Consider the following 106,448-nt stretch of genomic DNA (forward strand, 5'->3'; position numbering starts at 1 on the left):
TGCTCTTTAAGGAGAGATAATGAGTCATTTTTTTGCTCACATGGCACGCATGAAATTAATCCACCGCTGGCCACTGATGCGCAATATAGAATCAGAAAATGTAGCAGAGCATAGCCAACAAGTGGCAATGGTGGTGCATTTATTAGCTTTAATAAAAAACACCCTTTTTGGCGGCCAGCTAGATCCAGCCCAAGCTGCCGTACTTGCCCTATACCATGACGCAACGGAAGTGATCACCGGTGATTTACCGACACCGGTTAAATACTTTAATCCCGACATCGCCAAAGAATATAAAAAAATTGAAGCCTTCGCCGAGCAAAAACTACTTAATATGCTGCCAGAAGAGCTAAAGCCCGCTTTTGAACCTTTACTTGATAGTCATGCCGTTGATGCCGAATATAAAACCTTAGTTAAAGACGCTGACACCCTGTGCGCCTATATTAAATGCTTGGAAGAGCTATCAGCAGGAAATCATGAATTTGAACTGGCTAAGCGCCGCTTAGAGGCGATCATTTCACAACGACAAACACCTGAAATGGCCTATTTTGTCGAGCGTTTCTTACCTAGCTTTGAGCTGACATTAGATGAAATTAGCGAAGATACTCAGCTCTAGCCATTATTCATGACTCATTTAGATTGGGAAAGCCAATATGACACATTTTGAGATTTCACCACAATGGAATGAGCGCTTAGGCAATGAAGCGAATAAAAAAAGGCGTTTGGATCATCGCAGCCCTTTCCAACGCGATCGCGCGCGAATTCTTCACAGTGCTGCTTTTAGACGATTACAATCTAAAACCCAAGTATTAGGTACGGGCACCAATGACTTTTATCGCACGCGCCTGACTCACTCCTTAGAAGTCTCGCAAATTGGTACCGGTATTGTCGCCCAACTAAAGCAAAAGCAGCCCGAGTTTTCCTCTCTGTTGCCTTCAACCAGCTTAATTGAAGCCATTTGTTTGAGCCACGACATAGGCCACCCCCCTTATGGCCATGGCGGTGAGGTTGCCCTCAATTATATGATGCGCGAGCACGGCGGCTTTGAAGGTAACGGGCAAACGTTGCGAATTGTCACCAAACTGGAGCCTTACACCCCAGAAAATGGCATGAATCTGGCGCGCCGTAGCTTACTTGGTCTATTAAAATATCCCGCTTTAATTAGCCAGGTCCGCAGTAATACGCAGCCTGAAAACCCAACAAATTTTCGCCAATTAAAGGCCAGTGAATGGTCACCCGCCAAAGGTATTTATGATGATGACCAGCAAATATTAGACTGGATTTTAGCGCCTCTGAATCATGCTGACCGAGCGCTTTTCGCCACCACTCGCGTGCAAAAGCCGGGCGAACGACACTTAAAAACGCGATACAAGTCGATTGATTGCTCCATTATGGAGCTAGCAGATGACTTTGCTTATGGCATCCATGATCTTGAAGACGCCATTGCAATGGGCATAGTCAACAAACGCTTATGGCAAGAACAGGTCGCCTGCAAATTGGCAGATATAGATGGTTTTTGGTTAGCAAAAGACATAAACCAGTTAACGGAGCAGTTGTTTTCATCCCATCATTATCTACGTAAAGATGCCATTGGCGCACTGGTTAATGCCTTGATCACTTCAGTTGAAATTAAGCCCATCGCGCCACATTTTAATGAACCACTGCTCGCATACAATGCTTGGTTAAACCCCGATATGGAGCAAGTGCTAGAGATTTTAAAACAATTTGTGTTGCACTTTGTAATCCAAAAAACGGAGTTACAAATAATGGAATATAAGGGGCAACAGATTGTGATGGAGTTATTTGAAGCGTTTGCTGGCGACCCCGAGCGACTGCTGCCTAATGACACCAAAGCGCGCTGGCAGTTAGCCCGCTCCCTTGGCCATTCTGGCTATCGCGTGATAGCGGATTACATTTCAGGAATGACTGATGGACATGCCGTGCGTTTACACAGCAGCCTTTTTAGTGCGCATTCATTGGGAATGCCCTATCAACCGGGTTAATCCATTAAATGATTAACTATGGGTTTTCATACTGACTACGCGGCGGTGGCGCTTTTAAAATCACCGTCTCGAGTTCCCCTAAAAATTTTGGTTGTTTGTTTAAAATATAAATATCCAGCACCGCCTTCGCTCTCGCTAATACTTCCCGTAAACGGATCTTCATCGCGCCAAGCCCTTGGGCATCATCGGCACTTAAACATAAGGCATCGATGTCGATAGCGCGGGCAATATAAATCGCGCGTTCACAGTGAAATCGCTGGCTAACAATGGTTAACGCATCTTGGCCAAAAATAAGTTTGGCTCTTACCACTGAGTCTAAGGTACGAAACCCAGCATAATCTTTCACCACGTAACGTCTTGGTACGCCAGCTCTTACTAAATCATTTTCCATGGTTTGCGGCTCATTGTAGTAACGTGTTGCATTATCACCGCTAACAATCACAGCTTGAACTTTATTGTGCTTGAAAAGCGATTGCGCAGCATCAAGCCGAGGAGGATAGAAATGATTAATTTTTTTACCAATGTACTTACTGGTGCCTAACACCAAAGCGACTGGCCGATGAGGAATGTCGGCAATATTGGTATAAACTCTATCTTTTGCGACGTAAGAGACATAGCGGTCTAAGCCAGCCAACGTCACTATTGCCGTAACAGTGAGGACCAACAAGATAATAAAAAATTGGCGAATTCGTTTAGCCAATGACACCGCCCTAGAGTCAAAAAACAAATCATAACCGTTTGTTTAGCCATTATAAACTGATTTCAACCTGAGACCGACGCTAGCGGAGGCAAAGTCAAACAAGAGCGAAGTACCTTATTCAGAAAAACGAATATATTGCTTTATGCCGCCAAAAAGGTTTCTACCTGCGCTGTCTTGCACATACATTTCAATTTTATCATCCCCTTTTAAGTAGGCTGTAGCTGGATCAGACGCCTTGCCAGCCATCGCGCGTGACCATAAATTTGCCGGTCCAGTGAGTTGTGACTGATTCATAACAGGGCCTACGCTGATCATCGCACCTGCTGATAACGGCGAAAACTCAACAACCTTAGCAAGTAACTCGCCAAAAGGACAAATAGCATCCTGTTTGGGGTTTAATGCCGCGAAAGGCTTACCATTGAGTTTAGTAATAATAGGTAAACTCATTAGACCCTGATGCCAATATTCACCTAATTCATCGGGCGTCACTAATATAGGCGCTGACACCATTTTCCTCATGCTTTGACGGATCCCCCAACCTAACTGTAACTCTTTTTTCAGTAGCTCAGGGGAGTAATATTGGTTTTGTAAACTAATCAAACGAACTAAATCAAGGCAGTCATCGGCAGATTCGCCTGTTGCTATTGGCCCTGTGATGACCCCAATTTGGGCTGAAAAATCTAATGCGTCGGTAGCGGCAACCTGAACATCTTCATGAGCCCCTGCTAATATTTGACTCGGCATCGAGATAATAGGCAGCTGATCTTGTAATGCTGTTGCGCTAAATTGATTCAATAACTGAAGGTATGGCCGATAATTAAAAGCGTGAAAGTGTTCAAAGGGCTGAGTAAGCGGAGCAATACACTGAGACAGCATTAATTCAAATGAACCAGAGATCGGCCCTTGGTTAAGTTCATGATAAATCATATGCAGTAAAGGTGCGACGGTGTCCCAATCGTCCATAGCGGCAGGCAGGTTTGGCGCCAGAATACCGACAAATTTAGCCCGCCGTAAATCTTGACTCACGACCACTAAACGGCCATAGCGAGATCCATCATTCAAGCTAGCTAGTTTCATACCATAGCCCCTAGCACTATCAATACATTGTTTAATACTAGACGGAAAATGTGACTTGCGATGCTAATTAATACACTAACTTCATCTCAACTCTATCAAGCTCAATTCACTTTAGCTTCAAACTTTAGCATGTTACGCATTGCACATAATGCAATCTTGTTTCACAAGCATTACCTGCAACCAATACCTTGCCTAAACGCCTGTAAATCCTCGCTGAAATCAAGCATCGCCAAATTGATTGGTTATCAATAGATACTAGGGACTTAACGGGCTCACCCGATGTTCACATTTAGCTGGTCGGTTTTCGCAGCCATGATAAAGTCATTGTAGTGTAAGTTAGCAATACTATGGGTCCACCAGCTAACGTCTACTTGACCCCATTCAATCAATAACGCCGGATGATGCTGTATTTGCTCGGCAAGCTCGGCAACCTGATTAGCAAATGCCATTGATTGGCGATAGTTTTTAAATCGATAGCTCTTTTTCAACTGCCAAACGTTGTCTTGTTTTAAACATTGCCAACCAGGTAGCAGCTTCATTAATTTCTCTCGCTGCTCACCTAGCACAGGTTCAGAATCAGGCGTACAAGCTTGGCAGAGTTGCTGATGTAAAGGGGTCATCATTAATTGCCTCTTAATTAACGATTAAAGTGACGATTTAAGCTTTTGAATTAAGCTCATTCTGACATCTTTCGCCCGCGGTCGCTCTTGCTTTAACCAAGGCACGGGACGACACAACTGCATGGCTTTAAAACCTAAGCGAGCAGTGATAAGACCGGCACCGACACCTTGTGCGACCCGAGCTGAAACTAAGCCTGCCACCTCAGCTCCTAGCATATCAGAGCCAAGGTCGGTAGCCACTTCCACTCCCGCTGCAAATACCATATTCGTCAGAACCATTTTAAATAATCTCAGGCGACTTAAATAACCGAGTTCGATACCATAAATATGTGCCACCGCTTCTATCATTTTGCTATTGCGCCATAAAATGATCAGCATATCCACCAGCGCTAAAGGACTAATAGCCACCAATAAGGCCGCTTCACCCGACCATTTCGTCACCGCTTGTTTGGCTTTAGCATCTTGGACCGATAAAACATGATGGCGATATAAATCCAATACTTCCTGATTATTGTGGCTGTCACTGAGTTGATTTTGCCAAGCTTTATAACCTGGCGAGTCGAGTTGCTTACCCAACTTAGCCAACTGCTGGCAATACACAAAAGCGCCGTCACTGGCTTGTAAATCAAGGGTATTGGCCTGACCTTGTAACTTTTGGGTTTGCCTTAGGCGATTTAACTTACTAAGCTCGCTCACCACTACTTTCAATAATGCGACAAACAAGCAAACCACAATAGCGATATAAAAGATGCCAACTATAGGTGAGTCAACGACGGTTGATTTTAGCCAAGAGACACTTTCCCATGTCGCCGCTGCCATCGCACCAAACAAACCAAACCGCAGCCACCAATTGGCTTTTTTCGGCTGTAAAGCAGCATCGATCAGGGTTTCACCTTCAACCACCGGCGCTTCGGGTACAAACTCTTCTTTATCAAATACTTGTTGGGGCAAAATATCAGCAGCAACGGGATCAGCTTCAGGTGATGAGAAAATAATTTTGCCATTCACTTTACTCTTTTCTGTCATAGGAATTTATCTCCTAATAAATGCTCTATAGCTAAGTCCATCCGAATATGCGGCATGGGTTTGTTTGGCTCAATTTTTTGCGGAGCAAAGTTTACAAAGTCAAAACCTTGGCCTTGCCAGAAAGATTGTTGCGGGAGATCGGCCGGCACTTCACCGGGATACAAGGTAATTAACTCATCCTGCCCTAATACATTGCCAGTCAGAGCAGGATGCGGTGCACCTTGATAATCGACACTGCCCGCTTGAGTGGCTTTAACTGACGCAATAGCAATACTGTGACTTTCGATACCAGAAAAAGCCACCTCACGCTGGCCATTAACCACTAACTGAGATAATAAACTTAATAAATTTTCATGCTGATCCGGCGTCACGTGATCGGCCTTACTGGCAGCAAACACTAACTTGTCAATTTTGGGCGCAAATAACCGCCTTAATAACCCTGTTTGGCCATAGTTAAAGCTCTGTAAAATTTGCTCAATCGCGATTTGCATATCTTGGAAACTTTGTCGCCCCACGTTAAGCGGAGTCAAACAATCTAATAACACGATTTGTCGGTCAAAATGGACAAAATGCTGATCATAAAATTGCTTAACGACATGCTCTTGGTAGTGTTCATAACGGGATTTAAGCATCTTATAAGCACAATTTTTCGGTCCTTGCTCAGGGTTAACTTCCAGACCCTGACGCCAAACGAAAGGAAAGAAAGACAACAAAGGGGCACCTTGCAGCTCGCCAGGTAATACAAAACGTCCTGGCTGAATATGGTGTAAGCCTAGCTCTGACTTACTGCGCAATAAAAAGTCCGTATAAGCCTGACTGATACGGGCAATTTGCTGCTCATCAGCTTCAGCAAGGGGGTCAAGCTGACCGCCAATATTAAGCCAATCTTTCGCCAGTTCAGCTCTTGCTGGCTCTTCAAGGGTTTGCATCATATGCTCGCTCCACTGCTCAAATGTCATTTGTAGCAGCGGTAAATCAAGTAACCATTCCCCTGGATAGTCCACTATGTCCAAGGTTAACTCAGCTGTTTGGTTGATATTTCTCCACAACAGTGAGTCTGGGCGGTATTTGATTTTTAAGCGAATTTCACTGACCCCCTCTGTGGGCTCTGGCCAGTGCGGCGCGTCGCCACGCAATGCTTTTATACTCTGTTCATACTTGAAACTGGGAATATGAAAGTGCGCTTGCGGAACCTTCTGAGCGCCTAAAAAGCGCCCTTCACGTGCCACTTGCCAAAGGGGTAACTGATGATGCACGGGGCCTTGTAATAGATGATCAACCAACGCTGTGATGAATGCTGTTTTACCGGCTCGACTTAACCCGGTAACTGCCAGTTTCACATGGCGATCGAGACTACGATTAACTAAATCTTTCGCGCCGCGCTTTAAATTCATCAGGGAAGCTTTGGATACCATGGACATGTATTACTCTCTTGCAAAATAAGAAAATCAGCCTAGACCAGAGGCCTAGGCTGTAACAACAGGAAGATTAAAGGCGGTTAATTTCGCGATCGACCTTAAACGAGTCAGAGGTCACCACTTTCTCCATTTGGCCAATTTTGCTCTCTAACTTATCAAACACTTGGCTCATTTCAGCAAGGGCTTGCTTAGGTAACTCCCCACTTTGCCAAACCTTAGATTTAACATGAATATGCGTCTTGTGGTAACTCGATGAGTCCTGCTCTGATTGCCCCATCGGTCCATCCGGTTTTTTGTCTAGCATCAACCAAGCCGCGCCATAACCCAGTGCAGCCAGTGGAAAGTTAAACAAAAAAATACTGATGACAATAATACGTACTAACCACACTTCCATATTGAAGTAATCAGCCAGACCAATACAAACGCCGGCAACCTTCCCTGCTTTCGCATCACGATAAAGGTGTTTTGATGACTGGTTCATTATTGATTTCTCCAGTTCGGTGCCTCAACATCTAATATGGACTCTAATGTATGCACCCGTTGTTGTAGTTTTTCAGCACGTTCAATCAATTGATTAAGCTGCGTCGTTTCTTGTGTCGACAGCCCTTCACTGAGTTGCTTGCGACTACGATAGTGCAATATAAGCCATAAAGGTGCCACTATGACTAAAAAGACAATGATAGGAACCACCATAAAACCAGACATATTATTCCCCTTTATGCGATATTAAGCATTATTTATTTTCTTTTTAAGTTCAGCAAGTTGCTGGCTTATTTCATCATCAGCTTGCAGCTCAGCAAACTCATCCTTAAGCTCAGGCTTACCACCGATTTCATAAGAATCAGCCTTACTGTTTAATTCGTCGATGCGGCGTTCAAATTGATCAAAGCGCTCCATCGTACGGGCGACTTTTTGGCCATCAAGTTGCTTTTTAACATCGAGGCGACCATTGGCTGCACGATGACGCAGTTCAATACTTTTTTGCTTCGCACGCGTTTCTTGTAACTTCTGCTCAAGTTGCGTGATTTCAGACGACAGACGAGTTAATGCTTCGTCATTCGCGACTAGCTCTTGATCTAACGCCTCTTTCAACTCATTAAGCTTTTGTTTTTCAAGCAAGGCAGCTTTGGCTAAATCTTCACGCTCTTTGCGTAAAGCAAGCTCAGCCTTATCTTGCCAATCTTGCTGCGTGGCTTCAAGACGTGCAATTTTACGGGTTAGGTCTTTCTTTTCAGCCAGTACCCGTGCCGAAGTAGAGCGCACTTCAACTAAGGTATCTTCCATTTCTTGAATGATCAAACGGATCATTTTCGCTGGATCTTCCGCCTTATCTAGGATTGACGTAACGTTAGCATTGATAATGTCAGCTATTCTTGAAAATACACCCATAAATCCTCCAAATATATAATTGAGTATGTAAATGTAACATCGCAACATGCGAATATTTATCGTTACATATCAACTTCATTGCAAGTGGTGTACCAACTCGAAAAATATAACTAACACATTGATTTTAAAGAAATGTAAATATTAGACCTAGTAAACAGGCACACCATCATGATAGATTTAGCCAACTATTAGTAAAATAGACCACAAACTATGAAGTCAGATAACCTGATCGGTGAATCAGAAGCGTTTGTCAGTATTTTAGAACAAGTTTCTCATGTGGCGCCCCTAAACAAACCCGTGCTGATTGTAGGCGAGCGCGGCACAGGAAAAGAGCTCATTGCGGCCCGTATCCACTATCTCTCGAAACGTTGGGACAAGCCTTACCTTTCTCTAAACTGCGCGGCGTTAAATGAAAACTTACTAGATTCAGAGCTATTTGGTCATGAAACGGGCGCTTTTACTGGGGCGGCTAAACGCCATCAGGGCCGCTTTGAACGCGCCGACAGTGGCACCTTGTTCTTAGATGAGCTGGCCACGGCGCCTATGTTAGTGCAAGAGAAGTTGCTACGAGTGATTGAATATGGTGCTTACGAACGCGTTGGTGGTACCCAGCCCCTCAATGCTGATGTGCGTTTGGTCTGCGCCACTAACGAAGATCTTCCTACTTTGGCGCGCCAAGGTAAATTTCGCTTTGATTTACTCGATAGGTTGGCTTTTGACGTCATCACGCTGCCACCACTGCGCCATCGTCAGGAAGATATTATTTTATTAGCCGAGCATTTCGCGGTGAAAATTTGCCAAGAGCTCAAACGTGACTTTTTTGCCGGATTTACACAGCAAGCGACTCGCTCAATGCAAGCTTACGCTTGGCCGGGTAATGTGCGCGAGCTTAAAAATGTGGTTGAACGCAGCATTTATCGACAAGCAGAGATAGACAAGCCGATCAAACAACTTATTTTTGATCCCTTTGCCTCTCCTTGGCAGCCAACGGCGACCGAAGCTCAAAGCGCCACCGCAGAAAACTTAGTATTTCCTATTGATTTTAAAGCGTTGAGCGAAAAGTTTGAGATAGATCTAATTTCACAGGCGATGAAACACGCACAATACAATCAACGCCAAGCTGCAATTGTGCTTGGTATCAGCTACCATCAGCTACGAGGCTTACTAAAAAAATATGCTCTGACCCAGTGAGTCAACGCCCTAATCGTGAAGGAAATGGTAAGCCTGTAATCTTCTTTATTATTTATCTGTCGAGCTGTTGGGGATGAATATAAGGTAAAGCCTTAGGAATGTAATGAGTGACACCAAAGATAAGCTAATCTTAATATGCCCCACAAAACTTACTATTCGTTTGTATCAGTTTGGTTACCAACACCAGCCATGGTACATTAGCCAATGTTAAACCTTTTCTTTGACATGAAGTCTATGATTCGATTGATTGCCTTACTGTTGACGCTGCCGATAATAACCAGCTGTAAGCAGCAAACCCAAATACAAAACACTGGCTTGGTTTACTGTTCAAATGGTAGCCCAACGAGTTTTAATCCCCAGCTGGCACAAACAGGTGACAGTTTAGATATTTCTAGCCAACTCTATAACACCTTGGTGCGGTTAGACCCAAGCACACAAACCATTGCTGCTGGTTTAGCAAGCGAATGGCAAGTAAGCCGCGATGGGTTAAGCTATCAATTTGAGTTACGTCAAGATATTCAATTTCATTCCACGCCTTATTTCACACCAACGCGTGCCATGAATGCGGATGATGTGGTGTTTAGTTTCCAGCGTGTATTATTTCCAACCCACCCTTTTCATAGCGTGTCCGGTGGCTTATATCCTTTTTTTAATAACACGCAATTTGATCGTTTAATTAAAAGTGTTAAAAAGATTGGCCCTTATACCGTTGAGTTTAAATTACATCGACCTGATACATCATTGCTTGCTAATTTAGCAACGGAGTTTGCCGTGATTTTGTCGGCAGAGTATGGCAAACAGTTGCAACAATCAGGTAAATTCACCCAAATAGATCACCTGCCTATTGGCACGGGTCCTTATAAGTTTAAGCAGTTTCTACCAGATAATCTCATCCGCTTTGAGCGTCATTGGGGCTATTGGGAAGGCGGCACGCCAATGCAACAGTTGGTTTTCGATATTACGCCCAGCCCAACCAAACGGCTCGCTAAGTTGATCACCGGCGAATGTGATGTGATGGCTTACCCTGCGGCCAGTCAAGCCAATGTCATCAGCAACCACCCCGACTTACTGATGAATGTTCAAACTGGCTATAAAGTGTCTTTTTGGTCATTTAATAATGACAAAGCCCCATTTGATAACCCCAAAGTCAGAAAAGCACTGGCTACTGCGATTGACCGTGACACTATCCTTAAGGCGGTCTACTTTAATACAGGTGTGGCCGCACACGGACTATTGCCGCCTACGTCTTGGGCATATAATCCCTATTTAAGTGATTATCCTTATTCACCCAAGCAAGCAAGACAATTGTTACAAGAAAGCGGGGCTAAATTACCTTTATCCTTAACCATATATACGCCATCCGGATCAGATCTATACAATCCGAATTCATTTAAAACGGCGGAGTTTATTCAGCGTGATTTACGCAAAATAGGCGTAAATGCAGAGATTGTGGTGATGGAACCTCATCATTTAGAACGCAGTATTGCCATGGGTGAATATGACACCTTAGTCAGTGGCTGGAGCGCGGTAACCAGTGATCCAGACAACTTCTTTCGCCCACAATTTAGCTGTAATGCCATTGAAAACCACACCAACACAAGCCGTTGGTGCTCAACGGAACTGGACGGATTAATTAACCGCGCCGTCAAGCTCAATCGCATGGTGCCAAGAATTCGTATTTATCGTGAAATACAAGCGCATTTACGCGACGAGCTTCCTTTACTACCCCTTGCACATTCGTTGCAGCTACAAGCATATCGCCGCGATGTCCACGGCTTGAATTCTTCTCCTTTTGGTGGCGTTAATTTTGCAGGCGCTTATCGGGACTAATTGATGCTTATATATATTCTTCGCCGTTTAAATGTTTTTGTCATCACCTTGTTTCTACTTAGCGTGGTGGCATTTCTATTACAGCGCCAAGTCATCACCGACTTTGTTAACACTGGCAATATATTCAGTGACTACCAACGCTATATTTTGGCGATGTTGTCGGGTAACTTTGGCACTTCATTAGCGTCAGGTAATCCTGTTCTCAGCGATATATTAGCCATTTTCCCGGCAACCTTAGAGCTTTGTGTAATGGCCTTTATTGTGTCTATTTTGGTTGGGATCCCCTGTGGTGTATTTGCCGGTCTTAGCCGTGGCGGCACTGTCGACTACGGCATCATGACCGTTACACTGATGGGGGTATCTGTACCCGCCTTTTGGTTCGCCATGCTATTAATGATGTTTTTTTCGTTACATTTAGGTTGGTTTCCGGTTTCTGGGAGAATAGGTTTACTTTACGATATTCCTGTCATCACTGGATTTAATTTAATTGATACCTTGCTCTCGACTAAACCCTATAAGTACGAAGCCTTTTTCGATAGTCTGTTACACCTTGCTTTACCAACGTTAGTGTTAGCGACGATTCCAACCACTGAAGTGATCCGTCAGGTTCGAGCATCCATCAGCGAAGAGATGGATAAAAATTATATTAAAGCCGCGCAAGCAAAAGGGCTCAACACCTTTCAAATTATCAAACGCCATGGCTTACGCAATGCCCTGCCACCGGTGATCCCCAGCTTAGGCTTGCAATTTGGTCGAGTATTAACCACGGCAATGATCACTGAAACGGTTTTTTCTTGGCCCGGTATTGGCCCTTGGATGGTCAATAGCATCTATTTAGAGGATCACAGCGCGATTCAAGGTGGCATGCTGTTTATTGCAGCCTTTGTTTTGTTGGCAAATATGGCGACGGATTTGTTGCACCTAATGATCGATCCGTTAAAAAGGAATGAGCTATATGGCAAATCATAATGTGTTTCGCGAGGAGCATATTCGCTCTCCCCTCGCGCACAGTTGGTTTTTATATCAGCAAAACACCATTGGTATGGTGGCTTTGTGGGCACTGATCTTCGTTTTAATATTAACGGTGATCGGCCCTTGGATTGCCCCCTACCCAATGGATCACAAAGATGTCAGCGCACTCCTTAAAGCACCTTCTTGGGTTGAACACGGTGAGGTACACTTTTTCTTAGGCACCGATGACTTAGGTCGTGATTTGTTATCTCAAATTATTTACGGTGCTCAGCTGACTTTTGGCGGCGCATTTTTAACCGTGGCTCTCTCGCTTCTGCTCGGCTCAGCCATTGGCATTATTGGAGGCATGAGCAGTGGTATGCAAGCCAGTATCTTGCACCATTTTCTTGATACCTTACTGTCTATTCCTTCGTTGTTACTAGCGATTATTATTATTTCAGTATTAGGGCCGGGGTATTTTAATACGCTGCTCGCAGTATTTTTAGCCTTACTGCCCTTGTTTACCCGCGCAGTCTATCGAGCAGTGCATGATGAACTTAATAAAGAATATATCATTGCTTTACGATTAGACGGTGCGACGCCACTGCGCATATTGCGTTACGGTATTCTACCCAACATCGTCGAAACCTTTGTTAGTCAAACTACGCGAGCCCTGACTTCTGCTATTTTAGATATCACCGCCTTAGGCTTTTTAGGCTTAGGCGCACAGCGCCCTTTACCGGAATGGGGAACCATGCTCTCAGACACCATGGAGTTAGTCTTCCTCGCGCCTTGGACCGTTACCTTACCGGGTATGGCCATTTTAGTTACCATACTCATTATCAATATCGTCGGTGAAGGCTTACGCCAAGCGATCTTAAAAGGAATGGACTAATGGCTATCTTAGATATTAGAAATTTAACCATTGAGATCAATACTTCTCAAGGACGCGTTAAAGCCGTAGAGCGGGTCAACCTCACCTTAACCGAAGGTGAAATCCAAGGGCTAGTGGGTGAATCAGGCTCAGGTAAAAGCCTAGTGGCTAAAGCTATTTTGGGTATAAAAAAAGATGGTTGGGTGGTACGTGCCGATCGTATGCGATTAGGGGATATTGATTTACTGACCCTCACCCCGAGTGAGCGCCGACGTCTAATGGCAAACGATATTGCGATGATATTTCAAGAGCCCAGCAGCCATTTAGACCCCACTCAAGAAATAGCCGAGCAAATTGAAGAGGCCATTCCATCAAATACATTTGAAGGTGGCTTTTGGCAACGTTTTCAGTGGCGAAAAAAAAGAGCAATAACCTTACTCCATAAAGTCGGTATCAAGGATCCTATCAGTGTGCTGCGCAGTTACCCTCATGAATTATCAGAGGGCGTGTGCCAAAAAATCATGATTGCAATGGCGATTGCGAAAAAACCCCGACTGTTGATTGCTGATGAGCCCACCACGGCGATGGAATCAACGACCCAGATACAAATTCTAAAGCTGCTGCATAAGCTTAATAAAGTTAATAACACCAGTATCTTATTTATTAGCCACGATATCGAAAGTGTCTCCAATCTATCCGACACCTTAACCGTCATGTATTGTGGTCAAACTGTCGAATCGGGCACGCGCGATCAGGTGATTAATCATCCAAGACACCCCTACACCAATGCATTGCTTCAAGCAGTGCCGGATTTTGAAAGCAATCTAAAACACAAAAGCCATTTATACGCTCTGCCTGGCAGCATACCGCCTTTGCAGCATTTGCCTATCGGCTGCCGACTTGGGCCACGCTGTCCCAATGCACAAAAAACCTGTGTCCAGAAACCCCATTCAACACGACTTAAGGGGCATATGTTCAACTGTCACTTCCCACTTTCTATCGAGGATGAAGCTAGCTCATGATCCCCGTTCTTAGTGTCAATAAACTGAGTAAAAGTTACGTCCAGCACCATGGCTTATTTTCTAAGAAAAGCATCACGGCTTTTGCGCCTGTTAGCTTTGAGCTCGAGCAGGGTAAAACCTTAGCAATTGTTGGTGAAAGTGGCTCAGGCAAGAGCAGCCTAGCAAAGGCCCTCACCGGCGTGATCACCCCCAGCTCTGGCAGTATTTGCATTGATGGCATCAACATGGCTGACAAAGATCATAAGCAGCGCTGTTGTCAGATCAGGATGATATTTCAAGATCCAACCACTTCCCTAAATCCTCGCTCGCAAATTGGTAGAATATTAAAGTCACCGCTGCTGTTAAACACCGAGTTATCAGAGCAAGAAATGGACATTCGGGTGAGCGATGCACTGCGCCAGGTTGGTCTATTAACCGAGCACGCACAGTTTTACCCGAGAATGCTATCAAGTGGTCAAAAGCAACGGGTTGCACTGGCTAGGGCGCTCATTCTAAAGCCTAAAATCATTGTTGCTGACGAAGTACTGGCAACCCTAGATGTTTCAGTCCGGTCGCAACTCATTAATTTAATTTTAGATGTACAACGAGAGCAGAATATTAGCTTTATTATGGTTGCCTATAACTTGGGCATAGTGCGTCATATTAGCGACGAAATCATTGTGATGCATGAAGGCCATATTGTGGAGTCTGGTCCTACCGCCGAGGTGTTAGATAACCCACAGCATACCATTACCCAACGTTTGTTAATGAACCAACAGGTGCAGTTTAGGAAGTAACCGTTTGTTCAGGTGACGGTTACTCGACTCTTAAATATCGAATTTGCTTTAACCTAGGCACTTCTCGCTCAATCATACTCGAATTAATAACCTTAAAAGTGAGGGTCTCTCCTCGTTTTGAAATAGTGACAATTTTACCTTCTTGGCTATAGGTCGCCGGATAAAAACGGCTTTCAAAGGTGTAACCTTCAGGGGTAAATTCAAAGTATTCGTAGTCACCATAGGGCTTGTCTTCGCTCTTCCATTTGCCGTAAATCGGCGCATCCATCTCTTTTGGTTGGTTAGAAAAATCATAATAGGCAACAAATCCGGCAGAGCCCAATAAAATGACTGCTAACGACACGATGATGATCAATAGGGTTTTAATCACAATATAACCTCAATAAAAAAGGGTAGCTCAGCTACCCTTAATTTTAACGACAGAGCCAGTTATTTCAATGTTATTCCATTATTCCACTACTGGATAAACGATATCAGCACGGGCTTGTAACAATTGGATCAGTGCTTGATAAGAAGTATCAGCTTGAGTGTTTTGCACAAATTGGCTTAACTGTTGTGTTTCAGCAGCTGAAGGCAATACATCGGCTTCAACTTCCGAAACACTTAGTAGCTCAACCAGAGCAATATTACCATTAAGTAAATCCACTTTAGTGCGTTGCACTGAATCAGCTGCAGGTTTAGCCATGGTGAACACTTCACGTGCTATTTCAGGGCTAGCACCGGGATCCATACGGCTTACTGTCACAGGCTCACTAAAGCTAAAACCATAAGTCGATAGCTGGTCATTAATGTCTGCACCACTGGCAAGCGCTGCTATCAAGCCATCAACGTATTCATTGGCGGCTGCAGTGGCTTTTTCACGAGTTAAACGAACAACAATGTCGTCTTTCACTTCTGCTAACGCCTTAGTGCTTTGTGGCTGGTAGTCATTAACCCGGATAACCATCACTTTCTCAGGGCTTAGCTCAATCACTTCAGAGTTCATTTGATCTTGACGTAAGTCGGTATTAAACGCTTGCACTAAAACTTGAGCATTACTGAAGTCACCCGTTGCGTTGTCGCGACTAAACAAGCCCGTTTGTTGCACTGTTAGGCCCGATGCATCCGCTGCTTCATTTAAAGTATCTGGTACTTCAAATGCCATCTCACTTAGCTTTTGTAGCTTGTCGTAAAATACTTCCATTGCTTTATCACGTTTTAACGTATCGGCAATTTTGTCTTTTACTTCTTCAAAAGGTGCTGCGGCATCTTCTTGTACTTCAAGTAGTTTAATAATATGGTAACCAAACTCACTTTTCACCACACCAGATGTATCGCCGACTTGCTCTAATGCGAAGGCAGCGGCTTCAAAGTCAGGATCCATTACGCCTTTTTCAAACCAGTCTAACTCACCCCCATTTTCACCACTGAAGGTATCGCTTGAGAAAGTCTTGGCTAATTCTGCAAAGTCTTCACCTTGCTGTACTTTAGCTAATAAATCTTGTGCTTCTTGTTCTGCATTGTCTTTATTAAGATCAACTAAGATATGAGCAACACGACGCTTCTCTGGCGCTTTATAAGATGATTGGTGATCTTGGTAATAAGCTTTAACCGCCTCCTCAGAAAGATCAACGTCGGCACTCAAGTCAGCAGCATCAAGTAACACATAGTCTAAGTTAACTTGCTCAGGATGCTGGAAGCTGTTTTGATTGGCTTGATAATAAGCATCAATTTCTTCATCTGTTACGCTAACTTGATCGTTAAATTGGCTAACATTCACTTCCAATTGACGAAGTTCACGCTGCTGAGCTTGTAAACGGTAAAGCTGTAATGCTTCGCCCGGTAAGCTAATTTCACTACTAAGGTAAGATTGCAGTAGCTGACGACGCGTCATGTCTTGGCGCAAAATATCTCTAAATTGATCAGGTTGGTAGCCTGACTGACGCAGTACCGCTAGGTAAGTGTCGTTATCAAATTGACCATCACGCTGAAATTCAGGCATTGAACGAATCGACTCTTTGATTTGCTCATCGCTGATACGTAAACCTAATTCTTCAATAGCTTGATCGGTTAAGCGCTCACTAACAAGACGCTGTAACACGTTACTACGCAATTGCTGTGCAAAGCTAGGATCCGCTGCGATGGCAGCAAATGAGTCGCCATATTGTTGCTCAACTTTATTACGCTCTTGTTGATAAGCGGATTCTAATTCTTGTCGTGTAATGTCTTCACCGTTAACCACGGCTGCCGGTTCAGCTGTAGTTGAACCGAGATAACCACCTACACCAGCCAAAGCAAATGATAAAATGACCACGCCTAAAATGATTTTTGCTGCGGGGCCTTGCGCACCTTCGCGAAATTTATCCAACATGCTGTACTTCTCTCTTAATTCCCTGGACAGAGCCTAAATAAAAAAAGCGCATCAGTGTGAGATGCGCTCGTATATCTGCTGCTTGAGCACTGATGCCCAAGTGTACCAAGTTTCCGTCTGCAGGTCTGCAAACACCTTGATTAGTTGTTACATGAATCTTTTAATGCTTTACCGGCTTTGAAGCCCGGTACATTAGCGGCCGCTATTTCAATCGCCGCGCCCGTTTGAGGGTTACGACCGGTGCGCGCACTGCGCTCTTTTACTGAAAATGTACCGAAACCAACCAGTGCCACTGCGTCACCTTCTTTTAGACTTTCTGTTACTGCGTCAACAAACGCATCTAATGCACGGCCAGCAGCTGCTTTAGAAAGATCTGCACCATCAGCTACTTTGTCGATTAGTTGAGCTTTATTCACTGTTTTGTCCCCTATAGTTCTTATATTTAGTTTGAGTGGATGGTTAAACTAAAAACTAGCGCATCTTCACCCAAATAATGCTGGTATTTGACACTCGGCCCATTATCGAATTCTGTAAAGCAAAATATCAATCCCGTTAAATCTACTGCCAGCCCACTGGACTGGCAAGCAAATTTGCCCTTGAGACCCTTTAACTTTGCGGATCATCAAGTTTTTATTTTGATACGGTATTTAAATCTGACTTAGTGAGTACCTGAAACTTCTCAGGCGGTTCTTGTAAAGCCACCGCTAGCACTTCATCAATCCAGCGCACTGGAATAATTTCCAGCTCGCGGGTGACGTTTTCAGGTATTTCTTCTAAGTCACGTACATTCTCGTGAGGAATTAAAACGGTTTTAATCCCGCCGCGCAATGCGGCTAATAATTTCTCTTTTAAACCACCGATAGGCAATACTTCACCGCGTAATGTGATCTCACCGGTCATGGCGACATTAGCGCGAACAGGATTGCCCGTTAAGCAAGAAACTAATGCGGTACACATGGCAATACCCGCACTTGGACCATCTTTGGGCGTGGCCCCTTCAGGCACGTGTACGTGAATATCGCGCTTCTCGTAAAAATCACTATTAATACGTAATTTTTCCGCACGTGAACGTACTACCGTCATCGCCGCTTGAATCGACTCTTGCATCACATCACCCAGTGAGCCGGTATGAGTCAATTTGCCTTTACCTGGTACTGCTGACGTTTCGATAGTCAGTAAATCGCCCCCGACTTCAGTCCATGCTAAACCGGTGACTTGGCCAATTTGGTTATTTTCTTCCGCTTTACCAAAATCACAACGTTGTACACCTAAAAATTCTTTTAGGTTATCCATATTAATGGTGACAGTTTTAATGTCTTTATTAAGCAGAATTTTCTTAACCGCTTTACGACATAGTTTAGAAATTTCTCGCTCTAAACTACGCACGCCAGCCTCACGAGTGTAGTAACGGATAATGCCAACAATCGCCGAGTCCTCAACCACTATTTCTTGTGGCTTTAACCCGTTGCGTTTAATTTGCTTATCAAGCAAATGCTGCTTAGCAATGTTAAGTTTTTCATCTTCGGTATAACCCGATAAACGAATCACTTCCATCCGGTCAAGTAACGGTCCAGGAATATTCATCGAATTTGACGTTGCGACAAACATTACATCTGATAGATCGTAATCAACCTCGAGATAATGGTCGTTAAAGCTATTATTTTGCTCTGGATCCAATACTTCTAACAATGCTGACGCAGGGTCGCCGCGCATGTCTGATGCCATTTTGTCGATTTCATCCAGTAAGAATAATGGATTCTTAACGCCCACTTTAGACATTTTCTGGATCAATTTGCCCGGCATTGAGCCGATGTAAGTACGGCGATGGCCACGAATTTCGGCTTCATCACGCACCCCACCTAATGCCATACGCACATATTTACGACCTGTCGCTTTTGCAATCGATTGACCTAACGACGTTTTACCAACCCCCGGCGGACCGACTAAACAAAGAATAGGCCCCTTCAATTTATTAATTCGCGTTTGCACGGCCAGATATTCAAGGATCCGCTCTTTCACCTTCTCTAGGCCAAAGTGGTCGGCATCTAAGATTTCTTGCGCCTTGGCTAAATCTTTTTTCACCTTAGAGCGTTTCGCCCAAGGCACGCCAATCATCCACTCAATGTAGCCGCGCACTACAGTCGCTTCAGCAGACATTGGCGACATCATTTTCAGCTTTTGTAGCTCGGCTAAGGTTTTTTCCTTACCTTCAGCGGTCATGCCCGCTTCTTCAATTTTTTTCGCTAATGCTTCAAACTCATCTGGCGCATCATCCAGCTCTCCTAACTCTTTCTGGATCGCCTTCATTTGCTCATTAAGGTAATATTCGCGCTGACTCTTTTCCATCTGCTTTTTAACGCGACTACGGATCTTTTTCTCAACTTGTAATAAGTCAATTTCAGATTCCATCATCGCCATCAAGTATTCCAGGCGCTCTGGTACTTGAGCAATCTCTAATACCGCCTGCTTATCATCAAGCTTTAATGGCATATGAGCGGCCATGGTATCGGCTAAGCGATCGGCATCATCAATTGCACTTACCGAGGTCATGACCTCAGGTGGGATTTTTTTGTTGAGCTTAACGTAACCTTCAAATTGGCTGATGGCACTGCGGATCAGTACTTCTTCTTCACGCTCTTCAATGGTGTCAGTGCTTAGCTCTGTCACTTCACCAACAAAAAAGTCTTCTTTATCAAGAAAACATTCCAACTTAGCGCGGCGGCTGCCTTCAACAAGGACTTTTACGGTGCCGTCAGGTAATTTTAATAACTGTAAAATATTGGCAATGGTGCCCACTTCAAACATATCCGCCGTGTCAGGATCATCTTTTGAGGCGTCACGCTGCGCAACCAATAACACTTGCTTGTCTTTATCCATTGCAGCTTCAAGGCAAGAGATGGACTTTTCACGGCCAACAAACAATGGAATAACCATATGTGGATAAACCACTACGTCCCTAAGGGGTAAGACAGGGATCTCTATGCGTGTATTACGCTCTAAACTCATTATGTCCTCTCTTTTTTGAATTCTGGGCCATCTTCTTTGAGTATATTGGGGCAACTACAAGATATTCAATGGCATATAAAGCAAAAATGGAAAAAAACAAAAAAGGGGCCTAAGGCCCCTTAATAATTGCTTATTTAACCATCAATCAGCTGATGCAGCCTTGTTATCATTACTCTGGTAAATCAAAATCGGATCAGATTCTCCTTTGATAACCGTTTCATCAATCACCACTTTGCTAACGTCGTTCACCGACGGTAAATCATACATAGTATTTAGAAGCACTTGCTCAACGATTGATCTCAACCCACGCGCACCGGTTTTACGCTCCATTGCCTTAGCAGCAATCGCACGCAGTGCATCATCGCGAAACTCAAGTTCAACGTCTTCAAGCTCAAATAGCGCAGCGTATTGCTTGGTCAATGCATTCTTTGGCTCTTTTAAGATTTGGATAAGTGCGTCAGTATCTAGCTCAGTTAACGTCGCGACAACAGGTAAGCGGCCAATAAACTCAGGAATTAAGCCATATTTAACTAAATCTTCCGGCTCTGTCTTAGTAAATATTTCCGACAAACTTGCCTTGTTATCTTTTGATTTAACCTTAGCACCAAAGCCAATACCAGTACCGGTATGAACGCGTTGTTCGATAACTTTATCTAAGCCCGCAAACGCACCACCACAAATGAACAGTATCTTACTGGTATCAACTTGCAAAAACTCTTGCTGTGGGTGCTTACGACCACCTTGCGGAGGAACGGAAGCAACCGTGCCTTCGATAAGTTTCAGTAACGCTTGCTGTACACCTTCACCCGATACATCACGAGTGATGGATGGGTTGTCAGACTTACGAGAAATCTTATCAATTTCATCAATGTAAACGATACCGCGTTGCGCTTTTTCAACGTCGTAATCACATTTTTGTAGCAGCTTTTGAATAATGTTTTCAACATCTTCACCCACGTAACCGGCTTCGGTTAACGTAGTTGCATCCGCCATGGTAAATGGTACATCAAGTAATCGAGCTAAGGTCTCCGCTAATAGCGTTTTACCACTACCCGTTGGGCCAATTAGAAGAATGTTACTTTTACCTAACTCAACACCGTCAGCAATTTTGTCGGCATTGCGCAGCCGTTTATAATGGTTATAAACCGCAACCGCTAGTACTTTTTTAGCGTGCTCTTGGCCAATAACATAATCATCTAAATGAGCGCGGATCTCATGAGGAGTGGGTAAACTGTCCCCTTCCTGTCTTGGCGCGATTTCTTTGATTTCTTCACGAATAATATCGTTACAAAGCTCTACACACTCATCACAGATATAAACGGAAGGGCCGGCAATGAGCTTTCTTACTTCGTGCTGGCTTTTGCCACAGAAAGAACAGTACAGCAGCTTACCGCTATCTCCCTCACCTTTACGCTTATCTGTCATTCGTTAACCTCATCTTTGGCGTTTGCCATATTTCTGTTCAAAGCCTGCTTTGAACGCTATTACTGTATTTGTTTCTATACTTCAGTTTAATGCATTTACGCGTAAATGCTTAGTCTCTGCGTTTGAGAATTGAATCTACTAGGCCGTATTCAACTGCTTGCTCAGCGGTCATGAAGTTATCACGATCGGTGTCACGTGCAATAACATCATACTCTTGACCGGTGTGCTCGGCTAATAACTCATTCATTTTACGCTTAATACGGATGATCTCTTGGGCATGAATTTCAATATCAGAAGCCTGACCTTGGAAACCACCAAGCGGTTGGTGAATCATTACCTTAGCATTAGGCAGCACATGACGCTTACCTGCTGCACCGCCCGCTAATAAGAACGCGCCCATACTGGCCGCCATACCCATACAAACCGTACTCACGTCAGGCTTGATAAACTGCATGGTATCGTAAATTGACATGCCAGCACTGATTGAGCCACCAGGCGAGTTGATATAAAGAAAAATATCTTTGTCTGGGTTTTCTGACTCTAAAAACAATAACTGCGCGGCGACTAAATTAGCCATATGATCTTCAACAGGACCTGTTAAAAAGATAACACGCTCTTTCAATAAGCGAGAGTAAATATCATAAGAGCGCTCACCTTTGGCAGTTTGCTCTATTACCATCGGGACCAGTGCATTACTTGGCGCATCAAACGTATTATCGTAGTTTCTCGACATAGATGATTATCCTTAAACAAAAATGGCTCGGTGAATATCACTCGAGCCATTATAATCGTTAGATTCGACTAGATGTCAAACCTATTATGCATTAGCTGCCGCTTTATTCATCACTTCGTCGAAAGTTGTTTCTTTTTCCACCACTTTCGCTTTTTCTAGTATGAACTCAACAGCTTGCTCTTCTAGTGCAACATTTTGAATGTTTTGTAGCGCTTCTTTGTTACCTTTGTAATAAGCAACAACTTCAGCTGGGTCTTCGTAAGCAGAAGCGGCATTTTCGATAATAGCGTCTACACGTGCTTCGTCAACTTTTAGCTCATTGCTACGAATCACTTCACCTAATAATAGGCCAACTTTTACGCGACGTACTGCTTGCTCTTCAAACAATTCAGCTGGAAGCTCAGGCATGTTTTTCGGGTCCATTTGGCCACCGAAACGTTGCATTGCTTGTTGACGAAGTACATCAACTTCACTTGCAACAAGTGATTTAGGCACGTCGATTTCATTAGCGTTAACTACTGCATCAAGTACTTGTTCTTTAACACTGTTTTTAAGTGTTTGCTCAAGTTCACGAGTCATGTTCTTTTTAACTTCAGTTTTAAGCGCTTCAATATCACCGCTTTCTACGCCGAATTTTTTAACAAATTCTTCGTTGATTTCTGGTAATTCAAGAGCTTCAACTTTAGACAAAGTAATCGCAAACTTAGCTGCTTTACCTTTTAGGTTTTCAGCGTGGTACTCTTCAGGGAAAGTCACGTCGATGTCAAAAGACTCACCTGCTTTCTTACCTTTAACGCCATCTTCAAAGCCTGGGATCATACGGCCAGCACCAATTGCTAGTTTGAAGCCTTCAGCTTTACCGCCGTCAAACTCTTCACCATCGATTGTACCTACGAAATCAATCGTCGCTTGGTTTTCGTCTGCTGCAGGTGCATCTACTTCAACCCAAGTTGCGTGCTGCTTTTGCAGTGTAACTAGCATGTTGTCTAAGTCTGCATCGGTCACAGTTGCAGTTTTCTTTTCAACTTCTAGCGCAGCGAAATCACCTAATGCTACTTCAGGGTAAACTTCAAATGTCGCAACAAAAGTGAAATCTTCACCCGCTTTACGCTCAGTTGGCTCCAGTGCAGGCGCGCCAGCTGGGTTAAGCTTTTCAGCCATGATAGCTTCAAAGAAGTTGCGTTGCATCAGTTCGCCAGCAACTTCGTTAGAAACAGCCGCACCAAAACGTTTTTGGATAACTTTAGCCGGTACTTTACCAGGACGGAAACCGTCAATGCGTTGTGTCTTTGCTAGTTGACCTAAACGACGGTTTAGTTCTTGATCAAATTTATCACCAGAAACAGTGATAGTCAGACGGCGTTCTAGTCCTTGAGTCGTCTCTACAGAAGCTTGCATTATATTACCTCAAATCTGTTCGGCATCGTTTGGCCGAAATATGTCTTTCAAAAGGTAGCAAACTACCTTTTATTGCTAAAAAGTCAAGACAGGCTATGCCTGTCCTTGAAAATGGTATGGTTTATAGGTGCGAACCTAGAATTTGACGCAGCATTATAGCGATGCTTTGCCATTGAGTCGAGAATACAAATGCAGCAATTAGTGAAGATGGTCGCAATAAATGGCTTATTTGGGGTAAAAAGCCATTTAATTGCGATATTAGGGAGTTGTTTAATCTTTACCGAGAATTTGCTTTAATCTCGTTTGCGCCACATCTACTAATAGATCCGGCTGAAACTTAGAAATAAATGCATCACAACCCACTTTCTCTACCATAGCATTGTTAAAGCTACCACTAAGAGAGGTATTTAAAGCAATAAAAAGGTCACTCATCCTTGGGTCATTACGTACTTCATAGGTAAGTTTGTAACCGTCCATCACTGGCATTTCTGCATCCGTGATCAACAGTAAAATCTCGTCTGTTACCGTCTTTCCTTCGTCACACCATTGTTTTAGTTTCTTCAACGCTTCCATGCCATTTTCAACCCCGATAACTTCTAATCCAAGCTGCTCAAGGGTATCGGATACTTGTCTTCTGGCGGTTGCAGAGTCATCAGCATGCAATACTTTTCTGCCGACAAATTCATTGACAATGTCTGCGTCTAAAGTGCCATCTGAGATCTTAATATTATAAGTAACGATTTCAGCAAGTACTTTTTCAACATCAATAATTTCAACCAGCCGTTGCTGTTCTTCGTGTTCAACCTTAGTGATAGCAGTAAGATAATGCGCCTTACCGACAGTGTTCGGCGGCGGCATGATATTCTGCCAGGTTAAATTGACGATATTTTCAACTTTGCCGACCAAAAACCCCTGCACCGAACGATTATATTCCGTAATAATCAAATTACAGGTTTCATCCACTGGCAAGGGACGCATCCCAATGGCTTCACGAAGATTTATCACCGGAATACTCTGCCCCCGCAACGTCGCCACGCCACATACTTTGGGGTGTGAGTTTGGCAAAGCGTTTAGAGCGGGCAACTTCACCACTTCTTTTACTTTAAATACGTTAATCGCAAACAACTGCGAACTTTGTAAACGGAACATTAACAACTCTAAGCGGTTCTCGCCCACTAGCTGAGTTCGCTGATCAACAGCATCTAGAATGGTCGCCATGCCTACCTCTGATGTTCATTATTAGTTATGATACGCCCGACAAGCTTATCTGCATTTTAGTATAGGCAAATAAGTTTACCCTTAATCTCAGCCATTTTTTATCTGTCATTACTTGGTATTAAAAAACTATGCGCGATTTAACATTTACGGGATTAAAAGCCCACCCGTTAGCAGTATTGATTATGTTCGTTCTATCCACTGCCGTTTTTAGTTATGGCTGTTTCGACATTAGTTCGCACTTAAATCAAGTGTCTCAACTCAATGATAGCAATTTTCTAACACTCTTAAAGGATAGAACAAACGGTAAAGGATATTTACTCAGTGGGTTATTTACTTTACTACTAACCCTTTATGCTGTTGGTGGTTACCGTAGCCATGCTATTTATCGCTGGCTCAGTTGGTCTGGGATAGGATTAGCGGTCGCGTTTATTGGCTTTATTTTGATTATCTAATGAACCATAGCCAATACTGAAGCTTCAGTATTGGCCATTGCTTCAATTATTTAACTTGCCAAGTCATCATTTCACCCGCTTTAATCGGCACCACTTTATCGCTACCAAAAGACATCAGCTCAGGCACGGCCCACTCACATTTTTCTAAAGTGATGGTATCACTATTACGCGGCAAACCATAAAAATCAGGGCCATTGAAACTAGCAAAGGCTTCTAGGTTGCCTAATGCATTCATCATTTCAAACGCTTCTGCGTACAACTCAATAGCAGCATGAGCAGTGTAAGAGCCGGCACAGCCACAAGCCGACTCTTTGGCACCTTTTGCATGAGGCGCAGAGTCTGTGCCTAAAAAGAACTTTTTATTGCCACTGGTTGCCGCTTCTAACAAAGCTTGTTGGTGCGTATTACGCTTAAGAATGGGCAAACAGTAAAAGTGCGGTTTGATTCCACCAACAAGCATATGGTTACGGTTATAGAGTAAGTGATGCGCAGTAATGGTGGCGCCAACATTGCTCGGTGCTTGGGATACAAACTCAACAGCATGTTTGGTGGTAATGTGCTCCATCACTATTTTCAAGTTAGGGAATCTTGCCACTAATGGCTTCATCACTCGCTCAATAAACACCGCTTCACGGTCAAAAATATCAATGTCATGATGGGTCACTTCACCGTGAACCAACAATAACATACCCACTTCTTCCATTGCCGCAATCGCTGGCGCAATGTTGTCTACCGACGTCACACCAGAGTCAGAATTGGTCGTCGCGCCGGCTGGATAAAGCTTAGCGGCATACACCACACCACTGGCTTTAGCTTTACGAATTTCATCGGCAGTGGTGTTATCGGTTAAATACAGCACCATTAAAGGCTCAAAATGCGCTGCTTTATTGTTCGCCATAATGCGCGCGCGGTAGTCTAGCGCACCTTGGGTATCGGTTACGGGTGGCACTAGATTAGGCATAATAATGGCACGACCCATATAGCGACTAATATCGCGCGTGGTATCAGCTAACACATCGCCGTCACGTAAATGCACATGCCAATCGTCGGGGCGTGTAATGGTTAAAGAAGTAGTCGACATTGATATTCTCCAAATGCTGATAATGGGTGCAGTTTAAAATAAAATATGCTGCGAGTCATTGACTTAACGTCTTTAGCAAACGCTCAAGTTCAACCTGCTCAGGCGCTAAGTTTAAGATTAAAAAAAAGGAGCTTTCGCTCCTTAGTAAAAAAATCGATTAGTGCTGATGACCGCCTTCACCATGAGCATGCTTATGAGCAATTTCTTCTTCAGTAGCAGGGCGTACGCCAACAACCTTCATGTCGAAGGTAAGGGTTTTACCTGCAAATGGATGGTTAGTGTCAACGGTGATCATAAACTTACCTACTTTCACTACCGTCACTTGGCGCGCACCATTGTCGGTATTGATTTGTGCAATCATACCCGGCAGCCATTTTTTAGCGCCTTGTAAATGCTTTACTGGCACACGTTGTACTGCGCCTTCTTGACGTTCACCGTATGACTCTTCAGGCGTTAACGTTACCTTAACCTGATCGCCCTCAGCCTTGCCTTCAAGAGCGGCTTCAACACCCGCTAACATGTTGTTTTGACCATGAAGGTAAGCAATTGCTTCACCTTTGCTGGTTTCCAGTAGCGTGCCATCTTGGTCGGTTAATTCATAAGAGAACTGCACTACGGTATTCTTTTCGATCATCTTAAATGCTCTTAGCTAACTAAATTTGACGCCGACTTTATCAATCGCGCCGCGTTGACTCAAATATATTTTACGCTCATGGCCAACGCTATATTAATATAAGCCGTCATAGCCATCACTAAATAGGATTAACATGAGCCAGAAAAAAGTCAGTGCAGAAGAGCTCGCCCTGTGGATAGAGCAAGTACATAATAGTAGCTGTTGCAGCGACATAGCCAATCAAGAGTGTAAACAAGAACAACCAAAAACTGAGCAACAAGATAACCATGAATGACTTGTGGCGCCAGTGTGAGGCTCTTTATAACGCCAACACTCAACCTACACTATTGCAGCTTCAAAATGAATTTGCACTCAATGTCAATTTGCTGTTATTGGCTTTATTCCTAGATAAAAAAGGGCTACAGCTCAGCGCAGAGCGCTGGCAACGGTTAAGCGAACAAGCAGAGCGTTATGAACGCTGTATTCTTCGCCCTTACCGCTTGGCTCGACAACAGCTAAAAACGCAGCGTACGCCGCAAAACTACCAACAAATATTAGCCATAGAACTGATATTAGAACGCGCCTTACAGCAGCAATTATGGCAAGCGCATCTCGCCGAGCAACGCCTCGCGGCACAGACAACTTCGCACCGTAGCATGCCTAAAAATGGCCAGCGTTACCTTGCGATCCGAACAATAAATAACAAAAAAACCACTAACCTATTCAATAAATTAGCTAAACTCACGGCAGTAACGACTTAAACCATTCCATCATTGCGATAAAAGGAACTGACATGCGCATACTCTATTTTGTTAGCTTACTGCTACTTTCAACATTCAGCCTAGCGGCGCCAACATGGAACGAAATAAAGCAACAAGCCCAAGGACAAACCATTTATTTTTATGCTTGGGGTGGCTCACAAACCATCAATGATTATATTCAGTGGGCCGGCGATCAAGCCAAACAACAATATGGTATTAAGGTCATTCATGTAAAAGTATCCGACACCGGCACCGTGGTTAATCAAGTGTTAGCGGAAAAAACAGCGGCCAACCATAGTAAAGGGAAAGTAGACCTCATCTGGATCAACGGTGAAAACTTCGCCGCCATGAAAGAGCAACAACTGCTATTTGGCCCTTTCACTGCCAACTTACCCAATATGAAATACACAGATGCCACTGAAAAACCCTCTATCGCGGCCGACTTTACTGTGCCAGTTGATGGTTTAGAAGCGCCTTGGGGCATGGCACAATTGGTATTTATGGCTGATAGCGCGCGAGTCAAAAACTTTCCTCGCTCGATGAATGAGCTGTTTCAATTTTTGCAGCAAAACCCCGGTCAGTTTAGCTACCCAAAACTGCCTGATTTTCATGGCATGACATTTGTTAAGCAAGCCTTAATCGAAACCACCAACAGCAACCCAGCGCTTTATGATGACGTGAGCAAAGCTGACTTTTCTAAAGTAACCGCGCCACTGTGGCAATTCCTTGATCAATTGCACCCTCTAATGTGGCGCAAAGGTAATGCATTTGTGTCTAGCCAAGCCCAGCTAAAAGCCAAATTAAACGATGGCGAAATCAGCATCGCACTCAGCTTTAATCCCAATGATGCCGCAAACAGTATCAGTAACAACGAGCTACCAGCGAGCGTGAAGTCTTATGTGCATCAAGGCGGTAGTTTAGGTAATACTCACTTTGTGGCCATTCCATACAATTCGTCAAACACCGCTGCGGCTCAGGTTTTTGCTAACTGGTTAATGTCACCTCAAGCGCAAGCACGTAAGGCAGACCCACAAGTATGGGGCGATCCAACCGTGTTAAGCATGCACACCCTTACACCTCAGCAGCAGGCCATATTTAATCAAATCAAGCGCCCCCCTGCCAGCTTAAGTGAAGCTGATTTGGGCCCTATTTTACTTGAGCCTCACCCAAGCTGGGTTGCGGCCATTGAGCAAGCTTGGTTACGTCGTTACGGCCAGTAATCGCTAGGGTCTGTTGATCTTTCGTGATTGTTTTTGCAGCGAATTGTTGGGTATTTATACAAAACGTTCGTTGTGGCCAGCACCTTTGTGGCATAGTGAACTACGCCACAAAGGCGCTAACGCAGTAGAAATGACCAACAAACGCTGTCCTACGGATTCGGCTAAAAGCGTTTTGCCCATCGTTGAGCAGTATTTACTTAGAATGCTAAGCTACACACTGCTCGCCTTGCTCAAAACGCTTTTAGACAGGGTGTCCCCCGCTCGAACAAAAATCAACCAGCAAAGATCAACAGACCCTAGACAAAAAAAGACCCGCACTGTGGCGGGTCAAAACGGTTAAAAATTGATTCGTTAGACGTTTATATTTCTTCTTCACGCCCGATGGATATCACCACTCGGCGGTTTTTAGGTCGTTGCACTTCTGAACGGTTATCGGCAATGTGGCGTTTCTCACCGTGGCCCTCAACGGTGAACTTACTCGGATCCACGCCCAGCTCAGTCAAATAAGCTTTCACACTTTCCGCGCGTTTTTCTGATAATTGCTGGTTACTCCAACGACCGCCATAACTATCAGAATAACCATCAATAAGAATGATGTTCACTGCTTCGTCATAACGTAAATACTCACCTATCATTTTTAATCTTTGCTTAGAGTGGCGCGTTAAATCACTGCCATTTTTCACATAATTTAAAATGCTAAATGAAATATCTTCAAAGCTGTAAGGTAATAGTCCTGACACGCAATCGTTAAAATCTAAATACTTCTGTCTGAAGTTCACCGCAGATAGTGCAACCTGAGTGACTTCATCTTGATTGTACCAATCACTAAAAATAAAAGTGGGAAACTGTCCCTCTTCTAGCTCGCTCAGCATCGCCCAAGCATTTTTGCCGTTTAAGTAACCGTCAAAGCCTTCATGAAATTTAACCAGGGTAATGTCGTTAGCCGCAACACCCGGCCGCCAAGAGGGGGGCACCGAGCGTAAAGTCACTTGCCGGGTAGCAGGAGTCTCACGCTTACCGTCCAAATCAAAATCAATATTAACGGATTTACTGGCGCGTACGGTGAATCGAGCATTACCAAAGCGAGGAATATTATGATCTAGGGTGCATTCAATGGGATTAGCTTTCGTCACCTCCCAAACTGAATTGGTTAGATCTGCGCTGTAAATTTTATTTGATGCTAATGCTGACGGTGACAACATCAGCATAATCAACCATTTCCAATTCGCCATATCTAAATTCCATTGTCGCTATGATATTAATATCATCAAAGCTGAACTTGATGAAAATTTGAGAATAGATTTCCCATACTAGCTTTGTATCGGCGCTGAATAAATAACCTTTAATATATTTTCCAGCCTTATCACAAAAACTCTGGCATAATTGGCCGTTTTTAAACTAGCTAGCTTTAACTATGACTGATGAAATCAAAAACGGCGACTCCCCGTTAGCAAAAAGATTCCGTGGCTATTTTCCTGTCGTTATCGATGTGGAAACCGCTGGTTTTAATCCGCGCACCGATGCGTTGTTAGAAATTGCCGCCGTATTAACCACCATGGATGAAGACGGCTGGTTGATCCCAAGTAAAACCCTGCATTTTCACGTAGAGCCGTTTGAAGGGGCTAATTTAGAGCAGGCAGCATTAGACTTTAACGGCATTGACCCGCACAATCCGCTGCGCGGCGCGGTCACCGAATACGATGCCCTGCATGAAATATTCAAAGTGATTAGAAAAGAGCAAAAAGCCCACGGCTGTAATCGTTCCATCATGGTGGCGCACAATGCCGCGTTTGATATGGGCTTTGTTAACGCAGCGATTGAACGCGCCAATTTAAAACGCACACCATTCCACCCTTTTGCTAGCTTTGATACCGCCACCCTAGCAGGATTAACCTTAGGCCAAACCGTACTTGCCAAGGCCTGTAAAACCGCCAATATCCCCTTTGACAACAAAGAAGCGCACAGCGCCCTGTATGATACTGAGCGCACTGCTGAACTGTTTTGTTATATGGTTAACCGCTGGAAAGCACTGGGTGGCTGGCCGTTAATGGAACAAGAGTAATTGAAAAGCGGGCCTACTTAGCTATACCCAATCAACTTGAAGATGTATGTTTCAAGCATCTCTAGGTTGATTGAGCATAAATACAACGATTTTATTAATGCTCTCGCCTAATAAAACGCGCGATACTACACTCTTCAAGCTCCCGCTCGACCCTACCTGCCAGCTCCTCATCCTCAACAACCAACTCGGAGCGGCGAGGTAAATCTTTAGGAAGTTTAATATTTTTCACTAGGCCTATATTATGTAACGCATTGAGTACCCACCAACCAGGATCGGACTCGCCTTTGTATAGCCCAAGCATGGCTGAGCCTGGATATGCATGATGATTATTGTGCCAGGCCTCGCCCATTGACAAAAAACCTGCAATACGAATGTTGTGGCCCTGAACCGCAGCACCTTCAACAGTCCAAGTTCGTTGCCCATGATTATGGGCGAAGTATCCAATTAACCAATGACCACCAACCGAGATAACAATTCTGACAGAAACGCCCCAGACCAACCACGGTATGCCACCCAATAGATATAATGGGATTGCGATAACGAGTTGTTGAAGCAACCAATATTTTTCAATAAATAGGTAGAACTTATTTTTTGACACTTCCTCTTCGATCGTAAATTCGGGAGGATGCTGCAACACAAGATCACAATTAAGTTGCCACCAGCCGTCTTTTAGTATTTTAGATCCATGTAATAGAAAATCGTGACACCTTTTCTGCCTTTGCGCCCAATCTCTTAGATCGTGCTGCATCAGCATGCCAATTGGCCCCGCCATACCAACTAAAACACCAAGATAAACAAATAGGTATTCCATCCACTTTGGGCACTCATAAGACCGGTGAATAAGTAGCCTATGCATGCCCAGAGAATGGCCAAAACAAAGAGTAATAATAGTGAGCAGTACAAAAACAGTAAAAGATGAAAATGAAAACGCTAAAGGAGCAATAAACAATGCCGCAAATAGGTTTACCAGAAACCAGATAGATTTTACAGGGCTCCATAAAACGTGCCCATCAAAGGCGCTTTCAGGTGTGTTTGAGTGGACTCTTTCGGTACTTTTCATCTCTTTCTTCTGGGCTAAATTTAAGTGGGTGTACAGTTACCTTGCTACTTTGCAGTTACTACTTTAAAATTTCCAGTTATACCAATTAGCTAGTATTGGATCATAAAGAGAATACTCTTCACAACCGAGTTCCTTCTCTCCATCTTCAGTTATTTCTAAATAATAATCATACTGTGAATCCGCAACATAAACGGGTGAAGAAACATCAAATATCATTTGCCATTTAGCGACAAACTCACTCAGACTCACTTCATCAACCGCAGACGTTTTTATCTTTATAAAACCCCTAGTTTTCAGTTCAATAATTACATCTAATAATCTTTTACAACAGTCACTTTCAGACTTAAACAAATTCTTAAATCCTTGAATTGTACACTGTATACTATTAGGGCCATTATCTGTGTATTCCAATATGTGAAAGGCGGCTGTTGTGAGCATTATTTTCTCCATTGTTTCATTCCCATCACTACAATAAAATATGCCTGTCCCATCTTTCGCAGCAGAACTATTTTGTTACATGGTTAACCGCTGGAAAGCACTGGGTGGCTGGCCACTAATAGAACAAGAGTAATTGAAAAGCGGGCCTACTCTGCTAGGCCCAAATTGATGGAAACAAAGTGCTGGCTAGCTCACTCGATAACTTCAAATATAGAATCAATAATGATCGGCAAGTTACCTCGAACTGAAGTTGCACCAAAAACAGATCGAGCATGAACGCCCCGACTACCAAACACCTCAGCCATTAAATCTGAGCAGCCATCAAGTACTTTGGGGTGTTGCTCAAACTCCTCAGTAGCGTTAACAAAGCCTTGCAACTTAACCACTCGACTCACTTTATTTAATGAGCCCAGTTCAAGCTTAACCGCAGCCAGAATATCGAGTCCGGTCACTTTGGCAAACTCATATCCTTGTTGAGTCGTGTACTCTCGGCCAAGCTTGCCTTTAGGCACCACCTCTAAACCAGCCACCGGTCCTTTGCCTGATACGTACAGCAAGTTACCGGTTCTCACGCAATTACAGTAACTCCCCTGTGGGTCACTTGCTTGTGGTAGCTTTAGTCCTAACTCAATAATCCTTGCTTCTATATCCATACATCCTCCACGATTGTGTACAACAGAGCACTAAGTGCTGTTGTTTTGTTTTGATTGGCACAACGGGTTAAGCCGCGCCTTTATCTCCCTCGAATTCAGCAGCTTAATTACGCACAAAGGAATAAATGGTAAGGTATCGTTTTACCCCAGCAAGAGATACTGTAATCAATAAATAAACGCCAATTCAACCCCTTGCCTTTTAAAACGCCCTGAACAAGGGATAACTTTGGCATTTTTAATGCGGTTAAAAATGGGAGGATTACCGATACCGCAAGCTGTCAGTTATGTTTGGCCTTGTTATGCATTTTAGCTGTGTAGTTCGTATTCGATATCACACCGCGAGGAGCTTGCCACCCCTCTGACAGGTAAGCAGCTAAGTACTCTTCAAACTCATCGTCATCTTCAAAGGAATACATACGGTCATCAATGTTATCTAGGAGTTCCGTCGCTACTTCCACCTTGCCCAATTCTCGATACGTTACCTCGCTCACCTTCCAAGCAAAATAGTCACCCAATGAGTCAGAATGAAACTTCACAAACTCTCCAACTCTGGGTACTGCAGGTAGATGAATATTTTTTATCAAACGAACCCACTTTTCTTGGGTTGCCATCCAGATACTGAACTCGATTTCTATCAACCAGCCTCCTAATGAATTGATTAATATCAATTCATTTTTTATATAATGTTGCAGCATAATTTATAAAAGCCCTATTGGACTGAGCCGCGTGCCACTGTATTTAAAGTTATAAAAAGTGCCTGTCCCGTCTTTTGCCGTCTTTTTCTTTACTGCTAAGAGAGCCTCAATATATGTTTGTTGTAGGCGACATCCTAACAACAGCATGACCAAGCGAAGTAAACGCCTTTGCTGACTGGCTTTAAATTCGATTGAAAAACAGTCGAAGGGATCAGCGTACCTCTTGACAAACGGGAGGGAGGCTCATGTGTTAGGCTGCTCGCTTCTGCCATTCTATCTCTGGCAAGAAGATTCTCGTTTTAATTGTACCGTCCCAGTCGACCTTAAAGCCCGCTTTGCTTAAGCTCTCTGCAACGCTTTTACCAGTTTGAATGCTTTTCTCATCATCATTTTCAAGAGCACCAAATGCGATCATAAGACCTCTACCATTTACTGCGCCTTCTACATCTTGCCCATGATAGAAGCAAAAGCTGTGATAATGCCCTTTAGGCGCATCATGAACGACATGACTAACATCTTCGAATCCGTCAGACATTGTGTATCCGGCGTTATGAAGAGCACAAATACCTTCTTCATGTAGCTTATAAAACACACCGTGAAGACGATCGAAGTCTGTAACCTCTGGCCATTCCTTTTCAGCTAAACGCTTTTTCTCAATCTCTGGCTCAATTGAAGCAAGCAACATTTCTTCATCGCATCCTTCCTCGAGAATATCGTATATCATTTCACGAATATCGCCTTTGCTATAAAAGCCTGACCATACCCACCCTTTGATTGAATCTAGAATGTATTTTTCATCTTCGTTCACTAAACTCTCCTCGGTGGCCTAACGAGCCTGTAGAATTTCTCTTTGAATAAAATTTTGTGATTTTTTGAGTCTCTTTATCGAATTCTAAGCCATTAAAACGACCTTGCTAATACATTTACAACCCTTAAATCACGCTTGTTTTTGTTAAAATCAAGTAATTCTACAGCCTCAACGCCGCGCTCTGCGGAAAAATAGGAACGTCAGCAAGTAATTTTTCCGTAGCAGCGCCTAAAAAAAGTGCCTATCCCGCCTTTTAGCTGTCGCATCATTTATAAAAGCCCTATTGGACTGAGCCACGTGCCACTGTATTAAAAGTTATAAAAAGTGCCTGTCCCGTCTTTTTCTGATGAGTGGATCTACTTCCGAATGATCAAATCACCGCTACTAAACTGAACTTGCCGTCCATCAAAAAGAACTTCTTCCCAATATTCAGAGTTCGAAGATTCATTGTCACATATAGCGAGGTAGCCCGTATGTATATCGCCCGTTTCAGGTAAAACACTCACCAATGATCCTGCGTGTATCTCAAACTTCTCACATAACTCAAGCTGACCTATCGATGCGCGAACTTGGATAATCAGCCCAAAGTGCTCCGCTTTTTCTTCGACTGTCGCAAATAAATCTGTAGCTTCTAGTTCTTCTAGATACTGTTTCAACTTTTTGATGGCTGGATTCATGAATTTCCAAACATAACAGCTTATTAGATCCCATTATAGGTTGATAAAACGCCCCAAACCGGCGTCTATAACATATCCACAATATTTACATCATTTTTATCTATAGTAAACAATCAATTATCGGCTTCGTAGAGCCTTCGCTGTTATATTCCGACAAAACGGCAACGAATAATGTTATGCAACAATTGTTAACTCATGACTGCCCTAGCCCAAGTAAATCCTGACTAACCCTAGCCTTTAGCGACAGCAACCACCCACACCCACCACAAAAACACTTGAGAATAGTCAACTATTGCATAATAAATCAAAATCCCTGTGTTTTTATCTGTTAATATGCCCGCCGCTAGCAAAGTAGCCGTAGAGCGACAGCGCTAACTTCTTTCAAACATCAAACACAACAAACACAAGGACATTTACTAATGAATGCGGTTGTTATCGCTGTCAGCTTAATGCTGATACTCAGTTTACTTAGGATCAACGTGGTGATATCCCTTACTTTAAGCGCCATTGTTGGCGGCTTGGTGGGCGGGCTTTCTATCGAGGAAACCATTAGCGCTTTTAATGGTGGTTTAGGCGGCGGCGCAACTATTGCCCTGAGCTATGCCATGCTTGGCGCGTTTGCGGTAGCCATTTCACGCTCAGGCATTACCGACCTACTGGCGCAAAAAGTTATTAACACCTTCGGTGGCACCACCACCAGCAATAATACATTTTGGTTTAAAACCGTATTGTTCTCCGCTATTTTGTTGGTGTCTATCAGCTCGCAAAACTTAGTGCCGGTGCATATTGCGTTCATTCCTATTTTGATCCCGCCTTTGCTCCATGTGATGGCGCAGTTTAATATTGACCGCCGCGCGGTAGCTTGTGTTATTACCTTAGGTTTAACCGCTACTTACATGTTATTACCGGTGGGATTTGGTGGCATTTTCTTAAACAATATTTTGCTTGCTAATCTTACCAGTAACGGCTTAACCGCAGAAGCGTCAGACTTACCGCTGGCAATGGCATTACCGGTAGCAGGCATGGTATTAGGCTTATTAGTAGCCTTGTTCGTGTCTTATCGTAAACCTCGTGAATATTCGCTAGAAAAAATTCTAGCCGCAGAGCCAGAAAACAAAACTTTTAAACCGGGCCATATTGGGGTCGCGCTGGTTGCCATTGTAACAGCACTTACCCTGCAGCTTTATGCCGATTCGATCATCCTCGGTGCGCTCGCTGGCTTTACTATTTTTACCTTAGGCGGCGTGATCCGCTTTAAAGAAACCCAAGATGCCTTTACTCAAGGTGTGCGCATGATGGCGATGATCGGCTTTATTATGATTGCAGCTGCAGGCTTTGCAGCAGTAATTAAGGCCACCAGCGGCGTGGAAACCTTAGTGAGCTCTATTGGTTCAATGATTGGCGAAAATAAAGGCTTAGCGGCAATGCTGATGTTAATTGTTGGCTTATTGATCACCATGGGCATTGGCTCGTCATTCTCAACTATTCCCATTATCGCGACCATTTATGTGCCTTTGTGCATTCAGTTTGGCTTTTCACCTATGGCCACCATGGCATTAGTGGGTACCGCCGCTGCACTCGGTGATGCAGGCTCACCCGCATCTGACTCAACCTTAGGCCCAACCTCAGGTTTAAATGCCGACGGCCAACACGATCATATTTGGGATACCGTGGTACCCACCTTTATTCACTATAATATTCCACTACTGATCTTTGGTTGGATTGCTGCCATGGTCCTGTAATGCTCCATTAAATCAGGGCATAAAAAAAGGTATCCAATTGGATACCTTTTTTGTTTGCGCTGGTTGTTTAAACCATTATGAGTCAGCGGCTTCGCCTTCAGGTGCTGCCTTTTCTGCGGCTTCTTTAATAAGCGGCGCTAGCTCACCTTGTTGAAACATTTCTAGAATAATGTCACAACCGCCCACTAGCTCACCTTCAACCCAAAGTTGTGGGAAAGTAGGCCAGTTTGCGTATTTTGGTAACTCAGCACGAATGTCTGGGTTTTGTAAAATATCAACGTAAGCAAACTGCTCACCACACTGCATCAGTGCTTGAGAGGCTTGCGCGGAAAAGCCACAGCTTGGGAACTTCGGTGAGCCTTTCATGTACAACAAAATGGTGTTTTCACTGATTTGGCTTTTGATCTTTTCTAAGGTTTCCATACTATCCTCACACTGCATAATTTTTATATAGTCTACCCTAAAGGCGCGACACAAAAAATCGTAAATTAAATAGGGTCTTTGTTTCAACCCACCTGATAATACGTATTCTAAAGAAAAGCCAACTAGGCGTCACGTTGATCTAGATCAATGTCGCAAAAAAGGCTAAAGTGTTTGCGTAAAATTCAATAACCTCTGATACAAAACAGAGGGATAACGAGCAATGGAGAATAAAAATGGCTTTTGAACTTCCAGCACTTCCTTATGCACAAGATGCACTAGAACCACATATCTCAGCTGAAACTTTGTCTTACCACTACGGTAAGCATCACCAAACTTACGTAACTAAGCTAAATGGCCTAGTTGAAGGTACAGAGCTGGCTAACAAATCTCTAGAAGAGATCGTTAAGACTTCTGAAGGTGGTGTTTTTAACAATGCTGCTCAAGTTTGGAACCACACGTTCTACTGGAACTGTTTAAGCCCTAACGGCGGCGGTCAACCTACTGGCGCACTAGCAGCAGCGATTGATGCAAGCTTTGGTTCTTTCGAAAAATTCCAAGCTGAGCTAAACGACAAAGCGGTAAACAACTTTGGCTCTTCATGGACTTGGTTAGTTAAAAATGCTGACGGTAGCCTAGCTATCGTAAACACGTCTAATGCAGCAACGCCGCTAACAGACGCAAGCGTTACTCCAATCCTAACTGTGGATCTTTGGGAGCACGCTTACTACATCGATTACCGTAACGTTCGTCCTGATTACCTAAAAGGTTTCTGGGCACTGGTTAACTGGGAATTTGCTGCAGCAAACTTCGCTTAATCAAACGCGATACCATCGAATATATACCCAGCCTAGCTGGGTATTTTTTATCTGAGCTAAGGCAAATTTATTTTACGGTTAAAATAAGAATATAGCCGCCACAATGTTTTTTCTCGATTGAACATTACCTGTCAACTCACTGAAAAATAATCACAAAAGCTTAAACGCCACCAGTAAGACGAGATCAAACATAAACACTGTCACTTGTTTGACATATTTTTGCCAAGCTGGTGTCACATATCCAGCCTATTTTTGAGCTACTGAGCTCTTACATGACAACACCTTTACAGGGCTCAAGCTAGCCTAACTGTTAAGGATGCTCTATGTTTTCAGTCGACCAAGTGGTAAGTCAACATTTTCCTCAAATTAGCAATAAACCTTGGCTACGTAAGCCAGTTACTTATTTTTTGCGCCGTTTATTACACGAGAAGGAATTTATTGAATTTGGTCAACTGTACCCGCACCTCTCTGGCTTTGATTTTATCGAAAAGGTATTAGACTACTTCGACTTTAGCTATCGCACTACCGAACGAGAAATTGAACGGATCCCCGTTGCTGGCAGAGTCGTGATTGTTGCTAACCACCCCATCGGCTCACTTGATGGCTTAGCATTATTGCAATTTATCCACCGCATTCGCCCCGATGTTAAAGTCGTTGCCAATGAGCTATTGATGTCGATTAAGCCACTGCAACCCACGCTGCTGCCGGTGAACAACATGAACGGCTTAACCGTGAAGGAGAACTTGCAAAACATCCATAATCATTTACAACAAGACGGCGCGTTAATTATCTTTCCGGCAGGAGAAGTGTCACGCCTGCGCCCAACTGGAATTAAAGACATTAAATGGAATAGCGGTTTTTTACGCATGGCCAGTCGCGCCCAAGCACCTATTCTGCCAATTCATATTCAAGCGCGTAACTCAGCACTGTTTTACGGCACGTCAATGCTCTACAAGCCACTAGCAACCTTGCTGCTGGTAAAAGAAATGTTTAAGCAAAATGCCAATACAGTGAAAATGACCGTTGGCAAGATGGTGCCTTACGACAGCTATCAAGGGGATCAAATATCCACTAGCGCTAAAGTGAAGTTACTGCAAAAGCAAACCTATCGACTCGCTAAAGGCAAAAATGGCTATTTTAGAACCGAAACCCCGATAGCTCACCCCGAGCCACGAATAGCCTTAAAACAAGCGGTTGAACGCTGTGAAAAGCTAGGTACAACCCCTGACAACAAGCATATTTATTTATACAAACACAGCGATAGTTCACCAGTATTACGCGAGTTAGGCCGTTTACGTGAAGTTTCATTTCGCGCGGTAGGCGAAGGCACCGGCACCAAACGCGATATCGACCATTATGACAGTCATTACCTACATTTAATTTTATGGGACGCTGATGAGTTAGAAATTGCGGGCGCCTATCGCTTTGCCAAAGCGGCAGAAATTATTAAAGCACAGGGCGACGATGGCTTGTACAGTCAATCATTGTTTCATTATGGTGACGTGATGAAACCCTGCCTTGCCCAAGGCCTTGAGTTAGGACGTAGCTTTGTGCAACCTAAATATTGGGGTCGCCGTAGCTTAGATTACCTTTGGCTGGGCATCGGCGCGTTTATTGCCAAGCACCCACAATACCGCTATTTATTCGGCCCGGTCAGTATTAGCGACAGCTTGCCAAAAAATGCGAAAGATTTATTAATCTATTTTTATCAATTATATTTCTCGGCAGAGCAAGGCATGGCGACCGCCAAAGTACCCTACCAAGTGCCTGAAAATTTATTGACCAGCTTAAGCGTTGAGTTTGTCGGTAATGATTACAAACAAGATTTTATTACCCTCAAAGCCGTGCTAGACAATATGGGCACCGCCATTCCAACCTTGTATAAGCAATACAGTGAAGTATGCGATCCCGGCGGCGTGAAATTTTTAGACTTTGGCGTCGACCCAGATTTCAATAACTGCATTGATGGCTTAGTGTTAGTGGATTTAGCGCAGCTGAAAGCCAACAAACGCCAGCGTTATATCAACGCACACTTACCTAAGCCGGTGTCAACAGAACTGAATTGATAATCTATTCCCCGAATGGCATTTACCGCTGTTCGGGGAAACACTATCTATCGCTGTGGCCTAAATCTCGCTCCGGGAATAGCACATCACGCACCCGCTGCTTCAAAATCTTGGCTTCTGGGAAACCTTCATCCCGCACTCGACACCAAATAAGTTGTTCATTAACGTAGATTTTAAACTCGCCTTTTTCGGCTGGCGCTAATGCCACTTCACCTAAATCATCAGCAAAGGTAGATAATAACTCTTGCGACATCCAGCTAGCTCTGAGTAACCAGCGACATAAAGTGCAATAGCGGATCACCACTCTTGGCTTCACGGTGACATCATTCATTTAACGAATACCTTGCAAAAATTCCTGACGGGTTTCAGGTTTAGACTTAAAGTTGCCACCCAAGGACGTGGTGCGTGTATGGCTTGACTCATCTTGCACGCCACGCGCTTTAACACAGTAGTGCACTGCATCGATAGAAACGGCAACATTGTCTGTTTCTAGCAAGGCTTGCAGGGCACATAAAATTTGCTGGGTTAAGCGCTCTTGCACTTGCGGGCGACGGGCAAAAAAGCGCACGATACGGTTAATTTTAGACAGGCCAATCACTTTCGTTTTCGGTATATACGCCACAGTGGCGCGGCCATCAATCGTGACAAAATGATGTTCGCATGTACTGGTTAATGAAATGTCAGACACTTGCACCATTTCATCAACCTTCATTTTGTTTTCGATAACGGTGATTTTTGGGAAATTGTCGTAATCTAGGCCAGAAAATATCTCATCGATATACATTTTTGCAATGCGTCGCGGCGTTTCGGCTAAGCTGTCATCGCTCAAATCCAAGCCCATTAGCTGCATAATTTCGCCAAAATGTTGCTCTATTTTCTGTTTTTTATCACTATTACTTAACCCATTTTCAACCACTGGGGTTTCTAAACCTCGGCTAATTAACGCATCGCGAACCACTAACGCCGCTTGGTTTGTGACAGACATCCATTTTATCCTTTAGCAAATATATCGGCATAAATAGAGGTTTTTTGCCGCAATTGCAACATCAACTGCCCGGTAATTGGCTAAAAACATCTTCGAGTAGGTTTTCTAAGTACGCTTGTAAATCACGTTTAGATTGATTGCTCTCGACTTTTTCGTCTTCAAAAGATCCAATAACATGGGATTTTTCTACCGAATCAGGCAATCGCGGCGCTACTTTAACGGTCATACACACTACCTCTAAGGTAAGTATTTACTTAAGTATAGCGAGACATTTCATTTTTTATTCTGCTTAGGCTTATTCTTGAAGGCGTTCAATAGCATAATGAGTATCTATCAACATAAAACACAAGGAGCTCCAGATGGGATATTGTGATTCCCCCGGTCTAAAACCCATAGCTGATGCATTAACGCAAATGCTAGCGGCGGTTGAACCTTGCTGTGAGCAAATCACGCAACCTATCCAATCAGCCATTGGCTTTACCCTTGCACAAGCGGTTATTTCTCCGATGTTTGTGCCGCCATTTAATAATTCAGCAATGGATGGCTATGCGTTTCGGGCTGCAGACCTTAATGATAATACGGAGCTCACTCTAGTAGGAAAGTCATTTGCTGGCGCACCGTTTGAAGGCGAGATCCCTAAAGGTGGCTGTATTCGGATCATGACTGGGGCACCTTTGCCTGATGATGCCGATAGCGTTGAAATGCAAGAAAATACACAAGTAAATGGCTCATTCATTCAATTTCAAGGCAAGGTTCGCCAAGGACAAAATGTACGCTTGCGCGGCGAAGACATCACTAACGGGCAGATCATGTTTGAGGCAGGGCATACCTTACGCAGCCGCGATATTCCCTTACTCGCTTCCCTTGGTATTGCAAAAGTGAATGTTTACCAACCCCTTAAAGTGGCTATTTTCTCTACTGGTGACGAATTAACAACGGTAGAAAAGCCGCTTAAAACGGGACAAATCTACGACAGCAATCGTTATTGCCTTAATGCCATTTTGAGCAAAATGAATGTCGAGGTAATTGATTTTGGCATCATTGCTGATGATCCAGCGCAGCTTAAAGACACGTTTCTCCAAGCTAACCGACAAGCGGATGTCGTGATCACCAGCGGCGGTGTTTCAGTCGGTGAAGCGGATTACACCAAAGACATACTGGAGCAGTTAGGTGAAATTGGCTTTTGGAAACTCGCGATCAAACCCGGTAAACCTTTTGCGTTTGGTAAGCTCAGTGACAGCGTCTTTTTTGGTTTACCCGGCAACCCCGTTTCCGCGTTAGTGACCTTAACGCAACTGGCTCTGCCTACCATGGAAAAAATGGCCGGGGCGAAGCCAACAACAGCCCTGCGCCTACCGGCAATCACTACTCATGGCTTTAAAAAAGATCCCGGCCGCACTGATTTTCAACGCGGTATTTATCAAGTGAATGCCGCAGGGAAATTAGAAGTGAGCAGCACCGGAGAGCAAGGCTCTGGTGTGTTCAGTGGCATGAGCCAAGCAAATTGCTTTGTCATATTAGAGCAAGCGCGCGGCAATGTAGCAGCTGGCGAAACCGTTAATATTGAGATATTTCGCGATTATTTAAACTAACTTAAACCATTAGGGGCTTTAGAGCCCCTAACAATATAAATCTAGATTAGCGCTGCCACCGCTTAGCGGCTGCCGTGTCTTTATCATTGGCATCAAGCCATAACTCGCCTGACTCGGTGTGTTCTTTTTTCCAAAAAGGCGCCTGAGTTTTTAAATAATCCATGATAAATTCACATGCGGCAAACGCCTCCCTGCGATGTTGACTACTGACACCAACAAACACAATTTGTTGATTAAGGCCTAAGGTGCCAACGCGGTGGATCAAGGTAACATCAATCAGTTCCCAGCGCTGCTTGGCTTGCTGCACTATGTTGCGCAAGCTTTTTTCCGTCATGTTTGGGTAGTGCTCTAAATGCAAGGCGGTCACTTTTTTAGCCAAGTTCATTTCTCGCACCAGGCCAACAAACGTCACAATGGCCCCCGCCTCCGCCTTACTGGCCAATAGCTGGTATTCGTGGTTGATATCGAAGTCTTGGTTTTGTACTCGTATCATAACGACCCCTTTAACCGCCAGTAACAGGTGGGAAAAAGGCAACTTCATCACCCGCTTTAACAGGGCTGGTTAAGCGCGCCATATCATGGTTGATTGCCACCAATAATGGTCCTTGGCTTAACTCTCCTTTCCAGCTCGGGTGATGACGATATAAGGTCTGCAGTATGTCTTCTACTGTGTTGATGCCTTTAACATCGAGCTGGATACTTTCAATGCCTAAGCTTTCGCGTAATTTGGCAAAAAACACAACATTAATCATATTTCCCCTTAAAGTGACCTGACTTTCCGCCCTGCTTTTCAAGCAAGCGCGTTTGCGTGATCACCATATCTTTTTGCACTGCCTTACACATATCATAGATGGTTAACGCCGCAATGGAAGCTGCCGTTAATGCTTCCATTTCAACGCCGGTCTTCCCTGATAACTTGCACAAGGCTTGTACCCTGACCCGATTCAGCTCGGGCTCAGGCATAATCTCCACTTCAACTTTGGTTAGCGCTAAAGGATGGCATAGCGGAATCAGATCCGCGGTTTTCTTCGCCGCCATGATCCCAGCAATACGTGCGGTAGCAAATACATCACCTTTGTGATGCTGCCCAGAAAGAATAAGTGCAAGCGTGCTAGCAGACATCTCAATACAGCTTTCAGCGATGGCTTGGCGCTGGGTCACTGATTTCTCCGTGACATCGACCATATGCGCATCGCCCTGCTGGTTAATATGGGTAAAATCGTTCATTAATTCTGTCACCAAACTACACGCCAATATGGGGCATAAAATTACACGGCTTCGAGCGCGAGTCTAACTGCGCTTCGAGAATCTTGGTCCACGCAGTTTTACAAGCATTAGTCGAGCCTGGCATACAGAAAATAACGGTGCGATTAGCAAACCCGCCTATTGCACGGCTTTGTATGGTAGAAGTGCCGATTTCCTGATACGAGACATGACGAAATAGCTCACCAAAGCCTTCAATCTGCTTATCAAATAAAATAGACACCGCCTCAGGCGTGGTGTCACGCGCAGTAAATCCCGTACCACCAGTAATTAAGATAACGCTGATAGCTTCATCGGCAATCCAGTCAGACACCACGGCGCGAATTTTATACTTATCATCAATGACAATTTCTTTTGCCATTAAATTATGACCCGCGGCTTTAAGTGCATCGACTAAATATCCACCAGAAGTGTCATTTTCTTCGGTGCGAGTATCAGACACGGTTAGTACGGCAATATTAGCCGCTTCAAAAGCGTTTTCGGCATGGCTCATGTGTTATTCCTTAATTTAATCACAGCGTGCTAGCGCTGACTTTATATATGTTTAATCGATTAAGCATATTGGTACTTAATCAAAGCTGTCAGGTTTCAATTATTAGATTGTTAGCGTTCTTCTATTAACGTTAATAACAACTTAATAAATTGACTAACATGCTCAACCACCAATAGCCGCAAAATGCGTTGTTCCACCCAGATCACCTTGCTGCAAAAAGTGGCTGGCCCGCTTGGTTTTTAGCTGGCTAATTAATCTTTGTTGCAATGCCTCATTTTGCTCAGGGCCTTGCAACAAATCACGTAAATCCGTCCCTTGTTCGCCAAATAAGCATAAATGTAAACGCCCCGTAGACGACACCCTCAGGCGATTACAGTTATCACAAAAATGCGCTTCATAAGGCATGATCAAACCAACTTCGCCACTGTAGTCAGGGTGGCAAAAAACGCGCGCGGGGCCATCGGTAGCTTGACGCACTTTTTCTACCCAACCTTGTGCAATTAATTGCTTCATGATCACCGAGCCTGGGACATGGTGCGCTTGAAATAAGGCATGATTATCGCCCGTCTGCATTAATTCAATAAATCGCAATTGAATATTGCGCGGTTTTATCCAAGCTAAAAACGTTTGTAATTCATGAGCATTCAGCCCTTTCATCAGTACGGTATTCACTTTAACTTGGCTAAAGCCTGCGGCAAATGCCGCATCGATACCCGCCATCACTTTAGTGAGTAAGTTTTCACCGGTAATTTGATAGAACATATTGGCATCTAGGCTATCAATACTGACATTAATGGCATCTAATCCTGCTTTCTTCCAATCTGCGACCGATTTCGCCATGCGAAAGCCATTCGTTGTAGTGGCGACTTTTTCGATACCTTGGGTGTTTTTAACCGTTTCAATGATGCCGGTAAAATCCCGGCGCAGTGAGGGCTCTCCACCGGTAATTCGCACTTTCTTTGTGCCTAGCTGGGCAAAGCTTTGTACTAGGTTGCTAATTTCAGCCAAACTAAGAAACTGTTTTTTATGCTCGCGATGGTAGCCATCGGGCAAGCAATAGGTACATTTAAAGTTACAAACATCTGTAACTGACAGCCGTAAGTATTCAAACTTACGCTGAAATTGATCAATAAATTGTGACATAAACGCCTTTCCAAATTCGGGAGGCTAAACCATTTCTAATTTAACCCTTCTCAGCATATGGCTGAAGCGGTCCCATCGTCGTATCTTCGACTTAGACAAATAAGACTCGGTGTTCATTTATATTTTGGTATATCAGATATTGACGTAAGTTCCCAGCAAGGTGGGATTTAATTCGTTAAAATGAACCTTATTCCAGCTTGTCTATCTATAAAGTAATAATGAGTATTCGTCAGTTTAACCATTCCGCCACTTCTACTCTACGCCGAGCGCTGGTGTTTATTGTTAGCTGGTCGCTGTTACAAGGGGGATTAACCTTGAGCATCACAGCGATCCAAGCAAAAAATGCCCACCTGCTCGAACAGGTAAATACGGTTGCCATGCAAAGTTACCAAATTGGTAACAGGCCACATAAAACAGACCTGACGAATAAGATAAAAATTTCAACGCTTGAAAATGCATTACTCAGCGCGCCGCTGGCAGGCCTTAATCACTGGTACTATTCTGATCAAGTACTCACAAGCCAGCAGCTTATGGTCTCGCAATGGCAACAAATGCAGTTATCGATAAAAAATGGGGATTGGCAATCTTATAATAAACACCTCGCCAGCTTCTCCATTCAGATTGAGAACTTGGTAGATGGATTAAAAGTGCATGCTAATGACCAAACTCAGTGGCTATTTATGGTGCAGTTTATTTATCTGCTTTGCTTATTTCCTGTTTTCGTCTTTTTGATGTATTGGTTTAGCCAGCAAATTACTCGGCCATTGCAGCATTTAAACCAAGCCAAGGATTTAATCAGTGATCGACAATTCAATGCCCTGCTCAAGCTCGCAAAAGATTCAAAAAGTAACCAACCCCCACTCTCTCTCCCGCAAGCAGTTAAAGAAATAACCACTGAGCTTGGGCAGCACTGTCTAGCAATGGAAGAAAAGGTAAAGCAACGAACCCAGGAGCTGGCAAAAGCAAACCAAACCGTCAGCTTTTTATATAATCTTTCCCAGCAACTTCATGTCGCCAAACTCAGCGAACAAGACTTAATCAGCGCACTCGATCAATTGGTTTATCAACAACTACTAAAATCGGCTAAACTCAGCTTTGTTAATCAACAAGCGCCTACACATACTGTTGTCAGTACTTCCCAATGGGATGACAACAATAGTGAAGTAATCACCCTAAAAGTCAGTAACCAACCTGGGAAACAAGTGCTATTGCACGTACAACAAAACGTGCGTGTGGATATGCGAGTATTGCAAAGTTTTGCCTTATTACTCGGACAAGCACTGGCTCAACAAGATATTATGCTACAAAGCCAGCGCATGGCATTAATGGAAGAAAGAAGCGTGATTGCCCGAGAATTACATGACTCAATTGCGCAATCACTGTCGTTTTTACGCATTCAATGTACCTTATTAAAACGGCAAATTAACAGCCAGCCGGAACTAAATGTGGCGTTAACCATCACTAGTGAAATAGACCAAGGTGTTGCTAACGCCTATAAACAATTGCGAGAATTGCTCAGTACTTTTCGCCTTAAGGTAGAGGAAGCTGATTTGCACGCCGCATTAGCGGAAATGCTCGCACAACTTAGGCCGCAAACCCAAGCAGACATTGTGCTGCGCTATCTAATCAATGACTATCATTTCAACGCAGGGCAATACATTCATATCCTGCAAATTATTCGAGAAGCCACGCTCAATAGCATCAAACATGCTAACGCGACCAAAATAACCATTAACTGTGAATATGATGAAACTAACCGTATTTTAATAAAAGTCTGTGATAATGGACACGGATCACCAGAAGTAACCGAGAAACAAGACCATTATGGGCTAAACATAATGAAAGAGCGGGCAACCAAACTGCAAGCTCAGCTTATTATTAATGCCACTACGGAAGGAACCTGCGTTTTGTTACATTTTCCAACAACTAGCACCGAGAGCGAAGCAAATTAAGCTCGCCAAGAAAATACTGAGTATAAAATGGCAGAAAATAAATTATCCGTGATCGTGGTTGACGATCATCCTTTAATGCGCAGAGGCATTACCCAACTGCTGACATTAGATCCTGAACTCGTGGTCATTGGCGAAGCCAGTAATGGCTCTCAAGCTATTGCCATGGCGAAATTGCATGAGCCCGATTTAATCTTGTTGGATCTCAACATGAAAGGCATGTCTGGTCTGGAAACGTTGAAAGCACTGCGCGAAGAAAATATTGATTCACGCATTATTATTCTCACTGTATCCGATGCCAAACAAGATGTGATTGCCTTAGTAAATCAAGGCGCTGATGGCTATTTACTAAAAGACACTGAGCCGGAAGATTTACTCGTTCAGTTAAAGTTGGCAGCTACCGGCGAGCAAGTATTCAGTGCGGGGGTCATCGAGTACCTTGACTGCTTGGAAGAAGACAATCACTACCAAGCTAAGGTAGATTCTTTAACCAAACGGGAACTGCAAATCCTGCAGCAAATCGCGAAGGGACAAAGTAACAAAGAAATCGCGGATCAATTACATATTTCAGAAGGCACAGTAAAAGTGCATGTAAAAAGCTTATTGAAAAAATGTGAGGCTAAATCGCGAGTTGAAGCGGCTGTCATGTATTTAGAAATGCAGCATTAAATAGTAATTTCAAACGCTTATCTCACCCTTGTTAGCAGATAGAAACGAGTAACAAACAAATAGCAGCAATTAAGTTTGCATATGTGAAGTTGATAAGATAATTTCTCTGCTCAATTTGGAGTTTAAATGTGCTTATGCCTGAACATTCATTACAACAATTTAGTCAAGTCGTCGCCATAGGTGGTGGCCATGGGTTAGGTCGATTATTGTCTTCTTTATCCTATTTAGGACCAAAGTTAACCGGGATTGTGACGACCACAGACAACGGTGGCTCTACCGGTAGGATCAGGCAAAGTGAAGACTGTATTGCATGGGGGGATTTGCGAAATTGTATTAACCAATTAGTCCCAGAGCCCAGCATAGGTAGCATGTTATTTGAGTATCGCTTTCCCGGCAAAGGGGAGTTTTCAGGCCATAATTTAGGTAATTTAATGCTGTTAGCGTTAGATCAATTATCCATTCGGCCCGTTGATGCCATCAAGCTGATTTCTAATATGCTCAAGGTAAGCAGCCAGATTTTACCGATGGCTGAACAACCCGCAGATCTTATGGCTATTTGTAGCCAAGGTAAAAACTATCATGGTGAAGTGTTAGTTGACCAAATGCAAAGTTTCCCCAGTCAACTAGCGATTAGCCCTAATGTTTGTGCCACCCCCGAAGCCATTGCCGCCATTGAACAAGCCGAGCTGATATTATTAGGACCGGGATCATTTTTAACCAGTATCATGCCGCCTTTATTGCTACCAGATCTACAAGCGGCATTGCGAAAAAGCCAAGCAAAAGTGATTTTTATTGCGAATTTGGTGCCTGAGTTAAGTCCCGCGGATCAATTAGGCTTAAATCAACAGCTTAATTGGTGTGAAGCGCAAATGGATATGCAATTTATCGATTATGTTATCTTGCCCTATGGCAGTGAGCCATTGACAGATTACCACATGTTTTATGCCGATTTAGCTGAAACAGAGATTGTTCACCGACACGATCGCGATAAGCTCAGTAAAGCCATTGAAAACCTCGTCAGCCTTTTTTAATCGTATTTCACTAAACTGGGGTAAGCGATTTTAAAGCTTAGGGGCTCTTGTAAGGTTAACACTCGAATAAAATTAACCAAAGCAAGTAACCAAAAGCGTACCAAGGAAGGTCGTGATTGGAATGGGGCTTCAAATTGCCAAACTTGATGCACCGCCATCATCACCAGTATTAAACTACTTAACGTAAAGCCGAAAAATACTTGCATATCCATCACTCACCTACCAGAAACAAAAATTAACATTCTAGTAACATTGCAATTTAATATTGTTCTGGCAAGTGAGATAATATTACTTTGCTAGTGATATCACATTAGCGGGTGTTGTCCTGCCTTGTTGATAAAACTCTGCGCAACGACAGCCTGAAATAACCCATCAAGATCTGTCAATAAGTGCTAGACCGGATTATTGATCTCTACGTATTCCACATCGAGGCCATAGTTTTCTGCCAGCCACTCGCCCACCGCTTGCACGCCATAACGCTCGGTAGCATGGTGCCCCGCACTGTAATAATGAATGTTCATTTCCCGCGCGGTATAAACAGTTCGCTCCGACACTTCGCCACTAATAAAGGCGTCAATGCCTTGACTGGCAGCAAGATCAATATAATTTTGCCCACCCCCGGTACAAATGGCGACTGAACGGATCTCTGGCTTGTTGCCATCAATCCATAAGGGCTCACGATCAAGTTCGCTATTAAGGCGCTGACTGAGTGCTTTAGGACTGATCGGCTCGGCAAATTTACCCACTTGCGCCACACTCAGTGGGTCCCAAGGCTCTAAACCTCGGCGTAAGGTAATGCCTAAGCGCTGCGCTAACTGCGCGTTATTACCCAATTCGGGATGCACATCAAGGGGAAGATGATAAGCAAACAGATTAATATCATGTTTGAGCAGTGCCGCGATCCGCTCGCGCTTCATGCCCTTTAATACTTCAGGCTCACCTTTCCAAAAATAGCCATGGTGAACCAAAATGGCATCCGCTTGCTTGGCAATGGCAATATCAATCAGCGCTTGGCAAGCAGTTACCCCAGTAATAACTTTTTGGATCTGGGGTTTTCCTTCAATTTGTAAGCCATTAGGACAGTAGTCTTTGATCTTGTGCGGTGCTAACAACTGATTAAGTGCACCTTCCATTTTAGTTGAACTAATAGCCACGCTATTTCTCCTCAATACGTCATCAAATAACAAGCTATGTATTTTATACGTAAACAAAGCAAAGCGCAGTCATTGGTCCAACTAAAAGCTTAAATAAACGGCCGCCCAACCTGCTCAGATTCTGCAATCCAAACCGGTTTATCACTGGTTTTAAGCCACATTTTAAACAGCACACTGCTGTATTTAGCGGGTTGTTTAATAAAAGGTAATATCGGCACTAAAGCGATAAACCCAAGCACCACAGCAATGCGACGAGCAATTAGCTTAGCAACACTATAAGTTTGGTACATAGACAAATACCTCCATGATTAAAAAAGACACTGATATTGTATAAAAACCAAACTCATCAGACCAGTTGTTTCTGACATTCGACACATCTTTTTTTTCAAAAAAATAAATATAAATCAAAAGTCAATATTAAGTAAGTATTAAATATAACTCACAAAGCCTAGTGATATTGGATGAACAAAGTGCCAGAATACTTATACTATTTATATGTAAGCAGTAAACTTTAGAGTAAAGATTGGTCTGATATGAAACGAAATGGCTTTACCCTCATTGAAGTGCTTATTGTCGTTGCCATTATCGGCATCTTGGCAGCGATTGCCTTGCCTTCATATCGTAATCATGTATTGAAATCGAACCGCGTCGATGCACAAATGGCATTAACCGAAATGGCGCAAATATTTGAGCGAAACTATGCGCGTCAAGGGGTTTACCCAACCGCCGTCCCCAGTATTAACAAGCCTGACAGTTACACTTTTAGCCTAACAGCATCCGCGGCCAATAGCACTTTTACCCTAAAAGCAGCCCCAGACACGAATCAGTCGGCTGATGAATGTGGCACCTTGAGCATCAATCAAGCCGGGGCGCTAAGCGCTGCGAAAGCCACTTGTTGGCGCTAAATTTGGTAAGGATGATATGATGAAACAGCACGCTACTTTAGGGTTTAATCTGATCGAATTAATGGTGACTATTGCCATCGTGATGATCCTTGCGTTAGTGGCAGTGCCTAGCTATCAAAGTACCATCGCGACCGAACGGTTTACCAGTGCAACTAACAATTTGTATAACGCATATCGCTTTAGCCGCAGTGAAGCGATTAAAACCGCCACCCCTATTCGATTAAAACCAATTAATAACGATTGGGCCAACGGCTGGCAGGTGCTCGACCCTAGCGATAAGGTGCTGCATGAAAGCGGCGCACCTCATTCAAGTGTCAAGGTCACAGGCAATGCAGTGAAAGTGCTCGGTACTGGCGCACTCAATAGCGCAGCGAGCTTTAGTATTAAAGATAAGACGTCAACGCGTTATATCTGTGTCCTTTCCAGTGGGCAAAGCCAACTGCAGTCGGGAGCGTGCAGCTAATGAAATTAACCGCGCAGCAACAGGGTTTCAGTTTGTTTGAAGTGTTGATTGCGACTGTCGTCGCTGTAACGGCGCTATTGGGTCTGGCTTTGTTAGAAATAAAAATGCTGCAATCAGCGCAATCCAGTTTTCAATACACAGTATCGACCATCCGCGCCAATAACTTAGTCGATAGCATTTGGCTTGATTTATGTAATGCGCAAACCAACCCTGCTCGCTACACCGAAATAGTCAATGGTTGGCAACAAGCCTTGCCGGCAGGATACAGTGTCACAAAAGATAAACCTGGCGCGAGTTTTGCGTTAAGTACGGCGATAGAGCTGACGTGGCAAGACAGTAAAATTGCAGAAGCTGATAACAATAAGCTCACTTTACTGGCCAACTTTCCTGACGTTTGCAATTAAGGCCATATGATGAAGAAAATGACGTCAATAGCAGGATTCACACTCATTGAGCTACTCATTGCGATGTTGCTCGGCTTAGTGCTGGTATTGGCCTGCAGCAGCGTCTATGGCTCATTAAAGAACACGTTAAATACCACTAAAAGCTTATCTGAAGCGCAAGAGTCACTGCGCGGCGCATTTAACTTAATATCGCGTAGCGTACGCCAAGGCGACAGCATAGGTATTAGTACCTTAAATAGCCAAGGCGAGCTACTGGTGACTTATCAAGACATTAATGCCGGCGACCAAGTATTAAGTTGTTTAGGAAACACAAGAAGTAATGGCACCAGTGATCGCTTTTATTATAACAAAGGCCTTTACTGCGATGATGGCATTGGCAATCAATTAATTGCCTTAAATGTCGAAAAATTTCAACTGCAAGCTGTCGGAACGGAAGGAGTTAACGTTTCGATAAAAGTAACAGGAATGCCCACGAATATGGGCACAAACGGACTGACCTTTACTGTAGCACTGCGGCAAAAAATACTGGCGCGGATCACCGCTCCGTAAGAAACGCTGGAGTAAACTATGAACTATACGTCTAAAGCCGAACAAGGCTATGTGCTTGTTACCGTTTTGATCGTCACCATTGTCGCAACCCTTGTGGCCTTTGGTGGCATTTCAGAAAACCGCCTACAAGAACAAATCGGCGGTAACCAGCAAAAAGAAATCAATGCCCGCATGATGGCGGAGAAAGGCATATTTGCCACTTTTTCTTACATTGAGCAACAAAATGAGTTGAATACTGATTTAGATACCATTGCGACAGGAATAAAAACCCTAAAAGATGTTAGCGCTGGGGTTGAGGGAAGCTATGAACTGCTCCCTGCTGACGTCAAGGTAAACGGTGCCATGCTGAGCTTTATCAGCAAAGGGACTTATCGCGGTGCAACGGCATATTTAAATGCGCAAATCAATGTTTCTTCAATGCAAAATATTTTCGAAAATGGCGTAGTTGGCTGCGATGGCATTGCACTCTCTGGTAGCGGCAAAATTGATAGTTATCACTCCGGTAAAGGCCAATATGGTGGCACTAATGTCGACACCAATGCCAGTGTTATGACCATTAATAGCAATGCGGATATCTCTCTTAAGGGTGATGCTCCCATCCATGGCAACATAAATGTTAATGGTGACTTTAGTAGCACTGGCTCTTCAGAGTTAATTGGTAATGTTAACGCTACCGGTGATATTACCGTCTCTGGCGGCGGTAACAATCGTTTAACGGGCGATTTTAGTGCCGGCGGCAACTTAGATGTCGAGGGACTCACTATTGGTGGCAATGGTAATATTGCAGGTGATATTAAGTATCATTCTGATACTGATATTCAAGGCAGCCTAACTTATGGCGGTAATGATTTAACCAAAGGCGATCTCTCATCCATCGCACAATCGGTTATCAAAGCCGATCCAAACTTACCCCCTTTTGACGCACCGGCTTGCGATCCTATTGATATTACAAGCAAAATGACGGGGTTTTCAGACTATACTAGTAATGGCGTGATGGATACTTCTGCTTGGCAAACTGAAAATCGCCCCTATCAATTTACCCAAAGCACTGCCGAAATGTTTCAAAAACAGGGCAATAGTGGTGAGGTAATAGAAAAAGCGGCACAAAACTTAGATGTCGAAGGTAACGGAACCCCCATTCCGGTCCATGTGTTTGATAGTTTATCCCTAAAAAATGGTCAAATAAGTGTAACGGGCGATGTTGTACTGGTGATAAAAGGCGATTTTAGTACCAGTGGCGGCGGCCCTAGAATTGATATTGCCGCGGGCAGCTCACTCACCCTTTATATTGAGGGAAAAGTTGATATCGGATCATCAGGGCAAGTTGTTGCCCATGGCAGTATTACTGACTCAGGCAAACCACCTTTCTCAATTTTTTCATCCTATGAGAGCAGCCGTGCCAATGATTATGGCGTCTCACTAGATGGTGCTACGGACATGTACGCCTCTGTTTATGCGCCACTTGCAAATGTTAAAGCCACTGGCTCTGGCGACATTCTAGGGGCCTTAAGAGGGAAAACAGTTGAAATCAGTGGTGATGGCGGCATGCATTATGATGAAGCACTGGCTGATGTTGGCGTAGAAACCAAAGACAAAAATGCGGCCTTTGCTGCTATGCGCTATTACTATCCCACCTACGAGTAACCATAGATTGCTGATGACGCTAGTTGCTTAGCGTCATCACTGCTCTCCCTTCCAGAGCCATTATTGGATCAATTTATAAAGGGTTGGCGCATCTAACACCGCTAGTCGGCTTTCATAATCTAACCCTTGGCTGACTATATATTCGGTCAATAGCTGTTTACTAATTTGTAATAGCTCTTGGCCATCCCATGCTTTTTCTAAATAATGATCAATGTGCGCCTGATTCACTGCTTTGATAGTATCGGCATGAGTGGCCAACCCAGTTAAGAGTATTTTTTTCACCTCTTTGAAGCGCGAGTCATCCGCGATCTCTGTCAGCAGTTGCACCCCAGTTTTAAGGGGCATCACATGATCGGATATCACCAATGCAATGTGCTCGCCGTCCGCGTCTAACTCATCCATTAATTCTTCACATTCAGCGGCAGACTCACATTCTTCAATATTAAAATAGTCTGCCAGTGGCGCTAAGTCTCGCACCACCGCAGAAAGCACTTCGCGTTGGTCATCAACACAAATAATGTTAATTGTTTCCATTATTCACCTCTATTGGCAAGAAGACACTAAAGCAGGTCAGTCCGGGCTGACTAACAACTTTTAACTCTCCTTGATAACTGCTAATAATTCGCTGTGAAATCGACAGCCCTAGGCCAAGACCAAAAGATAACCCACCTTTTTTGGTGGTCATGTCTGGCTGAAAGATAGACTGCATTAAGTTAGGCGCAATGCCTGGGCCATTGTCTTCTATCGACACCTGAACAAAGCCACCTGAAAGTTGCGTTTTAATTCTGATCAGTGGCGCAGGGTTAGGCTGACTTAAGAGTGCTTCATACGCATTTTTAATCAAATTAACCCACACCTGCACCCATTCCGCGTGACTGGCACACAATAAGGGCAACTGACCCGCTTGAATACGAATATCGACCGAGCGGCAATGACTGCTCATTAAGTCTAAGGCACAGTTAATGGTGTCATTAATATCAACACCATATTTACGTTCAGTATCATCCGCCCCTAATAAGCGGACCGATTTAATGATCCCCGTTGCATGGTTAACAGCTTGCTTTAACTCTTTAAAGTCTCGTCCAAGTTGCCAATAATCCGCATATTCATCTAAACGCTTTAAAAAACCTTTACCTAACGCAGTTACCTCATCAGGATGCGCAAATATGCGCGCCAGCGCTTTCCCCTGATCGCGCTCAACACCTAAGGCTTGTTCAAAAATTTTACCGCGCGATCGCACTAACTTACTATCAAGCCCTTGTTTACTATCAAGTCCGGCGCGAAAATAATGATGTTGAGTAGGAAAATATTGCTCAAAGTGCTGGTCCATAAAGCGCTCAAAATAAGCACTCTTACCGGAGATGGCCCCCAATGCATTATTAAGTTCGTGGGACAACCCTGACGCCAACTGACCGATGGTCGACATTTTTTCCGCTTGCATGGCACGTTGCTGCGCCAAATTGTGCTCCACTTGGGCATGCATCGCGAGAATTTGCCGTTGTGACAGCTCATTCACTATTACCGGCATAAATTGTTGCGCCAAAGGGCCAAACTCAGCTTCTTGTTTAACCTCAACTTGAGTGTCGATATAGGCAAGTACACAATCTTCACTCGCCACCACACGAAATCGGGCACAATATGAGCCCGAAAAATAACTGTGCACGCCAGTAAAAGACGGGGGATTGAAGTGATTTAATTCAAAAAACTCGCCATTTGGCTCGACTTGATAGTAAGCAGTCAGCTGCCCTGAGAGTAATAAAAACAGCTTTTCATTAACCTGCCCTTGTTCAAGCAACACCTCGCCTTGCTTAAGCCAAAGTTGCCGCTCGGGCTGATTAAAATAACAGCGCTGCAAGCGTGATATGGTCGCAGCAATCTCTGGTGAAGGGTCGCTGAACATGTTAAATAAACCCAATAACCGTTAATAAATAAACCATTGCAAATGTCATCAGCAGCCCTATAACACCAATACTGGCCCCCACTTTTGCCATCTGTTTAGTATTGATATGCCCTGAAGCGTGAGCCAAGGCATTAGGCGGTGTACTAATAGGTAAAGACATACCCAAGGAGGCAGCAAAGGTAACACATAAAATCAGCGCGACTTGGCCGCCATAGGGTAACAATGAATGCATAGATAACCCTAAAGCTGCCACAATCGGCATTAATAAGTTAGCCGTAGCGGTATGTGACATAAAGTTAGCCATTAACAAACACAGCACCGACGCCCCGCCAATGATCACCAAGGGCGAGAAATCACCAAATGGAATGGCCGCCACCGCATTGGCGGCTAAGCCGGTTTTTTCCAGCCCTAAACCAAGGGCGATACCACCAGAAACTAACCAAAGCACATCCCAAGAAATCTTTTTTAAATCCTCCTTGGTGATGATTTTAGTCACTGAAAACACCGCCACTGGGATCAGCGCTACCACATAAGCATTCATACCGTGAATGCCACCCATTAGCCAAAGCAAAATGGTTAAAGTGAAAGTGCAATAAACAATAATGGCTTGCGGCGTTTTGAGAAATCGCCCCTTGATCGTAAGCTCTATGTTGTCGGTATCAGCAGGGAATAGTCGGCTTAAAATAAACCACGACACAGCCAGTAAAACAATCACAAATGGCACACCAAATGCCATCCACTCACCAAAGGTGATCAGCTTATCGCCCACTAGGTATTTCAAGGCTATCGCATTGGGCGGTGTGCCAATGGGGGTACCGATGCCCCCCACGTTGGCGGCCACAGGAATGGCCAAGGCAAAGCCGACCTTGCCTAAGTCATCCTTAGCAAAAACAGCTAATACCGGTGTTAAAATGGCTAGCATCATTGCCGTGGTCGCGGTATTACTCATAAACATTGAAAATACGGCGGTAATCATCATGAGGCCTAACATCACGTATTTAGGCTGTTGGCCAAAGGGTTTCAGTAATACCCGCGCCAAGTTCACATCAAGCCGGTATTTAGTCGCCGCCATCGCTAGAAAAAAACCACCTAGAAACAACATAATGATTGGTGATGCAAAAGTGGCCATGATGTCTTTGTGGCTGAGCAGTATCCCTAGATCGGGTGATGCTTGCTGAGTAAACCACAGCCCTTTATCTGACACGAACAGCAGTTCAAGGACAATAATCAGCACTGATGTCGCGTAAATAGGAATAGGCTCCAATACCCAACACAAGGCAGCCAGCACAAATATCGCGATAATCCGCTGCTCAGCCAAGGTTATATTCTCAATAGGAAACCAACTAAGCGGCAGAGATAAAATTATCCCGGGAATAAGAATAGGAAATAAATACTTAAGATATTGTTTCATCGTTCCTTGATCCTGCCAAAGCAACTAATAAGTTGATTTAAAAGTAAGAGAGATACCCAAGCAACCTCAAGATACTTGTTCAGCGAGAATTTGTTTGGGTATAAATACTTTGGCAGTTCAGGGAAAAAATACTGTGAAACAGCGCAGACAACCCAAAATATGCAGTGGATTTAGATCAATGAAAAGTCGAATAGACTTAATTGCGCCCCGCCATCACTTGCTTGCTATTGTTCTTATCCGATTGGCCCGTTCATGGGGACTAACACATTGAAAATAAAGCAGGCGACTCATTACTTGGTTACTAATGGCCTATTATTCCCTTTGAATAACGCCCAACAAAATACCACCACACTTAATGCGCACCATAACCCGCCCCAAAGCCAAGTAAAACCAAAAAACTCTTCGGCTAACATAGCCGCATCTGAGCGCTGACTTGCGTTAATAATAGTGTCTTGGTAAACATCGAATGGTACATAGCAAAGACTGGCTAAGCCAATTAATTGCAGCAAGGTTTGCTGCCAAAACAAGCTGAGATAATAACGCGTCAGGCCAAGTACTAATGCTCCACCTAGGCTAAATAACAAGGTAAACATTGAACCAAAGAAAAACACACCAATTAACACAAAACATGCCACGAGTAACCAAAGCAAATTATTAACATGGCTAAAGCGGTATAAGAGTGCTCCACATAGAATCGATCCCAAATAGCCTGCCGATAAAATAAGAAATCGGCTTCCCCCTGCAGAAATAACATGTCCCGATTGATCCGCTGAAACGACAAAGCTAATCACTCGCCCGCCGGTGAGCCAAGTCATTAGAGCATGACTAAACTCGTGAAAATAGACCACCAAAATTTTAAGGGGCAACACCCAAATTGTGTTCCATGCTAAATACAAAACAATCACTAAGGTGAGTGTTAAAAGCGTCCGATAGTGATTCATGCTAAACCCCGAGATAATTTTATAATTTTGTGATTGTAAGTCTCGTTGTGTAGATTGAAAACTAGGCCTTCTTTCTGAGAGACTATAAGATGTCCAAGGATTTAAGGACGTGATTTACCGAATTATATCGGCACCTCGGAGAATATAAACACCTCATGGTTGAAAAAAGAAAGTTAACTGGATTACGCTCTAAGCTAATGTTGGCATTTTTAATGCTAAGTATTGTGCCGTTTTCGACAATCTCAATATTGTTCTTATATTCCTACTCAAAAGACCTCACCTTACAAACCACCAGTCATTTAGTGTCAGTTCGAGAAATCAAAAAAAGCCAAGTCAGGGACTATTTTAGGGAGCTAAAACAGCAAGCGAGCCTTTTTTCCCAATCCGACTTTGCCAAAGCCTCTATCGGCCGGTTTTATGGCTTTAGTGCCGCTTTTGAACGCTTAGGCCCAACCATAGAAAGCTCTCGGGTGACAGCGCAACAGTTATACGAACCGGGTGGTTGGGACAAATATAAAGTGCCTGAGCAAGCTAGCGAGGAACAAAGAAAATTTAAATCCATTGAACAAGGCGATGGCTTATACAAAAGAGTGCACCTTCGCTACCACAAAGAATATGCCAAATTAGTTCGAGAGTCTGACTTTTCGGATATTCTACTCGTCGATGAAACAGGTAACGTGGTTTATTCCGTTACCAAGCAAGCCAACTGGGGAACCAATTTAATCAGTGGTCAGTATAAAACCACCGCCCTAGCTGACACCTTTCAAAAGCTAAAAGTACAAATGGATCAGGTGAAAAACCCTTCCGAGCTGTATCACTTCTCTGATTTTTCCCTCAATCCCCTGACTAATGAGGTTGTTGCTTACCTCAGCTTGCCAATCATGCAGCACTCTTATGTCCGCGGCGTGATTATTTTTGAGATATCCAACAAAGGCCTAAATGCCTTGATGAGCGATCGCGAAGGGTTAGGTAAAACAGGTGAAACCTTTATTGTTGGGTCCGATAACAAACTCCGATCTGACCTGTCTTTAACACCTGAATATTCGGTGCTCAATAGTTTTACCAACAGCCAATATCAACTGTCTTCTTCACCTGTCTCTGATGCACTTAATGGTAAAAGCGGTGCCGGTCGATTTGGCAGTTACCGCCAGGAAGAAGTACTAGCGGCCTACACAAAAATAAATATTTTCGGCCAGTCATGGGCGCTGATCTCCGAAATATCCGTCGATGAAGCCTTTGCCCTCACTCGTCAACTAGAGAAACTGGTACTGTCATTTGCGTTTTTCTCCGTATTACTATTTGTGATGTTTTCACGTTGGCTATCTAACACCATTACCGCGCCCTTGTTAAACCTAACTTGGTCAGCAGAGCTGGTGGCGGCCGGAGACTTAGAAAAACCGATCCGAGGAGCTAACCCAGAAGGCGATGAAATTTGCCGATTAGCCCATAGCTTTGCCCACATGCAATATTCAGTGCGGGAAAAACTGCAACTGATTAACCAGCAAAAACAAGAGTTAGAAAGCCAAGTTGAATTGATCCAAAAACAAAACGAAGAGTTGCAACAGGCCGATAAACTAAAAGATGAGTTTCTCGCCAACACCTCTCATGAGCTGAGAACGCCGATCCACGGTATCGTCGGCATGGCAGAGTCCATGATTGCTGGTAGCGCAGGTGAACTCAGCGAGTCACAAAGGCAGCAGTTATCATTAATTATTCGCAGCAGTGAAGGCTTAGCGCGCTTAGTTAATGACTTACTTGATTACCATAAAATGCGTTACGGCCAACTGCCGATAAAAATGCAAGCGATTGATTTGAAATCCGTTATAAATCTGGTATTTGAATTATGTCACCATTTAACGGGTAATAAACCGCTGCGCTTGATCAACCAATGTCCAGATGATCTTCCGGTAGTGTATGCGGATGAGCTACGTCTTGAGCAAGTGCTCTATAATTTGATTGGTAACGCAATTAAGTACACCCCTGAAGGCAAGGTGGTACTCGGTGTCGAAGCCTATGAACACGAGCTACGCATTACTATCACCGATACCGGCATTGGCATGAATGAAGCTCAGTTAAAGCATATTTTTGAGCCTCTGGTACAAATTCGTAACAGCCGTAATCATGCTAAAGCAGGCTATGGTTTAGGTTTATCGGTCAGTAAACAATTAGTGAGCTTGATGCAAGGCGAGCTAACCGTCACCAGTAAACCTGATTTAGGTTCGGTGTTCAGTTTTACGCTGCCGATACACGAAAACCAAGATATTTCACCTTTAGTGGTGTCTGAAAACCCACAGCATCATTTATTGTTAGACGAGCCTGTTGATCTAAAAATAAATAACTTTGTTGAAAAAACAGTCAAACCATTGGAAGTATCTGATCAAGCGAACACTATTTTAGTGGTCGATGATGAAGTGATTAACTTACAGATCATGCAAAATCTGTTGAGCTTGCAGGGTTATCAGGTGTATTGCTGCCAAGATGGCCAAGAAGCCCTCGCGGTGCTCGACGTTGAACAGCCTGATTTATTGTTGGTTGACGTGATGATGCCAACCATGACGGGATTTGAACTTTGCCATAAGGTGCGAGAAAAATACGACCGCTTAACCCTACCAGTGATCTTTTTAACCGCTCTGAATCAACCTAAAGACTTATTAGAGGGCTTTGAAGCAGGTGCCAACGATTATTTAGTAAAACCATTTTGTAAAGATGAACTATATGCGCGTATTAATGCGCACATTCAAGCAAAATTAGCTAACGATCATCGCATTGAAAACACGCTGCTGAAGCAGGAAATTTCGCAACACATCGATACGCAACAAGGGTTACAAAACACCCAAACCAAACTATTAACGATGCTGGAGCAGGCAGACGAAGCCCTACTCGGTATTACCAGTGAGGGGATAATTGATTTTGTCAGTACCGGGGCCGAAAGCTTGTTTGAGCTAGAACGAGAACTGTTAATCAATACCCATATCGACAGGCTGTTGATGACGCCCTTTAAGGCACAACTTGAAGCCAATCATGATCCTGAAAGTGAAACCCAAGAATTTGAATTGGCATGTAAAAATGCTAATGGGCCATTTGCTGAAAAAGTGACTATTTCGCCGGCAACCTTTGGTCAAAAACGCGGTTGGAGCCTTATTTTTCATTGCATGCCAGAAAACAGCCAAAGCTTAACCGGGCGGCATAGTAATGAAAAAGTGCAAGCATTAACCAGTGCGATCACTTCTTTATCTAAGTATGTTTTAACGACCGATCAGCAATTGATTAACGAGCTGCGTGCGTTAGGGCCGGATTTTTCTTTATTAGCCGATAAGCTCAGTGTTGATAATGATGGCGATAGACTCCGTAACCAAATAGTTGAAACCATGAAAACCGCTCTTGAGCTATGGCAAGACTCGACTGGCGAAGGGAAAATAGAACTGGCCGAAAAAAGTAAGCTATGGCGTGTTTATTTAGACCGCAGCTCACTACAAACTCGCACCCTAGATAAGTACTTACAAATTGATACTCTGCCCAAATCACCGCGCTGGCGTACTGTATTGAGCACCGCGGAGTATGTACTATCACACTGTAAATTAAGTGACCCAGATCGCGAAAAACTTGAGCAAGCTAAAGTGGCGCTACGCACTCAAGTCAATAAATCGGAAAGCTAAAACCCCCTCGCTCCTGATCTCATCGCAAGCTAGGTGAGATCAGGATCACAACTTTGTTACCTATCAATATCGCTGCGTCTTCATCGATTCGACATTTCTATGTGATCACTCTCACAAACGTTTCACTATCGTGCAAAAAACCAACAAAAAAGAATTCTTTATTTGCAGCAAGAAAAAACCTATCTAGTTGTTTTTTATGAATTTACCTATAAAAAGTACGGGATTAACGTGAGTTGCTTCACGCTTAACGAAATCGACGACGAAAACATTTGCGTGTTGCCGCCGAAATTGGTGTTATATAGCTCGTTGGTGACAAACATTAATCGAGTCATTTGTTGATAAGACAATGGAACTCAAAAAACCAGCGGTTGGACAAGTGGAAGTCCAAAAGGACTAAAATTTGTTCGCTTCTCATATACAAGGAATGGAAAAGGAATTGTTATGCTTGCTAAGTTAACTAAGATTTCTACCGCAGTAGCAATGGGTGCTACTATGATCGCAGGAGCTATCTCTGCTCCAGCAATGGCTGCTGATAAAGCAACCCTAACACTAGTTTCTGAATTGAAGCCTGCTTGGGTTCGTAACTTCAACCCACTTACTGTAACTTCACGTCTTGCTACAACTAACCAGTTCATTTACGAGCCACTACTTATCGTAAACGAAATCAAAGGTGGTGCTGTTGAGTACCGTCTAGCAAACAAACACTACTTCTCTGACGACCTAAAAACTGTTTTCTTTGAACTGAAAAAAGACGTTAAATGGTCTGACGGTCAAGCATTCAACGCAGACGACGTAGTTTACTCTCTAGGTCTAGCAGCAGCTGGCGGCGCATTTGACGTTGCAGGTATCGGTTCTAAAATCGCTGGTGTTAAAAAAGTTGACGACTTTAAAGTTGCTGTTGAGCTTTCTGAAGTAAACACAGGTGTTGTTTCTGAAATCGTTCGCGCACCAATCGTTGCTGAGCACATCTTCTCTAAGCAAGCTGACCTAGCTACGTTTGCTAACGAAAACCCAGTAGGTACTGGTCCTTTCACTGAAGTTGATACTTTTACTCCACAGCTTTACGTTCAATGTCGTAACCCTAACTACTACGAGAACGATAAACTAGCTGTTGACTGTATCAAAATGCCACAGCTTGCTAACAACGATCAGCTACTTGCAGCTGCAATCAAAGGCGACCTAGATTGGACTTCAGCGTTCATTCCAGATATCGACCGTGTACTTGTTAGCCAAAACAAACATTACCACTACTGGTTCCCAGCAGCGGGTTCAGCATCTTTCATGCTTAACTTCAAAACGCCTAACAAAGACAATGCTAAAGCATTCAACGACGTAAACTTCCGTCGTGCATTCTCTATGGCTCTTGACCGTCAAGCTATCGTAGACATCGCTGGTTACGGTTACTGGTCAGTAAACGAATACCCAGATGCACTAGGTGACCAATTCAAAGCTTGGGCTAACCCAGATGTTTCTGCTAAGTACGGTAAGTACAGCAAGTTCAACATCGAAGGCGCTAAAGCACTGCTTAAAGAAGCTGGCTACAAAGATGTTGATGGCGACGGTTTCGTAGAAAACAAAGACGGTTCTAAGATTGAATTTAAAATCCTAGTACCAAATGGCTGGTCTGACTTCGTAAACACAGTACAAATCGGTGTTGAAGGTCTACAAGAAGTAGGTATCAACGCAAGTGTTTCTACTCCTGAGTTCTCTATCCTAAACGAAAAAGTTATGGCTGCTGACTTCGATGCTCAGTTCTCTAACTACTTCGCAGGTCCAGATCCATACATGTACTACAACACTGCTTTCCATTCAGAGCAAATGGACAAAGCACGTTTCGGTGGCCACCACAATGTTGATAAAGAGCTAGATAAACTTATCGATGGCTTCAACAAAACAGGCGACCAAGATGAGAAGCTAAAAATTGTTTACCAAATCCAAGAGAAAATTGGGTCTAACCAAACAACTATGGCTGCTATGAGCACGAACTACAATTACCAGTACAACACTAAGCGTTTCACTGGTTGGTTCAACGAAAGCAACCCGCAAGCACGTCCAGTAGTATGGCCTGATACGCCAGAGCGTCTACTTCACGTACTAAATCTTAAGCCAGTTAAATAATTAACTGACTAAGACATCAAGCCTCTCCCCCGGGAGGGGCTTTACTTTAACGTAAACCTTCTAATTCGACCTTTTTTACACTCGCGTATCCCCTTTTGGATACATACCTGGTAACAGCTAGAGTGGCCCGAATGGAAGCAAATAAATAGGTGTAGAGATATGGGATTTATATTAAGACGTCTCGTCTTTTACTTTGGTGCCTTTTTGGTAGCCGTTGTAATTAACTTTTTCTTACCGCGCATGATGCCCGGTGATCCAGTCGATGCGATGCTTGCACAAGGTGCAAGATTTACAGCAGAGCAAATCGCAAACTTGCGATTAACTTTTGGTGTCGACCAACCCCTTTATGAACAATTCTTTACTTACTTAGGTGATGTATTTACCCTTCAGCTAGGTAACTCAACGTTCTTCAGTAACATGCCTGTATCAGAAGTACTGGCTAACGCGTTTGGTTGGACCTTATTTTTAACAGGTACAGCGACTATTTTAGCGTTTATGTTCGGTGCAACCTTAGGTATTCTTGCTGCATGGTATCGTGGTGGTAAATTTGACAGCTTAGCTTCACCGCTGTCTTTAGTACTACAAGCAACCCCACAGCTGGTTTTTGGTATCGTAGTATTATTTTCTTTAGGTGTAACTTGGGACTTAATTCCTATCAGTTATGCTTACGATCCAGAGCTAACGCCTGACTACACTTCATGGGAATTCATCAAGAACGTACTTCACCATGCGGTAGGCCCTATCTTCTGTATCTTCATTGTACAGCTAGGTGGCTTCTTAGTGCCTATGCGTAATAACATGATCAACTTACTTAACGAAGACTACATCACCATGGGTAAGGCGAAAGGCCTATCAAATATCCGCGTGATGTTAAACTACGGTGCACGTAACGCTATCTTACCAAGTGTAACCGCCCTATCTATGGCATTAGGCTTTGTTGTCGGTGGCGCACTGGTTGTTGAGGTTATCTTCAACTACCAAGGTTTAGGTTCGGTGCTTTACAACGCCATTATCAACCGTGACTATCAACTCATCCAAGGTCAGTTACTTATCATGACAGTGTTCATGCTAGCGTTTAACTTCTTAGCCGATGTGTTGTATGTATTCTTAGATCCTCGTCTTCGTAAAGGTGGTAAATAATTATGGGTTTTATCAATCTTTTAACTCGTAACAAAAAGGCACTGTTTGGCCTTTGTATTGTCGGGTTCTTTATTCTAACTTCGATTTTTGCGCCGTTCATTACCGAATATAATGCGGCTAAACGCGTAACAGGCTCACACGTAGCCCCAAGCCAAGAACACGTTTTAGGCTCTACTCGTATGGGTCGTGACGTATTTGCGCAAACCTTATACGGCGGTCGCGTGTCACTGGCTGTTGGTTTTGGCGCAGGTATCATCGTAGTAGCAATGGCCGTTGCCATTGGTATTACAGCGGGTTATTTCGGTGGTATTATTGACGAAGTATTAAGCTCGCTAATGAACATCATGCTGGTTATCCCGCAGCTACCGCTATTGATGGTACTGGCCGCCTTTATTGGGGAGGTTAGTCCGATGGTTATCGCGATGATAATCGGTCTCACGTCCTGGGCGTGGGGGGCACGCGTTGTTCGCTCTCAAACCTTAGCGGTACGTGAAAAAGAGTTTGTAGTAGCCGCTCAAGTACTGGGTGAGCCTTCATGGCGCATCATCTTGATTGAAATTCTACCTAACTTAGTTTCAATCATCGGTGCAAGTTTCATTGGCTCGGTAATCTACGCCATCATGACCCAAGCTACACTTGAGTTCCTAGGCCTAGGTGACCCAACGTCTGTGACTTGGGGTACGCAGTTATTTAACATGCAAAAAACCTCAGCTATTCACATCGGTGCATACTGGGAAGTGTTTTCTCCAATTGTTGTAATCGCTTGTGTAGGTGCTGGTCTTGCCCTATTAAACTTCGCGGTTGATGAAATTGCTAACCCACAACTACGTTCGCACGTTGGTCTTAAACGTTGGAAGCAAATCACAGCACAAAAAGAAGCAGAAGCAGCACAAGAAGCAACAGCACAACAAGGAGCAGCATCATGAGCGTAAACCAAGCTAACGCATCTGTTCATGATAAAACAGATATTCAACTTTCTGTCCGTAACCTTTGTGTTGATTACATTACCAGTAATGGCGATGTACGTGCAGTAAGTAACGTTTCATTTGATATCGGTCGCGGTGAAGTTTTTGGCCTAGCGGGTGAGTCAGGTTGTGGTAAATCGACGGTTGCCTTCTCGGTATGTCGTTTACATAAGCCACCAGCGTTTATTTCAGCTGGTGAAATCATCTTTAACGGCAAAGATATCCTTAAGTTTGATGATGAACAGCTTCGTCAATACCGCTGGAAAGAATCAGCCATGGTATTCCAAAGTGCAATGAATAGCTTAAACCCTGTTCTAACACTGGAAGAGCAGTTCTGTGATGTGCTATTAGCTCACACTAACATGACGCGCCAAGAGTGTATTAAACGTGCAGGCCAGCTACTTGAAGTGGTTGACATTCATCCTAGCCGTTTATCAGACTACCCACACCAGTTCTCTGGTGGTATGCGTCAACGTCTTGTTATTGCGATTGCATTAGCACTTAACGCAAAACTGATCATCATGGATGAACCAACAACAGCACTTGATGTGGTGGTTCAGCGTGAAATTTTACAGAAAATCTATCAGTTAAAAGAAGAGTTTGGCTTCTCTATCCTCTTCATTACGCACGATATCAGCTTGATGGTCGAGTTCTGTGACCGCATTGGTATCATGTACGCTGGTGAGCTTGCAGAAGTGGCACCCGCGAAAAACATTTTAACTAAACCTAACCATCCTTACACTGAAGGTTTAGGTAATGCGTTCCCTCCTCTACACGGTGAGAAAAAACGCCTTGTTGGTATTCCAGGTACACCATTGAACCTGTTTGAAGTGCCAGTAGGCTGTCGTTTCCAAGCGCGTTGTCCGTACGTTAAAGACATCTGCCGTAAAGAGTACTGTACGTTAACTGAAGTTGCCCCGGGTGAGTTCTCAGCTTGTCATCTACATAAAGATGGCATCGTTGATATCATCGCGTTAGAAAAGCAACCGGTTCAGGGCTAGTAGGATTGAGAGAAGCATTATGAGCAATAATAATCCAATAATTGAAGTTAAAAATCTGGTTAAAGACTTTCCTATCAATGCTAATGCATTGAAGAAAAATCACATGCGCGCACTGAACGATGTTTCGTTCAACCTTTATAAAGGTCGCGCATTAGCCATCGTAGGTGAATCTGGCTCAGGTAAGTCAACCAGCGCTAAAATCATTGCGAAAATGTACAGCCGCACTGCAGGTATGGTGAAGTATCACGGCCGTGACATTGATGAATTCAATCACAAGCAATCGTTGATGGAATACCGTGAAAGCGTGCAAATGATTTTCCAAGACCCATTTGGCTCTTTGAACCCAACGCACACTATTTTCCATCATTTAGCACGCCCATTGTTGTTACATAAAAAAGTGACTAACAAAGCGGACCTACCTGGTCGAATTTATGAACTACTTGAGCGTGTGGGTTTAACACCTGCTAAAGAAACGGCTGAAAAGTTTCCGCATCAGCTTTCAGGCGGTCAACGCCAACGTGTGAACATTGCACGTAACTTAGCAGTTGAAGCTGAAATAATCCTAGCTGATGAGCCAACATCAATGCTTGACGTGTCAATCCGTCTAGGTGTTTTAAACCTAATGGAAGACATGAAAAATGATGGCATCTCAATGATGTACATCACTCACGATATTGCTACTGCACGTTACCTAGCAGAAGATATTGGTGTAATGTATGTTGGTCACTTAGTGGAATGGGGTGAAGTAGACGAAGTGCTGCAAAAGCCTGCGCACCCTTACACTCAGCTATTGATGTCTGCGGTACCAAACCCTGAAAAGAGTATCCATGACAACCTAGAAGGTGGTCGTAAAGGTGAAATTCCACTATGGACTCCAGAAAGTGTTGGTTGTCCATTCTCAGGTCGTTGTCTACAAGTAATGGATAAATGTAACCAAGCATTACCAGAGCCTAAAGAGATCGCGCCGAACCATTTCGTACGTTGTTTCTTACACGAGTAATAAGCAAGTTATAAGATTATAAAGGATCCTGCCATGCAGCTACTGACTAACCATATCGGTTATCAAGTTGGCGCAAATAAAGTGGCAGTTATCAAAGCAAAAGCCGGACTTGTTATGAGCCCGGCTTCTTTGATTTCATGCCAGGATAAAAGCGTATGTTTTACAACTGAAATAGTACCGCACGGATGCGTTGACCAGTGGAGTGACTGGTACTTCTACCAAATTGATTTTTCTGAATTTGATCAGCAAGGGGAATTTGAAATTGTCGTCGAAAGTGACGGACAAACGTTCACCTCACACTCCTTTAGCATTGCTGAAGAACTACTGCTGAATCGCACTTTGTCTGATAATTTGTTTTATTTCAAAGGCCAGCGCAGCTCTGGACACTTTGATAAAGCAGACCAAAGCTTACCCTTTTGGGGAGATGAGCAAAAAACGGCCGATGTTCGCGGCGGCTGGTTTGATGCAAGTGGCGACATGAGTAAATACTTAAGCCATTTATCCTACGCGAATTACCTCAATCCACAGCAAATTCCTATGGTGGCTTGGAACTTGATCCGCTGCCATCGAGAGTTGAGCGCATCAGATAATATTATCAAGGTAAACCTTAATAAACGCATTCTTGATGAAGCCTTGTTCGGCGCCGACTTCTTGATGCGCGTACTGGATCAAGACGGCTACTTTTACCTGACGATTTTTGATCAGTGGAGCAAAAACGTTAATAACCGCCATATCTGCGCCTATGAAACCCAACAAGGCATTAAAACGGATAAGTGGCAAGCTGCATTTCGTCAAGGTGGTGGAATAAGTATCGCAGCACTAGCGGCGGCTTCGCAGTTAGCGCCAGAGGGTGAGTTCACCCCCGCGCAATACCTAGCAGGGGCAGAGCAAGCTTATGCCCACCTATGCGAGAATAACCGAGCATATTGTGATAACGGCAAAGAAAACATCATCGATGAATACTGTGCCCTACTCGCAGCGGTTGAATTATTCAAAGCAACTGATAATGAAGCCTACTTAACTGAATCTCGCCGTTGGGCCAAGCGTTTACAAGCCCGGCAAATAAGCGACGAGCTAGTTTCTAATTGGTGGGCCGTAGAAGAAAACAGCGAACGCCCCTATTTTCATGCCGCAGAAGCTGGCTTGCCGGTGATCAGCCTGATTGAATATAGCAACATTGAGACTGATGCCGACTTACTTGCAAGTGTTATTGCAACTGTCAAAAAAGCAGTGCAGTTTGAACTTGATATCACGGCTGAAGTCATTAATCCGTTTGGTTATGGCCGCCAATACGTTAAAGCGGTAGATGAAGCCAGTAGACGTACGTCATTTTTTGTTGCGCAACAAAATGAATCCGGCTATTGGTGGCAAGGTGAAAATGCCCGTTTAAGCTCGCTGGCTGCCGCGGCAAAAATGAGTGCCAAATTGTTTAAAGATAGCGACCCTAAGCTAGCAGAAAATGTGCAAGCTTATGCTCAACAACAATTAAACTGGGTACTTGGTTTAAATCCATTTGATGCTTGTATGCTTTATGGCCATGGCCATAATAATCCTGAGTATGTAGCGGGTTACCCCAGTGCACCAGGTGGCATCTGTAATGGCATTACCTCAGGTTTTGATAATGAGAAAGACATTGCACTGGTGCCTGAAGCGCAAAAAGATGATTTCTTTCAAAACTGGCGTTGGGGTGAACAATGGATCCCTCATGCAGCTTGGTATATGTTAGCAATAACCCTTTTATAAACCATTATTTCCATCGTCCTCTACGGAGGACGGTTGACTTTATATCGGTATCTGAACCGACGTAAACGATACCCTTTATAATTTAATCTTGAGGCTTTCTTTTGGCTATCGTACTTGAAATCAATGAATTACGTAATGGTCACCATAATTATAATGCTGACTTCACTTTAACCAACCTAAGCCAAACCAGCTTAAAGGATTGGACCCTAAACCTATTCCTAGTAGGGTTAATAGATGCAACACAATTAAAAAACGTCGAACTAGTGCGACAAGATGGTAGTTTTATGGCATTTAAGCCAAGCCCAATGACTACCCTAGACCCGGGAGAAGTGTTTAATTTTACGATTCAAGCAGACAAGCTTGCGTTAAATAAAATGACCGATCTACCTTCTGGGATCTATATTTCGCAAGCTGATAGCCAGCAAGTATTACAAGTTGAGTTTGCTCCATTTATTCTGCCCCACGTTGAAGTGGCTGCGCGTCCTGAATTACATAAGGGTGAGCCAAAAGGGCTATCAATTATACCGCAACCTGAGCAAGTAGAATTGACTGGCGGTATAATTGAAAAACAGCCTCATGTTTGGTTCATCAACCAGCGCGATCTTGACAATGAAACACAAGTTTTCCTCTCTCAGCTAAGTCAGCACAGCTTAGGCGAAGAAAATAGCATCACAATAGACTGCCAATGGGTTGAAGGCTTAGCGCATGAAGCCTACGAGATGGTGATAGACAATGAAATTATCATTTCGGCAAGTGATAAAGTTGGCTTTAGCCACGCCCTAACAAGCTTGGCTCAGAGTTTGAACGCCAATATTCCATTGGCGCAAGGCACCGTCAAAGATCAACCTCGCTTTGGTTACCGTGGCTTTATGCTCGATTGCGTACGACACTTTCGCAGTGTGGATAAAATCAAGCAAGTCATCGATTTATTGGCTTACTACAAGTTCAATACCCTGCATTGGCACTTTACTGATGATGAAGCTTGGCGCATTGAAATAAAAGCATTTCCACAACTAACCGACAAAACAGCTTATCGCGGCCACGGCTTAGCCATTGAATCTCAATTTGGCAGTGGCTCAGAGCCTTATGGCGGTTTTTACAGTCAAGAGCAGGCCAAAGAAATCGTTGCCTATGCGGCTAAGCGGCACATCCAGGTGATCCCAGAAATCGATATTCCGGGCCATTCACGAGCCGCCATTAAAGCCTTACCTGAATTGTTAGTGGATCCTGATGATCGCTCACAATATTGCTCGGTGCAATTTTATACAGATAACGTACTCAACCCTGCCCTCGAAGGTACATATCACTTTATCGATCAAGTGATTGATGAATTGTGTGACATTTTCCCAGCCCCTTACCTACACGTTGGCGCAGATGAAGTACCAGAAGGCGTTTGGGAACACTCTGCTGCGTGTAAAAAAATGTTGGCAGATAATAACTACCAAGATTTGCGCGAGCTACAAGGTCACTTACTGCGTTATGCACAAGATAGGTTACGACAAAAAGGTAAAACCTTACTGGGTTGGGAAGAAGCCATTCACGGTGACAAACTGGAAAAAGACGCTGGCATTTACGCTTGGCGCAGCGTACAAAGCGGCATTACGGCGGCCAATGACGGTTACAAGGTGATTGCAACCCCAGCACAGCTTACTTACCTCGACATGGCTTACAACCGCTCTGAAGCAGAGCCCGGGACAACTTGGGCAACCGACTTAGAGCTTGAAGTAGCTTATGGCTATGAGCCGTTAAATGAGCACTTAAGTGAAGCAGGTAAAGAAAATATTATGGGGGTGCAATATGCTCTTTGGAGTGAATTTGTGCGCACCGACAGTCAATTTGATTACATGGTGTTCCCACGTTTATTAGCCGGCGCTGAAATAGCCTGGAGTCAACCAAAGCGTAAAGATTGGCACGACTTCCAAGCGCGTCTTAATTTCCATTTTGATTACCTCGATCATCTAGGAATTAAATACCGCCATTATAAATAGACTAAAAAAAGCCACGTTTACCCAGTAAACGTGGTTTTATCGTTTATTTAGTCTCACCCGTTTTCGTTCGTACGGCTAGCGTTAGAACAAGGGCTAAAACACAAATCATCAACACAACGGCTGGTCCGGAAGGCAAATCCAACCACATAGAAAGAGCAAAACCCGCAATTAAGCCAAGCAAGCCTATCATTAGTGCCATACTATCCCGCCAACGCGGTAAACAATACGTTGCAGCAACAGCCGGTACCACCAGCATTGCAAACTCCAAATAGACCCCTAGACTTTGTACCAAGAGGGGAATGCTTAAAGCAAACAAGCAATAAAATCCAACCCCATCAAGCCATCGAGGCTGAAACCAACGAACGCTCACCAACACGCCAGCAAGTAAAGCTAAAGCAGCAACATCCCCACAGCTTGACCAAAGTAATTGCCCATGCAGCAAGCTTGTTGCATGTTCATGAGCATGCGGCGCTTGACTCACTAACAAGATAGCTAAACATGCAGATAATACATAAAAGATGCCAATCAGCGCCTCGAGGTTGTCAACTTTCTTTGCTTCTAGCCAGGCAATGCCGCTACCAACGACTAAAGCAAGAGCGCATGCACCAAGTAAAGGCACCAGCTCATACTGATTAGCCAAATCCGGCCAATAAAAAGTAATAATGAGCATGCCTAAGGCCGAAACTTGCGCCATAGCCAAATCAATAAAGATAATACCGCGCTTAAGTACCTGACGCCCTAGGATAAGATTGCTAACTAGCGCTAGCGCACCACAACACAAAGGAGCAAGCAGCCATATATGCTCTGTCATAGTCATTACCTACTGCTGGCTAGCAATAAATTTATACTATTATCAATTAACGCTATCAAATCATGAGATTGCTCATTACCTCCGACACTCTGCGGTAACACTATGGTAGGCAGCAGAGTCCGCTCTGCTAGCCACTTCGCGGCTTGAGAATTTTGGTGTGAAGCATAAACGATGGCATAGATGTTACTCGGATCAAGCTTCGCCAACTGAGTTAAATGAGCGGTTGTTGGCGATACCCCAGGCTTAGGCTCCAAATCGGCAACTTGTGTCATCCCTAACCAAGCAAATAAATAGCGATAGGTGGCGTGGTAACCGACTACTTTTTTCCCTTTTAGTGACAATGCCCTATTTTTCCAAATCAACATTTTCGCCGCCCAGCGCTGGCGAAACGCCTCCCCTGCTTGCAAATATTGCGCTGCTCGTTTTGGGTCAAGTTGCTGCAACTTATCAGACAGCGCTTGAGATATATTTATCATATCCGCAACCGCAAACTGCACATGCGGGTTACCGCCTGCATGCACATCCCCCATCGAGCGATCAACGTGATCATGTTTATCTAGCACTGCGACATAGTCGGTAGTAAAAAACAACCCTTCACCGCCAGGGCTCACCTTGGCATTACGGCTTTGCCTTTGTAGTTCAGGCAGCCACCCCACTTCAAGTTCAGCGCCTGAACAAATAACTAAGTCAGCTTGACGCATTTTGTTGATCAAGGATGGCCTAGCTTGAATAAAATGCGGATCTTGAAACGCTGTGGTCGCGCTAAACACCTCCGCCTCAGGAGCATGTACTTTTGCCAAAGACGCCCAATCAGGCTGACAAGCAAATATAGTTAAAGCATGTGCTGGTAAGCTAAACAGTGCCAATAACCAGCCAGTCAATCGAGTTAAGTTAAAAAGCATGGGCACCGTGCGCTCCGAAAGTCATGATGTATTGCAAAGAAACAATATTATCCCGTTTATCTAAATAATCTTGCTGGCTCACTTGTGCCCTCACAACACCAAAATGCGATGAGTGCCATGCGATAGCAAAATCAATCTCTTTCAGCTGCTCATCCAGAAAATGGCCATGGGCGTGATCACCATGTCCATGTACATCATGATTACTCATGTGATCAAATTGGCTGTAGCGCGAACTGACAGACCAGTTTGGATTAAATTGATACACGAAAGCACCATAGAACCCCGACAGTGAGCTCGGTGCGCCGTCTAAGCTGCTAAAGCGTTCATCATAAAGATCATCTAGATATAGGTATTCTGCGGTGAAACGTAAATTTTGATATTTATAATTCCCTTGCGGTGCCCATTTCCACGTCAAGTCGGCGCCATAAAGCATACGGCCTGTATATGCAGGGCCATGATTATGCTCGCCGTGATCATGACTACTATGATCATGACCGCCATGCTCATGCTCATGCTCATGCTCACTATGATCATGAGCATGTTCACCAAACTGCATATGGCCATTACCATTTCGCAAAACACTGAGGCCTAACATCCAGCTATTTGAATCCCCAATATCGCTACCCGTTTCTATTTTGCCTGCAACCACACCAACTGTAGCGGGATCGTCAAAGCCAGCATCCATCTTTTTTCCTGAAAATGCTTCTGCAGAAACCGCCAAGTAAAACTCAGTTGGTAATAAAGCGCTCACTTGAATACCATCATCAAAATAATGACTTCCCAGTAAAGCGCGGTAAACACCTGGCCGTTCAGTGAAAGCATCCTCATGAGTATGTTTACTATTTAAATAACCAAATTCAGATAAAAACCGTCCCGCTTTTATTTTTAATCCTGCAGGTAAAGCTAAGGTCTCAATGAACGCTTCTTCAAGCTCTATTTCTGTGCTGCCATGATGTGACTCAAATATTCCAGTTAGCACACCGCGAAATTTGTCATCAACGCTGCCCGTTAGGCCTAATTCTGTATGACCTAAGCCAAAGCCTTCATCACGGTTAGAAAAAGCTCGCTGCCCATCTTGGTAAAAACCATCGAGTACAACACTCACATCGGGGCCTGAAATAATAGGGCCAGTATTAGCAAAAACACTACCAGAACACCCCATAACCACTGCATTTATTAACCACTTAACCTTCATTTTTTAATTCCATATCAGCACCTTACATTTAAAAAACGTCTCAAATGGAAGGGGCGAGTTCAAAAAATTGCGAATGATCCGCTTGCGAAGTCATAATGTTATAGTATAACATTTCATTAAATCAAGTTAATGATAACAATTAATATTCACAATATTAGGAACTCTGTATGAAACCCATTACCCCTTTAGCTGCATATATAAAGCAACCTTTGCTTGCCCTGCCTATTAGCCTATTACTGGTTGCATGTGGCAATGGCAGTAATGTCGCAGGCAGCGACAATAGTGGCCAAAATCCAACTCCCACTATCGCGCCAAGTCAGCCGGATCCCGCACCAACTAGCGCGCCAGTTTTATCCTATGGCCGCCTTGCTGTTGCAGAGGCAGACCAAACAAACGTCAGACTATTAGATTTAGACTCAGGTAATATTGCAGCCGATATAAGCTTGCAAAACCCCGCGAGTGCGCTTTATCTAAGCCCACAATCTGGCTATGTTGTAGCCATCCAACGTAATCAAGACAAAGTAGAGTTTATTGATTCAGGCCTATTAGGGAGTCAACCTGAGGCCCCCAGTCTGCATTCATTTTCAATAGAGCAAGCGAAACCGACCCACTTTGATTTATCATCCACTGCCGCATCACTGTTTTTTGATGGTGACCAAGGAGCAGGTATCAATGCTGGGTTCCAAGTACTGACAGATAGCAGTATCAAGCAAGCTAAAGCACTAGCAAGTCATGACTTTACACAGGCAATGCACGGCACGGCGCAATTGAGAGGAGAGTTTGCACTGACGACTTTTCGCAGCGACGTAGCGACAACATCACTACCAGACCAAGTCGTAGTAATGCATCAACATAATGATCATTACCATGAGGAAAAAAACATTACGGAATCTTGCCCAGGGCTGCATGGCAGTATGCAGGGTATCCATTGGACAGTATTTGGCTGTGAAGATGGCGTGTTAGCCATCAAGCAAGTTGGGGAAGAATTCAGTGCAATCAAAATCCCCAACATAGCCACCATGGTCGATACTCGCATAGGTACGTTGAAAGGTAGCCACAAACATGACAAGTTTCTTGGTTTAACCAGAACCCAACAAGCATTTTTGGTCGACCCAGAAAATAACCTGATGACAGAAATTCTGTGGCGTGATCAGCCAGAAACGACTATTTTAGCTTATGGTGTTGATCACCATCAAGCACACTTCCTAATGTTTGATAGCAAAGGTTATCTAGGTGTATATGAAATTGAAGAGGATTTTAAGCGCGTCGCTTATATTAAAGTATTAGATAGCGTGCCAAACTTAAACTCTGGGCAAAAATTCAACATCACATCATCAGGCAGTCAAGCCCACGTTTATATTTCCGATCCGGTCAACAATAACCTGCTCACCGTTGACTTAACGAGCGAAGCGGTTATTAAGCAGCTAGCACTGGCCTTTTCACCCGCCCATATCGCATGGGTTGGCATTGAAAAGGAGCCTGCAGCACACCAACACTAATTTAATTATCGGCCTTGGTGCATAAACCCAAGGCCAATATTCCTTATTACAAATTTCTCGCCTAAACTAACAACACTCGCCAATGCTGAATTACCTGTATAAATTCAGCTAGCTGTACCCAATTTACGTTTAGGAAAAACGAAGATGAAACCAGCAAGCTTTATCCTCCTGCTTTCCCTGCTATTGCCCATGTCGGCTTTTGCGACTTCACAAGTCAGCGATCAAATCGCACCTGAAGCGGCCACCGGTAATCAATTTCAATCTTTGGTAATAGCTAAAAAGCACATGGTAGTCACTGCAAACCCTCATGCCAGTGAAGCAGCTTTTGCCATACTTAAACAAAGTGGCAGCGCCATTGATGCGATGATCGCCGCACAGCTGGTTCTCGGCTTAGTTGAGCCACAATCATCAGGTATTGGTGGCGGCGCTTTTTTATTGTATTATGATCAAAAAAGTAAGCAGTTACTTAGCTTTGACGGCAGAGAAACAGCGCCGAGTAAAGCCACAAGTGAGCTTTTCATTGACGCCAACCAAAAGCCGATGGGCTTTTTCGATGCCGTGGTTGGAGGTCGATCCGTTGGGGTGCCGGGAGTCATTGACCTGATGTGGCAAACTCATCAGCAATACGGCAAATTACCCTGGCCTAAGTTATTTGCACCAGCCATCCAACTCGCCCAACAAGGCTTCCAAGTATCGCCTAGATTGGCTCAATTAGTCGCAATGGATCAAGCGCGTCTCAAACAACATCCAAGTACCCGCTCTTACTTTTTTGATGCCGCTGACCAACCCATTACTGCTGGATACATCCTCAAAAACCCCAGCTATGCAAAAAGCTTAAAAATCATCGCAGAGCAAGGCCGCAATGGCTTTTATCAAGGGATATTAGCCAACCAAATCGTCAAAGCAGTGCAAAACCACTCCACTAACCCAGGGTTACTCAGTTTAACGGATTTAACTCAATACCAAATAAAAACGCGGCCAAATACGTGCGTGCAATACCAACAGGATTACCAAGTATGCGGCATGGGATTACCGTCATCAGGTGGCCTAACCGTTGGTCAAATTTTAGCCCTTAGTGAGCGTGCTAACATTGCGCAATATACTGCCAATAGCGCATCGGCATGGCGTATTATTGGGGATGCCAGCCGCCTTGCCTTTGCTGATCGCGCCAAATACATGGCCGACCCAGACTTTGTAGAAAATAACAGTGAAGCATTACTTAGCCCCGACTATTTAGAAAAGCGCGCGCAGCTAATTAAACAGTCAAAAGTCGCATTACCTCAGGTAAACGCTGGTCAACCAGAATTATTAGCCAAGCAAGCACAAAATTGGGGAATACAAACCAGTCAATCTCTACCTTCAACCACCCACTTAGTGATCCATGACCAAACCGGTAATATTGTTTCAATGACATCGAGCATTGAAAATGCCTTCGGCGCAAGACTCATGGTGGGCGGTTTTTTACTAAACAATCAACTAACCGATTTTTCTTTCCAAGCCGAGGCGAATGGCAAGCCAATCGCCAACCGAGTGCAAGCCAATAAACGGCCGCGTTCGTCTATGTCGCCCACCTTAGTGTTCAAGCATAATAAACCCTATCTCGCACTTGGCTCGCCGGGCGGCAGCCGCATCATCAATTATGTCAGTCAAGCCTTGATCGCCCACCTTACTTGGGGTATGCCATTGCAACAAGCTATCGAGTTACCCCACTTAGTCAACCAATCAGGTACCTTTGAATTAGAACAAGGAACATCAAGCAAACAGCTCAAAACTGAACTCATCAAGCTCGGCTATAACACCATCGAGAAAGACCTCAATAGTGGCTTACATGGCTTTATCATCACCGAACAAGGAATTGAATCTGGGGTTGATCCTCGTCGTGAAGGGCTTGCTCTGGGCGAGTAACGCTCGCAACCAAGATACAAATCCCCCAGCTAGTCCAGATGGGGGATTTGAACGTCATAATGAACGAACTAATCAGTCCCAATCAAACTGATAATACACGTCAAATGCACTGTATAGGCCACTCACTGCTTCTAAATAGAGTTTAGGCATCACTTCATAGCGTAAGGCGATTTCGGTCATCGATGAAAAGAGACCAATACCGTAACGAATTTGTACACCTGGCAAAATATAACCAGTAATGTTCAATTGTGAATTATCACCACTGCCACTGGAGTCGAGCGCTAAATCTTTAACTCCTAGGGCTTCGCCGATTTGATTCACCGTACCTGCACTTTGCCCCACACCCAAATTGATCAACATGGACGTCATCATCGAGTCATCACCCGATCGAGAGTCGATCCCCTTACCGCGTAACAAATAGGATAATGCATTTTGCTGATCCATCGCCGGCGTAGAATAAATAGTGATCTCAGGCGCCGATACTGGCCCTTCTAACTTGATCCCAGCGGTCACGTTATCGGCAATTAAAGCCGGATCGCGAATAGCATTAACTGACAGATAGGGTTGGTCCGGTGGTCCAGAGAATAAGAGCAACCCCTTTCTAATTAGCAAGTTTTGACCAAAAGCACGATAAGAGCCATTCACTAAACGAATATTGCCGTTGGTCAGTATCGGGCCATCAATTTTTTTCGTAACTGCGAGCTGTCCCTTAAGGTTCGACTTTAGACCAAATGCATCAATTTTCACATCATCGCCTAACTGCACACCCAACTTCATCTTCAATGGTAAATTAGCGGTTTCGTCGCTGCTAGTACCGGAGTCAACCACCACTACATCATCCGAAATCGATACCGCGCTAGCAGGCAAAGTTTTCACCGCAATCATCCCTTTTGGGACCAATATATTGCCGGTTAAATCCATTTTTTTATCATCTAAGGTAAATTTTAGATCCGGTGAGATAAATAACTGAACTTGTGATTGATAGTCTACTTCTATCTTTTCACCCTTCAAGGTAATCCAGGCATCCAGTCCTTTCTGCCAATCAAATGCGCCATCAATCTGCCCAGATCCATCACCGGTGTTAAAACCACCATTAACTGTCCCTTTAGTACCATTTAGCTTAATTTCTGTATTCAGATCAGAAAGGTACATAGGTACACTGCCACCACCTAGTGCCGCATCTTTTAGGTAAGCGGTTCCCTTTACAATCGGCGCTTTGAGCGGACCATTCACATTAATATCAAAGGACACATCCCCCGCTAACTCATCTAAATTAGGGGCTAGGTAATGTAGCGCTTTTAAATTTAAGCCCTGATAAAATAACTTACCTTGTAACAAGTTTTCTGCCGTATATGGCTGTAAGGTTAAGTCAATATCTGCATTACCTAGCTTATCGGTATCTAGATTAAGCACTAACTTAGCCAATGTTTTATCTAGCTCACCCGTCAACGTTAAGGTTTTTACGGGAATGGCATGCTCCTGGCTATTATCATCAAGAAAGGTCACATTGATATCGCGACTATTAACATCGAAACGTGCGGTTGGCTTTGCGCCCTTGGTCCACTTGGCTGTCACGTTCGTTTGTATCACGCCTTGCAACTTCATTAACTCAGGTAAAAACTGCTGTAAACGGTTAAGATCATAATGCTCAACCACCAGCCCTGTTTCACCACTTTCGCCCGCTTTCGTTGGCTGAAGACAAAATAAACTGGGCGCAGATGACCAACATTGCTTAGCTAACACCACTTGTTTATTGCGATAACTGATTTGGCTGGGTTGATCTAGCTGCCAGCGCCCTTCAATGGTACTAAACCACGCTTGCTGTAATTGCCCCTGCCAGCCTTGATTTTGCCAGCGGCCAGACAGCGCTAATTCCGTCGCTACAGGCTGGCCATCGACCTTTAAGGTAACCTGATGCGATAGATCAGACCCTGACGCGGTTAATCGCAGCGTATCAAGGTCGATTCCTGGCTGCTTTAATTGTTTGATTTCAAGATCTGCTTTACCAGAAGGCTGCTTACTGGCCAACACATCGGCTTTTAGGCTTAAGCTGGCCAAGGAAAGTTCGCCCATTACGATCTTGTTACCGGTTAGATCAATATTAACCTTAGGCGCAGTTAACTCTCCCGCGACCTTAACATCACCCTGTAAATTACCAGCAATATCCGGCAGGGAGCTAGAAATATCCGGGACATTTAAATTTAATAGTAAGTCGACTTTATCTTTAATATGACCCGTTGCAGTGACCTGATTTTTACCATTGATGACCACTAGGTTATCTATTTTCCATTCTAGGCGATCATTGCCCGACACTTTACCTGCGACTTTTAGCGGCTGGTCCATAAACTTACCGTGCAGGTCTAACTTCTCCACTCCTAACTGCCAATGTGAATCTTGCAAGGCAAAACTGTGGCTTAGCTGACCATTTAATTGCGCAGGGTAGTCAGGAAAATAGCTGGTACTATCTATATTGCTTAAATCTAGGTCTCCTTGCCAAGCTAACTGATCAGCTAGATCAAGCTTCCCCACTAAGCTCACCTCTCCAGATAAGGTTTTTGCCAGCAGCTGTTTAACATTTATTTTTTCTAAATTACCTTGAACTTGACCGCTAAGATCAACATCCGGCAAGCCTTCACCGAAAACTAACGTGGCAAGATTAACGTTAAAATTATCTAGGTTCCCTTTCGAATTAACTTCGCCTTGCTTAAGGGTTAACTGCGGCGCTCCCGTTAATGGCCATTGCAACTTCTGCCAAGTTAGCGCTTGTTGATGATCAATGCGCGCACTTAAGGGGGCTGACCACCCTTTAAGGTTCAACTTAACGGGCCCAGTTAAAGTAAGATCTGTACTCAGCTTCTTGGTGTCTCCTGCAGCGCTAAGACGAAGTTTCTGCCCCACTAACTGCCCATCTAAAACGGGGTCGGCTAATAATTTGGCGGAGAGATCCGCTGTTAATGGCCAATCATTACGCAAGCTAACTTGTGCCTGTAATTTCGCACTTAGCTCAGGTAACACTAACTCAAGATCTTCAACAGTGAGCTCATGCTCTACCCAGCTAACTGAGGTATAAAAACGCGTCAAATGGAATGGTGTTTCGCCTTGTTCCAAAGTGAATTGCGTTAAACTCAATTGCGGAATGTGAATAGGTAATGGCGCTTTCAAGGTCGGTAGCACCAACGCCTCATTATTAGCAGGTGTGCTAGCGACGATAGGCTCGGCCTGAGCAGCATTCTCAGTTGGCGTTAGCCTAACCGTTAAGCCATTGACTATTGGCGATAGCGTCGCACCGCGTTGGTTGACCTGAGCTGAAAATAAAAACTGGCTTAAATTCACCGCTAACCCAGGTTGTTGATAGGAAACATCCGAGATATCAACGCCTTCAATACGCAATCCTATCGGAATAGCAACTGAATCGGGTAGCCCTCCGCTGCTAGGTGGCGCTGGCTCTGCCGTTTGCAGTGGGTGAAAGTTCGCATCAACACCCTTTACTGTCAGCCCATCAACACAAATCGCTTTGGCTAAACAGCCCCAATCAAATCGATAGCTCAATTGGTCTATCATTAAATCGACTTGTTCATCTTGCCAGGCAATACCAGACAATTTCGGGGAAAACAGTAATGCTCCCTCATCTAGCTCCAGCTCTAACTGCGGCACAAAGTGTTTAGCTAGATTAATCAATAACACATTGCCATGATGGGACAAAAGCAAGGCAATCAACAAACTCAACAGCAATAAAATACAAAGTAAGCCTCGACGCAACCAAATCATCATAGTTCTGGCCCCATCAAGAAATGTAATCTTACCGCGGTTTCCTCGCTGTTTAGTGGTACACCGAGAAACAGCTTAATTGGACCAATGGGCGATGCCCAAGCGACACCTGCCCCGGTGCCATATTGCAGGTCTTCTGAAAAGTCATTAGTAGCAGTGCCGCCATCAATAAAGGTGGCAATACGCCAATTGGGCTTTACCGGATAACTATATTCTAAGCTCGCCACCGTCAGGTACTTGCCGCCGATTAGTTTATTATCATCGCTTCTTGGCGCGATCGACTTATAGTCATAACCGCGGATTGATTGGTCCCCACCGGCAAAAAAACGCATTGATGAAGGCACACTATTAATGGAATCAACGGCGATAGCGCCTAGCTCTAAACGCGCTAACACACGGTGTTTTTCAGTAAGGGAGCGTAGCCATTTTGTTTGTCCGTACACCTTAAATATATCTTCATCGGAGGCCCAATACTTACTCGAAACTTCCGTTGAAATAAGCTGTTTATCTCCCCACACAGCATTGAGCCCACCACGAACCCGAGTGCGACTATAAGATATGCCCGGAATAATTAGCTTGGTTTTAAGCTCTTGATTACCTTGGATACTATCTTCAATATCGTACTTAATAAATGCGGTACGATCCCAGTTACCTGGCGTTTTCCAAAACCGCTGTACGCCAAGGGTGAATTTGGTGCTTTCCGTATCGTTTTCGTCAAGACGCTGGTAGCCCGTTTGTACATTTAAATAACTCCAATTCGGATTATCTATTGGGATTTTGTAATAAGTTGAGATAGTTTGCGATTGCTTACTCAACTCTAAATCTGCTCCCAAGCTATGCCCCCAATCATTTACCCAAGGGCGCGACCAGCCGAATTTCACTCTTGGCCCATTGTCGGTTGTGACACCGGCACCAACTTCAAAACTATTGGTCGGTTTCAAGCCCACTGTTACTTCGATAGGCACTTGATTACCAATGGCCTTCTCAATATTTGGTCGAACCAACACATTTCTAAAATAGCCACTATCGCTGACTTGTAGACTATATTGCGCAACCTGTGTGGTAAGGTAATAATCGCCCTGTTCAAAGTTTGCCATATTGCGTACCAGCGCTTCAGCTGGCGATGGTTGAGTAAACACTAACGGGCCATAACGAAAACGAATACCCGAATCAAACCACAGAACTATAGTAGCCTTATTTTCTTTTGCTTCTACCTCGACTTTCGATTTAACAAACTTGCCATTAAAATAGCCTCGCTGCAGTGCCATACTGGTAATACTGGATTTAGCAGACGCATAAACACCATGATTAAGCGGCTTATCTACCTGAAGGGGAAGCTTTTTAGCAAATGTTAAAAACACCTCATCATGACGGGCCTCACCGATTAACTTTAAGTCGAGCGCCTTAATTATCACTGGCTCTCCCGCGCTAATGTTAGCGACCACTTTAAGCTTACCCACTTGCCCGTCTTTTAAGCTCACATCTAATTTTACGTCCGAATGATAATAACCTAACGCCTTCAATGCATTGGCTGCTTCCGTTTCTAGGCTATCGCGATAGGAGCCTAAGTTTTTCCCCGTCGGCTCTGCAACCGATAACAGATAGGCTTCAACATTTGCTTCTAACTCTCCGTCAAGGCCTTCTATCGTCAGGTCGACTTTAGCCATAGCGCTAACACTGATCAACAGTGCCATCGTAAACATAGCAAAGCGCAATATCAAAACCATACTTTCCCTATCTAAATATTCTAGAAAACCAATCAGATGAAATAAGAGTGTATTACAAACCCTGATAAAGCTTAATTAACTTAACACCCAATCTTAATAATAATCATGGTATTTCAGTTTTATCGATAACTTCCAGTTATACCTGACTAAACTTTAAGCAATACTTAGTGTTAGTGAAATATTTCCTAACGCGAGGCGGTCTCACTTTATATACTTACATATGCTTACTTTTGCGCTTGCCTTAAGGACTTTATAACCAGTCAGCTGAGCCAACAAATGGAGATGAATCATGCGCGTGTCACCGGATCCAATAAAGAGCTACCCATTTTGGATTAAGCCCTTCTTTTGGCTACAGCAGAAAAATTACGGCCAAGTCCTTACCCCCGGCTTACTTTGGGGCAAAGTACCTTTACTATTTGCCACCGTAGCTTCTTTATATGGCGTAATAAACCGCAAACGCTCACCTATCAATGCGGTGCTACGCTCACTGGTCACGGTTCGAGTATCGCAAATCAATCACTGTCAGTTTTGTATTGATATTAATAGCATGACCTTAGCCAAACGAGCGGGCTCCGAAGATAAAGTAATGGCCTTAAGTGATTGGCGCAACCAAACCATATTCAGTGAACAAGAGCGTGCAGTGCTCGATTATACCGAGGCGATGTCGGACAGTGGTAAAAGCGTCACCGACCAACAAGTTGAGCGATTAAAAACTTGGTTTGACGAAAAAGCCATGATTGACCTGACAGGTCTGATTGCGTTTCAAAATATGTCTGCCAAATTCAACGCTGCTCTTGATGTGCCTGCGCAAGGTTTTTGTCACATTCGCCCTCAGGAGCAAACTGATGAAATTAAATAAGTGGTTACTGGTTGTCGCTATATTAGTGTTGGCAGTACTTTTTTTCTCTTTAGAGATCAATCAATACCTCACCCTTGATTATATCCAGCAACAACACTTTGAATTACAACAAGCGGTTGAACAACGCCACTTACTTTATACCTTGGGATTTTTTGTTGCTTATGTGCTCATTACTGCCGGTTCATTGCCGGGCGCTGCAATCCTCACCTTACTTGCAGGGGCGCTATTTGGCTTAGCTGAAGGTTTTATTATCGTTTCCTTTGCCAGTTCAATAGGCGCAACCTTGGCTTTCTTAGTCGCACGCTATCTACTAAGAGAGCGGCTTCAAGCAAAGTGGGGCCATAAGCTCCGTCAATTTAACCAAGGTATAGATAAGCAAGGTGCGCAATATTTACTGAGTTTACGGTTATTGCCGGTGGTGCCGTTTTTTCTCATTAACTTATTAATGGGACTCACGTCGATCAAAACGCGCACATTTTACTGGGTTAGCCAATTAGGGATGATCCCCGGTACATTAGTCTACGTTAACGCCGGCACTGAACTGAGCAAGATTAGCTCGCTACAGGATATCGCCTCTCCCTCTCTCTGGTTTGCTTTTGCGTTATTGGCCCTATTACCCCATTTACTTAAATGGGCTACCGCTCGCTACCAGCAATATAAGCGTTACAAACCTTACCCTAAACCGAACAAATTTGATTACAACTTAGTGGTGATCGGTGCTGGCGCTGGCGGTTTAGTCAGTAGTTATATTGCGGCAACCGTCAACGCGAAAGTCACGATTATCGAGCAACATAAAATGGGCGGTGATTGTTTAAATACCGGCTGCGTGCCATCTAAGGCTTTGCTGCGCAGTGCACACTTTGCCGCCGAGCTAAATAAGGCAACCGCCCTTGGCTTTGCACCCATAGCAAGCAAGGTTGATTTTAAAGCGGTAATGGACCGGGTTCATAATGTGATCAAACAAGTTGAGCCGCACGACTCCATTGAGCGCTACAGCAAGCTAGGCGTCAATTGCCTGCAAGGCAAAGCAACCATCAAAACACCTTATGCTGTCGAGCTAAATGGGCAAACACTGCTGACAGAAAACATCATTATCGCCACTGGCGCCAAACCCTTTGTGCCACCGATTAAAGGGCTTGATCAGGTGGAGTACTTAACTTCAGACAGCCTTTGGCAGCTCGAACAGTTACCACCAAGGTTATTGGTGGTCGGCGCAGGCCCGATTGGCTGTGAATTAGCCCAAGCCTTTGCTCGCCTTGGCTCAAGAGTAACCATGATAGATGTCGCGAATCAATTACTGCCCAGAGAAGACCCTAGCGTATCCAGCATACTACTCAAGCAATTCCAGCAAGAAGGAATCCAATGTCTATTAGGTGTCACCCTCGATTATTTTAGTCACGATACTGACGGCCAATGGGCCCATTATCAAACAGCACAAGGGGAGCAACGTATTAGCTTTGATAAGGTGTTAATCGCCGTGGGACGTAAAGCCAATACCGAAGGGTTCGGCTTAGAAAACTTGGGTATCAAGCTTGAAGCAAACGGCACCATTAAACTTGATCCCTATTTACGCACTGAGTATCCAAACATTTTTGCCGTTGGTGACGTTGCCGGGCCCATGCAATTTACGCACTTTGCCGCCCATCAAGCTTGGTATGCCAGCGTTAATGCTTTATTTGGTCGCTTTAAAAAGTTCAAGGCGGATTACCGCGTGATCCCAAGCGTCACCTACTGCGATCCACCCATCGCTCAAGTGGGCATTAATGAAACGCGTGCTAAAGCAGACAATATTCCCTATGAAGTAACTGAATTTGCTTTAGATGAACTGGATCGCGCCATCGCTGATAGCGCCAAACAAGGCGTGGTAAGAGTATTAACCGTGCCGAAAAAAGATACTATTTTAGGCGTGACGATTGTTGGACAGCATGCTGGAGAAACTATTGGCGAGTTTGTACTAGCGATGAAACATGGTCTAGGGCTTAATAAAGTACTCGGCACCGTTCATGCTTATCCAACCATGCTTGAGGCCAATAAGTACGCGGCAGGCGCATGGAAACAAAAGCATAAGCCAACACGTATTTTAGCGCTATTAAAACGGTACTTTACCTCGCGACGCGGTTAGCTTTAATCGGACTCAAAAGTAAGGTGTTTTTTTACTGCAGTCTGAATCACCCCGAAAAACTCGGCGGTTTGCTTGCATCAGTCAAGCTTTACCCCCTTGGATCTCATTCCTTAAAACACTCTTGAAGCAGTCTACTGCGTTATCGCCTGCTCACGTCGGATGACAGCTGCAGATAACTCAGGAGCTGTTTTAGGCAGTAAATTTCGACTAAACTCTTCAGCAGCTAATGCCTTGCCAAACAAATAGCCTTGAAATAACGCGCATCCCTTGGCTTTTAAAAAGTTAAGTTGCGCGACATTTTCAACGCCTTCTGCGATGACCTCCAAGCCGAGGTTTTCAGCCATAGCAATAATGGCTGCCACAATCGCTTGTTGGCTTACTTGAGTTTCTAAATGCTCAACAAATGAGCGATCTATTTTCAATGCAGTAATAGGTAAAGTGCTTAAATATGACATTGAAGAATAGCCGGTACCAAAGTCATCAATCGCAAAACGGATGCCAAATGCACGTAACGCTTTAATTTTCTCAACGGCGTCATCAAGCTGTGATACCAAAATAGTTTCAGTGATCTCCAACTCTAACAAGTTAGGGTTGATTTGACTTTGTTTGACGATTTGGCTGATCTGCTCAACAAAGTCGACTTGTAAAAATTGCTTAGGGCTGACATTAACAGAGAGTGTTTTAAACTGCTCTGGTAAAGCGGAATCTTGCCAATGCTTTAACATTAAACAGGATTGCGTCAGCACCCAATTACCTAACTCAATAATCAGCCCTGAATCTTCAGCTGCAGGCACAAACTCACTGGGTGAGATCCAGCCTCGCTGTGGCTGATACCAGCGTAATAACGCCTCACACCCTACTACATTGCCCTTACGATCGGCTTTGGGCTGTAAGAATAATTTAATTTCATCTTGCTCGAGCGCCAAACGCAGCATCTGTTGTAAATTGTGATTACGTTGCACTCTGTTTTCCATTTCTTCAGAGAAAAAATGGATCATATCGCGACCATCTTCTTTGCCATGAAACATCGCAATATCAGCCTGACGCAAAATATCGGTCGCCGAATACTCACCATCAGGAAACAAGGTGATGCCAATAGTACAAGATAAATTAATGCGCTGACCTTGCAGTACAAAAGGAGACGCAATGCGTTTACGAACCGCTTGAGCAAAGCCTAAGGCTAGTTCAGCCACGCGATCAGGCTCATCGCCGAGCTGGGGCAATACAATTGCAAACTCATCGCCTAATAGTCGCGCAACAATGTTACCGCTTTCCATCATCTGCAATAAACGTTTGGCCACCATCCGTAGCAAGGTATCCGCCGCCATATGACCGTGAACGTCATTTACCTGCTTAAACTTGTCAAGATTAATGAAAAGCAAACAGCCACATTGCTGACTTTGTTTACTACGGTTAATTTCAATCTCTAAGTGCTCAAGTAATTTACGCCGATTAGGCAATTGGGTGACTTCGTCATGGTAGGCTTGAAACGCGACCAAATCTTGTGCATTGCGGTATTCGGTGATATCCGTATGCGTACAAATTAAACGAGATGGCTTACCGTCTTCAGCCCATTCGATAATCTTGCCGCGATCCAGTACCCAGCAATTGCTGCCATCTTTACATTGAACACGGTGGATATGTTCATAAAATGGCGTTTTACCTGCTAAATGTAACCGTAAGCAAGCAAACATATCCGTCAGATCATCAGGATGAATGCGCTGCTCGAGCTCTTCAATATCATCACCAATTTCCTCTTCAACATAGCCCAGCATTTCCTTCCAGCGGGTAGAAAAAAACACTTGATTAGACTCTATATTCCAATCCCATACACCATCTCGCGCCCCACTTAAAGCATAATGCCAGCGCTGTTCACTGGCACTTAATTGCTCAAAGTTTAATTTCATTTTGTCAGCCATCGCCATAAATGCACGCTGTAACAAGCCTATCTCACCTTGCCCTTCTTTGAGCGGGGGAAAAGCATCCTCACTATTAAGTTGCTGCGCAGCTTGAACTAAGCGATTAAGAGGCGAAATAATCATTTTTACCAATAACAAGGTCAAGGTAAATAAGGCAATCGCCACCACTAACGCGTTTTTCATCGAGTCTTGTACGGTATTAGTTAATAACGTTTGATAGGGCTTAACCAGTGAATAAGAAACGAAAATGGCGCCGGTATTGTTACGTTTTAAACTGTGGTCTTTACGCGCGAGTTGTAATGGCGCATAAACATATATGGTTTTGTCAGCATCAACATATTGGTAAAGCAGGCGGTTTTTATCACGCGCTTGGTAAAAATCAGCCCATTCAAATTCAGGTAGCACCGCACTGGCGAACATAAACTTTAAGCTCATTTGATTAGACAATAACACTTCAGCATTTTCATCTAATACAAGTAGCTGTGATACATTGTCGTTGAGGGCTGCCAAGGTCAGCTCACGCTCTGCCACCGCGTTATCATGACGCATCAAGGCATCCGATAAACTTTGTTGTAATTTATTAACTTTACCGAGCACCTCTTCACGACTTTGCAGTAATAAACGCTCACTTTTCGTTTGATAATCGAGGTAAATAAAAGCGGTTTGTAAGACCAAAAAAACCAACAGTAATAACGCTGGAATAACCGACGCTAATGACCATAAACGAGGGTTATTCATAAATCACCTTCTCAAGTACCTGACTATTGACTAACTGACTTAAATCAGGAACTTGCTCTAACATACCGCGATAAACCATCAACTCGCCAAGATCTTGTGCTTGGGTATTTAATGCCGATTTAGCTTGACCCGATAAACGTAAAATAGATTCAACCGGCTCAATAAATTTGACCCCTTGTAAACTACTGTGCATTTCACTGGTATACAGCTGCAACCGCATCGCCATTAACTGCACCGCTTTTTGCGGTCGGCCTTTTTGAAATTTTCTCGCTTTATAATAACTTTTTAATAATTCAATTAAGGCTGGCTGTTGATGTAAAATGGCATTATCTGAAGCGACGATTAAGTTAACAATTCTGCCAGGTAAACGCGCGCTATCAAATATCGGTACGCCTCCTAGCGCCAATAATTTTTGTTTAACTGGCTCACTGGTAATCAATGCATCGACTTGATTACGGTGAAAAACCTGACGCTGCTCATCAAGCTTTACTTCTATTAATTCAACATCGTGAGCAACTAAATTAGCATGACTTAAGGCTTCAGCAAGTAATAATGAGCCAGCGGCGTTGTTTTCATAACCAATACGTTTTCCTTTAAGATGCTTAATTTGCGTGACACCGGGCAAGCCGATGATAGCATCGCCGCCAACGGATTCATCAACAATGGCGATCACCTTAAGCTTACTGCCTCGAGTGATAAGGGTTAGCACTTCATCAAGAGACAAAAAGGCGACATCTAGTTTTCCGGCCTCAAAACTATGGGCAACATGGCTGGCACTGGTTAATTCATACAGCGAAACCAACTGTGTATCTAAATATTCCATTTCTCTAGCCAAAAAAATGGGCTCAAAGCCAGGCCAAGGAGCAGCGCCTACCCGTAATAATTCGTTTTGTGGTACACAAGCACTGATGAGCCCAGTCAAGATAGCGAACGATAATAAACGAGATGAAAAAGTCATGGCTTTGCTCATGTAAACAGCGATCCTTTGCCGGATTATAATTTTTTTACATATATTGCCAGACTGGTAAGCCAATGAACAGATAAGTCATACTGAAGCAGAGATCGGCTTACGTTTTTAGGTGAAGACTCACAATTTGTACACAAGCCAAGACGCATATTAAAGGAGAACGTAGCGCCCGTTATAACCTCCATAAGCTTGCAAGGAAGCAGTGGCATCTCTGCACGAGCTTCCTTACATAATCCTTAAATTGAGCACACTATTAACATATGTGCTCCCCTGTACCAGCATCACATATCGATTAAGATCACTCGTGTTTCGTATGGCCGCAACACTTGATGGGCTAACACGGCCTGCTGCTCAATCGCTGCATAATTACCTAATAAGTAGCGCGCATCATCGAGCGCGAGCTCACTCGGTAATACACACTCTTGTGCTTGCCCGTAGTAGTTATTCAAACACAGCAATATTTGCTGTTGGTCTTTCCGCTGAAAGGCAAAAATAGCGGGGTGTGACGGCAGCAGATCAAGGTAGTCGCCACTGGTAATGACCGGCACGGTTTTACGCAGCTCAATTAAGCGTTGATAAAAGTAAAATACCGAGTGTTGGTCAGCCAGCGCTTGCTCAGCATTAATCTGTGGATAGTTATTCGCAACATCTAACCAAGGTTTGCCTTGACTGAACCCTGCGTACTGACTGTTATCCCATTGCATCGGCGTGCGTGCGTTATCTCGTGATTTTTGCGCTAAAATAGCCAGCATATCATCATTACTTACGCCATTATCATTCACCATAATGTTGTACATATTGGTGCTTTCTACGTCACGGTATTGCGCAATCGAGGTGTATCCCGGATTGGTCATACCAATCTCTTCCCCTTGATAAATATAGGGAGTGCCTTGCATCATGTGGATTGATGCCGCCAACATTTTGGCAGACTCAACTCGGTACTCACTGTCATTACCCAAGCGGCTAACCACCCTTGGCTGATCATGATTACACCAAAATAAAGCGCCCCATCCTTGGCCGTTTAGCCCGGTCTGCCAGTGGTTGAAGATTGCCTTAAGTTGTAAAAAATCAAACGGCGCTTTGCTCCATTTTTCTCCGTTTGAATAATCGACTTTCAAATGATGAAAGTTAAATACCATCGACAGCTCTTTGCCCTCCAACGATGAGTACTGCTGGCAATGAGCGAGTGTCGTAGAAGACATTTCTCCCACGGTAACGCTGCCATAACGTTGAAAGACATCGCGACTGATCTCTTGCAGATACTCATGTACGCGCGGACCATCGGTATAAAAACGGCGACCATCTCCTTGGTCATCATTAGGAAAATCTTGTTGCTTAGAGATCAGGTTAATCACGTCTAAACGAAAACCATCGACGCCTTTTTCGGCCCAAAACTCAATCACCTGTTTAACGGCTTGGCGAACCTTAGGGTTTTCCCAATTTAAATCTGCTTGCTGTTTGGCAAAAAGATGTAAGTAGTATTGATTGGTCGCTTCGTCTAATGCCCAGGCGTTGCCGCCAAATTTGGATTGCCAATTGTTAGGCTCTTTGCCAGCGACAGGAGAGTGCCAGATGTAATAATCACGATAGGGACTGGACTTATCGCCCAGTGCAGATTGAAACCAAGCATGTTCAGTCGAGGTATGGTTAACCACAATATCCATAATAATTCGGATACCCCGCTGATGCGCCTCACCGAGCAGCCGATCGAAATCTTCCATCGTGCCAAAATCTGGGTTAATTGCGAAATAATCCGAAATATCGTAACCATTATCGATCATCGGCGATTGATAAACGGGTGTTAACCAAATGGCATCAACCCCTAATAACTGCAAATAATCTAATTTAGAAATAATACCAGCAATGTCACCAGTACCTTTACCGCCACTATCGCAAAAGCTTTTTGGGTAAATTTGATAGATGGTCGCCGTCTTCCACCATAAAGGATCTTGATTAAGTGTACTCATACGTTACTTACTCACTTAACGAAATAGAGAAGAGTGGTGAATACCACTCTAAAACAGAGATGACTAAGCGTTACTGGCTTCTAAATCGCCCTTGCTTTGTGCGCGTTTGTACATCAGCAGTGTTAATGCCGCAGGCACCACAATCGCCACCAGCATGGCACCTAAGAACGTCATCCAATATTGTGGCTGAATAGAAAGAATGCCCGGTAACCCACCAACACCAATACCATTTGCCATCACCCCGGCACTGCCACAGATGGCTGCCGCCAATGAGCTGCCGATCATCGCGCTAAGCATGGGAAACTTGTATTTAAGGTTGATACCGTACATTGCAGGCTCCGTCACCCCAAGATACGCAGAGATAGCCGCAGGTATTGAAATATCCCGTTCGCCGTGTTTTTTACTAATGATGATTATCCCCATCACTGCAGAAGCCTGAGCAATATTCGATAATGCTATAAGAGGCCAAATTGGTGTGCCACCCAGCTGCTGCATAAGCTGTAAATCCACCGCGTTGGTAGTGTGGTGAATACCGGTGATCACCAGCGGTGCATACAGGAAGCCAAACACCATCGAGCCAAGCACCGCGAAATCTCCCGTCATCGCGACTTTGGCTGCAAAAGCCACCCCATCACCCACCATTCGACCGAATGGACCAATCAACGCATGGGCCAAAATAACCGCTGCAATAAGCGAAATAAACGGCACCACGACCAAATAGAGATAGGCAGGGATAATACGTTTTAAGTTTGTTTCAATGAATGCCAACGCAACCCCAGCCAAGATCGCCGGAATGACTTGAGCTTGATAGCCCACTTTCTCAATCACGAACCAACCAAAATCCCACACTTCTGGTACTTGAGTACCAATCAGGTAAGCATTCATTAGTTGCGGCGAAACTAGCGTCACCCCAAGGGTAATACCCAGAATCGGTGTTCCGCCTAGCTTCTTAACTGTTGACCAACACACACCAACAGGTAAGAAGAAGAAAATAGCCTCACCAATCAACCAAAGAAAAGCATGCACACTGGCCCAAAACTGACTGATTTCAGTTAATGTTTGCCCATCAAACATTTTGATGTCGCCAATCACATTACGGAAACCTAAGATCAAGCCACCTGTGATAATCGCCGGCAATAATGGCACGAAAATTTCTGCTAAATGAGAAATGCCACGCTCTAACGCATTCATGTTTTTACGCGCAGCCAGTTTAGCCTCATCTTTTGATGCTTCTGACTTACCCGTTAATTGCAGTAATAGTTTATAAACTTCATCAACCTCAGTACCGATAACAACTTGAAACTGTCCCGCATTGGTAAAGCAACCCTTAACAATACGGATGGTTTCTATCTGCTTAATATCTGCTTTTTCGGTTTCGTTTAATACAAAACGTAAGCGAGTTAAGCAGTGGCTGACGCTGGCAATGTTCTCATTACCCCCAATCAGCTCAATCAGACGTTCAACGTCTTTTTTAGCGATCTTACTCATACCTTTTATCCACCCTATTTGGTTATTACTTATCAGCATAGTTGCACAACAAAGTGGGAACAGTCCCAAACCAAGTAAATACTGACACAAGGCGTAACAACAAAAAATGGGAACATTCCCATTAATTGAAAGTGATCACAAACTATCGAACTATCAGCAGCAGGATGCGCGATCAAGCTCTAACTTTTTAAGCACTTAGACTTGTGATAAAAATTTATAAATGGACTAAACAAAGTGGAAGAAGCTAGAGAGGGGGTTGGGTGATATGTGTACCATCAACCAGCTCACCCAATAACTGCTGAATCAATATTTTAGCAGCCTGCTCACCTACCTGACGGTAACCAGGATCGACGCTGTAAACATTAGGAAAAAGAAATGACAATAACTCATTGCCGCCGACACCAGTCACCACAATATCGTCTCGCTGGCATTCTTGTAATCGTTTAATAACACCTAAGGCTAGTGTATCGCTGGCACAAACAATCCCTTGGGTATTTTCATCTAACACTTTATCTACTAACTGGTAAGCACTTTCATGATGCAACTCCCCGGTCTGAAAAGTCGCGGTAATATCATGCTGTTGACACCAATCTAGATAGGCTTGTAAGCGCAGTAAGCCGGTGGTTTTATCACTCGGGTCGACGCCAATGAAAGCAATGTTGGTTAATTTTTTTTGCTGTAAATAGTTCAAGGCTTTATGGATAATCTTTTGATGATCGTAATTGATTGATGAAACCGACTGACCATCCATTGCAACTAATACCGCTTTATTGTGCCACTGTTCAATTGCCGCTAAATCGATATCCGTAAATCCAAACACGATGACACCATCAACATGACGCTTAGCGAGTACTTTAAGGTGCTCAGATGTTTTAGCGCGATCAAACTGACTTTCCATGATCACCACATCGTAACCATGGCCATATAAAACCTGCAGCATACTGCTTACAGCACGGTTTTCTGATGGCGAATCTAGCCGCGAGATAATTACCCCAATCACTTTTTGGCTGCCGCCACGCATGGATTGAGCCGATTTAGAGGGCACATAACCAGACTCAGCAATAATACGTTCTACTTTTTGCCGCGTTTCAGGTTTCACTTTAGGGTCATTAGTTAATACACGCGATACGGTGGATTTCCCAACACCTGAAAGCCGAGCGATATCAACAATGGTGAGTTTTTTTATCATGGCTTACTGCGCTAAACGTAACTGAGCAGCAAAACGAACAGGCACAGCCTGCGTCAGCGTTTCTTTATGGGCTTGCACAATGATGAGATCGAACAAAACAGCAGAGTTGGCCAAAATATTGCCCTATTATGAAATATTTCAAGATTATACTTAACTGCTGCGAAGATGCTAGGCTGACAAAAACATCCATTCAGCTCGAGAAAGTAGCTCAGTAAGAACCGTGTTTCATTAGCTGACGGTCTTTAGCTGACCGTCCTTAGTCATGTCGATTTAGTTTTCTTTGCACCTAAATCAGCGCTGTACGGGGTAAATAAAAAGGGCTGCCTAAGCAGCCCTACTAAAGACGCGAATATTACTGGTTTTTCAACGCTTGAATACGGTCTTCTAACGGTGGGTGAGTCGAAAACAGTGAGCTGAATCCGCCATTGATACCAAAAGCAGCGAATTGGCCTTGCATCTCGTGCTGATTGCCACCGCGTAGACGCTCTAGCGCGTTGATCATTTTTTGCTTATCAACAAGAGTTGCTGCGCCAGCATCGGCAGCAAATTCACGTTTACGGCTAAACCAAGCAACAACAACAGAGGCCGCTGCGCCAAATACCGCATAAAGCACCATGCTGATGGCAAAAGAAGCAATAAAACCTAAACCACCTTCACCTTCTTCGTCGCCACCCAGCACATTTTGAATAATGTTAGAGACGATAGACACAAAGAAGTGAACAAAGGTATTCATCACACCTTGCACTAAGGTTAAGGTCACCATGTCACCATTAGCAATGTGGCTAATTTCGTGTGCTAGCACCGCTTCAACTTCGTCGCGAGTCATGTTTTGCATTAAACCAGTACTAACAGCAACCAGCGATGAGTTCTTCGTCATACCAGTAGCAAATGCGTTCATGTCAGGGCTTTGGTAAACCGCAACTTCAGGCATGGTGATACCGACTTTTTTAGCTTGCTCTGCCACGCGTTCCATCAGCCAATGCTCATCAGCATTACGCGGCTCAGTGATCACTTCTGCGCCGACAGAGCGCTTGGCAATCATCTTTGACATCGCTAAAGAAATAAACGCGCCGCCAAAACCAAATACCAAAGCAAACGTGAGTATTCCGCCAATACCGCGACTGTTAATACCTGTCACAGCAAAAATAATTTGTAACACAATACCCAGTACTAGCATGACCGCTAAGTTGGTGAGTATTAAAAGCGCAATTCGTTTCATGTCTGTCCTCTGCCTAATGGCTCTATCATTGATGGGATGAAAACAACGACATAATATGTCTAATAGTTAAAATATCAAGTACTCTTTACGTTTTTTTACGCTATTTATTTTACAAAGCAAATACTCAATTAACAAAAAACCAACAAAACAAATATGGCCTCTATCATCCCCCTACAACATTGCCGCCACATCGAGGCATTGCGCAGCTTCTAAAGCATCCGCTTGCGGCATAAAGGGCATATGCCCGAAATAGGGTGCATCAATATGCTGGCGCAAATAATCAATATTTGCAGTTAAGTAAGCCTGCTCTGACGCCGGACTGTTGGCGACCCAACCGGCAATTTTTAGCCCGCAAGCGATGATGCTTTCTGCCGTTAATATGGCGTGATTAAGGCAACCTAACTTCATCCCAACCACTAAGATAACAGGCAATTGCTTATCCGCGACCCAGTCGGATAAATATTGACCATCACCAAGAGGTAAACGCCAACCGCCCGCACCTTCCACCAGCACAATATCTGCTCCTTGAGTTTTTAACTGTTGAAAGCCAGCATCAACCCTTGCCATGCTGATGACTTGCCCTGCTTGTTGCGCGGCAATATGCGGGGCAATCGGCGGCGCAAATACAATCGGATTAATAGCTTCATAGGGCAAATCAAATGACCCGTGTTGTTGCAGTAATAACGCGTCTTCGTTAAGTAAGCCGTGATGGCTAAGCTCTGCCCCTGCTGCAATGGGTTTGTAACCAATAACCGTTTTCTTCATGTCTCGCAAGCTTTGCATCAAGGCGCACGTGATAAAGGTTTTTCCAACTTCAGTGTCAGTACCGGTAACAAAAAATGCTTGGCTCATCTAACTAATTCTCCGTAACAAAGATCATGCTAAGTGTAAGAAACGGGTTAAAAATTTGCTTACTTAATTAGTTCAGCATAGCAAACGTAATAGGTGGCAGGATATAACCCATCTTGAGTACGAAATACCTCGTAGCCTTGGCTCATTTTTAATAATTTTTGTTTGCCGCCTAAACCCGAGCTTGCCCGCTGAGCTTGCACATAATTAGCACCGATGCCTTTAAGATCTTTAAGTAACCTTAGCGGCGTGTCATAGAGCAACACTTCAGGACGCACTTGTAAGTCGACTTGCGAAAACGGCGCAGCTTGGGTGCTTGCTTCAATCGCATTAAGAGGCAAAAAACCATTAACATGTTGCTGCTCATCCACCGCTCGCCAAGCTTGTTTTAACTCATTTAACGAGCCAGACACTAAAGTAGTAAACCCTAGGCGGCCACCGGGCTTTAATACTCGGTGTATTTCTTTCATCGCGCGGCTTAAGTCATCGCACCACTGCAAAGCAAGGGTCGAAAATACTAAATCAACCGAGTTACTTGCTATTGGCAGGGCTTCGGCATCACCATTGAGCCAATGGATATTTGGGTTGCGATGCGCTTTGGCATGCTTGAGCATGCCAAAAGCAATATCCACCCCATAAACTTGCGCACTCGATTCGCTGAGCAACTGAGTAAAATAACCCGTGCCTGAGCCGAGATCGAGCCAGATTGGTGCTGCGCCGCACTGCGAACTTTTTGGTGTTACAACAGGCGCAAGTTGCGCCAATAATTGATGCCCTGTATTGCGCTGTAACTCGGCGACATCATCATAAGAATGCGCCGCTTTTGAAAATGCGTTCGCCAATAACTGCTTATGGTGTTTAGCCATACTGCGCCACCAAAATCGAATTTAAGCTCGCTAATAAGTCTGCAATATCTTGCTGTTGATGGCCCGTAGTTAAGGTTATGCGCAACCTAGCGGTGCCTTTAGCAACCGTGGGCGGACGCATCGCACTGCAATAAAAGCCTTGTTGGCGTAGCGCATTGGCTACTTCAAGCGCCCGTTGACTGTCGCCAATAACAACGGGTTGAATCGCGCTATTCGACGCCATTAATGGCAACTGATATTGCCCAGCCAACTGCTTAAAGTATTGAATATTGTCTTGCAGCTGTTGTTGACGCCAAGACTGAGTTTGTACTAAATCAACGGCTTTACTAATTGCCACCGCCTGCGCTGGCGGCATGGCCGTGGTGTAAATATAGGCCTTAGAAAAATTGACTATGTAATCGATCAAAGACTGTGAGCCAGCGATCATCGCGCCGCCAACACCTAGCGCTTTGCCAAAGGTGGCCATATAAATATCAAGTTCGCTGTTTTTTAACCCTGCCGCCGCCGCAGAGCCCGTGCCATCTGGGCCACACACGCCAATGCCGTGGGCATCATCCAACATTAACCAAGCTTGGCTCTGATTGCGTAATTGCAGCAATTCAGTAATAGGCGCACTATCGCCATCCATGCTAAATACACCTTCTGAGACAATTAGTTTGTTTTGCCCCGACTTAGTCAACAGCGAGGTTAAATGTGCCATATCATTGTGGCAAAACCGCATCATAGGGCAAGGCAAAAAGCTACCCGCTTCCATTAACGAGGCATGGTTTAGCTTGTCTTGCAGTAATAAATCATCTTTGCTTAGCAGTAGCTTTAAAATAGCTTGGTTAGCGCTGTAACCTGAGTTAAACAAGGCCACCGCGTCAACCCCAAGCCAGCTTTTAAGCTTGGCTTCTAAATCAGCATGGGCTTGGCTATACCCCGTCACCAAGGCGCTCGCGCCACTGCCGCAGCCGTATTGGGCTAGACCGCTTTGCCACGCATTGATAAGCGTAGGCTCGGCTGCCAATGATAAATAATCGTTACTGGAAAAATTAAGATAGCGTTGCCCGCCAACCTCAAGGTAGCGCCCTTGCGCGCCAGCAACGGGCGTTAATTGACGATATAGATGCTCAGCTTGGCGCTGAGCCAAGGCGGGCTTGATAAAATCAAACGCCATTAACGTACTCGGGCGGTCGCGTCGTAGAATAAATCCGTGTCTTCGGTGATCGGCCCTAAGGGAAGTTCCGCTTCCGACACGGTTGGATCCACGTGATATTCTTCGCGGTTAATACCTAATTTTTTAAACAGCTGCATATCACTGTTTTCTTCAGGGTTAGGCGTGGTTAATAGCTTACAGCCATAGAAAATAGAGTTCGCGCCCGCCATAAAACACAAGGCTTGGGTTTGCTCGTTCATTTTTTCACGTCCCGCCGATAACCGGACATGGGATTGCGGCATCATAATACGCGCCACTGCGATAGTGCGGATAAATTCAAACTCATCCAAATCGTCGACATTTTCTAGTGGCGTACCTTTTACTTTAACCAACTTGTTAATAGGCACACTTTCTGGGTGTTTCGGCATGTTAGCCAGTTGCGCTAATAATCCCGATCTGTCATTCGCCGACTCGCCTAGGCCAACAATACCGCCACTACACACTTTCATGCCAGAATTACGCACATGATCTAGGGTATCAAGGCGGTCTTGATAGGTGCGCGTGGTGATAATTTTGTCGTAATACTCAGGTGAAGTGTCTAAGTTATGATTGTAATAATCTAGGCCCGCATCCGCTAAGCGCTTAGCTTGGCTTTGATCTAACATACCCAGTGTCATACATGATTCAAGTCCTAATGCTTTAACACCTTTCACCATTTCTTCAATGTAGGGTAAATCGCGCTCTTTCGGGTTTTTCCATGCCGCGCCCATACAAAAACGAGTAGAGCCTGCCGCTTTGGCTTTTTTTGCTTCTTCTATTACTTTCTCAACTTCAAGTAAGCGCTCTTTTTCTAGGCCGGTATCATAGCGGGCACTTTGTGGACAATATTTACAATCTTCTGGGCAAGCGCCGGTTTTAATTGATAATAAGGTACTAACTTGTACTTGGTTGGGATCAAAGTGAGCACGGTGAACCGTTTGCGCTTTAAATACGAGATCCATAAATGGCAATGCAAAAAGTGCGTTTACTTCCTGTATTGTCCAATTGTGTCTTACTTCTACTGACATGCTCATGCCCCGCTATCAATGTTATGTTTCTTTAAAATAATTTGGCTAGTGTATGGATGAACGCTAGACTGTCAACTTTTTCAGCACCACCAAGTTAACTAATGGTTACTTTATGAGCATTAATACCGAGTTTGATTTACAACATATTTGGCACCCTTATACATCAAGTATCAACCCACTGCCTTGTTACCCCGTGGTCCGCGCCCATGGCGTACGTTTAGAGTTGGAATCAGGCCAGCAATTAATCGATGGCATGTCATCTTGGTGGGCCTGCATTCATGGCTACAATGTGCCCGAGTTAAATGAAGCCGCGCAAACTCAACTCAACAAAATGGCGCACGTGATGTTTGGTGGCATTACCCACCAGCCCGCCGTTGATCTATGCCAAGCCTTAGTCGAGCTCACCCCACCATCACTGCAAAAAGTATTTATCAGTGACTCTGGCAGTGTTGCCGTTGAAGTGGCGTTAAAAATGGCATTGCAGTATTGGCACAGCCTAGATCAACCGCGCGCAAAGTTTTTAACCGTGCGTAATGGTTACCATGGTGACACCTTTGGCGCGATGGGCGTTACCGACCCCAAAAATTCAATGCACGAGCTGTATCAAGATTTTCTGCCAGAGCATTATTTTGCCCCCGCGCCTCAGACCCGATTTGGCGAGCCCTGGGACGAAGCTGAAATGGACGAGATCAAGGCCCTATTAGCAAAGCATCACCAAGAAATGGCCGCAATTATTATTGAGCCGATAGTGCAAGGCGCGGGCGGCATGCGTATCTATCATCCTCACTATTTAACCACGCTACGCCAATTAGCCGATCAATACGGTTTGTTATTAATTGCCGATGAAATTGCCACTGGCTTTGGCCGCACCGGAAAATTATTTGCTTGTGAGCATGCCAACATCGAGCCTGATATTTTATGTGTCGGCAAGGCCTTAACGGGCGGCTACATGAGTTTAGCCGCCACGCTAACAACCAATAAAGTGGCAGATACCGTGTGCAGCGGCAAAGCTGGCGTGTTTATGCATGGCCCCACTTTTATGGCTAATCCATTGGCCTGCGCCGTCGCACACGCCAGCTTACAATTATTAGTTGAAAATGATTGGCAAGGAAACGTTGAACGGATTGAGCAACAATTGCAACGCGAGCTAATGCCTTTGCTCAACACTCACGCGGTTAAGGATGTCAGAGTACTGGGCGCGATTGGTGTGGTTGAAACCCATCAAGCTTATGATGTGGCAACATTACAGGCGATTTTTGTCGAATTAGGCGTGTGGATCCGCCCATTTGGCAAACTGATTTACATCATGCCGCCGTTTGTGATTTCGCCCGCGCAGCTAAGCCAACTCACTAATGCCATTGCCAGCGCCTTAGATCAAGTTAGCAGTTAACTTAATACGTCGTTAGTTTACAAATAAAGGAACAGTAAGCTAACGACGCAAATAACCAGTAACAGCAAACTATTAAACCAAACATAATCGGTGCGGCGGCGCTTCAGTAATAGGTTAACGATGACATTCAGCACAGTCAGCCCACAACACGCCCACAGAAAATAGAGAAAAAGGGTTTTTAGCTCAATCACCCAATCGCTGCGAAAAGGCAGCTGAAAATACCGGATTAATCCGGTTTCTAATTCGGGCCTAGCGTAATGAAATAGCACCAAGGCAATTAAAAACAGCACCCAAGCTAATAATGCGCTCCATCCCAGCAGCGTCGTTAATTGCAGCCCTTTACTGCGCCGCTCAGGTAACTTATCCGGCATCGCTTCTCCTTAACTAAAGCTAACAATAGCCCAACCAATAAATCCAAATGTAACTCAAATTTACACCATTTATCGTTATCCTCCCCACACAGTCCTCATCACAAGGCACAAAAACGATTTTTTACTTGTTTCCTGCTTAAGCAAAGGTAAGATTAACCTTTTTCTTATTTTGTGATTAATAGTGACGACACCTTGGCTGCGCTGAGGGCTCACTATCAGGTTAAGCTGGAGTGCTAATTAAAATGACGCAAGCGTCCGTAGTTGAAGTATTTAAAGGTCAGTTTCCGATTGGAAGTCAGGTAACTGTTAAAGGTTGGATCCGCACACGTCGTGATTCAAAAGCCGGAATTTCATTTTTAGCCGTTTACGATGGTTCTTGTTTTGATCCCATCCAAGCCGTTGTTCCTGCCAATTTAGCCAATTACGAAGAAGAAGTGCAACGCCTAACCACCGGCTGTTCGGTTGAGGTAACAGGTGAAGTGGTTGAAAGCCAAGGTAAAGGCCAACAGTTTGAAATTCAAGCGACCAAAGTAGTGGTGGTTGGCTGGGTTGAAGATCCGGACACTTACCCAATGGCAGCAAAACGCCATAGCATTGAATTTTTACGCGAGCACGCACACCTGCGCCCACGTACCAACATGATTGGCGCCGTTGCCCGTGTCCGTAACTGCTTATCACAAGCAATTCATCGCTTTTTCCACGAGCAAGGTTACTACTGGGTAAGCACGCCTATCATCACCGGCAGCGATACCGAAGGCGCTGGCGAAATGTTTCGCGTGTCAACACTCGACATGATGAACCTGCCTAAAGACGACGAAGGTAACATTGACTACAAAGAAGACTTCTTTGGTAAAGAAACCTTTTTAACTGTTTCTGGTCAGCTAAACGGCGAAACTTATGCTTGTGCCTTAAGCAAAATTTACACCTTTGGCCCAACGTTCCGCGCTGAAAATTCAAACACCAGCCGTCACTTGGCAGAATTTTGGATGATCGAGCCAGAAATTGCATTTGCCGATCTGGCTGATGCTGCGCAACTATCTGAAGACTTACTAAAGTACGTGTTTAAAGCAGTGCTAACAGAGCGCGCTGACGACATGAAGTTCTTTGCTGAGCGCGTTGATAAAGATGCGGTTAATCGTTTAGAGCAAATGGTTAACTCTGAATTTGTACGCATGGACTACACCGATGCCATCGAAATTTTGAAAAACTGCGGTAAGAAATTTGATTACCCAGTGGAATGGGGCGTGGACTTACAATCTGAACACGAACGCTACTTAGCCGAAGAGCATGTTGGCGGCCCAGTGATCATGCAAAACTACCCGAAAGACATTAAAGCCTTCTACATGAAGCTAAATGCAGACGGTAAAACCGTTGCCGCCATGGACGTCCTAGCGCCAGGCATAGGTGAAATCATTGGCGGTAGTCAACGTGAAGAAAACCTTGCCGTATTGGATGCGCGTATGGAAGAAATGGGCTTAGACAAAGAAGATTACGGTTTCTACCGTGACCTACGTCGTTACGGCACTGTGCCTCACGCAGGCTTTGGCTTAGGCTTTGAGCGTTTAGTGGCTTACGTCACTGGTATGGGTAACGTACGTGACGTGATCCCCTTCCCGCGCGCCCCTAAAACAGCGGAATTCTAAAGCTAAACAAGTTATTTAACTGACTAAAGCCGGCTTAGCCGGCTTTTTTGTTGGGGTAGAAACAGCTGATAATTATATCAACTTGAGTAGCTTTGGATAGGGTAAATCTAACAAACAGATTTCATCATAAATAGTTCCTTATCTAAGAAATTTCGGCCCAATTTAAAAAAACCTGAATCAACTCCTCCAAATTACTCACTCCACCAGCCCCTTTGAAAACGCCATCGGAAACAATGCAGTAAATCCAATCAGACTCACTCCTATCAATTGCAGTTTTATCAAAACGCTTACTCGATAGCTTTGTTTCAGCAATATCTACTTCAATGGACCATCCTGGATTATCAAGGGTATATATTTTAACACCGTAAGCTGTGTTCCCAATCTTCATCGCAATTAGATGCATACCAAGCCATCAGTTTTTCTAATGTATTCAATCTGTTAACCCTATCGATTGTTTTTAAAACCTATTCAGGACAAGCAGGCTCTGTGCGAAAAAGAGCTAAAGCACATAGTTTAGCCTCATCGCACAAGTTAGCAGACGCTAAAGCACTCTATTAATTAGCGATAATAAAGTGCATGTCCCGTCTTTCTCCTCGTTTCTCTATTTAACTACCCTGTCCTTGGTAGCTAATGTAGTCTTCAAACTCAGATTTTCCTATTCGCCCAATTTTTTCCTCTAACTCGGCCCACTCTCTACCCACACACTTACCACAATATTCCTCAATCTTTGAAATAATTAAATCAACATCATAATCAAAGACAATAATCATATGACGCCCAAAGACTAACCCCTCACTGCTATAGTTGGATATGAGCCATTTAGGGGTACAAATTTGCATATCGAAGGATTGAAAACTATCGTCCTCTTCAGGCCCTATCATTGCCTGCAATAGAAAGCCAAAATCATCAGCTTCATCAGGCCAAAACTTATCAAAATCAACATCCGGTGAATGTATACTTTTCAAAATAGCTTTCATTACATTAATCCACTATATACAGGTGAGCGTTACTTTTCCAAGCTTAGTCTTCTCACGTTGTTCAAAATTTAATTGTACTCCAGTTGTAGCTGGATAAGGCACCACCAGAAAAGTAGTTAATAACGGAAAACACTCCAGATAAAAAAGAAACAATCAAAACAAAATACAATATTTTAATTTACGTCCTTAGTAAGCAATGACAGCGGGCAATTAACAGCAACATGCCCTGATTGCTCTTCTTTACTGCCATCAGGGTTCAGTTTAAGCATTTTAAATGAATTAACCTCACCCCCTGATGTATTTAAATTTAAACGGAAACCTGATGGTAAATACACATAAAAAAATCTACTGTCTCCAGACTTCCTCCTTATCGAACTAACTCCCCTATAGTTCAATAGACAGGCGTAAAAATCACCAAGCTTTCCATCCTCTAACTCGCCCTTCCAGTCCTTACTTAGACTTAATTTATATGGCGTTTCTACGTTAAAGCGTTCGAGTTCAACCAAGAAGTCATCAGCAGTCCAGAATGAATAAAAAACCTTAACAAATATAAATATAATCACCACCAATGCAATATTAAACTTTACTTTTTCTGACACTCCCCCCCCCCTTATAAAAAATTATTTATCATAAAAATTAAAGTGATTTTAAGCTACCAGTTCCAGATTTGGTATACACGGATGAAGTAGCAAGACCTTTTAAGCCAGAAATAAAGCAATAAAGTGCCTGTCCTGTATTTCCCTTGTCCTGTATTTCCCTAACACACTCTATTTATTGGTAATAAATAAGTGCCTGTCCTGTTTTTTTCTTGGCACAAGCTAGCTGACGCTAACGCACTCTATTTATTAGCAATAAAAGTGCCGGTCCTGTATTTCTTTTATTTTTCACTAATTTTAACTTCAAACTAAAATAAAAAAATACGACAGCTAAAAGGTTAACAACAACTGTCGTACTTGTTTCACCTGATGTTAATTTAGGGGAGATGCTAAAGAAGAATGGGTGGCTTGAAAAAAATATGTAACTGTAATCAAAACCCAAAATATAGACCATTTGCACTAGCCAAAAAACGTAAACGCCCCATGATCCCACGGGCTGATGTTGCTAATGTTTGAAGTTCCAAGGCAGGAGCGCATCGATATCTGGCTCCGCTTTCGCTAACTCCTGCATACACTTGACCATGTAGTCATAGAGGATG

The 106,448-nt window shown here is 44.0% G+C and carries 99 protein-coding genes and 1 riboswitch; of the genes, 39 read left to right on the top strand and 60 right to left on the bottom strand.

Annotated elements, in window-relative coordinates; genetic code table 11:
- The first annotated feature begins 19 nt into the window (after window positions 1–19).
- Entirely contained in the window at window positions 20–613 is a 594-nt protein-coding gene (yfbR, locus tag K6Y31_RS11140) for a 5'-deoxynucleotidase (protein ID WP_233052852.1), read from the top strand.
- Window positions 614–650: 37 nt separating this feature from the next.
- The gene (locus K6Y31_RS11145) at window positions 651–2,000 is read left to right on the top strand and encodes an anti-phage deoxyguanosine triphosphatase (RefSeq protein ID WP_233052853.1); all 1,350 of its coding nucleotides are present in this window, start codon (window positions 651–653) and stop codon (window positions 1,998–2,000) included.
- Between the two features lie 16 nt (window positions 2,001–2,016).
- Here the strand turns inward: K6Y31_RS11145 and K6Y31_RS11150 are convergent, their stop codons facing one another.
- The 8 genes from K6Y31_RS11150 to pspA form a co-directional block, all read right to left on the bottom strand.
- Window positions 2,017–2,700, bottom strand: coding sequence for a SanA/YdcF family protein (locus K6Y31_RS11150; protein ID WP_233052854.1), 684 nt, complete (start codon window positions 2,698–2,700; stop codon window positions 2,017–2,019).
- Window positions 2,701–2,814: 114 nt separating this feature from the next.
- Window positions 2,815–3,777: a fumarylacetoacetate hydrolase family protein gene (locus tag K6Y31_RS11155; RefSeq protein ID WP_233052855.1), complete on the bottom strand. Its 963-nt coding sequence runs from the start codon at window positions 3,775–3,777 to the stop codon at window positions 2,815–2,817.
- A gap of 272 nt (window positions 3,778–4,049) precedes the next feature.
- The gene (locus K6Y31_RS11160) at window positions 4,050–4,397 is read right to left on the bottom strand and encodes a 4a-hydroxytetrahydrobiopterin dehydratase (protein ID WP_233052941.1); all 348 of its coding nucleotides are present in this window, start codon (window positions 4,395–4,397) and stop codon (window positions 4,050–4,052) included.
- A gap of 24 nt (window positions 4,398–4,421) precedes the next feature.
- Window positions 4,422–5,423 carry a YcjF family protein gene (locus tag K6Y31_RS11165; RefSeq protein ID WP_233052856.1) on the bottom strand — a complete coding sequence of 334 codons (1,002 nt, stop codon included), beginning with the start codon at window positions 5,421–5,423 and terminating at the stop codon, window positions 4,422–4,424.
- A complete protein-coding gene (locus tag K6Y31_RS11170) occupies window positions 5,420–6,844 on the bottom strand; it encodes a YcjX family GTP-binding protein (protein ID WP_233052857.1) in 1,425 nt (474 codons plus the stop codon). The genes K6Y31_RS11165 and K6Y31_RS11170 overlap by 4 nt, the downstream gene beginning before the upstream one ends.
- Window positions 6,845–6,911: 67 nt before the next feature.
- On the bottom strand, window positions 6,912–7,322 hold the full coding sequence (pspC, locus tag K6Y31_RS11175; RefSeq protein WP_233052858.1) for an envelope stress response membrane protein PspC: 411 nt from the start codon (window positions 7,320–7,322) through the stop codon (window positions 6,912–6,914).
- Window positions 7,322–7,546, bottom strand: a complete 225-nt coding sequence (gene pspB, locus K6Y31_RS11180; protein ID WP_233052859.1) for an envelope stress response membrane protein PspB — start codon at window positions 7,544–7,546, stop codon at window positions 7,322–7,324. Before pspB ends, pspC begins: the two co-directional genes overlap by 1 nt.
- Before the next feature lie 21 nt (window positions 7,547–7,567).
- Entirely contained in the window at window positions 7,568–8,230 is a 663-nt protein-coding gene (pspA, locus tag K6Y31_RS11185; RefSeq protein WP_233052860.1) for a phage shock protein PspA, read from the bottom strand.
- A 210-nt stretch (window positions 8,231–8,440) separates the two neighbouring features.
- Here pspA and pspF point away from each other — a divergent pair, with 210 nt between their 5' ends.
- From pspF to K6Y31_RS11215, 6 genes are all read left to right on the top strand, one after another.
- On the top strand, window positions 8,441–9,421 hold the full coding sequence (pspF, locus tag K6Y31_RS11190) for a phage shock protein operon transcriptional activator (protein ID WP_233052861.1): 981 nt from the start codon (window positions 8,441–8,443) through the stop codon (window positions 9,419–9,421).
- A gap of 234 nt (window positions 9,422–9,655) precedes the next feature.
- Window positions 9,656–11,251 (top strand): ABC transporter substrate-binding protein, encoded by a 1,596-nt coding sequence (locus K6Y31_RS11195; RefSeq protein WP_233052862.1) that lies wholly within the window; start codon window positions 9,656–9,658, stop codon window positions 11,249–11,251.
- Window positions 11,252–11,254: 3 nt separating this feature from the next.
- Complete coding sequence (locus K6Y31_RS11200; protein WP_233052863.1) at window positions 11,255–12,220, top strand: ABC transporter permease; 966 nt, start codon at window positions 11,255–11,257, stop codon at window positions 12,218–12,220.
- A complete protein-coding gene (locus tag K6Y31_RS11205; RefSeq protein ID WP_233052864.1) occupies window positions 12,207–13,097 on the top strand; it encodes an ABC transporter permease subunit in 891 nt (296 codons plus the stop codon). The genes K6Y31_RS11200 and K6Y31_RS11205 overlap by 14 nt, the downstream gene beginning before the upstream one ends.
- Window positions 13,097–14,098, top strand: coding sequence for a peptide ABC transporter ATP-binding protein (locus K6Y31_RS11210; protein ID WP_233052865.1), 1,002 nt, complete (start codon window positions 13,097–13,099; stop codon window positions 14,096–14,098). The genes K6Y31_RS11205 and K6Y31_RS11210 overlap by 1 nt, the downstream gene beginning before the upstream one ends.
- Window positions 14,095–14,874, top strand: coding sequence for an ATP-binding cassette domain-containing protein (locus K6Y31_RS11215; protein WP_233052866.1), 780 nt, complete (start codon window positions 14,095–14,097; stop codon window positions 14,872–14,874). Before K6Y31_RS11210 ends, K6Y31_RS11215 begins: the two co-directional genes overlap by 4 nt.
- A 19-nt stretch (window positions 14,875–14,893) precedes the next feature.
- Here the strand turns inward: K6Y31_RS11215 and K6Y31_RS11220 are convergent, their stop codons facing one another.
- The 8 genes from K6Y31_RS11220 to K6Y31_RS11255 all read right to left on the bottom strand — a co-directional run bounded on the left by K6Y31_RS11220 (window position 14,894) and on the right by K6Y31_RS11255 (window position 25,004).
- Window positions 14,894–15,244, bottom strand: coding sequence for a hypothetical protein (locus K6Y31_RS11220; RefSeq protein WP_233052867.1), 351 nt, complete (start codon window positions 15,242–15,244; stop codon window positions 14,894–14,896).
- 78 nt (window positions 15,245–15,322) lie between these two features.
- Entirely contained in the window at window positions 15,323–17,224 is a 1,902-nt protein-coding gene (ppiD, locus tag K6Y31_RS11225; RefSeq protein ID WP_233052868.1) for a peptidylprolyl isomerase, read from the bottom strand.
- A gap of 140 nt (window positions 17,225–17,364) precedes the next feature.
- Window positions 17,365–17,664: an HU family DNA-binding protein gene (locus K6Y31_RS11230; RefSeq protein WP_345790259.1), complete on the bottom strand. Its 300-nt coding sequence runs from the start codon at window positions 17,662–17,664 to the stop codon at window positions 17,365–17,367.
- Between the two features lie 190 nt (window positions 17,665–17,854).
- A complete protein-coding gene (lon, locus tag K6Y31_RS11235; protein WP_233052870.1) occupies window positions 17,855–20,230 on the bottom strand; it encodes an endopeptidase La in 2,376 nt (791 codons plus the stop codon).
- A 141-nt stretch (window positions 20,231–20,371) separates the two neighbouring features.
- Window positions 20,372–21,655 carry an ATP-dependent protease ATP-binding subunit ClpX gene (gene clpX / locus K6Y31_RS11240; RefSeq protein WP_233052871.1) on the bottom strand — a complete coding sequence of 428 codons (1,284 nt, stop codon included), beginning with the start codon at window positions 21,653–21,655 and terminating at the stop codon, window positions 20,372–20,374.
- A 109-nt stretch (window positions 21,656–21,764) separates the two neighbouring features.
- Window positions 21,765–22,388, bottom strand: a complete 624-nt coding sequence (gene clpP / locus K6Y31_RS11245) for an ATP-dependent Clp endopeptidase proteolytic subunit ClpP (RefSeq protein ID WP_282560165.1) — start codon at window positions 22,386–22,388, stop codon at window positions 21,765–21,767.
- Window positions 22,389–22,472: 84 nt separating this feature from the next.
- Window positions 22,473–23,786, bottom strand: coding sequence for a trigger factor (gene tig, locus K6Y31_RS11250; RefSeq protein ID WP_233052872.1), 1,314 nt, complete (start codon window positions 23,784–23,786; stop codon window positions 22,473–22,475).
- Between the two features lie 270 nt (window positions 23,787–24,056).
- Window positions 24,057–25,004 carry a chemotaxis protein CheV gene (locus K6Y31_RS11255; protein WP_233052873.1) on the bottom strand — a complete coding sequence of 316 codons (948 nt, stop codon included), beginning with the start codon at window positions 25,002–25,004 and terminating at the stop codon, window positions 24,057–24,059.
- A 128-nt stretch (window positions 25,005–25,132) separates the two neighbouring features.
- On the opposite strand from K6Y31_RS11255, the gene K6Y31_RS11260 reads away from it, so the two are divergent.
- A complete protein-coding gene (locus K6Y31_RS11260; RefSeq protein WP_233052874.1) occupies window positions 25,133–25,456 on the top strand; it encodes a hypothetical protein in 324 nt (107 codons plus the stop codon).
- A 46-nt stretch (window positions 25,457–25,502) separates the two neighbouring features.
- Here the strand turns inward: K6Y31_RS11260 and pyrC are convergent, their stop codons facing one another.
- Entirely contained in the window at window positions 25,503–26,537 is a 1,035-nt protein-coding gene (gene pyrC, locus K6Y31_RS11265) for a dihydroorotase (RefSeq protein WP_233052875.1), read from the bottom strand.
- Window positions 26,538–26,694: 157 nt separating this feature from the next.
- Entirely contained in the window at window positions 26,695–27,171 is a 477-nt protein-coding gene (locus K6Y31_RS11270; protein ID WP_233052876.1) for an FKBP-type peptidyl-prolyl cis-trans isomerase, read from the bottom strand.
- A gap of 133 nt (window positions 27,172–27,304) precedes the next feature.
- Here K6Y31_RS11270 and K6Y31_RS11275 point away from each other — a divergent pair, with 133 nt between their 5' ends.
- Genes K6Y31_RS11275 through K6Y31_RS11285 form a run of 3 tightly spaced genes read left to right on the top strand, consistent with a single transcriptional unit; the run spans window position 27,305 to window position 29,131 of the window.
- Window positions 27,305–27,445, top strand: coding sequence for a hypothetical protein (locus K6Y31_RS11275; protein ID WP_233052877.1), 141 nt, complete (start codon window positions 27,305–27,307; stop codon window positions 27,443–27,445).
- Entirely contained in the window at window positions 27,438–27,911 is a 474-nt protein-coding gene (locus tag K6Y31_RS11280) for a TIGR02444 family protein (RefSeq protein ID WP_233052878.1), read from the top strand. Before K6Y31_RS11275 ends, K6Y31_RS11280 begins: the two co-directional genes overlap by 8 nt.
- A gap of 32 nt (window positions 27,912–27,943) precedes the next feature.
- Window positions 27,944–29,131, top strand: coding sequence for an ABC transporter substrate-binding protein (locus K6Y31_RS11285; RefSeq protein WP_233052879.1), 1,188 nt, complete (start codon window positions 27,944–27,946; stop codon window positions 29,129–29,131).
- 359 nt (window positions 29,132–29,490) lie between these two features.
- Here the strand turns inward: K6Y31_RS11285 and K6Y31_RS11290 are convergent, their stop codons facing one another.
- Window positions 29,491–30,363 (bottom strand): flagellar protein MotY, encoded by an 873-nt coding sequence (locus K6Y31_RS11290; RefSeq protein ID WP_233052880.1) that lies wholly within the window; start codon window positions 30,361–30,363, stop codon window positions 29,491–29,493.
- Between the two features lie 182 nt (window positions 30,364–30,545).
- Here K6Y31_RS11290 and rnt point away from each other — a divergent pair, with 182 nt between their 5' ends.
- Complete coding sequence (rnt, locus tag K6Y31_RS11295; protein ID WP_233052881.1) at window positions 30,546–31,193, top strand: ribonuclease T; 648 nt, start codon at window positions 30,546–30,548, stop codon at window positions 31,191–31,193.
- A 94-nt stretch (window positions 31,194–31,287) separates the two neighbouring features.
- Here the strand turns inward: rnt and K6Y31_RS11300 are convergent, their stop codons facing one another.
- The 6 genes from K6Y31_RS11300 to K6Y31_RS11325 all read right to left on the bottom strand — a co-directional run bounded on the left by K6Y31_RS11300 (window position 31,288) and on the right by K6Y31_RS11325 (window position 35,524).
- Entirely contained in the window at window positions 31,288–32,253 is a 966-nt protein-coding gene (locus K6Y31_RS11300) for an acyl-CoA desaturase (RefSeq protein ID WP_233052882.1), read from the bottom strand.
- 63 nt (window positions 32,254–32,316) lie between these two features.
- A complete protein-coding gene (locus K6Y31_RS11305) occupies window positions 32,317–32,703 on the bottom strand; it encodes a hypothetical protein (RefSeq protein WP_233052883.1) in 387 nt (128 codons plus the stop codon).
- A 179-nt stretch (window positions 32,704–32,882) separates the two neighbouring features.
- Window positions 32,883–33,344 carry a RidA family protein gene (locus tag K6Y31_RS11310; RefSeq protein WP_233052884.1) on the bottom strand — a complete coding sequence of 154 codons (462 nt, stop codon included), beginning with the start codon at window positions 33,342–33,344 and terminating at the stop codon, window positions 32,883–32,885.
- Window positions 33,345–33,622: 278 nt separating this feature from the next.
- Entirely contained in the window at window positions 33,623–33,880 is a 258-nt protein-coding gene (locus tag K6Y31_RS11315; protein WP_233052885.1) for a hypothetical protein, read from the bottom strand.
- Between the two features lie 409 nt (window positions 33,881–34,289).
- Window positions 34,290–34,847 carry a DUF6891 domain-containing protein gene (locus tag K6Y31_RS11320; protein WP_233052886.1) on the bottom strand — a complete coding sequence of 186 codons (558 nt, stop codon included), beginning with the start codon at window positions 34,845–34,847 and terminating at the stop codon, window positions 34,290–34,292.
- Window positions 34,848–35,203: 356 nt separating this feature from the next.
- Window positions 35,204–35,524, bottom strand: coding sequence for a hypothetical protein (locus K6Y31_RS11325; RefSeq protein WP_233052887.1), 321 nt, complete (start codon window positions 35,522–35,524; stop codon window positions 35,204–35,206).
- A gap of 419 nt (window positions 35,525–35,943) precedes the next feature.
- Here K6Y31_RS11325 and K6Y31_RS11330 point away from each other — a divergent pair, with 419 nt between their 5' ends.
- Window positions 35,944–37,266 (top strand): Na+/H+ antiporter family protein, encoded by a 1,323-nt coding sequence (locus tag K6Y31_RS11330; RefSeq protein WP_233052888.1) that lies wholly within the window; start codon window positions 35,944–35,946, stop codon window positions 37,264–37,266.
- A 75-nt stretch (window positions 37,267–37,341) separates the two neighbouring features.
- Here K6Y31_RS11330 and K6Y31_RS11335 read toward each other — a convergent pair whose 3' ends face one another.
- Window positions 37,342–37,689, bottom strand: a complete 348-nt coding sequence (locus tag K6Y31_RS11335; protein WP_233052889.1) for a Grx4 family monothiol glutaredoxin — start codon at window positions 37,687–37,689, stop codon at window positions 37,342–37,344.
- 233 nt (window positions 37,690–37,922) lie between these two features.
- On the opposite strand from K6Y31_RS11335, the gene sodB reads away from it, so the two are divergent.
- Both sodB and olsF read left to right on the top strand, forming a co-directional pair.
- Window positions 37,923–38,504, top strand: coding sequence for a superoxide dismutase [Fe] (sodB, locus tag K6Y31_RS11340; protein ID WP_232803606.1), 582 nt, complete (start codon window positions 37,923–37,925; stop codon window positions 38,502–38,504).
- A gap of 323 nt (window positions 38,505–38,827) precedes the next feature.
- Entirely contained in the window at window positions 38,828–40,570 is a 1,743-nt protein-coding gene (gene olsF / locus K6Y31_RS11345) for a bifunctional ornithine lipid synthase OlsF (RefSeq protein WP_233052890.1), read from the top strand.
- 43 nt (window positions 40,571–40,613) lie between these two features.
- On the opposite strand, the gene K6Y31_RS11350 is transcribed toward olsF, so the two are convergent.
- The 3 genes from K6Y31_RS11350 to K6Y31_RS11360 form a co-directional block, all read right to left on the bottom strand.
- A complete protein-coding gene (locus tag K6Y31_RS11350; protein ID WP_233052891.1) occupies window positions 40,614–40,901 on the bottom strand; it encodes an Rdx family protein in 288 nt (95 codons plus the stop codon).
- Window positions 40,902–41,555 carry a GTP cyclohydrolase I FolE gene (gene folE, locus K6Y31_RS11355; RefSeq protein ID WP_233052892.1) on the bottom strand — a complete coding sequence of 218 codons (654 nt, stop codon included), beginning with the start codon at window positions 41,553–41,555 and terminating at the stop codon, window positions 40,902–40,904.
- 61 nt (window positions 41,556–41,616) lie between these two features.
- Window positions 41,617–41,781: a hypothetical protein gene (locus K6Y31_RS11360; RefSeq protein WP_233052893.1), complete on the bottom strand. Its 165-nt coding sequence runs from the start codon at window positions 41,779–41,781 to the stop codon at window positions 41,617–41,619.
- A 133-nt stretch (window positions 41,782–41,914) separates the two neighbouring features.
- Between K6Y31_RS11360 and moeA the strand changes: the two genes are divergently transcribed.
- Entirely contained in the window at window positions 41,915–43,147 is a 1,233-nt protein-coding gene (gene moeA / locus K6Y31_RS11365) for a molybdopterin molybdotransferase MoeA (RefSeq protein WP_233052894.1), read from the top strand.
- A 46-nt stretch (window positions 43,148–43,193) separates the two neighbouring features.
- Here moeA and moaE read toward each other — a convergent pair whose 3' ends face one another.
- The 5 genes from moaE to moaA all read right to left on the bottom strand — a co-directional run bounded on the left by moaE (window position 43,194) and on the right by moaA (window position 46,046).
- Window positions 43,194–43,640, bottom strand: coding sequence for a molybdopterin synthase catalytic subunit MoaE (moaE, locus tag K6Y31_RS11370; RefSeq protein WP_233052895.1), 447 nt, complete (start codon window positions 43,638–43,640; stop codon window positions 43,194–43,196).
- Window positions 43,641–43,650: 10 nt separating this feature from the next.
- A complete protein-coding gene (gene moaD / locus K6Y31_RS11375; protein WP_233052896.1) occupies window positions 43,651–43,899 on the bottom strand; it encodes a molybdopterin converting factor subunit 1 in 249 nt (82 codons plus the stop codon).
- Window positions 43,892–44,374, bottom strand: coding sequence for a cyclic pyranopterin monophosphate synthase MoaC (gene moaC / locus K6Y31_RS11380; RefSeq protein WP_233052897.1), 483 nt, complete (start codon window positions 44,372–44,374; stop codon window positions 43,892–43,894). The genes moaD and moaC overlap by 8 nt, the downstream gene beginning before the upstream one ends.
- A gap of 16 nt (window positions 44,375–44,390) precedes the next feature.
- Complete coding sequence (moaB, locus tag K6Y31_RS11385) at window positions 44,391–44,903, bottom strand: molybdenum cofactor biosynthesis protein B (RefSeq protein WP_233052898.1); 513 nt, start codon at window positions 44,901–44,903, stop codon at window positions 44,391–44,393.
- 162 nt (window positions 44,904–45,065) lie between these two features.
- On the bottom strand, window positions 45,066–46,046 hold the full coding sequence (moaA, locus tag K6Y31_RS11390) for a GTP 3',8-cyclase MoaA (RefSeq protein ID WP_233052899.1): 981 nt from the start codon (window positions 46,044–46,046) through the stop codon (window positions 45,066–45,068).
- A riboswitch (molybdenum cofactor riboswitch) is annotated at window positions 46,034–46,170 on the bottom strand. (Overlaps the previous gene by 13 nt.)
- A gap of 94 nt (window positions 46,171–46,264) precedes the next feature.
- Here moaA and K6Y31_RS11395 point away from each other — a divergent pair.
- The 3 genes from K6Y31_RS11395 to yvcK all read left to right on the top strand — a co-directional run bounded on the left by K6Y31_RS11395 (window position 46,265) and on the right by yvcK (window position 49,695).
- On the top strand, window positions 46,265–47,998 hold the full coding sequence (locus K6Y31_RS11395; protein WP_233052900.1) for a histidine kinase: 1,734 nt from the start codon (window positions 46,265–46,267) through the stop codon (window positions 47,996–47,998).
- A gap of 27 nt (window positions 47,999–48,025) precedes the next feature.
- Complete coding sequence (narL, locus tag K6Y31_RS11400; protein WP_233052901.1) at window positions 48,026–48,664, top strand: two-component system response regulator NarL; 639 nt, start codon at window positions 48,026–48,028, stop codon at window positions 48,662–48,664.
- A gap of 134 nt (window positions 48,665–48,798) precedes the next feature.
- A complete protein-coding gene (gene yvcK / locus K6Y31_RS11405; protein ID WP_233052943.1) occupies window positions 48,799–49,695 on the top strand; it encodes a uridine diphosphate-N-acetylglucosamine-binding protein YvcK in 897 nt (298 codons plus the stop codon).
- Here yvcK and K6Y31_RS11410 read toward each other — a convergent pair.
- The 3 genes from K6Y31_RS11410 to K6Y31_RS11420 all read right to left on the bottom strand — a co-directional run bounded on the left by K6Y31_RS11410 (window position 49,692) and on the right by K6Y31_RS11420 (window position 51,139).
- Window positions 49,692–49,907, bottom strand: a complete 216-nt coding sequence (locus tag K6Y31_RS11410) for a hypothetical protein (protein WP_233052902.1) — start codon at window positions 49,905–49,907, stop codon at window positions 49,692–49,694. The two genes, yvcK and K6Y31_RS11410, sit on opposite strands and share 4 nt — an antisense overlap.
- Window positions 49,908–50,087: 180 nt before the next feature.
- Complete coding sequence (locus tag K6Y31_RS11415; protein WP_233052944.1) at window positions 50,088–50,843, bottom strand: Nif3-like dinuclear metal center hexameric protein; 756 nt, start codon at window positions 50,841–50,843, stop codon at window positions 50,088–50,090.
- 95 nt (window positions 50,844–50,938) lie between these two features.
- The gene (locus K6Y31_RS11420) at window positions 50,939–51,139 is read right to left on the bottom strand and encodes a DUF2517 family protein (protein ID WP_233052903.1); all 201 of its coding nucleotides are present in this window, start codon (window positions 51,137–51,139) and stop codon (window positions 50,939–50,941) included.
- 243 nt (window positions 51,140–51,382) lie between these two features.
- Between K6Y31_RS11420 and K6Y31_RS11425 the strand changes: the two genes are divergently transcribed.
- The 5 genes from K6Y31_RS11425 to K6Y31_RS11445 are packed head-to-tail and all read left to right on the top strand — an operon-like array spanning window position 51,383 to window position 54,814.
- Window positions 51,383–51,754 (top strand): type IV pilin protein, encoded by a 372-nt coding sequence (locus K6Y31_RS11425; RefSeq protein ID WP_233052904.1) that lies wholly within the window; start codon window positions 51,383–51,385, stop codon window positions 51,752–51,754.
- A gap of 16 nt (window positions 51,755–51,770) precedes the next feature.
- Window positions 51,771–52,217, top strand: coding sequence for a GspH/FimT family pseudopilin (locus K6Y31_RS11430; RefSeq protein ID WP_233052905.1), 447 nt, complete (start codon window positions 51,771–51,773; stop codon window positions 52,215–52,217).
- Window positions 52,217–52,621: a type IV pilus modification PilV family protein gene (locus K6Y31_RS11435; RefSeq protein WP_233052906.1), complete on the top strand. Its 405-nt coding sequence runs from the start codon at window positions 52,217–52,219 to the stop codon at window positions 52,619–52,621. Before K6Y31_RS11430 ends, K6Y31_RS11435 begins: the two co-directional genes overlap by 1 nt.
- Before the next feature lie 6 nt (window positions 52,622–52,627).
- Window positions 52,628–53,170 (top strand): PilW family protein, encoded by a 543-nt coding sequence (locus K6Y31_RS11440; protein WP_233052907.1) that lies wholly within the window; start codon window positions 52,628–52,630, stop codon window positions 53,168–53,170.
- A gap of 18 nt (window positions 53,171–53,188) precedes the next feature.
- Window positions 53,189–54,814, top strand: a complete 1,626-nt coding sequence (locus K6Y31_RS11445) for a polymer-forming cytoskeletal protein (protein ID WP_233052908.1) — start codon at window positions 53,189–53,191, stop codon at window positions 54,812–54,814.
- 60 nt (window positions 54,815–54,874) lie between these two features.
- On the opposite strand, the gene K6Y31_RS11450 is transcribed toward K6Y31_RS11445, so the two are convergent.
- From K6Y31_RS11450 to K6Y31_RS11465, 4 genes are all read right to left on the bottom strand, one after another.
- Entirely contained in the window at window positions 54,875–55,348 is a 474-nt protein-coding gene (locus tag K6Y31_RS11450) for a response regulator (RefSeq protein WP_233052909.1), read from the bottom strand.
- Window positions 55,335–56,714 carry an ATP-binding protein gene (locus K6Y31_RS11455; protein ID WP_233052910.1) on the bottom strand — a complete coding sequence of 460 codons (1,380 nt, stop codon included), beginning with the start codon at window positions 56,712–56,714 and terminating at the stop codon, window positions 55,335–55,337. Before K6Y31_RS11455 ends, K6Y31_RS11450 begins: the two co-directional genes overlap by 14 nt.
- 1 nt (window position 56,715) lies before the next feature.
- A complete protein-coding gene (locus K6Y31_RS11460; RefSeq protein WP_233052911.1) occupies window positions 56,716–58,125 on the bottom strand; it encodes an SLC13 family permease in 1,410 nt (469 codons plus the stop codon).
- Window positions 58,126–58,415: 290 nt separating this feature from the next.
- On the bottom strand, window positions 58,416–59,066 hold the full coding sequence (locus K6Y31_RS11465) for a M50 family metallopeptidase (protein ID WP_233052912.1): 651 nt from the start codon (window positions 59,064–59,066) through the stop codon (window positions 58,416–58,418).
- 155 nt (window positions 59,067–59,221) lie between these two features.
- Between K6Y31_RS11465 and K6Y31_RS11470 the strand changes: the two genes are divergently transcribed.
- The 8 genes from K6Y31_RS11470 (at window position 59,222) to K6Y31_RS11505 (ending at window position 72,677) form a co-directional block, all read left to right on the top strand.
- Window positions 59,222–62,722 carry a hybrid sensor histidine kinase/response regulator gene (locus K6Y31_RS11470; protein WP_233052913.1) on the top strand — a complete coding sequence of 1,167 codons (3,501 nt, stop codon included), beginning with the start codon at window positions 59,222–59,224 and terminating at the stop codon, window positions 62,720–62,722.
- A 441-nt stretch (window positions 62,723–63,163) separates the two neighbouring features.
- Window positions 63,164–64,840 (top strand): ABC transporter substrate-binding protein, encoded by a 1,677-nt coding sequence (locus K6Y31_RS11475; RefSeq protein ID WP_233052914.1) that lies wholly within the window; start codon window positions 63,164–63,166, stop codon window positions 64,838–64,840.
- A 159-nt stretch (window positions 64,841–64,999) separates the two neighbouring features.
- Window positions 65,000–65,980: an ABC transporter permease gene (locus K6Y31_RS11480; RefSeq protein ID WP_233052915.1), complete on the top strand. Its 981-nt coding sequence runs from the start codon at window positions 65,000–65,002 to the stop codon at window positions 65,978–65,980.
- Window positions 65,981–65,982: 2 nt separating this feature from the next.
- Window positions 65,983–66,906: an ABC transporter permease gene (locus tag K6Y31_RS11485; protein ID WP_233052916.1), complete on the top strand. Its 924-nt coding sequence runs from the start codon at window positions 65,983–65,985 to the stop codon at window positions 66,904–66,906.
- Entirely contained in the window at window positions 66,903–67,946 is a 1,044-nt protein-coding gene (locus K6Y31_RS11490) for an ABC transporter ATP-binding protein (protein WP_233052917.1), read from the top strand. Before K6Y31_RS11485 ends, K6Y31_RS11490 begins: the two co-directional genes overlap by 4 nt.
- 19 nt (window positions 67,947–67,965) lie before the next feature.
- The gene (locus K6Y31_RS11495; protein ID WP_233052918.1) at window positions 67,966–68,946 is read left to right on the top strand and encodes an ABC transporter ATP-binding protein; all 981 of its coding nucleotides are present in this window, start codon (window positions 67,966–67,968) and stop codon (window positions 68,944–68,946) included.
- A gap of 33 nt (window positions 68,947–68,979) precedes the next feature.
- Window positions 68,980–70,689 (top strand): glycoside hydrolase family 9 protein, encoded by a 1,710-nt coding sequence (locus K6Y31_RS11500; protein WP_233052919.1) that lies wholly within the window; start codon window positions 68,980–68,982, stop codon window positions 70,687–70,689.
- Window positions 70,690–70,790: 101 nt separating this feature from the next.
- Window positions 70,791–72,677, top strand: a complete 1,887-nt coding sequence (locus tag K6Y31_RS11505) for a family 20 glycosylhydrolase (RefSeq protein ID WP_233052920.1) — start codon at window positions 70,791–70,793, stop codon at window positions 72,675–72,677.
- Window positions 72,678–72,720: 43 nt separating this feature from the next.
- On the opposite strand, the gene K6Y31_RS11510 is transcribed toward K6Y31_RS11505, so the two are convergent.
- Genes K6Y31_RS11510 through K6Y31_RS11520 form a run of 3 tightly spaced genes read right to left on the bottom strand, consistent with a single transcriptional unit; the run spans window position 72,721 to window position 75,585 of the window.
- Window positions 72,721–73,488: a metal ABC transporter permease gene (locus K6Y31_RS11510; RefSeq protein WP_233052921.1), complete on the bottom strand. Its 768-nt coding sequence runs from the start codon at window positions 73,486–73,488 to the stop codon at window positions 72,721–72,723.
- Between the two features lie 5 nt (window positions 73,489–73,493).
- Window positions 73,494–74,390, bottom strand: a complete 897-nt coding sequence (locus tag K6Y31_RS11515; RefSeq protein ID WP_233052945.1) for a metal ABC transporter solute-binding protein, Zn/Mn family — start codon at window positions 74,388–74,390, stop codon at window positions 73,494–73,496.
- Complete coding sequence (locus K6Y31_RS11520; protein ID WP_233052922.1) at window positions 74,380–75,585, bottom strand: hypothetical protein; 1,206 nt, start codon at window positions 75,583–75,585, stop codon at window positions 74,380–74,382. The genes K6Y31_RS11515 and K6Y31_RS11520 overlap by 11 nt, the downstream gene beginning before the upstream one ends.
- 167 nt (window positions 75,586–75,752) lie before the next feature.
- Here K6Y31_RS11520 and K6Y31_RS11525 point away from each other — a divergent pair, with 167 nt between their 5' ends.
- A complete protein-coding gene (locus tag K6Y31_RS11525) occupies window positions 75,753–77,084 on the top strand; it encodes a hypothetical protein (RefSeq protein ID WP_233052923.1) in 1,332 nt (443 codons plus the stop codon).
- A gap of 144 nt (window positions 77,085–77,228) precedes the next feature.
- The gene (ggt, locus tag K6Y31_RS11530) at window positions 77,229–78,989 is read left to right on the top strand and encodes a gamma-glutamyltransferase (RefSeq protein WP_233052924.1); all 1,761 of its coding nucleotides are present in this window, start codon (window positions 77,229–77,231) and stop codon (window positions 78,987–78,989) included.
- A gap of 72 nt (window positions 78,990–79,061) precedes the next feature.
- Here ggt and tamB read toward each other — a convergent pair whose 3' ends face one another.
- Window positions 79,062–82,760, bottom strand: a complete 3,699-nt coding sequence (gene tamB / locus K6Y31_RS11535; protein ID WP_233052925.1) for an autotransporter assembly complex protein TamB — start codon at window positions 82,758–82,760, stop codon at window positions 79,062–79,064.
- Entirely contained in the window at window positions 82,757–84,484 is a 1,728-nt protein-coding gene (gene tamA / locus K6Y31_RS11540) for an autotransporter assembly complex protein TamA (RefSeq protein ID WP_233052926.1), read from the bottom strand. Before tamA ends, tamB begins: the two co-directional genes overlap by 4 nt.
- A 289-nt stretch (window positions 84,485–84,773) precedes the next feature.
- Between tamA and K6Y31_RS11545 the strand changes: the two genes are divergently transcribed.
- Together K6Y31_RS11545 and K6Y31_RS11550 are read left to right on the top strand one after the other, a co-directional pair.
- Window positions 84,774–85,343, top strand: a complete 570-nt coding sequence (locus K6Y31_RS11545; protein ID WP_233052927.1) for a carboxymuconolactone decarboxylase family protein — start codon at window positions 84,774–84,776, stop codon at window positions 85,341–85,343.
- Window positions 85,330–87,465: an FAD-dependent oxidoreductase gene (locus K6Y31_RS11550; protein WP_233052928.1), complete on the top strand. Its 2,136-nt coding sequence runs from the start codon at window positions 85,330–85,332 to the stop codon at window positions 87,463–87,465. Before K6Y31_RS11545 ends, K6Y31_RS11550 begins: the two co-directional genes overlap by 14 nt.
- Before the next feature lie 131 nt (window positions 87,466–87,596).
- Here the strand turns inward: K6Y31_RS11550 and K6Y31_RS11555 are convergent, their stop codons facing one another.
- The 10 genes from K6Y31_RS11555 to bioB all read right to left on the bottom strand — a co-directional run bounded on the left by K6Y31_RS11555 (window position 87,597) and on the right by bioB (window position 100,872).
- Entirely contained in the window at window positions 87,597–90,122 is a 2,526-nt protein-coding gene (locus K6Y31_RS11555) for a bifunctional diguanylate cyclase/phosphodiesterase (protein WP_233052929.1), read from the bottom strand.
- The gene (locus K6Y31_RS11560) at window positions 90,115–91,092 is read right to left on the bottom strand and encodes an ABC transporter substrate-binding protein (protein ID WP_233052930.1); all 978 of its coding nucleotides are present in this window, start codon (window positions 91,090–91,092) and stop codon (window positions 90,115–90,117) included. Before K6Y31_RS11560 ends, K6Y31_RS11555 begins: the two co-directional genes overlap by 8 nt.
- A gap of 278 nt (window positions 91,093–91,370) precedes the next feature.
- A complete protein-coding gene (treC, locus tag K6Y31_RS11565) occupies window positions 91,371–93,056 on the bottom strand; it encodes an alpha,alpha-phosphotrehalase (protein ID WP_233052931.1) in 1,686 nt (561 codons plus the stop codon).
- Window positions 93,057–93,119: 63 nt separating this feature from the next.
- Window positions 93,120–94,544, bottom strand: a complete 1,425-nt coding sequence (gene treB, locus K6Y31_RS11570) for a PTS trehalose transporter subunit IIBC (RefSeq protein WP_233052932.1) — start codon at window positions 94,542–94,544, stop codon at window positions 93,120–93,122.
- A 244-nt stretch (window positions 94,545–94,788) separates the two neighbouring features.
- The gene (treR, locus tag K6Y31_RS11575) at window positions 94,789–95,733 is read right to left on the bottom strand and encodes a trehalose operon repressor TreR (RefSeq protein ID WP_233052933.1); all 945 of its coding nucleotides are present in this window, start codon (window positions 95,731–95,733) and stop codon (window positions 94,789–94,791) included.
- A 352-nt stretch (window positions 95,734–96,085) separates the two neighbouring features.
- The gene (gene htpX / locus K6Y31_RS11580) at window positions 96,086–96,952 is read right to left on the bottom strand and encodes a protease HtpX (protein WP_232800308.1); all 867 of its coding nucleotides are present in this window, start codon (window positions 96,950–96,952) and stop codon (window positions 96,086–96,088) included.
- A gap of 171 nt (window positions 96,953–97,123) precedes the next feature.
- Complete coding sequence (bioD, locus tag K6Y31_RS11585; RefSeq protein WP_233052934.1) at window positions 97,124–97,804, bottom strand: dethiobiotin synthase; 681 nt, start codon at window positions 97,802–97,804, stop codon at window positions 97,124–97,126.
- Between the two features lie 59 nt (window positions 97,805–97,863).
- The gene (bioC, locus tag K6Y31_RS11590) at window positions 97,864–98,667 is read right to left on the bottom strand and encodes a malonyl-ACP O-methyltransferase BioC (RefSeq protein WP_232800306.1); all 804 of its coding nucleotides are present in this window, start codon (window positions 98,665–98,667) and stop codon (window positions 97,864–97,866) included.
- Window positions 98,660–99,826, bottom strand: a complete 1,167-nt coding sequence (gene bioF / locus K6Y31_RS11595) for an 8-amino-7-oxononanoate synthase (protein ID WP_233052935.1) — start codon at window positions 99,824–99,826, stop codon at window positions 98,660–98,662. The genes bioC and bioF overlap by 8 nt, the downstream gene beginning before the upstream one ends.
- A complete protein-coding gene (bioB, locus tag K6Y31_RS11600) occupies window positions 99,826–100,872 on the bottom strand; it encodes a biotin synthase BioB (RefSeq protein ID WP_427901896.1) in 1,047 nt (348 codons plus the stop codon). Before bioB ends, bioF begins: the two co-directional genes overlap by 1 nt.
- A gap of 112 nt (window positions 100,873–100,984) precedes the next feature.
- Between bioB and bioA the strand changes: the two genes are divergently transcribed.
- On the top strand, window positions 100,985–102,262 hold the full coding sequence (gene bioA / locus K6Y31_RS11605; RefSeq protein WP_233052936.1) for an adenosylmethionine--8-amino-7-oxononanoate transaminase: 1,278 nt from the start codon (window positions 100,985–100,987) through the stop codon (window positions 102,260–102,262).
- Between the two features lie 17 nt (window positions 102,263–102,279).
- On the opposite strand, the gene K6Y31_RS11610 is transcribed toward bioA, so the two are convergent.
- A complete protein-coding gene (locus K6Y31_RS11610; RefSeq protein ID WP_232800302.1) occupies window positions 102,280–102,633 on the bottom strand; it encodes a hypothetical protein in 354 nt (117 codons plus the stop codon).
- 242 nt (window positions 102,634–102,875) lie between these two features.
- Between K6Y31_RS11610 and asnS the strand changes: the two genes are divergently transcribed.
- Window positions 102,876–104,276: an asparagine--tRNA ligase gene (asnS, locus tag K6Y31_RS11615; RefSeq protein ID WP_232800301.1), complete on the top strand. Its 1,401-nt coding sequence runs from the start codon at window positions 102,876–102,878 to the stop codon at window positions 104,274–104,276.
- Between the two features lie 142 nt (window positions 104,277–104,418).
- Here the strand turns inward: asnS and K6Y31_RS11620 are convergent, their stop codons facing one another.
- The 3 genes from K6Y31_RS11620 to K6Y31_RS11630 all read right to left on the bottom strand — a co-directional run bounded on the left by K6Y31_RS11620 (window position 104,419) and on the right by K6Y31_RS11630 (window position 105,852).
- On the bottom strand, window positions 104,419–104,679 hold the full coding sequence (locus tag K6Y31_RS11620) for an immunity 53 family protein (protein ID WP_233052937.1): 261 nt from the start codon (window positions 104,677–104,679) through the stop codon (window positions 104,419–104,421).
- A 202-nt stretch (window positions 104,680–104,881) separates the two neighbouring features.
- Window positions 104,882–105,253: an immunity 8 family protein gene (locus K6Y31_RS11625; RefSeq protein ID WP_232800299.1), complete on the bottom strand. Its 372-nt coding sequence runs from the start codon at window positions 105,251–105,253 to the stop codon at window positions 104,882–104,884.
- A 173-nt stretch (window positions 105,254–105,426) separates the two neighbouring features.
- Window positions 105,427–105,852: a hypothetical protein gene (locus K6Y31_RS11630; protein WP_233052938.1), complete on the bottom strand. Its 426-nt coding sequence runs from the start codon at window positions 105,850–105,852 to the stop codon at window positions 105,427–105,429.
- Between the last annotated feature and the right edge of the window lie 596 nt (window positions 105,853–106,448).

The organism is Motilimonas cestriensis (assembly GCF_021295315.1).
GTDB lineage: Bacteria > Pseudomonadota > Gammaproteobacteria > Enterobacterales > CBDFNC01 > Motilimonas > Motilimonas cestriensis.

Excerpts from the sequence above, each read along its gene's own strand:
- yfbR (WP_233052852.1), top strand. The coding sequence starts at position 20 with ATGAGTCATTTTTTTGCTCACATGGCACGCATGAAATTAATCCACCGC.
- K6Y31_RS11145 (WP_233052853.1), top strand. The coding sequence starts at position 651 with ATGACACATTTTGAGATTTCACCACAATGGAATGAGCGCTTAGGCAAT.
- K6Y31_RS11155 (WP_233052855.1), bottom strand. The coding sequence starts at position 3,777 with ATGAAACTAGCTAGCTTGAATGATGGATCTCGCTATGGCCGTTTAGTG.
- K6Y31_RS11160 (WP_233052941.1), bottom strand. The coding sequence starts at position 4,397 with ATGACCCCTTTACATCAGCAACTCTGCCAAGCTTGTACGCCTGATTCT.
- K6Y31_RS11165 (WP_233052856.1), bottom strand. The coding sequence starts at position 5,423 with ATGACAGAAAAGAGTAAAGTGAATGGCAAAATTATTTTCTCATCACCT.
- K6Y31_RS11170 (WP_233052857.1), bottom strand. The coding sequence starts at position 6,844 with ATGTCCATGGTATCCAAAGCTTCCCTGATGAATTTAAAGCGCGGCGCG.
- pspC (WP_233052858.1), bottom strand. The coding sequence starts at position 7,322 with ATGAACCAGTCATCAAAACACCTTTATCGTGATGCGAAAGCAGGGAAG.
- pspB (WP_233052859.1), bottom strand. The coding sequence starts at position 7,546 with ATGTCTGGTTTTATGGTGGTTCCTATCATTGTCTTTTTAGTCATAGTG.
- pspA (WP_233052860.1), bottom strand. The coding sequence starts at position 8,230 with ATGGGTGTATTTTCAAGAATAGCTGACATTATCAATGCTAACGTTACG.
- pspF (WP_233052861.1), top strand. The coding sequence starts at position 8,441 with ATGAAGTCAGATAACCTGATCGGTGAATCAGAAGCGTTTGTCAGTATT.
- K6Y31_RS11195 (WP_233052862.1), top strand. The coding sequence starts at position 9,656 with ATGATTCGATTGATTGCCTTACTGTTGACGCTGCCGATAATAACCAGC.
- K6Y31_RS11200 (WP_233052863.1), top strand. The coding sequence starts at position 11,255 with ATGCTTATATATATTCTTCGCCGTTTAAATGTTTTTGTCATCACCTTG.
- K6Y31_RS11205 (WP_233052864.1), top strand. The coding sequence starts at position 12,207 with ATGGCAAATCATAATGTGTTTCGCGAGGAGCATATTCGCTCTCCCCTC.
- K6Y31_RS11210 (WP_233052865.1), top strand. The coding sequence starts at position 13,097 with ATGGCTATCTTAGATATTAGAAATTTAACCATTGAGATCAATACTTCT.
- K6Y31_RS11215 (WP_233052866.1), top strand. The coding sequence starts at position 14,095 with ATGATCCCCGTTCTTAGTGTCAATAAACTGAGTAAAAGTTACGTCCAG.
- ppiD (WP_233052868.1), bottom strand. The coding sequence starts at position 17,224 with ATGTTGGATAAATTTCGCGAAGGTGCGCAAGGCCCCGCAGCAAAAATC.
- lon (WP_233052870.1), bottom strand. The coding sequence starts at position 20,230 with ATGAGTTTAGAGCGTAATACACGCATAGAGATCCCTGTCTTACCCCTT.
- clpX (WP_233052871.1), bottom strand. The coding sequence starts at position 21,655 with ATGACAGATAAGCGTAAAGGTGAGGGAGATAGCGGTAAGCTGCTGTAC.
- clpP (WP_282560165.1), bottom strand. The coding sequence starts at position 22,388 with ATGTCGAGAAACTACGATAATACGTTTGATGCGCCAAGTAATGCACTG.
- tig (WP_233052872.1), bottom strand. The coding sequence starts at position 23,786 with ATGCAAGCTTCTGTAGAGACGACTCAAGGACTAGAACGCCGTCTGACT.
- K6Y31_RS11255 (WP_233052873.1), bottom strand. The coding sequence starts at position 25,004 with ATGGCGACCATTCTAGATGCTGTTGATCAGCGAACTCAGCTAGTGGGC.
- K6Y31_RS11260 (WP_233052874.1), top strand. The coding sequence starts at position 25,133 with ATGCGCGATTTAACATTTACGGGATTAAAAGCCCACCCGTTAGCAGTA.
- pyrC (WP_233052875.1), bottom strand. The coding sequence starts at position 26,537 with ATGTCGACTACTTCTTTAACCATTACACGCCCCGACGATTGGCATGTG.
- K6Y31_RS11270 (WP_233052876.1), bottom strand. The coding sequence starts at position 27,171 with ATGATCGAAAAGAATACCGTAGTGCAGTTCTCTTATGAATTAACCGAC.
- K6Y31_RS11275 (WP_233052877.1), top strand. The coding sequence starts at position 27,305 with ATGAGCCAGAAAAAAGTCAGTGCAGAAGAGCTCGCCCTGTGGATAGAG.
- K6Y31_RS11280 (WP_233052878.1), top strand. The coding sequence starts at position 27,438 with ATGAATGACTTGTGGCGCCAGTGTGAGGCTCTTTATAACGCCAACACT.
- K6Y31_RS11285 (WP_233052879.1), top strand. The coding sequence starts at position 27,944 with ATGCGCATACTCTATTTTGTTAGCTTACTGCTACTTTCAACATTCAGC.
- K6Y31_RS11290 (WP_233052880.1), bottom strand. The coding sequence starts at position 30,363 with ATGGCGAATTGGAAATGGTTGATTATGCTGATGTTGTCACCGTCAGCA.
- rnt (WP_233052881.1), top strand. The coding sequence starts at position 30,546 with ATGACTGATGAAATCAAAAACGGCGACTCCCCGTTAGCAAAAAGATTC.
- K6Y31_RS11300 (WP_233052882.1), bottom strand. The coding sequence starts at position 32,253 with ATGAAAAGTACCGAAAGAGTCCACTCAAACACACCTGAAAGCGCCTTT.
- K6Y31_RS11305 (WP_233052883.1), bottom strand. The coding sequence starts at position 32,703 with ATGGAGAAAATAATGCTCACAACAGCCGCCTTTCACATATTGGAATAC.
- K6Y31_RS11310 (WP_233052884.1), bottom strand. The coding sequence starts at position 33,344 with ATGGATATAGAAGCAAGGATTATTGAGTTAGGACTAAAGCTACCACAA.
- K6Y31_RS11325 (WP_233052887.1), bottom strand. The coding sequence starts at position 35,524 with ATGAATCCAGCCATCAAAAAGTTGAAACAGTATCTAGAAGAACTAGAA.
- K6Y31_RS11330 (WP_233052888.1), top strand. The coding sequence starts at position 35,944 with ATGAATGCGGTTGTTATCGCTGTCAGCTTAATGCTGATACTCAGTTTA.
- K6Y31_RS11335 (WP_233052889.1), bottom strand. The coding sequence starts at position 37,689 with ATGGAAACCTTAGAAAAGATCAAAAGCCAAATCAGTGAAAACACCATT.
- sodB (WP_232803606.1), top strand. The coding sequence starts at position 37,923 with ATGGCTTTTGAACTTCCAGCACTTCCTTATGCACAAGATGCACTAGAA.
- olsF (WP_233052890.1), top strand. The coding sequence starts at position 38,828 with ATGTTTTCAGTCGACCAAGTGGTAAGTCAACATTTTCCTCAAATTAGC.
- K6Y31_RS11350 (WP_233052891.1), bottom strand. The coding sequence starts at position 40,901 with ATGAATGATGTCACCGTGAAGCCAAGAGTGGTGATCCGCTATTGCACT.
- folE (WP_233052892.1), bottom strand. The coding sequence starts at position 41,555 with ATGTCTGTCACAAACCAAGCGGCGTTAGTGGTTCGCGATGCGTTAATT.
- K6Y31_RS11360 (WP_233052893.1), bottom strand. The coding sequence starts at position 41,781 with ATGACCGTTAAAGTAGCGCCGCGATTGCCTGATTCGGTAGAAAAATCC.
- moeA (WP_233052894.1), top strand. The coding sequence starts at position 41,915 with ATGGGATATTGTGATTCCCCCGGTCTAAAACCCATAGCTGATGCATTA.
- moaE (WP_233052895.1), bottom strand. The coding sequence starts at position 43,640 with ATGATACGAGTACAAAACCAAGACTTCGATATCAACCACGAATACCAG.
- moaD (WP_233052896.1), bottom strand. The coding sequence starts at position 43,899 with ATGATTAATGTTGTGTTTTTTGCCAAATTACGCGAAAGCTTAGGCATT.
- moaC (WP_233052897.1), bottom strand. The coding sequence starts at position 44,374 with ATGAACGATTTTACCCATATTAACCAGCAGGGCGATGCGCATATGGTC.
- moaB (WP_233052898.1), bottom strand. The coding sequence starts at position 44,903 with ATGAGCCATGCCGAAAACGCTTTTGAAGCGGCTAATATTGCCGTACTA.
- moaA (WP_233052899.1), bottom strand. The coding sequence starts at position 46,046 with ATGTCACAATTTATTGATCAATTTCAGCGTAAGTTTGAATACTTACGG.
- K6Y31_RS11395 (WP_233052900.1), top strand. The coding sequence starts at position 46,265 with ATGAGTATTCGTCAGTTTAACCATTCCGCCACTTCTACTCTACGCCGA.
- narL (WP_233052901.1), top strand. The coding sequence starts at position 48,026 with ATGGCAGAAAATAAATTATCCGTGATCGTGGTTGACGATCATCCTTTA.
- yvcK (WP_233052943.1), top strand. The coding sequence starts at position 48,799 with ATGCCTGAACATTCATTACAACAATTTAGTCAAGTCGTCGCCATAGGT.
- K6Y31_RS11410 (WP_233052902.1), bottom strand. The coding sequence starts at position 49,907 with ATGGATATGCAAGTATTTTTCGGCTTTACGTTAAGTAGTTTAATACTG.
- K6Y31_RS11420 (WP_233052903.1), bottom strand. The coding sequence starts at position 51,139 with ATGTACCAAACTTATAGTGTTGCTAAGCTAATTGCTCGTCGCATTGCT.
- K6Y31_RS11425 (WP_233052904.1), top strand. The coding sequence starts at position 51,383 with ATGAAACGAAATGGCTTTACCCTCATTGAAGTGCTTATTGTCGTTGCC.
- K6Y31_RS11430 (WP_233052905.1), top strand. The coding sequence starts at position 51,771 with ATGATGAAACAGCACGCTACTTTAGGGTTTAATCTGATCGAATTAATG.
- K6Y31_RS11435 (WP_233052906.1), top strand. The coding sequence starts at position 52,217 with ATGAAATTAACCGCGCAGCAACAGGGTTTCAGTTTGTTTGAAGTGTTG.
- K6Y31_RS11440 (WP_233052907.1), top strand. The coding sequence starts at position 52,628 with ATGATGAAGAAAATGACGTCAATAGCAGGATTCACACTCATTGAGCTA.
- K6Y31_RS11445 (WP_233052908.1), top strand. The coding sequence starts at position 53,189 with ATGAACTATACGTCTAAAGCCGAACAAGGCTATGTGCTTGTTACCGTT.
- K6Y31_RS11450 (WP_233052909.1), bottom strand. The coding sequence starts at position 55,348 with ATGGAAACAATTAACATTATTTGTGTTGATGACCAACGCGAAGTGCTT.
- K6Y31_RS11455 (WP_233052910.1), bottom strand. The coding sequence starts at position 56,714 with ATGTTCAGCGACCCTTCACCAGAGATTGCTGCGACCATATCACGCTTG.
- K6Y31_RS11460 (WP_233052911.1), bottom strand. The coding sequence starts at position 58,125 with ATGAAACAATATCTTAAGTATTTATTTCCTATTCTTATTCCCGGGATA.
- K6Y31_RS11465 (WP_233052912.1), bottom strand. The coding sequence starts at position 59,066 with ATGAATCACTATCGGACGCTTTTAACACTCACCTTAGTGATTGTTTTG.
- K6Y31_RS11470 (WP_233052913.1), top strand. The coding sequence starts at position 59,222 with ATGGTTGAAAAAAGAAAGTTAACTGGATTACGCTCTAAGCTAATGTTG.
- K6Y31_RS11475 (WP_233052914.1), top strand. The coding sequence starts at position 63,164 with ATGCTTGCTAAGTTAACTAAGATTTCTACCGCAGTAGCAATGGGTGCT.
- K6Y31_RS11480 (WP_233052915.1), top strand. The coding sequence starts at position 65,000 with ATGGGATTTATATTAAGACGTCTCGTCTTTTACTTTGGTGCCTTTTTG.
- K6Y31_RS11485 (WP_233052916.1), top strand. The coding sequence starts at position 65,983 with ATGGGTTTTATCAATCTTTTAACTCGTAACAAAAAGGCACTGTTTGGC.
- K6Y31_RS11490 (WP_233052917.1), top strand. The coding sequence starts at position 66,903 with ATGAGCGTAAACCAAGCTAACGCATCTGTTCATGATAAAACAGATATT.
- K6Y31_RS11495 (WP_233052918.1), top strand. The coding sequence starts at position 67,966 with ATGAGCAATAATAATCCAATAATTGAAGTTAAAAATCTGGTTAAAGAC.
- K6Y31_RS11500 (WP_233052919.1), top strand. The coding sequence starts at position 68,980 with ATGCAGCTACTGACTAACCATATCGGTTATCAAGTTGGCGCAAATAAA.
- K6Y31_RS11510 (WP_233052921.1), bottom strand. The coding sequence starts at position 73,488 with ATGACAGAGCATATATGGCTGCTTGCTCCTTTGTGTTGTGGTGCGCTA.
- K6Y31_RS11515 (WP_233052945.1), bottom strand. The coding sequence starts at position 74,390 with ATGCTTTTTAACTTAACTCGATTGACTGGCTGGTTATTGGCACTGTTT.
- K6Y31_RS11520 (WP_233052922.1), bottom strand. The coding sequence starts at position 75,585 with ATGAAGGTTAAGTGGTTAATAAATGCAGTGGTTATGGGGTGTTCTGGT.
- K6Y31_RS11525 (WP_233052923.1), top strand. The coding sequence starts at position 75,753 with ATGAAACCCATTACCCCTTTAGCTGCATATATAAAGCAACCTTTGCTT.
- ggt (WP_233052924.1), top strand. The coding sequence starts at position 77,229 with ATGAAACCAGCAAGCTTTATCCTCCTGCTTTCCCTGCTATTGCCCATG.
- tamB (WP_233052925.1), bottom strand. The coding sequence starts at position 82,760 with ATGATGATTTGGTTGCGTCGAGGCTTACTTTGTATTTTATTGCTGTTG.
- tamA (WP_233052926.1), bottom strand. The coding sequence starts at position 84,484 with ATGGTTTTGATATTGCGCTTTGCTATGTTTACGATGGCACTGTTGATC.
- K6Y31_RS11545 (WP_233052927.1), top strand. The coding sequence starts at position 84,774 with ATGCGCGTGTCACCGGATCCAATAAAGAGCTACCCATTTTGGATTAAG.
- K6Y31_RS11550 (WP_233052928.1), top strand. The coding sequence starts at position 85,330 with ATGAAATTAAATAAGTGGTTACTGGTTGTCGCTATATTAGTGTTGGCA.
- K6Y31_RS11555 (WP_233052929.1), bottom strand. The coding sequence starts at position 90,122 with ATGAATAACCCTCGTTTATGGTCATTAGCGTCGGTTATTCCAGCGTTA.
- K6Y31_RS11560 (WP_233052930.1), bottom strand. The coding sequence starts at position 91,092 with ATGAGCAAAGCCATGACTTTTTCATCTCGTTTATTATCGTTCGCTATC.
- treC (WP_233052931.1), bottom strand. The coding sequence starts at position 93,056 with ATGAGTACACTTAATCAAGATCCTTTATGGTGGAAGACGGCGACCATC.
- treB (WP_233052932.1), bottom strand. The coding sequence starts at position 94,544 with ATGAGTAAGATCGCTAAAAAAGACGTTGAACGTCTGATTGAGCTGATT.
- treR (WP_233052933.1), bottom strand. The coding sequence starts at position 95,733 with ATGATAAAAAAACTCACCATTGTTGATATCGCTCGGCTTTCAGGTGTT.
- htpX (WP_232800308.1), bottom strand. The coding sequence starts at position 96,952 with ATGAAACGAATTGCGCTTTTAATACTCACCAACTTAGCGGTCATGCTA.
- bioD (WP_233052934.1), bottom strand. The coding sequence starts at position 97,804 with ATGAGCCAAGCATTTTTTGTTACCGGTACTGACACTGAAGTTGGAAAA.
- bioC (WP_232800306.1), bottom strand. The coding sequence starts at position 98,667 with ATGGCTAAACACCATAAGCAGTTATTGGCGAACGCATTTTCAAAAGCG.
- bioF (WP_233052935.1), bottom strand. The coding sequence starts at position 99,826 with ATGGCGTTTGATTTTATCAAGCCCGCCTTGGCTCAGCGCCAAGCTGAG.
- bioB (WP_427901896.1), bottom strand. The coding sequence starts at position 100,872 with ATGTCAGTAGAAGTAAGACACAATTGGACAATACAGGAAGTAAACGCA.
- bioA (WP_233052936.1), top strand. The coding sequence starts at position 100,985 with ATGAGCATTAATACCGAGTTTGATTTACAACATATTTGGCACCCTTAT.
- K6Y31_RS11610 (WP_232800302.1), bottom strand. The coding sequence starts at position 102,633 with ATGCCGGATAAGTTACCTGAGCGGCGCAGTAAAGGGCTGCAATTAACG.
- asnS (WP_232800301.1), top strand. The coding sequence starts at position 102,876 with ATGACGCAAGCGTCCGTAGTTGAAGTATTTAAAGGTCAGTTTCCGATT.
- K6Y31_RS11620 (WP_233052937.1), bottom strand. The coding sequence starts at position 104,679 with ATGCATCTAATTGCGATGAAGATTGGGAACACAGCTTACGGTGTTAAA.
- K6Y31_RS11625 (WP_232800299.1), bottom strand. The coding sequence starts at position 105,253 with ATGAAAGCTATTTTGAAAAGTATACATTCACCGGATGTTGATTTTGAT.